This is a genomic window from Streptomyces sp. SID12501 (assembly GCF_010550245.1).
Taxonomy (GTDB): Bacteria; Actinomycetota; Actinomycetes; order Streptomycetales; family Streptomycetaceae; genus Streptomyces.
Map to the genome: position 1 here is coordinate 1 of NZ_JAAGLU010000009.1, position 112,701 is coordinate 112,701.

General features: G+C 68.8%; 109 protein-coding genes and 1 pseudogene (1 of these 110 only partly in view). 69 read left to right on the forward strand and 41 right to left on the reverse strand.

Annotated elements, in window-relative coordinates; translation table 11 throughout:
• Window positions 1-968 (forward strand): NAD(P)/FAD-dependent oxidoreductase (locus G3I71_RS12235; RefSeq protein ID WP_164314034.1); only part of this gene is annotated, 968 nt, incomplete at its 5' end.
• Window position 969: 1 nt separating this feature from the next.
• Here the strand turns inward: G3I71_RS12235 and G3I71_RS12240 are convergent.
• The gene (locus G3I71_RS12240) at window positions 970-2,409 is read right to left on the reverse strand and encodes a regulator (protein WP_164314035.1); all 1,440 of its coding nucleotides are present in this window, start codon (window positions 2,407-2,409) and stop codon (window positions 970-972) included.
• A 285-nt stretch (window positions 2,410-2,694) separates the two neighbouring features.
• Here G3I71_RS12240 and lipB point away from each other — a divergent pair, with 285 nt between their 5' ends.
• The 4 genes from lipB (at window position 2,695) to G3I71_RS12260 (ending at window position 5,959) form a co-directional block, all read left to right on the forward strand.
• Entirely contained in the window at window positions 2,695-3,480 is a 786-nt protein-coding gene (lipB, locus tag G3I71_RS12245; protein WP_164314360.1) for a lipoyl(octanoyl) transferase LipB, read from the forward strand.
• Window positions 3,481-3,697: 217 nt separating this feature from the next.
• A complete protein-coding gene (gene lipA / locus G3I71_RS12250; RefSeq protein WP_164314036.1) occupies window positions 3,698-4,687 on the forward strand; it encodes a lipoyl synthase in 990 nt (329 codons plus the stop codon).
• A 292-nt stretch (window positions 4,688-4,979) separates the two neighbouring features.
• Window positions 4,980-5,180: a hypothetical protein gene (locus G3I71_RS12255; protein ID WP_164314037.1), complete on the forward strand. Its 201-nt coding sequence runs from the start codon at window positions 4,980-4,982 to the stop codon at window positions 5,178-5,180.
• An 80-nt stretch (window positions 5,181-5,260) separates the two neighbouring features.
• Entirely contained in the window at window positions 5,261-5,959 is a 699-nt protein-coding gene (locus tag G3I71_RS12260) for a DUF4191 domain-containing protein (RefSeq protein WP_164314038.1), read from the forward strand.
• 102 nt (window positions 5,960-6,061) lie between these two features.
• Here G3I71_RS12260 and G3I71_RS12265 read toward each other — a convergent pair whose 3' ends face one another.
• Entirely contained in the window at window positions 6,062-6,529 is a 468-nt protein-coding gene (locus tag G3I71_RS12265) for an RDD family protein (RefSeq protein ID WP_164314039.1), read from the reverse strand.
• A gap of 197 nt (window positions 6,530-6,726) precedes the next feature.
• Between G3I71_RS12265 and glnA the strand changes: the two genes are divergently transcribed.
• The 5 genes from glnA to G3I71_RS12290 all read left to right on the forward strand — a co-directional run bounded on the left by glnA (window position 6,727) and on the right by G3I71_RS12290 (window position 11,829).
• On the forward strand, window positions 6,727-8,136 hold the full coding sequence (gene glnA / locus G3I71_RS12270) for a type I glutamate--ammonia ligase (RefSeq protein WP_164314040.1): 1,410 nt from the start codon (window positions 6,727-6,729) through the stop codon (window positions 8,134-8,136).
• Between the two features lie 169 nt (window positions 8,137-8,305).
• Window positions 8,306-8,560, forward strand: a complete 255-nt coding sequence (locus G3I71_RS12275) for a hypothetical protein (RefSeq protein WP_164314041.1) — start codon at window positions 8,306-8,308, stop codon at window positions 8,558-8,560.
• 138 nt (window positions 8,561-8,698) lie between these two features.
• Window positions 8,699-10,135, forward strand: coding sequence for a hypothetical protein (locus G3I71_RS12280; RefSeq protein ID WP_164314042.1), 1,437 nt, complete (start codon window positions 8,699-8,701; stop codon window positions 10,133-10,135).
• A 96-nt stretch (window positions 10,136-10,231) separates the two neighbouring features.
• The gene (htpX, locus tag G3I71_RS12285) at window positions 10,232-11,155 is read left to right on the forward strand and encodes a zinc metalloprotease HtpX (protein ID WP_164314043.1); all 924 of its coding nucleotides are present in this window, start codon (window positions 10,232-10,234) and stop codon (window positions 11,153-11,155) included.
• Window positions 11,156-11,181: 26 nt separating this feature from the next.
• Window positions 11,182-11,829 carry a hypothetical protein gene (locus G3I71_RS12290; RefSeq protein WP_164314044.1) on the forward strand — a complete coding sequence of 216 codons (648 nt, stop codon included), beginning with the start codon at window positions 11,182-11,184 and terminating at the stop codon, window positions 11,827-11,829.
• Window positions 11,830-11,893: 64 nt separating this feature from the next.
• On the opposite strand, the gene G3I71_RS12295 is transcribed toward G3I71_RS12290, so the two are convergent.
• Entirely contained in the window at window positions 11,894-12,181 is a 288-nt protein-coding gene (locus G3I71_RS12295; RefSeq protein ID WP_164314045.1) for a hypothetical protein, read from the reverse strand.
• Window positions 12,182-12,435: 254 nt separating this feature from the next.
• Between G3I71_RS12295 and G3I71_RS12300 the strand changes: the two genes are divergently transcribed.
• A complete protein-coding gene (locus G3I71_RS12300; protein ID WP_164314046.1) occupies window positions 12,436-13,176 on the forward strand; it encodes an alpha/beta hydrolase in 741 nt (246 codons plus the stop codon).
• A 178-nt stretch (window positions 13,177-13,354) separates the two neighbouring features.
• Here the strand turns inward: G3I71_RS12300 and G3I71_RS12305 are convergent, their stop codons facing one another.
• Window positions 13,355-13,663 carry a hypothetical protein gene (locus G3I71_RS12305; RefSeq protein WP_164314047.1) on the reverse strand — a complete coding sequence of 103 codons (309 nt, stop codon included), beginning with the start codon at window positions 13,661-13,663 and terminating at the stop codon, window positions 13,355-13,357.
• A 129-nt stretch (window positions 13,664-13,792) separates the two neighbouring features.
• Here G3I71_RS12305 and G3I71_RS12310 point away from each other — a divergent pair, with 129 nt between their 5' ends.
• From G3I71_RS12310 to G3I71_RS12340, 7 genes are all read left to right on the forward strand, one after another.
• On the forward strand, window positions 13,793-14,164 hold the full coding sequence (locus G3I71_RS12310; RefSeq protein ID WP_164314048.1) for an arsenate reductase family protein: 372 nt from the start codon (window positions 13,793-13,795) through the stop codon (window positions 14,162-14,164).
• Window positions 14,165-14,261: 97 nt separating this feature from the next.
• The gene (locus tag G3I71_RS12315) at window positions 14,262-14,933 is read left to right on the forward strand and encodes a hypothetical protein (RefSeq protein WP_164314049.1); all 672 of its coding nucleotides are present in this window, start codon (window positions 14,262-14,264) and stop codon (window positions 14,931-14,933) included.
• Window positions 14,934-15,253: 320 nt separating this feature from the next.
• Window positions 15,254-16,282, forward strand: coding sequence for a glutamine synthetase (gene glnII / locus G3I71_RS12320; RefSeq protein WP_164314050.1), 1,029 nt, complete (start codon window positions 15,254-15,256; stop codon window positions 16,280-16,282).
• Window positions 16,283-16,598: 316 nt separating this feature from the next.
• Entirely contained in the window at window positions 16,599-17,195 is a 597-nt protein-coding gene (locus tag G3I71_RS12325; RefSeq protein ID WP_164314051.1) for a winged helix-turn-helix domain-containing protein, read from the forward strand.
• Window positions 17,196-17,291: 96 nt separating this feature from the next.
• A complete protein-coding gene (locus G3I71_RS12330; RefSeq protein WP_164314052.1) occupies window positions 17,292-18,590 on the forward strand; it encodes a sensor domain-containing protein in 1,299 nt (432 codons plus the stop codon).
• Entirely contained in the window at window positions 18,575-19,228 is a 654-nt protein-coding gene (locus G3I71_RS12335; protein ID WP_164314053.1) for a response regulator transcription factor, read from the forward strand. Before G3I71_RS12330 ends, G3I71_RS12335 begins: the two co-directional genes overlap by 16 nt.
• Before the next feature lie 221 nt (window positions 19,229-19,449).
• Window positions 19,450-21,111, forward strand: coding sequence for a DUF1996 domain-containing protein (locus tag G3I71_RS12340; RefSeq protein ID WP_164314054.1), 1,662 nt, complete (start codon window positions 19,450-19,452; stop codon window positions 21,109-21,111).
• A 103-nt stretch (window positions 21,112-21,214) separates the two neighbouring features.
• On the opposite strand, the gene G3I71_RS12345 is transcribed toward G3I71_RS12340, so the two are convergent.
• Window positions 21,215-21,649, reverse strand: coding sequence for a hypothetical protein (locus tag G3I71_RS12345; protein WP_164314055.1), 435 nt, complete (start codon window positions 21,647-21,649; stop codon window positions 21,215-21,217).
• A gap of 256 nt (window positions 21,650-21,905) precedes the next feature.
• On the opposite strand from G3I71_RS12345, the gene G3I71_RS12350 reads away from it, so the two are divergent.
• The 5 genes from G3I71_RS12350 (at window position 21,906) to G3I71_RS12370 (ending at window position 27,246) form a co-directional block, all read left to right on the forward strand.
• On the forward strand, window positions 21,906-22,415 hold the full coding sequence (locus G3I71_RS12350; RefSeq protein WP_164314056.1) for a tetratricopeptide repeat protein: 510 nt from the start codon (window positions 21,906-21,908) through the stop codon (window positions 22,413-22,415).
• 48 nt (window positions 22,416-22,463) lie between these two features.
• Entirely contained in the window at window positions 22,464-24,392 is a 1,929-nt protein-coding gene (locus tag G3I71_RS12355; protein ID WP_164314057.1) for a hypothetical protein, read from the forward strand.
• 117 nt (window positions 24,393-24,509) lie between these two features.
• Entirely contained in the window at window positions 24,510-25,391 is an 882-nt protein-coding gene (locus G3I71_RS12360; protein ID WP_203730105.1) for a metal-dependent hydrolase, read from the forward strand.
• Entirely contained in the window at window positions 25,391-26,470 is a 1,080-nt protein-coding gene (locus G3I71_RS12365; RefSeq protein ID WP_164314059.1) for a PDR/VanB family oxidoreductase, read from the forward strand. Before G3I71_RS12360 ends, G3I71_RS12365 begins: the two co-directional genes overlap by 1 nt.
• 56 nt (window positions 26,471-26,526) lie before the next feature.
• Window positions 26,527-27,246: a TetR/AcrR family transcriptional regulator gene (locus G3I71_RS12370; RefSeq protein WP_203730055.1), complete on the forward strand. Its 720-nt coding sequence runs from the start codon at window positions 26,527-26,529 to the stop codon at window positions 27,244-27,246.
• Between the two features lie 25 nt (window positions 27,247-27,271).
• Here G3I71_RS12370 and G3I71_RS12375 read toward each other — a convergent pair whose 3' ends face one another.
• From G3I71_RS12375 to G3I71_RS12400, 6 genes and pseudogenes are all read right to left on the reverse strand, one after another.
• Window positions 27,272-27,628 carry a 5-carboxymethyl-2-hydroxymuconate Delta-isomerase gene (locus G3I71_RS12375; protein ID WP_164314060.1) on the reverse strand — a complete coding sequence of 119 codons (357 nt, stop codon included), beginning with the start codon at window positions 27,626-27,628 and terminating at the stop codon, window positions 27,272-27,274.
• A 132-nt stretch (window positions 27,629-27,760) separates the two neighbouring features.
• A complete protein-coding gene (locus tag G3I71_RS12380; protein ID WP_164314061.1) occupies window positions 27,761-29,383 on the reverse strand; it encodes a fused response regulator/phosphatase in 1,623 nt (540 codons plus the stop codon).
• 71 nt (window positions 29,384-29,454) lie between these two features.
• A complete protein-coding gene (gene pulA / locus G3I71_RS12385) occupies window positions 29,455-34,971 on the reverse strand; it encodes a pullulanase-type alpha-1,6-glucosidase (protein ID WP_164314062.1) in 5,517 nt (1,838 codons plus the stop codon).
• 103 nt (window positions 34,972-35,074) lie between these two features.
• Window positions 35,075-36,055 (reverse strand): annotated as a pseudogene (locus G3I71_RS12390) (non-reducing end alpha-L-arabinofuranosidase family hydrolase); the annotation flags it as partial.
• Between the two features lie 83 nt (window positions 36,056-36,138).
• Window positions 36,139-37,503: a glycoside hydrolase gene (locus G3I71_RS12395; protein ID WP_239149110.1), complete on the reverse strand. Its 1,365-nt coding sequence runs from the start codon at window positions 37,501-37,503 to the stop codon at window positions 36,139-36,141.
• A gap of 169 nt (window positions 37,504-37,672) precedes the next feature.
• On the reverse strand, window positions 37,673-38,995 hold the full coding sequence (locus tag G3I71_RS12400) for an alpha-amylase family protein (RefSeq protein ID WP_164314366.1): 1,323 nt from the start codon (window positions 38,993-38,995) through the stop codon (window positions 37,673-37,675).
• A gap of 361 nt (window positions 38,996-39,356) precedes the next feature.
• Here G3I71_RS12400 and G3I71_RS12405 point away from each other — a divergent pair, with 361 nt between their 5' ends.
• From G3I71_RS12405 to G3I71_RS12430, 6 genes are all read left to right on the forward strand, one after another.
• Window positions 39,357-39,749: a GntR family transcriptional regulator gene (locus G3I71_RS12405; RefSeq protein WP_164314064.1), complete on the forward strand. Its 393-nt coding sequence runs from the start codon at window positions 39,357-39,359 to the stop codon at window positions 39,747-39,749.
• Window positions 39,746-40,642: an ABC transporter ATP-binding protein gene (locus G3I71_RS12410; RefSeq protein WP_164314065.1), complete on the forward strand. Its 897-nt coding sequence runs from the start codon at window positions 39,746-39,748 to the stop codon at window positions 40,640-40,642. The genes G3I71_RS12405 and G3I71_RS12410 overlap by 4 nt, the downstream gene beginning before the upstream one ends.
• Entirely contained in the window at window positions 40,639-41,613 is a 975-nt protein-coding gene (locus G3I71_RS12415) for a transporter (protein WP_164314066.1), read from the forward strand. The genes G3I71_RS12410 and G3I71_RS12415 overlap by 4 nt, the downstream gene beginning before the upstream one ends.
• A 118-nt stretch (window positions 41,614-41,731) precedes the next feature.
• Entirely contained in the window at window positions 41,732-41,824 is a 93-nt protein-coding gene (locus G3I71_RS12420) for an acetyltransferase (RefSeq protein WP_164314067.1), read from the forward strand.
• Between the two features lie 93 nt (window positions 41,825-41,917).
• Complete coding sequence (locus G3I71_RS12425) at window positions 41,918-42,709, forward strand: amidohydrolase family protein (RefSeq protein WP_203730057.1); 792 nt, start codon at window positions 41,918-41,920, stop codon at window positions 42,707-42,709.
• Between the two features lie 94 nt (window positions 42,710-42,803).
• Window positions 42,804-43,214 (forward strand): hypothetical protein, encoded by a 411-nt coding sequence (locus tag G3I71_RS12430; protein ID WP_164314069.1) that lies wholly within the window; start codon window positions 42,804-42,806, stop codon window positions 43,212-43,214.
• Window positions 43,215-43,261: 47 nt separating this feature from the next.
• On the opposite strand, the gene G3I71_RS12435 is transcribed toward G3I71_RS12430, so the two are convergent.
• From G3I71_RS12435 to G3I71_RS12450, 4 genes are all read right to left on the reverse strand, one after another.
• Window positions 43,262-44,950 (reverse strand): glycoside hydrolase family 13 protein, encoded by a 1,689-nt coding sequence (locus tag G3I71_RS12435; RefSeq protein ID WP_239149111.1) that lies wholly within the window; start codon window positions 44,948-44,950, stop codon window positions 43,262-43,264.
• A gap of 196 nt (window positions 44,951-45,146) precedes the next feature.
• Window positions 45,147-46,052: a sugar ABC transporter permease gene (locus G3I71_RS12440; RefSeq protein ID WP_203730058.1), complete on the reverse strand. Its 906-nt coding sequence runs from the start codon at window positions 46,050-46,052 to the stop codon at window positions 45,147-45,149.
• A 19-nt stretch (window positions 46,053-46,071) separates the two neighbouring features.
• Entirely contained in the window at window positions 46,072-47,076 is a 1,005-nt protein-coding gene (locus G3I71_RS12445) for a carbohydrate ABC transporter permease (protein WP_164314072.1), read from the reverse strand.
• Between the two features lie 85 nt (window positions 47,077-47,161).
• On the reverse strand, window positions 47,162-48,436 hold the full coding sequence (locus G3I71_RS12450) for an extracellular solute-binding protein (protein ID WP_164314073.1): 1,275 nt from the start codon (window positions 48,434-48,436) through the stop codon (window positions 47,162-47,164).
• A gap of 474 nt (window positions 48,437-48,910) precedes the next feature.
• On the opposite strand from G3I71_RS12450, the gene G3I71_RS12455 reads away from it, so the two are divergent.
• The gene (locus G3I71_RS12455) at window positions 48,911-49,948 is read left to right on the forward strand and encodes a LacI family DNA-binding transcriptional regulator (protein WP_343242942.1); all 1,038 of its coding nucleotides are present in this window, start codon (window positions 48,911-48,913) and stop codon (window positions 49,946-49,948) included.
• Between the two features lie 189 nt (window positions 49,949-50,137).
• Window positions 50,138-51,019 carry a phosphatase PAP2 family protein gene (locus G3I71_RS12460; RefSeq protein WP_164314075.1) on the forward strand — a complete coding sequence of 294 codons (882 nt, stop codon included), beginning with the start codon at window positions 50,138-50,140 and terminating at the stop codon, window positions 51,017-51,019.
• A gap of 31 nt (window positions 51,020-51,050) precedes the next feature.
• On the opposite strand, the gene G3I71_RS12465 is transcribed toward G3I71_RS12460, so the two are convergent.
• Window positions 51,051-54,056 (reverse strand): bifunctional [glutamine synthetase] adenylyltransferase/[glutamine synthetase]-adenylyl-L-tyrosine phosphorylase, encoded by a 3,006-nt coding sequence (locus tag G3I71_RS12465; RefSeq protein WP_164314076.1) that lies wholly within the window; start codon window positions 54,054-54,056, stop codon window positions 51,051-51,053.
• 212 nt (window positions 54,057-54,268) lie between these two features.
• Between G3I71_RS12465 and G3I71_RS12470 the strand changes: the two genes are divergently transcribed.
• Complete coding sequence (locus G3I71_RS12470; RefSeq protein ID WP_164314077.1) at window positions 54,269-54,715, forward strand: VOC family protein; 447 nt, start codon at window positions 54,269-54,271, stop codon at window positions 54,713-54,715.
• Between the two features lie 52 nt (window positions 54,716-54,767).
• Here the strand turns inward: G3I71_RS12470 and G3I71_RS51050 are convergent, their stop codons facing one another.
• Window positions 54,768-54,944 carry a glutamine synthetase gene (locus tag G3I71_RS51050; RefSeq protein ID WP_239149112.1) on the reverse strand — a complete coding sequence of 59 codons (177 nt, stop codon included), beginning with the start codon at window positions 54,942-54,944 and terminating at the stop codon, window positions 54,768-54,770.
• Between the two features lie 1,209 nt (window positions 54,945-56,153).
• Window positions 56,154-57,461: a tetratricopeptide repeat protein gene (locus G3I71_RS12480; protein WP_164314078.1), complete on the reverse strand. Its 1,308-nt coding sequence runs from the start codon at window positions 57,459-57,461 to the stop codon at window positions 56,154-56,156.
• 119 nt (window positions 57,462-57,580) lie between these two features.
• Between G3I71_RS12480 and G3I71_RS12485 the strand changes: the two genes are divergently transcribed.
• A complete protein-coding gene (locus tag G3I71_RS12485) occupies window positions 57,581-58,063 on the forward strand; it encodes a hypothetical protein (protein ID WP_164314079.1) in 483 nt (160 codons plus the stop codon).
• A 527-nt stretch (window positions 58,064-58,590) separates the two neighbouring features.
• Here G3I71_RS12485 and G3I71_RS12490 read toward each other — a convergent pair.
• The 5 genes from G3I71_RS12490 to G3I71_RS12510 all read right to left on the reverse strand — a co-directional run bounded on the left by G3I71_RS12490 (window position 58,591) and on the right by G3I71_RS12510 (window position 62,239).
• The gene (locus tag G3I71_RS12490; protein ID WP_239149113.1) at window positions 58,591-59,121 is read right to left on the reverse strand and encodes a GNAT family N-acetyltransferase; all 531 of its coding nucleotides are present in this window, start codon (window positions 59,119-59,121) and stop codon (window positions 58,591-58,593) included.
• The gene (locus tag G3I71_RS12495) at window positions 59,103-59,786 is read right to left on the reverse strand and encodes a cell division protein (RefSeq protein WP_164314080.1); all 684 of its coding nucleotides are present in this window, start codon (window positions 59,784-59,786) and stop codon (window positions 59,103-59,105) included. The genes G3I71_RS12490 and G3I71_RS12495 overlap by 19 nt, the downstream gene beginning before the upstream one ends.
• 140 nt (window positions 59,787-59,926) lie before the next feature.
• Complete coding sequence (locus G3I71_RS12500) at window positions 59,927-60,865, reverse strand: SUMF1/EgtB/PvdO family nonheme iron enzyme (protein WP_343242943.1); 939 nt, start codon at window positions 60,863-60,865, stop codon at window positions 59,927-59,929.
• A 52-nt stretch (window positions 60,866-60,917) separates the two neighbouring features.
• On the reverse strand, window positions 60,918-61,703 hold the full coding sequence (locus tag G3I71_RS12505) for an aminotransferase class IV family protein (RefSeq protein ID WP_164314370.1): 786 nt from the start codon (window positions 61,701-61,703) through the stop codon (window positions 60,918-60,920).
• 152 nt (window positions 61,704-61,855) lie between these two features.
• Window positions 61,856-62,239: a winged helix-turn-helix domain-containing protein gene (locus tag G3I71_RS12510; protein WP_164314082.1), complete on the reverse strand. Its 384-nt coding sequence runs from the start codon at window positions 62,237-62,239 to the stop codon at window positions 61,856-61,858.
• A gap of 375 nt (window positions 62,240-62,614) precedes the next feature.
• On the opposite strand from G3I71_RS12510, the gene G3I71_RS50305 reads away from it, so the two are divergent.
• From G3I71_RS50305 to G3I71_RS12590, 17 genes are all read left to right on the forward strand, one after another.
• Window positions 62,615-62,764, forward strand: coding sequence for a hypothetical protein (locus tag G3I71_RS50305; RefSeq protein WP_203730060.1), 150 nt, complete (start codon window positions 62,615-62,617; stop codon window positions 62,762-62,764).
• Between the two features lie 91 nt (window positions 62,765-62,855).
• Entirely contained in the window at window positions 62,856-63,119 is a 264-nt protein-coding gene (locus G3I71_RS12515; RefSeq protein ID WP_164314083.1) for a DUF6284 family protein, read from the forward strand.
• A complete protein-coding gene (locus tag G3I71_RS12520) occupies window positions 63,119-63,376 on the forward strand; it encodes a hypothetical protein (protein ID WP_164314084.1) in 258 nt (85 codons plus the stop codon). The genes G3I71_RS12515 and G3I71_RS12520 overlap by 1 nt, the downstream gene beginning before the upstream one ends.
• Window positions 63,373-63,699: a hypothetical protein gene (locus tag G3I71_RS12525; RefSeq protein WP_164314085.1), complete on the forward strand. Its 327-nt coding sequence runs from the start codon at window positions 63,373-63,375 to the stop codon at window positions 63,697-63,699. The genes G3I71_RS12520 and G3I71_RS12525 overlap by 4 nt, the downstream gene beginning before the upstream one ends.
• Window positions 63,696-64,556, forward strand: a complete 861-nt coding sequence (locus G3I71_RS12530; RefSeq protein WP_164314086.1) for a protein spdB — start codon at window positions 63,696-63,698, stop codon at window positions 64,554-64,556. The genes G3I71_RS12525 and G3I71_RS12530 overlap by 4 nt, the downstream gene beginning before the upstream one ends.
• Window positions 64,556-64,936 (forward strand): RRQRL motif-containing zinc-binding protein, encoded by a 381-nt coding sequence (locus G3I71_RS12535; protein ID WP_203730062.1) that lies wholly within the window; start codon window positions 64,556-64,558, stop codon window positions 64,934-64,936. Before G3I71_RS12530 ends, G3I71_RS12535 begins: the two co-directional genes overlap by 1 nt.
• An 84-nt stretch (window positions 64,937-65,020) precedes the next feature.
• Window positions 65,021-67,258, forward strand: a complete 2,238-nt coding sequence (locus tag G3I71_RS12540; protein ID WP_343242944.1) for a cell division protein FtsK — start codon at window positions 65,021-65,023, stop codon at window positions 67,256-67,258.
• A 141-nt stretch (window positions 67,259-67,399) separates the two neighbouring features.
• Window positions 67,400-67,651 carry a hypothetical protein gene (locus G3I71_RS12545; RefSeq protein ID WP_164314088.1) on the forward strand — a complete coding sequence of 84 codons (252 nt, stop codon included), beginning with the start codon at window positions 67,400-67,402 and terminating at the stop codon, window positions 67,649-67,651.
• A gap of 17 nt (window positions 67,652-67,668) precedes the next feature.
• Complete coding sequence (locus G3I71_RS12550; protein ID WP_164314089.1) at window positions 67,669-67,863, forward strand: hypothetical protein; 195 nt, start codon at window positions 67,669-67,671, stop codon at window positions 67,861-67,863.
• A gap of 20 nt (window positions 67,864-67,883) precedes the next feature.
• Window positions 67,884-68,354 carry a hypothetical protein gene (locus tag G3I71_RS12555; RefSeq protein ID WP_164314090.1) on the forward strand — a complete coding sequence of 157 codons (471 nt, stop codon included), beginning with the start codon at window positions 67,884-67,886 and terminating at the stop codon, window positions 68,352-68,354.
• A 35-nt stretch (window positions 68,355-68,389) separates the two neighbouring features.
• Complete coding sequence (locus tag G3I71_RS12560; RefSeq protein WP_164314091.1) at window positions 68,390-68,887, forward strand: hypothetical protein; 498 nt, start codon at window positions 68,390-68,392, stop codon at window positions 68,885-68,887.
• A gap of 91 nt (window positions 68,888-68,978) precedes the next feature.
• Entirely contained in the window at window positions 68,979-69,668 is a 690-nt protein-coding gene (locus G3I71_RS12565; protein ID WP_164314092.1) for a DNA cytosine methyltransferase, read from the forward strand.
• Entirely contained in the window at window positions 69,665-70,543 is an 879-nt protein-coding gene (locus G3I71_RS12570; RefSeq protein WP_164314093.1) for a bifunctional DNA primase/polymerase, read from the forward strand. The genes G3I71_RS12565 and G3I71_RS12570 overlap by 4 nt, the downstream gene beginning before the upstream one ends.
• Window positions 70,540-70,863 carry a hypothetical protein gene (locus G3I71_RS12575; RefSeq protein ID WP_239149114.1) on the forward strand — a complete coding sequence of 108 codons (324 nt, stop codon included), beginning with the start codon at window positions 70,540-70,542 and terminating at the stop codon, window positions 70,861-70,863. The genes G3I71_RS12570 and G3I71_RS12575 overlap by 4 nt, the downstream gene beginning before the upstream one ends.
• 11 nt (window positions 70,864-70,874) lie before the next feature.
• A complete protein-coding gene (locus G3I71_RS12580) occupies window positions 70,875-72,422 on the forward strand; it encodes a YfjI family protein (protein ID WP_164314375.1) in 1,548 nt (515 codons plus the stop codon).
• Window positions 72,423-72,749: 327 nt separating this feature from the next.
• Entirely contained in the window at window positions 72,750-72,989 is a 240-nt protein-coding gene (locus tag G3I71_RS12585; RefSeq protein ID WP_164314094.1) for an AlpA family transcriptional regulator, read from the forward strand.
• Window positions 72,990-73,077: 88 nt separating this feature from the next.
• Window positions 73,078-74,346, forward strand: a complete 1,269-nt coding sequence (locus tag G3I71_RS12590; RefSeq protein ID WP_164314095.1) for a site-specific integrase — start codon at window positions 73,078-73,080, stop codon at window positions 74,344-74,346.
• A 75-nt stretch (window positions 74,347-74,421) separates the two neighbouring features.
• On the opposite strand, the gene G3I71_RS12595 is transcribed toward G3I71_RS12590, so the two are convergent.
• The gene (locus tag G3I71_RS12595) at window positions 74,422-75,783 is read right to left on the reverse strand and encodes a glutamine synthetase family protein (protein ID WP_164314096.1); all 1,362 of its coding nucleotides are present in this window, start codon (window positions 75,781-75,783) and stop codon (window positions 74,422-74,424) included.
• Window positions 75,784-76,111: 328 nt separating this feature from the next.
• Between G3I71_RS12595 and G3I71_RS12600 the strand changes: the two genes are divergently transcribed.
• The 3 genes from G3I71_RS12600 to G3I71_RS12610 all read left to right on the forward strand — a co-directional run bounded on the left by G3I71_RS12600 (window position 76,112) and on the right by G3I71_RS12610 (window position 79,596).
• Window positions 76,112-76,801: a DUF3105 domain-containing protein gene (locus tag G3I71_RS12600; RefSeq protein ID WP_164314097.1), complete on the forward strand. Its 690-nt coding sequence runs from the start codon at window positions 76,112-76,114 to the stop codon at window positions 76,799-76,801.
• Complete coding sequence (locus G3I71_RS12605; RefSeq protein ID WP_164314098.1) at window positions 76,798-77,421, forward strand: DUF305 domain-containing protein; 624 nt, start codon at window positions 76,798-76,800, stop codon at window positions 77,419-77,421. The genes G3I71_RS12600 and G3I71_RS12605 overlap by 4 nt, the downstream gene beginning before the upstream one ends.
• A gap of 231 nt (window positions 77,422-77,652) precedes the next feature.
• On the forward strand, window positions 77,653-79,596 hold the full coding sequence (locus G3I71_RS12610; RefSeq protein WP_164314099.1) for a protease pro-enzyme activation domain-containing protein: 1,944 nt from the start codon (window positions 77,653-77,655) through the stop codon (window positions 79,594-79,596).
• Window positions 79,597-79,648: 52 nt separating this feature from the next.
• Here G3I71_RS12610 and G3I71_RS12615 read toward each other — a convergent pair whose 3' ends face one another.
• Entirely contained in the window at window positions 79,649-80,074 is a 426-nt protein-coding gene (locus G3I71_RS12615) for a hypothetical protein (protein WP_164314100.1), read from the reverse strand.
• Between the two features lie 213 nt (window positions 80,075-80,287).
• Here G3I71_RS12615 and G3I71_RS12620 point away from each other — a divergent pair, with 213 nt between their 5' ends.
• The 4 genes from G3I71_RS12620 to G3I71_RS12635 all read left to right on the forward strand — a co-directional run bounded on the left by G3I71_RS12620 (window position 80,288) and on the right by G3I71_RS12635 (window position 84,838).
• Window positions 80,288-82,042, forward strand: a complete 1,755-nt coding sequence (locus tag G3I71_RS12620; protein WP_164314101.1) for an NAD+ synthase — start codon at window positions 80,288-80,290, stop codon at window positions 82,040-82,042.
• 427 nt (window positions 82,043-82,469) lie between these two features.
• Window positions 82,470-83,969, forward strand: coding sequence for an arabinofuranosidase catalytic domain-containing protein (locus G3I71_RS12625; protein WP_164314102.1), 1,500 nt, complete (start codon window positions 82,470-82,472; stop codon window positions 83,967-83,969).
• Window positions 83,970-83,998: 29 nt separating this feature from the next.
• Entirely contained in the window at window positions 83,999-84,148 is a 150-nt protein-coding gene (locus tag G3I71_RS12630) for a hypothetical protein (RefSeq protein ID WP_164314103.1), read from the forward strand.
• 141 nt (window positions 84,149-84,289) lie between these two features.
• Window positions 84,290-84,838, forward strand: coding sequence for a GNAT family N-acetyltransferase (locus tag G3I71_RS12635; RefSeq protein ID WP_164314104.1), 549 nt, complete (start codon window positions 84,290-84,292; stop codon window positions 84,836-84,838).
• A gap of 79 nt (window positions 84,839-84,917) precedes the next feature.
• Here G3I71_RS12635 and G3I71_RS12640 read toward each other — a convergent pair whose 3' ends face one another.
• Window positions 84,918-85,331, reverse strand: coding sequence for a DUF4352 domain-containing protein (locus G3I71_RS12640; protein ID WP_343242945.1), 414 nt, complete (start codon window positions 85,329-85,331; stop codon window positions 84,918-84,920).
• A 477-nt stretch (window positions 85,332-85,808) separates the two neighbouring features.
• Here G3I71_RS12640 and G3I71_RS12645 point away from each other — a divergent pair, with 477 nt between their 5' ends.
• From G3I71_RS12645 to G3I71_RS12660, 4 genes are all read left to right on the forward strand, one after another.
• Window positions 85,809-86,993: a helix-turn-helix domain-containing protein gene (locus tag G3I71_RS12645; RefSeq protein WP_164314106.1), complete on the forward strand. Its 1,185-nt coding sequence runs from the start codon at window positions 85,809-85,811 to the stop codon at window positions 86,991-86,993.
• Between the two features lie 144 nt (window positions 86,994-87,137).
• A complete protein-coding gene (locus tag G3I71_RS12650; RefSeq protein WP_164314107.1) occupies window positions 87,138-87,581 on the forward strand; it encodes a hypothetical protein in 444 nt (147 codons plus the stop codon).
• Complete coding sequence (locus G3I71_RS12655) at window positions 87,578-87,769, forward strand: hypothetical protein (protein ID WP_164314108.1); 192 nt, start codon at window positions 87,578-87,580, stop codon at window positions 87,767-87,769. The genes G3I71_RS12650 and G3I71_RS12655 overlap by 4 nt, the downstream gene beginning before the upstream one ends.
• The gene (locus tag G3I71_RS12660) at window positions 87,766-87,966 is read left to right on the forward strand and encodes a hypothetical protein (protein WP_164314109.1); all 201 of its coding nucleotides are present in this window, start codon (window positions 87,766-87,768) and stop codon (window positions 87,964-87,966) included. Before G3I71_RS12655 ends, G3I71_RS12660 begins: the two co-directional genes overlap by 4 nt.
• A 220-nt stretch (window positions 87,967-88,186) precedes the next feature.
• On the opposite strand, the gene G3I71_RS12665 is transcribed toward G3I71_RS12660, so the two are convergent.
• From G3I71_RS12665 to G3I71_RS12695, 7 genes are all read right to left on the reverse strand, one after another.
• Entirely contained in the window at window positions 88,187-88,954 is a 768-nt protein-coding gene (locus tag G3I71_RS12665; protein WP_164314110.1) for a transposase, read from the reverse strand.
• A gap of 102 nt (window positions 88,955-89,056) precedes the next feature.
• Window positions 89,057-89,563: a DUF6584 family protein gene (locus G3I71_RS12670; protein ID WP_164314111.1), complete on the reverse strand. Its 507-nt coding sequence runs from the start codon at window positions 89,561-89,563 to the stop codon at window positions 89,057-89,059.
• A gap of 235 nt (window positions 89,564-89,798) precedes the next feature.
• Window positions 89,799-90,371, reverse strand: coding sequence for a dihydrofolate reductase family protein (locus G3I71_RS12675; protein ID WP_164314112.1), 573 nt, complete (start codon window positions 90,369-90,371; stop codon window positions 89,799-89,801).
• 206 nt (window positions 90,372-90,577) lie between these two features.
• A complete protein-coding gene (locus tag G3I71_RS12680; protein WP_239149115.1) occupies window positions 90,578-91,876 on the reverse strand; it encodes an MFS transporter in 1,299 nt (432 codons plus the stop codon).
• Window positions 91,877-91,984: 108 nt separating this feature from the next.
• Window positions 91,985-93,046, reverse strand: coding sequence for an endonuclease/exonuclease/phosphatase family protein (locus G3I71_RS12685; protein WP_164314113.1), 1,062 nt, complete (start codon window positions 93,044-93,046; stop codon window positions 91,985-91,987).
• 217 nt (window positions 93,047-93,263) lie between these two features.
• Window positions 93,264-93,881 carry a TetR/AcrR family transcriptional regulator gene (locus tag G3I71_RS12690; RefSeq protein WP_164314114.1) on the reverse strand — a complete coding sequence of 206 codons (618 nt, stop codon included), beginning with the start codon at window positions 93,879-93,881 and terminating at the stop codon, window positions 93,264-93,266.
• Window positions 93,882-93,951: 70 nt separating this feature from the next.
• The gene (locus G3I71_RS12695; RefSeq protein ID WP_203730069.1) at window positions 93,952-95,550 is read right to left on the reverse strand and encodes an MFS transporter; all 1,599 of its coding nucleotides are present in this window, start codon (window positions 95,548-95,550) and stop codon (window positions 93,952-93,954) included.
• Between the two features lie 233 nt (window positions 95,551-95,783).
• Here G3I71_RS12695 and panB point away from each other — a divergent pair, with 233 nt between their 5' ends.
• A complete protein-coding gene (panB, locus tag G3I71_RS12700; protein WP_164314115.1) occupies window positions 95,784-96,659 on the forward strand; it encodes a 3-methyl-2-oxobutanoate hydroxymethyltransferase in 876 nt (291 codons plus the stop codon).
• A gap of 154 nt (window positions 96,660-96,813) precedes the next feature.
• Here the strand turns inward: panB and G3I71_RS12705 are convergent, their stop codons facing one another.
• Window positions 96,814-97,575, reverse strand: coding sequence for a hypothetical protein (locus tag G3I71_RS12705; protein ID WP_164314116.1), 762 nt, complete (start codon window positions 97,573-97,575; stop codon window positions 96,814-96,816).
• Between the two features lie 328 nt (window positions 97,576-97,903).
• Between G3I71_RS12705 and G3I71_RS12710 the strand changes: the two genes are divergently transcribed.
• Together G3I71_RS12710 and G3I71_RS12715 are read left to right on the forward strand one after the other, a co-directional pair.
• Window positions 97,904-98,941, forward strand: a complete 1,038-nt coding sequence (locus G3I71_RS12710; protein WP_164314117.1) for an ATP-binding cassette domain-containing protein — start codon at window positions 97,904-97,906, stop codon at window positions 98,939-98,941.
• Window positions 98,938-99,807 (forward strand): ABC transporter permease, encoded by an 870-nt coding sequence (locus tag G3I71_RS12715; protein WP_239149116.1) that lies wholly within the window; start codon window positions 98,938-98,940, stop codon window positions 99,805-99,807. The genes G3I71_RS12710 and G3I71_RS12715 overlap by 4 nt, the downstream gene beginning before the upstream one ends.
• A gap of 50 nt (window positions 99,808-99,857) precedes the next feature.
• Here G3I71_RS12715 and G3I71_RS12720 read toward each other — a convergent pair whose 3' ends face one another.
• A complete protein-coding gene (locus tag G3I71_RS12720) occupies window positions 99,858-103,226 on the reverse strand; it encodes a BTAD domain-containing putative transcriptional regulator (RefSeq protein ID WP_164314118.1) in 3,369 nt (1,122 codons plus the stop codon).
• A gap of 213 nt (window positions 103,227-103,439) precedes the next feature.
• On the opposite strand from G3I71_RS12720, the gene G3I71_RS12725 reads away from it, so the two are divergent.
• Entirely contained in the window at window positions 103,440-104,237 is a 798-nt protein-coding gene (locus G3I71_RS12725; protein ID WP_164314119.1) for a site-2 protease family protein, read from the forward strand.
• 6 nt (window positions 104,238-104,243) lie between these two features.
• Here the strand turns inward: G3I71_RS12725 and G3I71_RS12730 are convergent, their stop codons facing one another.
• From G3I71_RS12730 to G3I71_RS12740, 3 genes are read right to left on the reverse strand one after another with little or no spacing between them, the layout of a single operon-like run.
• The gene (locus G3I71_RS12730) at window positions 104,244-104,507 is read right to left on the reverse strand and encodes a hypothetical protein (RefSeq protein ID WP_239149117.1); all 264 of its coding nucleotides are present in this window, start codon (window positions 104,505-104,507) and stop codon (window positions 104,244-104,246) included.
• A 4-nt stretch (window positions 104,508-104,511) separates the two neighbouring features.
• Window positions 104,512-105,237, reverse strand: coding sequence for an NADPH-dependent F420 reductase (gene npdG / locus G3I71_RS12735; RefSeq protein ID WP_053745211.1), 726 nt, complete (start codon window positions 105,235-105,237; stop codon window positions 104,512-104,514).
• Between the two features lie 37 nt (window positions 105,238-105,274).
• Entirely contained in the window at window positions 105,275-106,351 is a 1,077-nt protein-coding gene (locus G3I71_RS12740; protein WP_164314121.1) for an exo-alpha-sialidase, read from the reverse strand.
• A gap of 142 nt (window positions 106,352-106,493) precedes the next feature.
• On the opposite strand from G3I71_RS12740, the gene G3I71_RS12745 reads away from it, so the two are divergent.
• Both G3I71_RS12745 and G3I71_RS12750 read left to right on the forward strand, forming a co-directional pair.
• Complete coding sequence (locus G3I71_RS12745) at window positions 106,494-107,102, forward strand: hypothetical protein (protein WP_164314122.1); 609 nt, start codon at window positions 106,494-106,496, stop codon at window positions 107,100-107,102.
• A gap of 156 nt (window positions 107,103-107,258) precedes the next feature.
• On the forward strand, window positions 107,259-108,551 hold the full coding sequence (locus tag G3I71_RS12750; RefSeq protein WP_164314123.1) for an MFS transporter: 1,293 nt from the start codon (window positions 107,259-107,261) through the stop codon (window positions 108,549-108,551).
• Between the two features lie 93 nt (window positions 108,552-108,644).
• Here G3I71_RS12750 and G3I71_RS12755 read toward each other — a convergent pair whose 3' ends face one another.
• Window positions 108,645-108,875, reverse strand: coding sequence for a hypothetical protein (locus tag G3I71_RS12755; protein WP_164314124.1), 231 nt, complete (start codon window positions 108,873-108,875; stop codon window positions 108,645-108,647).
• 60 nt (window positions 108,876-108,935) lie between these two features.
• Between G3I71_RS12755 and map the strand changes: the two genes are divergently transcribed.
• Both map and G3I71_RS12765 read left to right on the forward strand, forming a co-directional pair.
• Entirely contained in the window at window positions 108,936-109,793 is an 858-nt protein-coding gene (gene map, locus G3I71_RS12760; protein WP_164314125.1) for a type I methionyl aminopeptidase, read from the forward strand.
• Between the two features lie 177 nt (window positions 109,794-109,970).
• Complete coding sequence (locus G3I71_RS12765; RefSeq protein WP_164314126.1) at window positions 109,971-110,624, forward strand: heme oxygenase (biliverdin-producing); 654 nt, start codon at window positions 109,971-109,973, stop codon at window positions 110,622-110,624.
• Between the two features lie 97 nt (window positions 110,625-110,721).
• On the opposite strand, the gene G3I71_RS12770 is transcribed toward G3I71_RS12765, so the two are convergent.
• Both G3I71_RS12770 and G3I71_RS12775 read right to left on the reverse strand, forming a co-directional pair.
• Window positions 110,722-111,366 carry a PhzF family phenazine biosynthesis protein gene (locus G3I71_RS12770; RefSeq protein ID WP_164314127.1) on the reverse strand — a complete coding sequence of 215 codons (645 nt, stop codon included), beginning with the start codon at window positions 111,364-111,366 and terminating at the stop codon, window positions 110,722-110,724.
• A gap of 63 nt (window positions 111,367-111,429) precedes the next feature.
• A protein-coding gene (locus tag G3I71_RS12775; RefSeq protein WP_164314128.1) for an HtaA domain-containing protein crosses the window boundary here: on the reverse strand, window positions 111,430-112,701 show its 3' portion. It continues 267 nt past the right edge of the window; the window shows 1,272 of its 1,539 coding nt (coding positions 268-1,539); its start codon lies beyond the right edge, outside the window — the gene reads right to left on this strand; the stop codon is at window positions 111,430-111,432.

The following is a 112,701-nucleotide window of genomic DNA, read 5'->3' on the forward strand; positions in this document are numbered from 1 at the left end:
GGCTGAGCGCCGCGTTGAACCGGCTCGCCGGGGTCCCCGTGCAACGACTGCTGGCCCGCCCCGAGCTGCCGGCCGCCGTCGCCCTGGCCAACCGCGGCCTGCCCGCCCGTACGGTCGAGGGCTTCCTGCGCCCGTTGCTCGCCGCGCTGCTCTGCGACCCCGGGCTGACCACGTCGAGCCGGTGCGCGGATCTCGCGCTGCGGGCGTTCGCGAGCGGCCGGCTGTGTGTGCCGGAGGGCGGCGCGGAGACGCTGCCGGAGCTGCTCGCGCGGTCGCTGCCGCCCGGCACGGTGCACACCGGGGTCCGGGTCACGTCCATCGCCACGAACCTCGTGACCACCGCCGACCACGGCGAACTGCGCTGCCGGGCCGTCCTGGTGGCGACCGACGCGCGCGCCGCCGCCGGTCTGCTGCCCGGCCTGCGCGTACCCGGCTTCCACCCGGTGACCGTCGTCCACCACACGGCCGACGAGGCGCCGTCGACCGGCGCGTTCCTGCTCCTGGACGCGGACCGCGGGGGCCCGGTCGCGCACACGGCGGTGGTCAGCCGCGTGGACCCGTCCCGCTCCCCCGCCGGGCGCCCGCTGATCTCGTCGACGGTGCTGGGCGCCCCTCCGCAGGACGTGGACACGGCAGTGCGGGCCCATCTGTCCCGCCTCTACGGGATGTCCACCACGCGCTGGGAGACGCTCGCCGTGCACCACACCGCCGAGGCGGTGCCCGCGATGCGTCCGCCGCACGACCTGCGCCGCCCGGTACGGCTGCTGGCGGGCCTGTACGTGTGCGGTGACCACCGGGACACGAGCACCGTCCAGGGCGCCCTGCACTCCGGGCACCGGGCCGCGTCCGCGATCCTGACGGATCTGGGCGCGGGCCCGATGCACGCGGCGGAGCCGTTGCGGACGACCGCGACGGCGACGGCGACGGCTGCCTCGGACGAGGAGGAAGAGGAAGCGGCGGCCGCGTGAGCTATCCGAACGCGGCGACCTTGTCGCGGTACCCCCTGACCGGCGCCGCGTCCCTGTAGGGCTCCAGGCGCCGCTCGAAGTCCCGTACGTACTCGAGCGCCCGCACCGAGCGCATCTCCGTCGCCGCGCCGGCCGCCTCCGCGCCCAGCTGGCAGGCCTGGTCGAGCTCGCCGAGGCCCAGCCGGGCCGAGGCGAGCACGACACGGCAGAAGAGGCGGCTGCGGGCGAAGGCGGGGGCGCGCAGCTGGAGCGAGCGCTCCGCGTGCTGGGCGGCGGCCCGGAACTGCTGGAGGTCGCGGTGGCAGTGCCCGAACTCGTCGGCGAGCTGTGCCTCGTCGAAGAACCGCGCCCAGTGCGGGACCTCGTCGCCGGGCCGGGACGCTTCGAGAGCGCGTTCGGCCCGTACGAGGGAGGCGGTGCAGGCCCTGACCTCGCCCAGCACCCCGTGGGCGCGCGCCTCACAGGCGTGCAGCAGGGACTGGACGACGGGCGGTGCGGTCGTACCGACACCCTGCTGGGCCACCCGCGCGAGCTGCACGGCCTCCCGCCCGTGCCCGAGGTAGACGGCCTGCCGGCTCATGGTGGCCAGCACGTACGAGCCGTACGCCCGGTCCGCCGCCGCCTGCGCGAGCCGCAGCGCCTGGACGAAGTAGCGCTGGGCGAGGCCGTGCGCGGCGATGTCGTACGACGTCCAGCCCGCGAGCCGGGTGAGGTCGGAGGCCGCCGCGAACAGGCGGCGGCCCGTCTGCTCGCCGTACGTGCCGCGCAGCATGGGCTCGGTCTCGTGTTCGAGGTAGCGGACGAGGGCCTGCCTGGCGTGGCCGCCCCCGTAGGCGTCGTCGAGGGTGCGGAACAGCTCGCCGACCGAGCGGAGCGCGGCGATGTCACCTCCGGTGACCTTCTGCCCGGGCCCGCGTTCGGCCTGCCCGCGCTGCCGGGGCACGCCGGGGCGCCCCTGCACGGGCACCCGTACGACGGGCTGGTCGCCTCGCCCGACCCGGTCGTCGGGGCGCCCGATCAGCCAGTCCCGGCTGGGCACGACGAGCCCGGCCGGAGTGAAGGCGATCTTGCGCAGCTCGGCGTGGCTGCCGGAGTCCTTACGCCACAGCCCGCTGACGATGTCGACGGCCTCCTCGGGGGTGGACGCGAACTCCAGCCCCGCGTAGACGGGCGCGCAGGCGTCGAGCCCCAGGTCCTGGGCGGTGAGCCGTCTGCCGAGGCGCCGGGTGAACACCTCGGCGATGAGCGCGGGGGTGGTGCCGCGCGGCTGCTGCCCGCGCAGCCAGCGGGTCACCGATGTCTTGTCGTATCTCAGATCAAGGCCGTGTTCGAGACCGAGCTGGTCGACCCGGCGGGCCAGACCTGCGTTGGAGAATCCCGCTTCTGCGATGAGCGCGGCGAGCTGTCGGTTGGGCGTGCGCTGCGCGGGTCGTTCCGTCATCTGCGGTGCGGTCTCCTGCCTTCGGGCCCTCTGATGTGCCCGGATTGCTGGTGAGCAGCCCTATTTGGCCTCGTGAACGGCGCGAATGTAGCGGAGCGTAAGCAGCCGATCGCACATTCCGCCGCACATTCATCCGATCGTGTGAGAATCGGGCGTCGGACTGACGGGGATCGACCGGACGTACAGTGGCTTGGGCGCGTTACGTGCCTGACGCACAGCTGCTGAGGAAGCCGCTGAAACAGCCAGGGAGGCGCCCCCGTGAGTGGTGAGTTGCGGTTCGTCCGGATGGGATTCGGTGCCGACGGCGTCGAGTACGTCGACTACCAGGTGGCCTGGGACGAGCAGCGCAGGGTGCACGCGGCCCGTTTCGCGGACGAGATCCCCGACACCTGCCTGCTCCTCGAACACCACCCGGTGTACACGGCCGGGCGGCGCACCGATCCGAGCGAGCGGCCCCTCGACGGCACTCCGGTCATCGACGTGGACCGCGGCGGCAAGATCACCTGGCACGGTCCGGGCCAGCTGGTCGGCTACCCCATCCAGAAGCTGCCGCGTCCGGTGGACGTCGTGGCGCACGTACGGCGACTGGAGGACGCGCTGATCCGTACTTGTGCGGAGTTCGGGGTGGAGACGTCGCGGGTGGAGGGGCGCAGCGGGGTGTGGGTGCTGGGCGATCCGGTCGAGCAGCGGGCCGCCGCGCTCGGCGGTCTCTCACTGGACCTGGATCCGCGCCTGACGGACGACGAGTTCGATCCACGGCTGAACGGGCCCGAGTACGCGCCCTCGAACGCCGGGCAGCGGCGGGAGGACCGGAAGCTGGCTGCGATCGGGATCCGGGTGGCGAAGGGGGTCACGATGCACGGCTTCTCGCTGAACGTGAACCCGGACAACGTCTGGTTCGACCGGATCATCCCGTGCGGCATCCGGGACGCGGGGGTCACGTCGCTCGCGAACGAACTGGGGCGGGATGTGACGGTGGGGGAGGTTCTGCCGGTGGCAGAGCGGCATCTGCGGGACGTGCTGGAGGGCGCGGAGCCGCAGGCGCGGGTGGTCGAAGGGGCTTCGGCCTGACTTTTCCTCGCCCCCGCCGCCCCTACCCGTCCCATCCTCGGCCTGAGGGCTGCGCCCCCAGACCCCCGATTCGACCCTGAACGGGCCTCGTCCTCACACGCCGGACGGGCTGAACGGGAATGCACCCCCGGTCTCAAAGGTTGCCCGTCTCGTAGGGCGGGAAGCGCACGGGCGTACCCTGGTGTACGCCGAAGAATCGAAGCTACAGGGAGCCATCGTGTCCGCAGTCGCACCCGACGGACGCAAGATGCTGCGCCTGGAGGTCCGGAACGCCCAGACCCCCATCGAGCGCAAGCCCGAGTGGATCAAGACCCGGGCGAAAATGGGTCCCGAGTACACGAAGATGCAGAACCTCGTGAAGAGCGAGGGCCTGCACACCGTCTGCCAGGAAGCCGGCTGCCCCAACATCTACGAGTGCTGGGAGGACCGCGAGGCCACCTTCCTCATCGGTGGCGACCAGTGCACCCGGCGCTGCGACTTCTGCCAGATCGACACCGGCAAGCCCGAGGCACTCGACCGCGACGAGCCCCGCCGAGTCGGCGAGTCCGTGGTCACCATGGACCTCAACTACGCCACCATCACCGGCGTCGCCCGCGACGACCTCGAGGACGGCGGCGCCTGGCTGTACGCCGAGACCGTGCGCCAGATCCACCAGCAGACCGAGGGACGGGCGGAGGGGCGTACCAAGGTCGAGCTGCTCGCCCCCGACTTCAACGCCGTACCGGAGCTGCTGGCCGAGGTGTTCTCCTCCCGGCCCGAGGTCTTCGCGCACAACATCGAGACGGTCCCCCGCATCTTCAAGCGCATCCGCCCCGGCTTCCGCTACGACCGCTCGCTCAAGGTCATCACCGACGCCCGCGACCACGGTCTGGTCACGAAGTCGAACCTGATCCTCGGCATGGGCGAGACCCGCGAGGAGGTCAGCGAGGCGCTCCGGCAGCTGCACGAGGCCGGCTGCGAGCTGATCACCATCACCCAGTACCTGCGTCCGACCGTCCGGCACCACCCCGTCGAGCGCTGGGTCAAGCCGCACGAGTTCGTCGAGCTGAAGGAGGAGGCAGAGCAGATCGGCTTCTCCGGCGTCATGTCCGGCCCGCTGGTGCGTTCCTCGTACCGCGCCGGCCGCCTCTACCAGATGGCCATGGAGCTGCGTCAGTCAGCCGCTCCGCAGCGGGACGGTTCACACATCGCCTCGCAGGCCGTGTGAACAACGCTCTTGCCACCTGACACACCGTCACCCGCCCTGCCCAGCATGGGCGCGGCCAACGTGTGAATTCGCGCACAAGTAACTACCCGCCAGTAACGGCTGATTCCGTGCGGTCCTGACCGTCCTCCCAGTTGAGGGCATACGTCAGGGCCGCATCGGCGTTTTCACCTTCCGTATCAAGGCTTCACCGGCGTTTGACCGGCAGGTCACGCCCTGGTAACACCAATCAGTGAGCCTGTCTTTACACGATGTGCACCCTTATCCAGAGCCGTTCCGAGGGGGGACCTCCACCATGCAGACCGCGCCCGTCCGCGCCACACCCATCCCGTCGTTCGCCGACGCACTGCGCGCAGTCGAGTCGTTGCTGCTGAACAGCGGCCAGCGCACCGCCCGCCAGAACGCCTGGACCTCCGTCCAGGAGGACCGCCGTCGCGCCAAGGACCGGGTCGAGGCGCAGCGCGTCCTCGAGCAGGCCCTGGCCACCCACTCCTGACCACTGCTCGCACACCTCCCGGCCGCCTCCCGGCGACACCGCCGTCGTCGGCGCCTCCCAGGCCACGTAGACTTCACGGCATGGCGAGGAAGGAAACCGCGGCGGACGCCGCGAACCCCGGGCGACTCAAGCAGATCGCTCTGACGTACAAGATGACCCGCAAGGCCGACAAGAAGATCGGTCTCGTACTCGCGGCCGTCGGAATTTTCACCTTCGGTGTCTTCCTTGCGATCGGCTTCCTGATCGGTCATCCGATCTATCTCGGCATTCTCGGCCTCCTGCTCGCCTTCCTCGCGACGGCGATCGTGTTCGGGCGCCGGGCCGAGCGGGCCGCCTTCGGGCAGATGGAGGGTCAGCCGGGCGCTGCGGCAGCCGTGCTGGACAACATCGGCCGAGGCTGGACGACGACTCCGGCGGTGGCGATGAACCGCAGCCAGGACGTGGTGCACCGCGCGGTCGGCAAGGCCGGCATCGTCCTGGTCGCCGAGGGCAACCCGAACCGGGTGAAGAGCCTGCTGGCCGCCGAGAAGAGGAAGATGGCCCGCATCGTCGCGGACGTACCGGTGCACGACCTGCTGGTCGGCACGGGTGAGGGCCAGATCGAGCTGAAGAAGCTCCGCACGACCATGCTGAAGCTGCCCCGCGTTCTCGCCGGCCCCCAGGTGACCGCCACCAACGACCGGTTGCGGGCGATGGGCGACCTGATGAGCAACATGCCGGTGCCGAAGGGCCCGATGCCCAAGGGGACGCGCATGCCGCGCGGCGGCAAGATGCGCTGACACAAACGACCTCGTACGACGACAGCGACCTCGTACGACGATGGGGGCGCCCGGATCACTCCGGGCGCCCCCATCGTCGTACACCCAAGGGCCCGAGAGGAGCTAGATCCGTACTTCCACGGTGCGGGCCAGCCGGTCGTGCAGTCCGCGGCCGTCGCGGTCCCAGACCAGGGGCGGGAGGGCGAGGAAGAACAGGACCGTTCGCAGCGCGGCACGCAGGGGGCTGACGCGGCCGGTGTCCAGGGCGACGACCCGCAGGCCGAAAAGCCTCTTGCCCGGGGTGTAGCCGAGCGTGCTCAGCGTGAGGAGGAGCAGCGCGAGGAGAATGAGCGGCGCCCAGATCTGCGCCGCCTCGTTGTAGCTGTCCGTGATGAGGCCGTATGCGATCAAGAGGCACAGGCCCCAGTCGACGGCCAGCGCGGCGATCCTGCGGCCCGGGCGGGCGATCGAGCCGGGGCCCTCCTTCGGCAGACCGAGCTGTTCGCCCCGGTATCCGAAGTCGACACCGGCTTCCTCCGCGGCTGCGCGCGGTCCTGAGAGCCACGATCCGATTACTTGCCTGTTGTCCACCCGACCACGGTACTGCGCGCGATTTTCGATCCGTACAGGTGGGTCGCCCGGCCGGAGTCCGGTTAACTTGGTCGAAACAAATGGGTCATGCCTGAGAAATCACCTGTCCCTATGGTCGGATCCAACGTGTGCCACCGCACTGGCCGCACGAACGAACTACCACCCCGGCACGGACGGCCGGGAGTAGGAGGAGCTGGATGTTCCAGAACGCCGACGAGGCCAAGAAGTACATCGCGGACAAGGACGTCAAGTTCGTCGACGTCCGCTTCTGCGATCTGCCGGGTGTGATGCAGCACTTCACGCTGCCGGCGACGGCCTTCGACCCGGACGAGGAACTTGCCTTCGACGGCTCCTCGATCCGCGGCTTCCAGGCCATCCACGAGTCCGACATGGCGCTCCGCGCCGACCTGTCCACGGCGCGGGTCGACCCGTTCCGCAAGGACAAGACGGTCAACATCAACTTCTTCATCCACGACCCGATCACGGGCGAGCAGTACTCCCGTGACCCGCGGAACGTGGCCAAGAAGGCGGAGGCGTACCTGGCGTCGACCGGTATCGCGGACACCGCGTACTTCGGTCCCGAGGCCGAGTTCTACGTGTTCGACAGCGTGCGCTTCGCGACCGGCGCGAACGAGTCCTTCTACCACATCGACTCCGAGGCCGGCGCCTGGAACACCGGTGCGGTCGAGAACAACCGTGGCTACAAGGTCCGTTACAAGGGCGGCTACTTCCCGACCCCGCCGGTCGACCACTTCGCCGACCTGCGTGCCGAGATCTCCCTGGAGCTGGCCGCGTCCGGCCTCCAGGTCGAGCGTCAGCACCACGAGGTGGGCACCGCCGGTCAGGCCGAGATCAACTACAAGTTCAACACGCTGCTCGCCGCGGCCGACGACCTCCAGCTCTTCAAGTACATCGTGAAGAACGTGGCGTGGCGCAACGGCAAGACCGCGACCTTCATGCCGAAGCCGATCTTCGGTGACAACGGTTCGGGCATGCACGTCCACCAGTCGCTGTGGACGGCCGGCTCGCCGCTCTTCTACGACGAGGCCGGTTACGCGGGCCTGTCGGACATCGCCCGCTACTACATCGGCGGCATCCTCAAGCACGCCCCGTCGCTGCTCGCCTTCACCAACCCGACGGTGAACTCGTACCACCGTCTGGTCCCGGGCTTCGAGGCGCCGATCAACCTGGTGTACTCGCAGCGCAACCGCTCCGCGGCCATGCGTATCCCGATCACGGGTTCCAACCCGAAGGCCAAGCGCGTCGAGTTCCGTGCGCCCGACTCCTCCGGCAACCCGTACCTCGCCTTCTCCGCCCTGCTGATGGCGGGCCTGGACGGCATCAAGAACAAGATCGAGCCGGCCGAGCCGATCGACAAGGACCTGTACGAGCTGGCTCCCGAGGAGCACGCGAGCGTGGCGCAGGTCCCGACCTCCCTCCCGGCCGTCCTCGACTCCCTCGAGCGCGACCACGAGTTCCTCCTCCAGGGCAACGTGTTCACGCCGGACCTGATCGAGACGTGGATCGACTTCAAGCGCACGAACGAGATCGCGCCGATCCAGCTGCGTCCGCACCCGCACGAGTTCGAGCTGTACTTCGACGTGTGATCGACCCGCTCCACCAGCGTTCCAGGGCCGTCCCCGCGAGGGGGCGGCCCTGCCGTGTTTGGGCTGATCGATATCTTTTCCCGCTTCACAGACCGGCCACAGCCAAGGGATCATCCTTGTCTATTGTCCAGACGGTTGTTCGAACCAGACATGAGAGAGGGAAACGGGGATGTCCGAACAGGACGACGTGGAGCGGGAGTTCGACGTCAGATGGGCCGACGGCGCCGAGCACAAGGAGCCCTCAGCGCGGGCCCGGATGCTGGCCGCGCGGTGGAAGGAGAACCCGCCGGAGGCGGTGCCGTTCCGAGGGGGTCCCGACTACTCGGGTCCGCGTCGGTCGTCGTGGGTGTCGACGGCGCTCGTACTGGGGTGCGTGGCCGCGGTGATCCTGCTGCTGGGGTACGCGAACTTCCGGGCTCCGTAGTAGCCGTAGCGGCCGTAGCAGCTGCGCTGGGCGTAGCGGCCGTACCGGAGTGCGTTGCCGGCCGCCCGTATATCGCGCGACCGGCGGCCGGTCCGGGCATACCATCGCGCGATACGGCAGGCTGGACCGGGGGCGGGCATGCGCGGGGACATCAGGGGCGGCGAAGTGGCGGCGCGGCGGCTGGCCGAGGGGGCCGCTCTGCCGGACGTGCTCGACGCCGGGGACCCGGTGGCCTGGCTCGGGCTGGACGCGGGGGTCAGGTCATGGTTCCACTGGCTCCCGCCGGAGCTGTTGCCGACCGTGACCGAGCTCGACGGCCGACGCCCCTGGCTCGCCGCCCCCACCGAGGCCCGGCTCGCACTCGCCCTGTGCCACCGCGACGGGCGGGTGCGTGCGGCGGCACTCGGGCAGGCGGTCCGGTGTCCCGGGCTGTGGCCGCTGGTCGTCGTCCGCACCGCCGACTGGGTGCTTCCCGTGCGGGAGCGCGCCCGGGAGGTGCTGCGCACGGTCCTCGACCTGGACGCGGCCGTCCGGCTCGCGCCGCTGATCCTGCTCGGCGCCCGCCGCGGCCGGGGTGTCTTCGCCGTCGACCTGCTCGACGAGGTACTGCGCCGGGCACCCCGCGAGCGTCTCACGCCGCTGTTCACCGACCCCGACCGCGTCGTACGCCGGTACGCGTACCGCCTGGCCGTCGACGAGGGGCGCCTCTCCCCCGCCGAACTCGCCCGCGCCGCAGCCCGCGACACCGACCCCGTCGTCCAGAACCTGTGCGCCGAGGCCGCCTTGGCCCCCGTACCGGAGGGCGATGCGGCGGGCGGTGTGGACGTCGTCGTACTCGACGCGCTGCTCGGCTCGCGCGGGCCCCGGGTGCGGTCCGCCGGGGTGACCGCGCTGCGGCGGGCCGGGCAGGGGGAACGGGCGGCGGGGTTCCTCGACGACCGGTCCGCGCTGGTGCGGGCCTGTGCGCGGTATGTCGTACGGCAGTCGGGGGGCGATCCCCGGGCCTGGTACCGGCAGCGGTGTGCCGGGGTGGACGACCCGGCGCTGACGCCCGGCGCGGTCGCCGGGCTGGCGGAGTGCGGGGTGCGCGCGGACGCGGAACTGCTGTGGCCGCTGCTCGGTCATCCCACCCCCGGGGTGCGGGCGCGGGCGGTGGCGGGTCTGCGGACACTGGACGTGACGGACGTACGACGGCTGCGGGCGCTGCTCGACGACCCGGCTCCCGGCGTGGTGCGGGAGGTGACGCCGTCGCTGCTGCCCTTCGCGCGGTCGCTGGACGCCGACCGGCTGGCGGAACGGCTGGGCGACGGGTCGCCTCGGCATGCGCGGGTGGCCGCGTTCCGGCTGCTGGACGCGCGGGGCGGGCTGGTGCGGCTGCGGGCGGCGGTCACGCTGCTCGACGATCCGGACGTCCGGCTGCGGGCCCGGGCCGCGCAGTCGGTACGGAGCTGGTCTCCGACTCCGGACATGCCGCACGGGTCGGCGGAGGTGGGTGAACTGCTCGACCGGGCTCAGCGCCTGCTCGGCGAGTCCGCGCTGAGAATGCCGATGTGGGAGGCCGGCTTCCGAGGCTGAGCTTTGCCGGGCCCAGGACCGATCGCGACCGCTTCATGGGACGGGGCGGGTGCACACTGGGCAGTGGGGCGAGTGCCTGACTGCGGGGTGGTACGGATGCCGAACCGAATGCGGAGCGATCGACGCCTGACCGTGCGGATGACGGTCACGCTGTTTCTGCTCGGACTGCTGTACGTGGCCTTTGTCGCCGCGTTGATCGTGTTGCTGAAGTCCTGGGTGCTGGTCGTGGTGGTCGCGGCGGGGTTCCTCGCCGCGCAGTACTGGTTCTCCGACCGGGTCGCCCTGTTCGCGATGCGCGGGCGGGTCGTGGAGCGCGAGGAGTATCCGCAACTGCACGGGGTGATCGACCGGCTGTGTGCCGTGGCCGACCTGCCCAAGCCGGTGGTCGCCGTTTCGGACATGGATATGCCGAACGCGTTCGCGACCGGGCGGAACGCCGATCACGCCGTGGTGTGCGTGACCACCGGTTTGCTGCGGCGGCTGGAACCGGAGGAGCTCGAGGGTGTGCTCGCGCACGAGCTGGCGCATGTCGCGCACAAGGACGTCGCCGTGATCACCGTCGCGTCCTTCCTCGGCGTCATCGCCGGGCTCATCGTTCGGTTCGCGTTCTACTCGCAGATGTTCGGCGGGGGCCGGCGGGACCAGAACACCGCCGTCATCTTCATGGCGGTGATGGGCGTCTCCGCGGCCGTGTACACGATCAGCTTCCTGCTGATCCGTGCCCTCTCCCGATACCGGGAACTGGCCGCCGACCGCTCCGCCGCGCTGCTCACGGGGCGGCCGTCGGCACTGGCCTCCGCGCTCACCAAGGTCTCCGGCGACATCGCGCGGATCCCGTCGAAGGACCTGCGGACCGCGCAGGCCTTCAACGCCTTCTACTTCACGCCCGCCATCGGCAAGGAGCCGGGCCTGGCCCGGTTCTTCTCCACCCATCCCAGTCTGGAGCAGCGGCTCGACCAACTGGGTCGGATCTCCGGCGAGTTGGGTGAGGCGGCGACTCCCGGCACGGGAAACTCGTGAGCTGAGGAGCGAGGAGAACGGAACCCATGGGGCTGCTGGACATTCTGCTGGGGCGCACCAAGCCCGTCGCACCCGATCTCGACCGGCTCTTCGGGCTGCCGTCGGCCGCCGTGACCCTCCAGGCCGCGGCCGGCTTCACGCCCACGGGCGGGGGGTCGGTGTGCTTCGCCACGGTGGAGGGCGCGGCCTTCGACGACGTACGCAAGGAGGTCCAGGCCCTGCTCGACGCGGATGCGGAGCGGACCGGGGCGCCTGTCGAGCTGGTCCGGGACGAGTACGGGTACTCGTGGATGGTGTCGCGGCGCGGGCCGGAGGATCTGCCGGCGCTTGTGGGGGATCTGCACGCGGTCAACAGTGCGCTGGAGGCCAGTGGGTTCGGGCCTCAGTTGTTGTGCTCCGTGGTCGGGTTCGAGGATGTGGGGGGTTCGGAGAGCTCTGGGGCCTCGGAGGGCTCGGGGGGTTCGGGGGGTTCGGGTGGGAGTGCTCGGCGGCTTGGGCTTGTCTATCTGTACAAGCGCGGGACCTTCTATCCCTTCTCGCCGCTGCCGGGCGGTGACGGTCAACGGCGGGACAGCTCGCTGGAGTTGCAGGTGCGGGCCGCGCTCGCCGACGATCTGCGGATCGAGCAGGACCTGAACCGCTGGTTCCCGGTGTGGGGTGCCCCCGGTCTGTGAGACGGACCGACCGACCGGAGGCACACCCCCTTTCTCGACTCTCGACTTCGCTTACTGACTTCGCTTACTGGCCCCGACGGTCCTGGCGGCGGGTCTCGACGGGGTGCTCGCGGCGGTAGCGGCGCTCCCACCTGGCCTGCTGGTCCCGGCGCTGGCGGTAGGCCCGGTAGCTGGCGGGTGCGGAACCCGCGGCCGGGCCGCCGCCGCCGGACGAGGAGGTCGCCGTACCGCTCCCCGTGCGGCCGTAGCGGAAGTAGACGAAGAGCAGGCCGGCGGCGACGAGCCACAGGACGCTGTTCTTGAAGCCCATGATGATCAGAACGACGATCGCGGAAATGATCAAGGTTCCCATGACGGGACTCCTTGTGAGTGACGTGGGTGGCTGAGCGGTGATGTACGTGACGGTGGATGTCGGGTGGGGCGTTTGGGGCGGGTGTCCGCCCGTCGGTGCGTAGAGAGTAGCCCCGAGTCCCGCAAGTCATGCCGGTCCGGCGGAAAGCGGTATGGACGGCTTCGCTCTGCCTGTCCAGCCTAGGGACGACAGGGGAGCCCGCGCATCCGTATTTCGCGGGGTGTGTGACGGGAGGGGCGTGAGTGAATGAGCCTATGAGTGAGCTGCTTCCCTTCGTGTACGACGTTGACGGTGAACGACTCAGCGGGGTGTACGGGGGTGCCCGGGACGGGGATTCGGGCCGGGATTCGGGCGGGGCCGCCGTCGTTCTGCTGCACGGTGCCGGCAACGGGAGCAAGGAGCGGCTGGTGCCGTTGCTCGCCGAGTTCGTCGCGCGTGGCTGCCAGGGGCTCGCCTTCGACTTCTCGGGGCACGGTGAAAGTACGGGTGAGCTGCGGGAGTTGAGTCTGCGGCGGCGGTTCGAGCAGGCCGTCGGTGTCATCGGGGCACGGATTCCGGTGGGCAGCCCGCTCGTGCTGGTCGGGTTCAGCATGAGCGGGCAGACGGTGGCCGATCTTGTCGGCCACTACGGAGAGCGGGTCGCCGGTGTGGGGTTGTGCGCGCCCGCCGCGTACGGGGCCGAGGCGTGGGATGTGCCGTTCGGTGAGGGAAGTGGCCGCTTCAGCGAGTTGATCCGGACGCCGGGCAGTTGGCGCGGGGCGCCCGCGCTGGGTGCGTTGCGGGCGTTCGCGGGGCGGGCGGTGCTGGTGGTGCCGGGCACCGATCACGTCATTCCGGGCGAGGTGACGGAGGCGGTGACTGAGGCCCTGGCGGCGCGGGCGCGGTTCACGCGGCTTGAACTGGCGGATGCGGACCACTTCTTGGGGCTTCGGTTTCGTGAGCATCCGGAGGAGCGGCGGGAGTTTGTGGATGCTGTGCTGAAGGGGGTGGGGTGAGCAGAGTTTTCGCCCCCGCCGCCCTTACCCGTCCCATCCCGTTCCTGGGGGCTGCGCCCCCAGACCCCCGCATCGGCCCTGAAGGGGCCTCGTCCTCAAACGCCGGACGGGCTAGGGGTGCGGGCCGATGGCCGAAGTGCCGGGTGCCCCTGGGACAGACAAGGCACCCGGCGGCCGTTCAGCGGGAGTAGCGCATCAGGGCTCGTACCATGTGGCACGTCGTTTCCGACGGTGGGTGGACGCCGATCAGGTCCGCCGCGCTGCGGATCGTCTCGTTGCGGGCCTGGTTCGGCATGTAGACGCCGGAGTCGAGCAGGGCGATCGCGAGCCGCATCGCCTTGAGTCGGCGGTTGTGCGTGACGTACCACTCGCGGGGTCGCCCCGGCGGCAGCGGGCGCTTCTCCACGGGGGCGCACGGCAGTTCGAGCAGGACCCCCCTCTTGGCGGTGGACTGGGTGGGCATCAGCTTGAGAGCGGCAGCGGGCACAGGCATCCTCCTGTCGCGGTCAGGGTGGCACCGGACCCCCCGGCGACACCCTCGAACACTGCTTCTATTCTACCGCCCAGCACTGACAAAAGCCCCTGGCCACAAGGCCTCTGGCGTACCGTGAGCCCCATGGAAATCTGGATCAACCCGGCCTGTTCCAAGTGCCGTGGAGCCCTGTCGCTGCTCGACGCGGAGGGCGCCGAATACACCGTCCGCCGCTACCTGGAGGACCTGCCCACCGAGGACGAGATTCGCGACGTACTCGACCGGCTCGGGCTCGAACCCTGGGACATCACCCGGACCCAGGAAGCCGTCGCCAAGGAGTTGGGGCTGAGGGAGTGGGGCCGGGAGGCGGCGGACCGGGAGCAGTGGGTCGCCGCTCTCGCCGCGCATCCCAAGCTCATCCAGCGGCCCATCATCACCGCCGACGACGGGAGTGCCGTCGTGGCCCGTACCGACGAGGCCGTGCGGGATGCTCTGGGGCGGCGTTCAGCTGAGTGATGTACGTCACTTTGGCGGCGCCTGTGATCGCTGAGTGACCTTGTTCGGTATCTCGTACATAGCGGCGTACGCTCCCCTATCTCTTCAGGAGGCGCGCATGTCGCGTAGGAGAACTGTCAGTACGAAGAAGAAGCTGGCGCTGTTGATCGGTGCCGGTGTGATGGCGGGCGGTGGGGCTTTCGCCATGGCGGCCACCTCGAACGCGGCGCAGACCGCCGCGGACTCGACCGTCTGTCAGGGGCTCGCCACCGCCCTCGGCAACAACCAGAAGTTCATCGCGGACCAGCGGGCCGATCCCGACGCCCTGTCGACGGCCCGGATCGCGAACCGTGACGCGGTCGTCGCGCAGATCAAGGTCCAGCAGGAGGCGTCCGGTTGCGTGGTTGGGGAGTCGGCTCAGGACTCCCAGATCACGCAGCCCGGCACCCAGCCTGCGGCGCCCTCATCGCCTGCTCGGACCACCTCGCCTGCCACGGCCGCCCCACCTGCCACGCCGGCTTCTCCGGCCACGCCAGGCGACAGGCAGCAGGTCTGTGACGGGTCCACCGTCACTCTCTCCGGGGAGGGCGGAGACCCCGCCGCGTCCAGCAACCAGTTCCCCGCCGGGACCACGTTGCGCGTCACCAACCTGGACAACGGCAAGTCCACGACGGTGGAGGTCACTTCGTTCTCCGGCAGTTGCGCCCTGCTCAACAACGCGGCCTTCGAGCAGGTCCGCGAACCGGGCAAGTTCCTGATCCGCCGGGCACTGATCGAGAAGGTGGGGTGAACTTCCAGCGCTGATCTGCTCGGACAAGGGTCCTGTCGCTCCCGGCCAGGGGCGGCAGGACCCGCCCGTTTCCCGGATTTCCCCAACCTCTTCGCATACGAGTCCCGGAGCGCTCCCCCTCGCTTCCCCTCCGCGGTCCGTGCCGTCCTCCCCACGTGAAACGCGCCACAAGAACACCAGGTAACACGGGGTTCACATTCGAGCAATGATCGGGAAATCGCCTGTTGACAGGCTTCCGGGTAATGGCGCGGTGCCTCAGTGCCGCAGCACCGCAGCACCCGCAAGTGCGCATAGAGACCCACCCCGAAGGATGTGTCCCCGTGACCTTCAAGGCTGAGTACATCTGGATCGACGGCACCGAGCCGACGGCCAAGCTCCGCTCCAAGACCAAGATTCTGGCCGACGACGCCAAGGGCGCCGAGCTGCCGATCTGGGGCTTCGACGGGTCTTCCACGAACCAGGCCGAGGGTCACGCCTCGGACCGCGTGCTCAAGCCGGTCTCCTCCTACCCGGACCCGATCCGTGGCGGTGACGACATCCTCGTCATGTGCGAGGTCCTCGAAATCGACATGACGCCGCACTCGTCCAACACGCGTGCCGCGCTGACCGAGGTCGCCACGAAGTTCGCCGCTCAGGAGCCGATCTTCGGCATCGAGCAGGAGTACACCTTCTTCGACGGCTCCCGCCCGCTGGGCTTCCCCGAGGGCGGCTTCCCGGCCCCCCAGGGCGGCTACTACTGCGGTGTCGGCGCCGACGAGATCTTCGGTCGCGAGATCGTCGAGGCCCACCTGGAGAACTGTCTCAAGGCCGGTCTCGCCATCTCCGGCATCAACGCCGAGGTCATGCCCGGTCAGTGGGAGTTCCAGGTCGGTCCGGTCTCCCCGCTGGAGGTCTCCGACCAGCTGTGGATCGCCCGCTGGCTGCTCTACCGCACCGCCGAGGACTTCGGCATCACCGCGACGCTGGACCCGAAGCCGGTGAAGGGCGACTGGAACGGCGCCGGCGCGCACACCAACTTCTCCACGAAGGCGATGCGCGAGGGCTACGACGCGATCATCACCGCGTGCGAGTCCCTCGGTGAGGGCTCGAAGCCGCTCGACCACGTCAAGCACTACGGCGCCGGCATCGACGACCGTCTCACCGGTCTGCACGAGACCGCCCCGTGGAACGAGTACTCGTACGGCGTCTCCAACCGTGGCGCCTCGGTCCGTATCCCGTGGCAGGTCGAGCAGGACGGCAAGGGTTACATCGAGGACCGCCGCCCGAACGCCAACGTCGACCCGTACCTCGTGACGCGGCTGATCGTCGACACCTGCTGTTCCGCCCTGGAGAAGGCCGGACAGGTCTGATTCCCATCTGATCCCAGATAGTGAGAAGGGGTGTTCACCGGACGGTGGACACCCCTTCTCTGCTTCGCCCCTTCTCTGCTTCAATGGACCCATGGCCAGCTTCCAGAAGTGCATCGCGACAGGTCGCCACGACCTCGAGCCCTTCTGGCCTTCCCGCCAGCACCACGACTTCGACCGGGTGTGTTGTCGCGCGATGAACGCGCCGGCCCTCTAACACCAGCCGTACGGCCCCTCTGACGCCGTACTTCTCGGTCTTCCGCCGACGCGCACGACGTACGTCCCCGACGAACTCCTCGCGCGAAAGAGCTGACCTCTCATGGCGACCACTCGTACTCTCCCTCCTCTGGCTCCCCTCTCCCCCGGCGGCTCCGCCCGGCACCGGCTGCGCGCCGTCGACCGGGACGAGGTGGTCGACGTCAGGGACTTCCTGCCGCCGGGTGCCACCTGGCTGCCCGCGCCCCCGCACACACTGCCCACACTGCCGGGCCAGCCGCCGATGATCGGCTACCTGGTGCTCGTACCGGCCGACCAGCAGCCGCCCGTACTGCCGTTCGCGCTCCCGGACCCGGAGCTGCTGACCCCGGCCGTGGCCCCGGAGCAGCCCCGGACCGACGGCGGCCGTCACCTCGTGCTCGTCGACAACGTGCAGCGCACCGCCGAGGTCGAAGGGCGTCCGCTGGATCTCACGTACCTCGAGTTCGAGCTGCTGGCCCATCTCGTCGCCCACCCGGGCCGGGTGCACACCCGTGATCAGCTGGTCACCACGGTGTGGGGCTACGGGCACGTGGGCGACGGCCGGACCGTCGACGTCCACATCGCCCGGCTGCGCCGCAAGCTCGGCGCGGAGCACCGGCAGGCCATCCAGACGGTGCGCCGGGTGGGATACAAGTACACGCCCCCGACCGCTCGCTGACCTGCGCTCCTGCCCAGGGGGTGTCTCTGGCACCACCTCCAGGTACGGGTGTTCGGGCCCGTGACCCGGCGGGGTGTGCTCGGCGAGACTGACCGCATGGACGACGCCATCAACGCACGATTCCGGGTTCCGGCTCGGGTTCGAGTTCGGATTCGTACGGTCGTGCTCGCCGGGGTGCGGGCACTGCTGCTGGCCGTCGGCTCGATCGCCGGGTCGGTGCCGCTCTTCGTGCTCCTCCTCGTCTCCCTCGCTCTCGTGCCCGTCCTGGGCATCGGTCTCCTCACCACGCCCCGGGTCGTCACCTGGATACGGGCGTGGGCCGACTGGCGGCGGCTGACGGCCGTGCGGTGGGGCGGGGTGCGGATTCCGCCCCGGTACCGGGTGCCGACGGCGGACGCGGGGCGGTGGGCGCGGGCCCTCGGGGTGCTGCGTGATCCGGCGACCTGGCGGGAGTTCGCGTGGCTGCCCCTCGACGTCGTGCTCGGTTCCCTCACCGCGCTGGTGCCGGCCGCACTGGTCTTCTACCCCTTCGAGGGGTTCGCGCTGGCCCTCGGGCTGTGGCGGATGTTCACGGACGGGACCTACGTCGGCTGGTGGTACGGCTTCGTACCCATCGGCGGGCAGGGCAGCGCGCTCGCCGCCGGCGCACTGGGGGCCGTACTCCTCGTGGCCTCGTACCACCTCACCCCCGCCCTTCTGCGTACCCATTTCCTGCTCACCCGAGCGCTGTTGGGCGCCGGGCTCGGTGAACTCCGCGAGCGGGTGAGGGTGTTGACCGAGTCGCGGCGGGATGTGGTGGACACCTCCGCCGCCGAACTGCGGCGGATCGAAAGGGACCTGCACGACGGGGCGCAGGCGCGGCTGATCTCCATGGGGATGGATCTGGGGACCGCCGAGGCGCTCATCGAGAAGAACCCCGAGAAGGCGCGGGAGTTGCTCGCACGGGCCCGGCGGTCCTCCGCCGAGGCGCTCGCCGAGCTGCGCGACCTGGTGCACGGCATCCATCCGCCGGTGCTGGCGGAGCGTGGACTGGGCGACGCCGTACGGGCGTTGGCGCTGCGGCTGCCGGTGGACACCGAGGTCACGGTGGAGTTCGGGGGCGGCCGGGTGGAGGCACCGGTCGAGTCGGCGGCGTACTTCGCGGTGAGCGAGGTGCTGACCAACGCCGTGAAGCACTCCGGCGCCGAGCGGGTACGGGTCGATCTGCGGTACGCGGACGGCTCGCTGCGGATCACCGTCACCGACGACGGTCGGGGCGGGGCACGGGTCGGAGGCGGGTCGGGGCTGGCCGGGGTGGAGCGGCGAATCGGTACATTCGACGGCGTCCTGGCCGTCAGCAGTCCCGCGGGCGGTCCCACCATGGTGACCATGGAGATTCCTTGCGAGTTGTCCTAGCCGAAGACCTGTTCCTGTTGCGCGACGGGCTGGTCCGGCTGCTGGAGGCGTACGACTTCGAGATCGCCGCGGCGGTGGAGAGCGGCCCCGAACTGGACCGGGCGCTCGCCGAGCTGGCACCGGACGTCGCCGTGATCGACGTACGCCTGCCGCCGACGCACACCGACGAGGGGCTGCAGTGCGCGCTGCGGGCCCGCCGAGCGCGGCCGGGGCTGCCGGTGCTGGTGCTGTCGCAGCACGTGGAGCGGCTGTACGCACGGGAGTTGCTGGCCGACGGGGACGGCGGGGTCGGCTATCTGCTCAAGGACCGGGTGTTCGACGCGGAGCAGTTCGTGGACGCCGTACGACGGGTCGCGGCGGGCGGTACCGCCATGGACCCGCAGGTGATCCAGCAGCTGCTGGCGGGGCGCGCCGGGGACGGCCGGCCGCTGGGGCGGCTGACGCCCCGGGAGCTGGAGGTGCTGGATCTCATGGCTCAGGGACGTTCGAACGCGGCGATCGCTGGGCATCTGGTTGTCACGGAGCGGGCGATCGCCAAACACACGTCCAACATCTTCGCCAAACTGGGACTCGAGGTGTCGGACGATGACAACCGACGCGTCCTGGCGGTACTGACATATCTCGACCAGGGACGCTGAAAGCACGCCAAAGTCGACAGCATCCGCTCCCTCGCCGAACACTTGCCGTAAGAGATCCGCAACTCCCGGTATAACCGGTGGAGTTCAGGCTGAATTGTCCTACGAATCTCTCATCAATTTCTGAGGCGGCTGAACACTCCTGAGGTCCCCCTCGTATGGAACGACGCCGCTTCATCCTGTCGGGCGCCTCGATAGCCCCGCAAGGAAGTCAGAGGAGTTCCATGGGACGCAACGCACGTAAACGACGCTCACCACTGGCCGTTCGCGCCGTGGCCGCATCCGCGGCTCTCGCGATCGGTGGTGGTGGACTTGTCTGGGCGAATTTCTACGCCTCCGCACACGAGGAGAACGGCGCCCAGAACCAGACCAAGGCCGCTGCCGTACAGATCGCCACGATCGACTGCCCGGACATCGGTCAGAAGCTCTCGAACGTCCCCAGCGGCGCCCGCGCCGGTGTGGACAAGGAGCTCGCGAATCTGGACAACCAGATCACCGAGGCCTACGCACGTCTCGCCTCCACTCGCCAGGCGCAGGCCGGCGACGCCAGCTTCGTTCAGAACGCGATCACCGGTCCGCTGAAGGACAAGCGGATCGCCGCGATCGACCGGATCCGCATCAACATCAAGCGGGCCGGTGGTTCCGGGGCTGACAACCTGGCGCAGTTCGCCCAGTGCACCGGCGTCGCGGCCGCGCCGCAGACCAACGCCGGCCAGGGCAACAACAACCAGGGCAACGGCCAGAACAACAACGGCAACCAGAACAACGGTGGCCAGAACAACAACGGCCAGGGTCAGAACAACAACGGCCAGGCCGACGCCGGTGCGGCCAACGCCGGTGCGGCCGACGCCGGTGCGGCCAATGCCGGAGCCGGCAACGCCGGTGCGGGTGATGCCGATGCCGGTGCGGGCGACGCTGGTGCGGGCAACGCCGCCGGCGGCGGCCAGGGCGGCAACGGTCCGGTGGCTGCCGACTTCGTCGACATCACCAAGGTGCAGGCCAACGCCCAGCTGGGTGTCGGCGCCAACGGGCTCGCCGCGAACGGCAACAGCGGCTCGCGTGGCTCCTTCACCACGAAGTGCGGCACCAACGGGAACGACAACCACAACACGGACAACGTGATCGTCGCCCCCGGTGTCACCAATGGTGCCCACCACCTGCACGACTACGTCGGCAACCAGAGCAACGACGCGTTCGCGAGCGACCAGGAACTGGCGGCGGCCCAGACCAGCTGCCAGAACCAGGGCGACAAGTCGTCGTACTTCTGGCCGGTGCTGCGTCTGCAGGACGGTTCGCAGGACTTCGACCAGAACGCCGCCGGTGGCGGAACCGAGGGCAACGTCGGCAAGATCCTTCAGCCGACCCAGGCGCAGATCAAGTTCGTCGGCAACAAGAAGGGCAACGTCGTCGCGATGCCGACCGCCCTGCGCATCATCACCGGTGACGCCAAGGCCTTCGTCAACGGCAACGCGAACGCCAACGTGAACTGGAGCTGCACCGGCTTCGAGAACAAGGTGCAGCTGGAGGACAAGTACCCGATCTGCCCGCAGGGCAGCTCCGTGGTCCGTACGACCAACTTCCAGAGCTGCTTGGACGGCCAGAACATCGACAGTGCGAACCACCGCACTCACGTGTCCTTCGTCCAGGCCGACGGCACCTGCGCCAACGGCTTCCAGGCGATCCCCCAGCTCCAGGTCCGTCTGGTCTACAACGTGCCGGCCCCGACCATCGAGAACGGCACGGTGGTGAACCCGTACGCGGTGGACTCCTTCCCGGAGAACCTGCACAAGCCGATCACCGACCACAACGACTTCATCAACTTCTTCTCCGTGAAGACGATGAACAAGATGGTCAACTGCATCAACACCGGCAAGAAGTGCCAGTAGATCCACCAGTGGCCCACCGACGGTGGGCCACGTGAGAAAGCCGGTGGCGGGAGAACCCGCCACCGGCTTTCTCATGTCCTTCTCGTTGCGTTGCTGCTTCCGCTCAGCCTTCGTGGCCGGCCGCGTGGTGGTCGGCGCCCACCTCGGTGGTCCCGCCGAGCTTGCTCTGCAGCTTCGCGATCATCTTCTGGTCGCCGACCGCGGTCCACTTGCGGCCGAGGAGGTAGAAGCCGCCGTAGTCCTTGGCCCCGTTGATCCACTCGCGCTGGCCGCGGTCGGTGGCGTAGGTCAGGAGAAGGAACTTGCCGTAGGTGGTGGTCTTGCAGGCGGCCTGGCGGAGCTCGTCCGCGTCGATCTGCATGATCGGCTTGCAGCCCGCCTTGCTCGCGAGCTGCTCCAGGCTGCCCGTCGCGGCGACCGGCGTGGCGTCGATCGCCGTAGCCGCCTGATCGCTGTTGCCGCCTGAGCAGCCTGTCAGTGCCAGCGCCGCCACGGCTGTGACCGCGGCAGCCGCGAGCTTCGGTCGCGTCACCATCATCTGTTCGTCCTCCGGTCCGTTCGCCGCCGACATTACTCTCGGCCCATGCCGCGGGTGGCCCCGTCGAGGAGCCCTCGCCCTCGATACGGCTGCCGGGCACAGACCACTCAATCAGGGAACGTGTGTGCGAGAGTGGGCAAGTACTGCATCTTCCCGGGGGCTCCGACATTTGCGGCTGCCGCCGCGGGCCCCCGGACCCCCAGCAGAAAAGCAGGTCAGCAAGCATGACCGGCACGGACATCGCGAGGCGACCCGAGTGAACGCGGACTGGAATGAGCGTGTGGACGCCGCCTGGGCCACCTTCGACGACTACGACGAGGACCACGGGGCCGACTTCCGCGCCGTGATCGACGCCCTCGTCGCCGAACTGCCCGCCGGCAGCCCCCTGGCCCATTTCGAACAAGCGCGCGCCTGGGACTCGACGGGCCACTCGGACCGGGCGGTGCCGCTCTACCGGGAGGCTCTCGCGCTCGGGCTCGGCGAAGACAGCGGCTACAAGGGCCGGCGCGCCAAGATCCAGCTGTCGAGTTCACTGCGGAACATCGGGCAGGCCGAGGAGGGCGTCAAGCTGCTCACTCCCGAACTGGACGCCCCCTCCGACGAGTTGGACGACGCCGTACGAGCGTGTCTGGCGCTGTGTCTGTCCAGTCTCGGCCGCGACCGTGAGGGCCTCTCACTCGTCCTGGGCGCCCTCGCTCCCCATCTGCCGCGCTACCAGCGGTCGATGGCGAACTACGCCCGGCTGCTGACCGACCCCGACCGGTAACTCCGGAAGGCCAGGTGACCATCCGACCATTCGCTCGTTCTGCTGAACGTGCAGTCACAGGATGTCGCCTTCAGCCCCACCACCGGTAACAGCGCCAAGGGCCGCCCCGTCGTCGACGTGGAGCAGGCCGAGGCCGCACTGGTCGAGCACTACCCCCGGCTCGTCCGGCTCGCCTATCTGGTGCTGCCGCCGAGCCTGGGCCGCAACCGGCGCGTCCTGACCGCGCACGCCCTCACCCAGCGCGCGCTGCCCAGGGGACGCACGGCCGCGGCCGCGATCCCGGCCCAGCCGAAGGGCCGCGCGGGCGACCCCGGTTACGCGCTCGTCCGCCTCCAGGTGCTGCGTACGGCACTCGCGGCGGGGCAGCCGTGGCGGGGCCGCACGCTGCCGAAGCGGTCGCAACTGCCGCCGCTGCTCCCCCAGGTGTGGGGCCTGCGACTCTTCCCGCGTTCGGGTGGCGCCGAGGAACTCGCTCTGGATCAGCGGCTGTCGGCCCTTTCCGGCCCCGCGCGGGCCGCGTACGTCCTGCGCGGTCTGGAGAAGCTCCCGGACTCCGACGTCACCACCGCCCTGGAGGCCGCCGGGGTCGGCCGGCCGATCGAGGCGCTCCGCGAGGCGGACGAGGTCCCGGCGCAGTACGCGCTGCTCGACTCCGCCGAGTTCGACCCCTGTTCGCTCCAGGCCCGCCCGACCGACCTGATGCGGCGCAGGCAGCACCTGAAGGCCGCGCTCGTCGCCGCCACGGCCGTCGCGGTGTGCGGCGCGCTGCTCGGCCTGCCCGGCGACGGCTGGGCCCCGGACGGCGCCGCCGCCCCCGCGTACGCGAAGAACCCGGCCGCCGAAGCCGCCCTGGACCCGGCCCGGCTGACCCTGGTGGCCCCCGCCACCTGGAGGTCCTCCGCCCGTACCGACTTCTCCGTCTGGCCCGCGCGCGGTGACCTCGTCGGCGACAGCGCCCTGCTGCGCCGCGCCCTCGCCGTCTGGGCCCGCCCCGGCGAGACCGTCCAGGTCTCGGCCACCCCGGGCACCCCGTCCGGCGGCCCGGCCGGCCCGCCCCAACTCCTGTACGCGGGCACTGTCGACGCCGCCCACATCGTGATCCTGTACGACGGTCTGCGCATCGCCCGGTACGCCGAACCGAAGGACGGCACGAGCGGGGCCGCCCTCGACTTCGCCCGGGTCGACGGCGCGACCGGCGCCGAGGCCGACGCGGTGGTCCTCGACCGGGCCGACGGCAACGTCCGCTATCTGACGGCACCCTGGGTGCTCAAGGCCGAGATGCGGGATCTGCGCCAGCCGGGCGCGACGCCGATCGACCTGGGGCTGACCGACGGGGTGAGCGGGCCAATGGCCAGCCCGATCGCGCAGAAGGGCACCTGCCAGTCCTGGAACACGCTCCAGGTGACCGACGCCGGTGGCGCCCGCCTGCTGAGCGACCTCGGTGAACTCGTCCCGGCCCACCTCACCACGGGCCGCCCGACCGCACCCCGCGAGGCCTCGGCTCCGGCGGCGCTGGCCACCTGGTCGCCGTTCGCCTGCTCCCTCGCGGCGATGCACTCCCAGGGCGTGCGCGCCGTGAACGCCTGGCAGTACGCCCGGCAGCCGCTGCCCGACGCGAGCGGCGCCGCCGACTGGGTGTGCACCCGCGCCGAGACCTGGCGGGGCGACGGCGCCCAGGTTCTGGCCCAGTTCCACACTCCGGGCGGGAAGTACGGGGCGGTCGCCGCGAAGTCCGGGACCAGCCCGGCGTGCGGACCCCGCGACCCGAACGTGCTCGCCGGTGTGCTGTGGAAGTCGGGGGCGGGTGAGTGGTACATGCTGGCCGCCGGCGCCGAGAACACGGCGTCGATCACGGCGACGGGTGGGGTGAGCTCGTCGGCGCGGGGTGCCATGCTGGCGGCGAAGACCCAGCAGGGGGCTCAGGCCGGGTTGAAGGGGACGCTGAAGGATGGGCGGGCCATCGGCGGGCTGCGCTAGCTGACACTGGCGTCAACAAGTCGGCGCAGAGGGGTTTCCCCACCGGCTACCCGTCAGTACATTGACGCCATGTCCAACAGTCCCGATCCCGGCCCCTCCGAACACGTACCGCCGCACATGCAGTCGCACATACCGGCTCACCCGCTCAAGGCGCGCAAGGTGTCCTTCTCCTGGGAGGGCACCCCGTTGCACTGGGTGCCGGGGGATCCCTTCACGTCGCACACCATCAACGTGCTGCATCTGCTGCTGCCCGCCGGTGAGCGGTGGTTCGTGCACGTGTACAAGCAGGTGCTGCCGTACATCCGTGACGAACGGCTGCGGGCGGACGTCGTCGGGTTCATCGGCCAGGAGGCGATGCACTCCCAGGCCCATGACGAAGTCCTCCCGCACCTACGGGAGTCGGGGCTCGATCCGACCCCGTACACCGCTCAGGTCGACTGGCTCTTCGAGAAGCTGCTCGGCGACCGGTTCCTCCTGCCGGGCCGCCGGGCCCGCAAGTGGTGGCTCATGGAACGGGTCGCCGTCATCGCGGCCATCGAGCACTACACGGCGTTCCTCGGCGACTGGATACTCAACGCGCCGGAGCTGGACCGGCGTGGCGCCGATCCGACCATGCTGGACCTGCTGCGCTGGCACGGCGCCGAGGAGGTCGAGCACCGGTCGGTCGCCTTCGACCTGTTCACGCACGTCGACGGGAGCTACCGGCGGCGCGTGCGGACGTGGCTGACCGGGCTGCTGGCGCTGTTCTTCCTGTGGCAGCGCGGAGTGCGGTTCTTCATGGCGAACGATCCGGCCCCGAACCTCCGCAAGCCGACCTTCCGGGGCTTCTACGTGCGCGGGAAGCGGGGCCTGCTGCCGTCCACCCGGGCCATGGCGAGATCGGTGCCGCGCTATCTCTCCCGGAACTACCACCCGTCCCAGGAGGGGTCCACCGAGCAGGCCGTCGCCTATCTGGCCTCCTCCCCCGCCGCCGTCGCCGCCGACAGGGGCGCCGCCTGATGCCCCGGCCGCTGGCTCTCGCGCTCACCGCCGGGGCCGCGCTGCTCGCCCGGCGGGCCATGCGCCGCCGGATCGGGGCCTCGCCGCTGTGGCCGCTGCCCGCGCTGGCGGAGCCGGTCTCCGGCCGGCCGCGCTCACGGGCCCTGCGGCTGACGGTCGCCGCGCACGAGTCGGTCGCCGACGGGGTCGTGCAACTCCGGCTGGAGGGGCGGGAGTTGCCTGGCTGGGCGCCGGGGGCGCATCTCGATCTGGTGCTGCCGTCGGGGCTCGTGCGGCAGTACTCGCTGTGCGGGGACCCGGCGGACACCTCGTCGTACACCGTCGCCACCCGGCTGGTGCCGGACGGGCGCGGCGGCTCGCGCGAGGTGCACGAGGGGCTGCGGGCGGGCATGACCGTCGAGGTGCGCGGCCCGCGCAACCGTTTCCCGCTCGCCCCGGCTCCGGCGTACGTCTTCGTGGCCGGCGGTATCGGCATCACCCCGATCCTGCCGATGCTCCGGGCGGTGCACGCTCAACCCGGTCTGGAATGGCGGCTGTTGTACGGGGGCCGCAGCCGGGCCTCGATGCCGTACCTGGCCGAGATCGAGAAACTGGGCGCGGGTGACGGTACCGGACGCGTCACCGTCGTCGCGGAGGACGAGGACGGGCTGCCCGACCTCGACGCGCTGTTCGCGGGAGTGGCGGCGGAGCTGCCCGAGGGCACCGCCGTTCACTGCTGCGGGCCCGAGGCGCTGATGGCCGCGGTGGAGGCCCGGGTTCCCGAGGGTGCCGTTCTGCGTCTGGAGCGCTTCACTCCGCGTACGTCGATCGGCGGCAACCAGCCTTTCGAGGTCGAACTCCGGCGCAGCGGGCGGACGTTGACAGTGGCCGCCGACTCGACCGTGCTGGCCGCCGTACGGGCGGAGCTGCCGGACACCGCGTACTCGTGCGAGCAGGGGTTCTGCGGAACCTGCCAACAGCGCGTGCTCGCGGGGGAAGTCGACCATCGTGACGAGCTGCTGACCGACGCCAAGCGGGCGGACTCGATGCTGATCTGTGTGTCGCGGGCACGACGGAGTCCACTTGTGCTGGATTTGTGAACACCCTGGGTCGGACCCGTCCGTTGCGGGCCGTATCCGATCGGTAAGGTGTTCGCATGACAACCGGGGTTCGCCGCAGAATGGGAGTCGAGGAACGCCGGCAGCAGTTGATCGGCGTCGCCCTCGAACTGTTCAGCCGCCGCTCGCCCGACGAGGTCTCCATCGATGAGATCGCGTCGGCCGCGGGCATCTCGCGCCCACTGGTCTACCACTACTTTCCCGGCAAACTCAGCCTGTACGAGGCCGCGTTGAAGCGGGCGTCGGACGATCTGGCGGGCCGGTTCACGGAGCCGCAGGAGGGTCCGCTGGGGGCGCGGCTGCTGCGTGTGATGGGCCGGTTCTTCGACTTCGTCGACGAACACGGGCCCGGTTTCGCGGCGTTGATGCGCGGCGGTCCGGCGGTGTCGGCGGACGAGGTGCGTTCGAGCAGCGCCTCGGCGACGAACGCGCTCATCGACGCCGTACGACAGGTCGCGTACGTCCAGATCCTGTCGCATCTGGAACTGACCGCCGAAGAGGCGCCCGCCCGGCTGGAGTTGGTCATCCGGACGTGGATATCGCTCGTCGAGTCGACCGCGCTGATCTGGCTGGACGGGCGGCGGGTGCCGCGCGGCGAGCTGGAGGCGCAGCTCGTGCACGACTTCGCGGCGCTGGCCGCCGTGAGCGCCGCCTATGACGAGGAGATGGCCGCGCTGCTGCGCCGGATGCTCAAACAGGAGCCCGCCGACGGCCCGTTCAGCGACCTGGTCGCACGGCTCATCTCGCTCGCGTCGTAGCCCACCGGCAAGTCGGCCGGACAGGTCAGTTGTCGAACTTCCGGTAGGAGTCGTCGAGTTCGCGGACCTCGACCGAGGCGTGCAGGGCGAGTCCTTCGACGGGCTTCACATGGGCGCGGACCAACTCCAGTACGGCTTCCGTCAGTTGGGCCTTCGTCTCCACCGTGCGCCCGGTGAGCATGCCGATCCAGACGTGCACGATCGCATGGCCGTCGCTGTCCGCGCCGACCGTGGCGTCCTCGGTGCGGCGGAACTGCGTCTTGCACGCCTCGGGCTTCGCCTTCGCCGTGGCGACGACTTCCTCGTGCAGCGCGAGCGCGAACGCGCGCCGGTCGAAGGCCTCGGCCAGCGGACCCGAGTAGTCGACGGTGATCTGCGGCATGGGTCAAACCCCTGTTCTACGACTGCTACGACTGGGACTGCTACGACTGCACGACTTGTATGACGGCACGGCCATCACACCCTAGCCGCTGGCCCAACCGCTGGCCTTGGCCGTTGGTCCTGGCCGTTGGCCCTAGTCAGCGAGCCGCAGCGCCAGCATCGCGATGTCGTCCTCCCGGTCGTGTCCGAAGGAGACGAGCAGCGTGTCGCAGAGGGCGTCCAGGCCGGGCAGCGCGCCGGAGGCCGCCGCGCGCAGGTGTTCCATGGAGTCCGCGAGGTCGGTGCCCCGGGTCTCGATCAGACCGTCGGTGATCATGAGGAGCCGGTCGGTGGGCTCGAGGAACAGTTCGGTGGGCGGCGGATGGGCGAGGCCCACGCCGAGCAGCGGGCCCGCGGCCTTGGCGTAGTCGGCGCTGCCGGTGTCGCGGATGATCAGCGGCGGGATGTGGCCCGCGTTGGCGATACGGGTGCGCCCTGTGCCCGGGTCGACGTGGACGAGGCACACGGTGGCCGTGACCTCGGGGTGGTAGCGCTGGAGCATCCGGTCGAGGCGCTCGGCGAGCACGGCCGGGTCACTCTCGTCGACGCAGTAGGCGCGCAGCGCGTGCCGGATCTCGACCATGACGGTGGCCGCGTCCAGCGAGTGCCCGACGACGTCACCGACCGCGGTGAGCATGCCGTCGCCGGTGCGCAGGGCTGCGTAGAAGTCGCCGCCGATCTCGGCGTCCCGGGACGCGGGCACGTACCGGACCGCGACGTCGATGCCCGGCAGGTCGGGCAGCCGGTCGGGGCGGGGCAGGAAGCTGTGCTGGAGGGTGAGGGCGACATACCGTTCGACCTGGTACATGAGCAGCGGCTCGGCGGCGAGCACGGTGGCCTGGGCGAGCCTGGCCACCAGGGACTCGTTCTCCGGGCTCACCCTGCGCGTCCCGCGGGTGGGCGTGGCCAGGCACACCGAGGCCCTGCCGTCCTCGGTGGGGATCAGCACCAGGCGGGCGTCGTGCTCCATGCCCGGCCGGAAGAACCCGGCGGGCCACAGCGGCGAGGGCACCGTGGTGATCCGCACCCCGCTGTGCCCACGGGTGAGTCGCCGCAGCAGCCCCGCCACGACGCGGTGGGCACCCTCGTCCGGCATGGCGAGCGTGGTGCGGTCACGGGAGGTGGCGCGGTACAGCTCGTCGTCCGGGCCGAGGAAGAACACGGCGGCGGGCGAGCCGGTGAGCCGCGCGGTGCCCTCGGCGGCGGCGTCGGCGAGTTCCTGCAGGGAGCGCGCCGACTGGATGGTGAAGACCGTCTCCGACAGCCGGGTCAGCCGCCGCGCCAGTGCCTGGTCGTCGGCCCGCAGCCGCGAGGCGCGCACCGCGGCCCGCAGCACCGCGTCGATCTCCCCGGGCTCGGCGGGCACCGTCAGATACGCGTCCCCGCCCGCCTCCAGCCCGTCGCGACGGTCGCCCGGGGACACGACGGAGGCCGAGAAGTGGACGACGGGCAGGCCGGCCATGTGCGGCCGGGTCTTGATCCGGCGGCACAGTTCGACCCCGCTCACGCCGGGCAGGTTCATGTCGATGAGGGCCACGTCGGGCAGGATGCCCTTTCGCAGCCGTACGTCGAGTTCGGCGAGCGCCTCGTGACCGCCGGCGACCGGGACGACCTGGTAACCGGCACGCCGGAGCAGGGCACTCATCGCGTAGCGGCCGGCCGCGGTGCCGTCCACGACGAGCACGGTGGTGTCGGTCCGCTTGCCGTTGTCGTCCATCTGACCGCCCTTGGACACACCGGTGGGGCAGACCGAGGTCCATGGTCTGCCCCACCAGGGTAATGCCCTCGTCAGGAGGTGCGCGAGAACACCGCGACGGTTTTCCCCGGAACGGCGAACGTGCCCGAACCCCGGTCGTACGTGGCTGACTTGGTGACGGGGTCCGATCCCGCCCGCAGTACGGGGTGAAGCGCGTACGAGGTCCCGGCGAGCGGGCCGACCCGCTGCTCGCTGCGCTGCGGTGTCGCGTTGAACACGATGACGAGATCGCCGAGTTCCATGGTGATCACGCCGGGCGTCTCGTCCCTGCCGGACAGCGGGAAGGAGAGCGCCGACTGCACCTGTCCGGCCGTGTCGAGGGAGAAAGCACTCTCCGTCGTACGGATTCTCAGCAGATCTCGATACGCGGCCGAGGCGCCCTCGATCTGGCCGCAGCCGACCCCGATGGTGGTCAACAAGGGCTTGGCGTAAGGCCACTTGGAGGCGTTGTCAGCCGCCATGGGCAGTCCGCGACCGAAGCCGTTGCCACTGCCGCTACCAGTGCCGGTGCCGGTGCTGTCCGCGCAGTTCCAGTGGATGGCGTTGAACCAGTCGCCGCTGTCGTAGGAGTTGCGGTCGAGGGACTTGGAGCGCAGCAGGTCGCTGCCGGCCTGGGAGAGGGCCGGGCCCTGCGAGAGGGTGGCCGTGGCCATGGCGAGGACCTGCATACGGGCCCGGTCGGCGGCACTTGTCGTGGCCGGCAGTTTGAAGGCGAGCGCGTCGAACAGCGACTCGTTGTCGTGCGCGTCGGCGTAGGCGAGGGCGTCGCCGGGGGCGTCGGCGTAACCGGCTGGTTGGCCGTTGTAGTCGACCTGGGCGCCGGTGACCTCCTTGCCGTCGGTGCCGGTGAAGCGGTAGGCGGCGAGGTTGCCGGAGAGGCCCACCTTGATCAGGTCCTGGTAGTGCAGGAGACGAGCCTTCTGCTCGGCCGAAGTGCCGTTACCGGTGGACGAGTTGGGGTCGGTGTACAGCCCGGACGCGAAGCCCTGGACTCCCGGGTCCTCGTCGAAGGGGCCGCCGCCGCGTACGGCGTCACGGGCCCGGTCGGAGAAGGTCGCGATGCCCGTCCCCGCCATGTTCTTCTGCGTGGCCTGCACGAACCGGGCGTCGTCGGCGACCTCGCCGAAGTTCCAGCCCTCCCCGTAGAGGATGATCTTCCTGCCGTCGACGCCGTCCTTCTTGAGGGTGAGCGCGTCGAGGGCCTTCCTGACCGCCAGGATGTTGGCCTTCGGGTGGTGGCCCATCAGGTCGAAGCGGAAGCCGTCGACCTTGTACTCCCTGGCCCAGGTGACGATCGAGTCGACGACGAGCTTGCCCATCATGGTGTTCTCGGGCGCGGTGTTGGCGCAGCAGGTGGAGTTGGCGACCGACCCGTCGGCGAGGAGACGCTGGTAGTAGCCGGGGACCACCTGGTCGAGGACGCTCGTCTTCGCCTGGCCACTGGCGGGGGTGTGGTTGTAGACCACGTCCATCACGACCCGCAGCCCGTCGCTGTTGAGCGACTTCACCATCTGCCGGAACTCGACCGTGCGCCGCGTCCCGTCCGGGTCACTCGCGTACGAGCCCTCCGGCACGGTGTAGTGGTACGGGTCGTAGCCCCAGTTGTACGCGTCCTTCGCGGCGATCTTCGCGACGCACGCCTGCTGCTGGTCGGAGTCGGCGGCGTAGGAGGACAGGTCGCAGTCGACGGTCGCCTGGTCCGCCTTCTTCTCCGGGATGGTCGCGATGTCGAAGACGGGCAGGAGGTGTACGTAGGAGGTACCGGCGTTCGCCAGTGCGCGGAGGTGCTTCGAGCCGTCGCTGTCCTTGTCGGTGAAGGCGAGGTAGGTGCCCTTGTCCTTCGCGGGCACGGTGTCGTCGGCGACCGAGAAGTCCCGGACGTGCAGCTCCTGGATCTCGGCGTCGTGCAGCGGCACAGCCTTCGGCTTGCTGTACGACGTCCAGCCGCTCGGCGCCAGGGAGTTGTCGTCCAGGTCGACGACGAGGCTGCGCTCGGAGTCGGCGGTCAGGGCGACGGAGTAGGGGTCGGTGACGTGGTTGGTGACGACCTTCGCGACGCTCGGGGCCCAGACCTTCACCACGTACCGATAGGCCTTGTTCTTCCAGGACTTGCCGCCGGTGACGGACCAGACGCCGGTGGTGTCGTTCCGCTTCATCGCCACGCCGGTGCCGTCGAGGTCGAGCTTGACCGACTGGGCTGTCGGCGCCCAGACGGAGAGCGTTGGACGGCCCTTGCTGAACGTCGGTCCGAGGTCGGCGATCGACGCGGCGGTGCCGTACACGTCGTCGAGTACGCCGGCGATCTGGACGCCTGTCGCCGCCAACACCGCGCCGTTCGCGGCCCGTTGGGAGGCCACGAGTTGGCCGCGCAGGGCCTCGCGGACCCGGTCTCGGTCGCGCGGGTCGACCGTCCAGGCGGTGTACGAGGCGAGGTGCGGGAATCTGGCCTTCTGGGCGTCGGTGAGGGACGACTCGGTGAGGCGGAGCCAGCGCTCGTCGGTGCTGGTCAGCGCGCCGTTCTTCGCCGTGATCGAGCCGGTGCGGGAGTACAGCAACTGGGTCGAGGCGGCGGTGTCGTTGCCGTTCCAGGCGACGGTGTTCCGGTCGATCCAGACCGCCTTGGAGGTGGTCAGGTCGAGGGCGGCCGAGCTGCCCGCGGGCTGTGGGAGCAGGTACTTCTCCTGGCCGTTCAGGAGCCAGACCTCGTGGCCGTTCGCCTTGAGGTCGAGGGCCTGATCGGTGGAGAGGTCCTTCTCGTCGCCCTTGTGGATGATGTAACTGAGGCTGGTGGCACCGGCGTTGAGCGGCACCTCGTAGACCGCGCCGTACGCGTCGGTCCGTACCGGCTCCAGGGGCTTCGACCAGTCGGTGGGGTTCGTGGCTCCGGACCAGACGTGCAGGCCCCAGCCGTCGTAGTCGCCGTCGGTGCGGTGGTAGTGGAGGACCGCCTTGGACGTGTCCTGGTCGGGGTAGTCGGCGGCGGGCCTCTGGGTCAGTACGGCTTCCTTGCCCTGCTCGGCCCAGATCTCACCGGTCTTGGTGACGTCGATCGAGCGGTCGGAGGAGACGTCCTTGTTGCCGTCCTTGTCGATGACGAGGTAACTGACGCTGGAGGCACCGGGCTTGAGCTTGACGTAGGCGAAGGCACCGTACGCGTCCCGCCCGACGAAGTCGTGGCCCGCCGGCCAGGTCGTGCCCTCGCCGTCGGCGATGTCGCCCCAGGCGTACAGGCGCCAGTCGGTGTAGTCGCCGTCCGCGCGCTTGTAGTGGACGACCGCGTAGTCGCGCGAGGAGGCCGTGGGGACCTCGGGGGCGGGCGGGGTGCCCGTGGTGGAGGTCGCCATGGCGCTCGCCGTACGTCCGGCGCGGTCGATCACAACTGCCTTGTACCGCAAGGGTGTTCCGGGGGCAACGTCCTTGGCGATGGTCTGGGTGACCCGGTAGGGCGCGTGGTCGGCGGAGCCGAGGGTCTGCCATGCGCCGTTGCCGGTCTGGGCGGCGAAGACGACGCGGTTGAGCTGCCCGCCTCCCCCATCGTCGGCGGTGATGTTCACGGTGCCGGTGGCGCCGGTGGGCGGGGCAGTGAGGGTGAGGGAGGGCTCGGTGGCGGAGGTGTCGAGCTTGCCGGCGGCCTTGAGGACGATCGCGGTGCCGGGCCGGACGGTGACGGTGATTTTCTTGTCGGGGCCGCTTGTCGTCGTGGCGCCGGTGCCGTATATGCCCTTGAAGGCCACGTCCGCCGAGCCGGTGGGGAAGGTCGCCGTCTTCGCCTCGGGTGCGTTGTTGAAGGCCACGACGTACTCGGTGCCGGACCTGGCATCGGTGCGGGAGAAGGCGTAGACGCCGGGGCCGTCGGCCGCGTAGCGCTCGGTCTGGACGCCGTCCGTGAGGGCCGGGTTGGCCTTGCGGAGCCTGGCGAGAGCACTGATCTGCTGGTAGAGCGGCGCTCTCGTGTCGTAGGCGTCGCTCGCGTGCGTGCGGTCCGTGCCGAGTTCGTCGTCGTCGAGGTAGTCGGAGACCTTCGAGGCGAACATGGTCTGGCGGGCGTCCTTGTCACCACCCGCACCGGTGAAGCCCTGCTCGTCGCCGTAGTAGACGACCGGGTTGCCGCGGCTGAGGAACATCAGCTCGTTGGCGAGCCTGTCCTTGGCGAGCAGTTCGGCGTCGGTGGCGTTCGCGTTGTCCTGCTTGAGGAAGTAGCCGATCCGGCCCATGTCGTGGTTGCCGAGGAAGGTGACCTGCTCGTACGCGTTGGCCTTGTCGGTCGTGTACTTGTAGTCGTCGCCGAAGACCGAGGCGAGCTTCTGGGCACTGCCACCCTGAGAAGCGTACGAGCGGGCCGCGTCCTGGAAGGGGAAGTCGAGCGTGGAGTCCAGGCGGCCCTGGGTGACGTACGGGGAGGTCACGGACGTGTCGGCGGAGTAGACCTCGCCGAACATGAAGAAGTCGTCGCGGCCCTTCTTGGCCGCGTACGCGTCCAGCGCGGTGGCCCACTGGGTCCAGAACTCCATGTTGACATGCTTCACGGTGTCGATCCGGAAGCCGTCGATGTCGAAGTCCTTGACCCAGCGCTCGTAGATCTTCTCCATCCCGCTGACGACCTCGGGACGCTCGGTCCACAGGTCGTCGAGCCCGACGAAGTCGCCGTATGTGGCGGACTCTCCGGCCCAGGTGGAGTCGCCCCGGTTGTGGTACATCGTCGGGTCGTTGAGCCAGGACGGGACCTTGGCGTTCTTCTTCGCGGCGGGGACGACGGGCGTGCGCGGGAAGGAGTCGGCGTCGACGGACGGGAACTCGGCCTTCCCGTCCGCGTAGTTCGCGTCGTCGAAGGGCTCGCCGGCCTTGGTCAAGTACGGGAAGGCACCCTTGGAGAGGTAGTCGTAGGACTTCTCCTCGTAGTCGACGACATCGGCGGTGTGGTTGGTGATGACGTCGAAGAAGACCTTGAGGCCCTTGGCGTGTGCCTTGGAGATGAGGGTTTCGAGGTCCTCGTTGGTGCCGAAATGCGGGTCGACCTGGGTGAAGTCGGTGATCCAGTACCCGTGATATCCGGCGGAGGCGTCCACCCCGGTGCCCTGCACAGGCTCGTTCTTGAAGATCGGGGCCATCCAGATGGCGGTGGTGCCGAGGCCCTTGATGTAGTCGAGCTTGCTGGTGAGGCCCTTGAGGTCGCCGCCCTGGTAGAAGCCCTTGTCGGTGGGGTCGTAGCCGGTGGCGAGGCGTGAACCGGTGAGTCCGCCACGGTCGTTGGCGGTGCTGCCGTTGGCGAAACGGTCCGGGAGGACGAAGTAGAACTGCTCACGGGTCAGGTCGTTGCGGGCGGCGGTCTTCGCCAGCTTCCCGTCGGAAGGGGGCGCGGGCGGAGTGGCTGCCCCGGCGGACCCCGCAGCCAGAGGCTGGACGAGGGCCGCGGCCAGCGCGATCACGGTGACCGCGGCGACCCGTCCGGCGAGGGCAGTACGGGTGGAACGCGTGGAACAAGTAGCACGGGCAACGCGGGCTGAACGGGCTGTACGGCGCCTTGTCGGCGACGGCCATCTCGGTATCACGGATGGACTCCTTGCGATCACGGCTCTTCGGGTCCGACCCCGCGCGACCGTACCGCCGCCGAAAGGCTTACAGCAAGACTCCTGAAACTTCTGGAAAGAACTTTCAGCAGTTGGAGTTGGTCTGGGTCAGCAGGCTCAGTCGCCAGGGCAGCGTGCTGTAGGACCCCGTGGCCGCCGGGTCCATGCCCTGGTACAGGTACTGCAGGCGGCACGGGTTGACGGTGAGGGTCTGGTCGACGCCGGCCCGGATCATCTCCCCGTGGCTGATGTCGTTGGTCCAGGGGGTGCCGCTGAAGGTGACGTTGCTGGACCGGGCGAAGGGGTTGGCCTCGGTGTCCGCGAGTGCCGTCCAGGTACCGGTGATGCTGGTCGACGTCCAGGACCGGAAGTACCGTTTGCCGTTGCTGCCGATCGCCTCGACGATCAGCAGGTAGGTGTTGGAGCCGGCGAGCTTGTAGACGTTGCTCGCCTCCCACAGGCGGTATCTGCTGGTCTCCGACATCACGATGACCGTGTCGGTGAAGCCGTTCGGGAAGTTGGCCAGGCTGGTCCGCGAACGGTAGAGGTGGCCGTTGTCGTCGGAGGAGAACAGGTAGCAGTTCACCGTGCCGCAGATGGTCCAGAAGTCGACCCAGTAGCCGCTGCCGATGTTGTCCTTGACGATCTGCGGCATACCGTCGGCGTAGAACGTCTTCGGCGCGCTCCACGACGAGGGGTTGGCGATGTCCGTGGTGGTCGAGTACGCCGCGTTGCTGCCGGTCTGGTAGACGAGGTACCACAGGTTCTGCGGCGCGAAGAAGAACACCTGCGGCGCCGTCTTGTACCCGGTGCCGATCGCCGTCTGGTCCAGGTAGTGATGCTGTGCGGCACCGGCCTGCGACCAGTCGGTGAAGTTGAGGTACACCATGCTGTACGCGCCGGTGCTGCTCGTGGTCGAGGCGAACACGTGCCACTTGCCGCCCGAGTAGACCACCGACGGGTCCTTGACCGCGCTGAGGCTGTGGGTGGCATCCGACTTCGGGGCGATCAGTGGCCCGCTCGACGACCATGTGAAGCTGCTCGGCAGGGCGGTCGCCGCCGCGGACGACGGGGCCGCCGCCGCTCCGATCAGCAGGGCGAGCCCGCCGAGCAGGGCCCCCAGACGTCTTGTCACGCGCATCGCGACTCCTATCGCTTGACGGTGTAGGTGACGAGCGATCGGGCCGGGACCGTGGCGGTCAACGCGCTCCCGCTGACTGCGACGGCCGCCTGCTGGGCCATGTTGTTCGAGCCGTTGGTCAGGTACGGAGTCGCCGTCCCGGTGGTGATCCCGGTGTTCTGGAGGCTGTACGAGACCTGCTGGGCGCTGGTGGATGCGTTCAGCGCCACGACGGTCAGCGTGCCGTCGGTGTTGCGGAACGCCGACAGCTTGAGGTTGGTGTCGGGGGTGGTGGCGGCGACGCGGGTGGCGCCGGGGCGGATGAAGCGGCTGTAGTTGGCGATCGCCCACAGCCGTTTGGAGACGTGGTAGTTGTCGCCGTCCATCTGGATCAGGCCGCGGGTGGCGCCGGTCGAGGCGCCGTACCAGTACACGTAGCCGCTGGTGTTGCCCAGTGTGAGGGCGTCGTGGACCGCGGTGGCGACGGTGAACCCGTCGTAGCCACTGCCGTCGTCCCAGTTCTCGTTCCAGGTGGTGCCGTTGGGCGACCACTCCGACATCCAGGTGCGCTTCTGCGTCGGCAGGGGGCCGGTGATCGCACCGGTGTACGTGTGCCCGGTGTGCGTGGTGACGAGGTCGCGTGCGGTCGCGTCCGCCTCGATCGCGTTGCTGTAGCTCTTCGCCTGGCTCCAGCCGAGGGAGTCGCAGCAAGTGACCTTGTATCCGGCCGCGTTCGCGATCGGGCCGAAGACCTTCGTGAACTCGACGGCCTGGGCGGGGGTGAGCCGCATCGAGTCGTAGGTGGCGGTCCAGTCGGGCTCGTTGGTGAACCCGATGTCGGTGACGCCGATGCCCTCCTGGGCGTAGAACTTCGCGTACTGGACAAGGAAGTTGGCGTACGCCTTGCGCCAGTCGCCGCTCGAACAGGTGGCGCCGCTCAGGCCGCAGAGGGTGCCGCCGTTCGCGTCCGCGCCGTTGGTCTTCATGTACCCGGGGGCGGTCCAGGCGTCGGCGTAGAAACGGTTCACTCCGTAGGCCTTGGCCTGCTTGGCCAGCCACACCTGGCCCTTGTCGACACCGTTCCACACGTACCTGGGGGTCGCGTTCGGGCCGCCGGGGTCGGTCGGCTGGATACCGGAGTCGATGCCGAGTCGCAGGATGCTCAGCCCGGCGCCCGTGGTGCGGTTCAGCAGCAGGTCGAGGATCTCCTGCTGGTGCTGAGCGGACAGGCCCTGCGAACCGTTCATGATGGCGGCCCGGCCGAAGTGCTCGGAGAATCCGAAGCCGTCGATCGGCTGATATGTGGTGGAACCGTTGATCGTCGCCGAGGTGGCGGCCCAGGCGTTCGACGTACCCGTCGCGATGAGACCGACGGCTGTCATCAGTACGGCCAAGGACGTCAGAGTGCACTTTCTCAGTCTGCTTACCATGAACCACCCAATCGTGGGAGCGCTCCCATGCCGAAGCCGAAGGTAGGGCAGGGCTCCGACACCGTCAACCCCTCACGCACCGCGCACAGTTCGTCGCACTGTGCGCGGTGAGGGGTGAGGGGTGAAGGCGACTTCAGCAGCTGGACTTGCCGGCGTAGATCGCCAGGGCGGCGTTGGAGCCGAGGGTGGCGGTGAACTGACCCGAACTGTTCACAGTGACCGTGGTGTTGCTCTGCACGTTGCAGTACGACCCGGCGGGCAGGGAGGTCTGATAGGTGCGACTCAGGCTGCTCGACTCGTGGTTGATGGCGACGAAGCCCTTGGCGCCCCGCCCGAAGGCGATGGCGTCGCCCCCGTTGTCCCACCAGTTGGAGACGGACTCGCCGCGCACGGTGTTGCGGAAGGCGACCATGCGCAGGATCTCCGGCCAGGCATGCTGGCACTTCCAGCCGTCCTGCCAACAGGCGCTGACGGTACCGCCGTTGGGCGGGCCGGCGTCCGTGTCGGAGAACTCGTACCCGGAGTTGATGTCCGGGGCGCCGTACGGGTACGCCAGCATGAAGACGTTGGCGAGCGTGTAGTTGGCGTTGTCCTTGTAGCTGAGCGTGCTGCCATTGCGCTCGGTGTCGTGGTTGTCGACGAAGACACCGGCGACCGAGCTGCTCATATAGCCCCAGCCCTCGCCGTAGTTCTTCAGGTAGGCGAGGTTCTCGTTGTTGAAGACGCGCTTGAGATCGTACGCGTAACGGAACTCCTGGACGTCGCCGTTGCCCGTGTACTCGGTGGGCTGGACGGCCTCGCCGCTGCCGTAGATGACCTCCTGCTTCCAGTACGCCGACGTGTTGCTCAGCCGGGACTTGATGTTGGCCAGGTCGGCCGCCGGGATGTGCTTGGCCGCGTCGATACGGAAGCCGTCGACGCCGTAGCCGAGCAGGGAGTTCAGGTACCCGGCGATGGCCGAACGGACGTACTCCTCACCGGTGTCGAGGTCGGCGAGCTGCACGAGCTCGCAGTTCTGGACGTTGGCGCGGTTGGTGTAGTCGCTGATGGTGGCCGTGCAGTCGTCGAAGTCGTAGGAGGAGTACAGGCCGGGGTAGTTGTACTTCGTGTACGACGAACCGCCGGTGCCGGTACCGCTGCCCGCGGACATGTGGTTGACGACGGTGTCGACGACGACCTTCACACCGGCCGCGTGACACGTGTCGATCATGCTCTTGAAGGCGGTGGCGTCACCGAGGCGACCCGCGATCTTGTAGCTCACCGGCTGGTACGACGTCCACCACTGCGAGCCCTGTATGTGCTCGGCGGGCGGGGAGACCTGGACGTATCCGTAGCCGGCGGGGCCGAGGGTACTGGTGCACTCCTTGGCGACCGAGGCGAACTTCCACTCGAAGAGGACGGCGGTGACGTCCTTGGTGCCGGGTGGGGAGGCGGAGGCGGTGGCACCGGGGGTCATGACGGCTGCCGCCGCGACGAGTGCGGTCAGGGCAGCGGACGCGGTACGGCGCTTCGAGGGCGCCGGCCATCTCGATATCACAGGCTGAACTCCTTGCGATTGCGGCTCAGTTGACCCCCCTGCACCGCGGCCGTGGCCTCATTGCCGGGCGCCGACGGGAACGTACCGCTAACGAAAGGTTTACAGCAAGAGGATTGAAAGAAATAGCAAACACTTTCACTGCGCAGGGTGCGTGGCGAGGCCTTGCGCGGCGGAGACCCTCCCCCTGGACGCCGGGGCGACTGATGCCGTAGCGCACGCCTTGCCGATCGATAGATACAGAGAGCTATAGTGCTAGCTAACTAGATAAACGGAGGAACGAGTGATCGAGTTCCACCTGAACGGCCGGTCCGGTCTGTCCCCGTACCAGCAACTGGTCCAGCAGGTACGGCACGCACTGCGCCTGGGTCTGCTGAAGGAGGGGGACAGGCTGCCGACGGTCAAGGACGTGGCGAAGCAGATGGCGGTCAACCCGAACACGGTGCTCAAGGCGTACCGCGAGCTGGAGCACGACGGCTTGGTGTCCGCCCGCCCCGGCGTGGGCACGTTCGTGACCCGGACGCTGGCCGACGCCACGCTCGCCGCGCACGGCCCGCTCCGCAAGGACCTGCGGCGCTGGCTGACGAAGGCCCGCCTGGCCGGGCTCGACGAGGAGAGCATCGAGGCGCTGTTCATGAACGCCTTTCACAACGCAGCCGGAGAGGACGTGGCGTGAGCGCCGTCTTACGAGCCCAGGCACTGGGCAAGAAGTACAAGCAGCGCTGGGCCCTGCAGAACTGCGACCTGGACGTCCCGGCCGGCCGGGTGGTGGGCCTGGTCGGCCCCAACGGGGCCGGCAAGTCCACCCTGTTGAACCTGGCCTCCGGCATGCTGACCCCGACGGCCGGCACCATCGAGGTGTGCGGCGGCCGTCCCGCCGAGGGCGTGGATCAGCTGGCCAAGGTCGGCTTCGTCGCCCAGGACACCCCGACCTACGCCTCCCTGAGCGTCGCCGACCACCTTGACCTCGGCAAGCGCCTCAACCCGAGCTGGGACGACACCGTGGCGCGTGACCGGATCAGTCGGCTCGGCCTGGACCCCAAGCAGCGGGCGGGAAGACTGTCCGGCGGCCAGCGCGCGCAGCTCGCCCTCACCCTGGGCATCGCCAAGCGCCCGGAGCTGCTCATCCTGGACGAGCCGGTCGCCGCCCTCGACCCGCTCGCCCGACGGGAGTTCATGCAGGACCTGATGGAGGCCGTCGCCGAGCACGAGATGAGCGTCGTACTCTCCTCGCACCTGGTCTCCGACGTGGAGCGGGCCTGCGACTACGTCATCGTCCTGGTCGACTCCCGGGTGCGGGTGGCCGGTGACATCGACGACCTCGTCGCCTCGCACCACCGGCTCACCGGCCCGCGCCGTGACTCGGCGACCCTTCCGGCGGGCCTGCACGTCATCTCCGCCAGCCACACCGACCGGCAGACGACCCTCCTGGTGCGCACCGACACCGCGGTCCACGATCCGTCCTGGAGCGTGAGCCCGCTCGGCTTCGAGGACATCGTCCTGGCCTACATGACCAGCCCCGCGAACGCGTTCCGGGACTCCCGACCCACCCTTGAGGTGCTGCGATGATCTGGCTGACCTGGCGACAGTTCCGCACCCAGGCCACGGTCGTGTATCTCGCCCTGGCCGCCCTCGCCGCGCTCCTGGCGGTCACCGGCCCGCAGTTGGCCGACCTCCACGCCCGTGCCGGTGACAACCTGTTCGGCCGGATCACCAGCGCCGACCGGAGCGTGTACTACCTCGGCCTCGCGGTCGTCCTGCTCGTGCCGGCCGTCATCGGCATGTTCTGGGGCGCACCGCTGATCACACGAGAGCTGGAGACCGGCACGTACCGCCTGGCGTGGAACCAGAGCGTCACCCGAACCTGTTGGCTCGCCACCAAGCTCGTCCTCACCGGCGTGGCCACCATGGCCGCCGCCGCACTGGCCACCCTCGCGGTGACCTGGTGGAGCGGCCCGATCGACCAGGCCGTCAACAGCGGCGGAACCGGCGCGGACCCCTTCTACCCGCGCATCGATCCCCTGGTCTTCGGCGGGCGCGGCATCGTCCCGATCGGCTACGCCGCCTTCGCCTTCATCCTCGGCGTCACCCTTGGTGTGCTCATCCGCCGCACCGTGCCCGCGATGGCCGCCACCCTCGCCGCGTATGCCGTGGTTCAGATCGCCGTGCCGCACTGGATCCGCCCCCACCTGGCCACGTCCGTCGATGCCACCTTGTCCTTCGCCGAGGCCAAGCCGGTGAACATCGGCATCGACGCCGTGCGCGAGGTGGACTTCGGCAAGCCGGGCGCCTGGATCCTGTCCCAACAGACCGTCGACGTCTCCGGCCAACCGGCCGCCCTGCCCCCGTCGTTCACCGAGTGCGCATCCATGTCGGACTGTGCCTCCGCACTCACCAGGGCCGGTTACCGGCAACGGGTCACCTACCAGCCCGCCGGTAACTTCTGGACACTCCAATGGGCCGAGACCGGGCTCTACCTCGGCCTCGCACTGGCCTTGACGGGGTTCTGCGCGTGGTGGATCCGCCGCCGACTGAGCTGACAGACGCCGGCGCCACTACGAGTACGGGAGCAACTGTGAGGGGCAGCCGAGACCCGGCTGCCCCTCACCGCACCCGCAGGCGGAGCGGGGTGCCCGTCAGCGTCCGCGGCTACGGGCCATGTACGAGAACTGGGGCTACCGGCACGCGGGAGAGGAACTCCCGTTCCCCGGCTCTCCGCTGTACGACGTCCTGGCCATCACCCTGCGCTGAACCCACGCCGTTGAGTCATCGTCCGGCGGTTACGGTCGTCGACACGACGGTCGGAAGAGAGGCAGTGCAACTGTGTCGGTCATCGATGTGTGGATGCAGCATCCCACCCTTCGCCACTCCAACCACGAGATGTTCGAGTCGCTGCGCCGTTGGACGGGACAGGGGCTGCTGGAGGAGCCGTTGCCGGTCAAGGTGACGGTGGCCGCCATGGCGGCTGCCGACGTCGAGATCGCGCTGTCGGCCGCCTGGTACGGACCTCAGGGCGCGTTGATCAGCAACGATGAAGCGGCCGAGTTCATCGCCCAGTCCGACGGACTCCTGCGAGGGGTGGCCGGCGCGGACCTCACCCGCCCGGTCCAGGCCGTTCGGGAACTGCGCCGCGCCGTGCAGGAGCTCGGCTTCGTGGCCCTGCGAATCGTGCCCTGGCTGTGGCAGCTCCCGCCCACCGACCGGCTGTACTACCCGCTGTACGCCGCCTGCGTCGACCTCGGCATCCCCTTCTGCACCCAGGTCGGCCACACCGGCCCGCTGCGACCGTCCGAGACCGGCCGTCCGATCCCCTACATCGACCAGGTCGCCCTCGGCTTCCCCGAACTGACCATCGTGTGCGGACACATCGGCTACCCATGGACCACCGAGATGATCGCCGTGGCGGACAAACACGCCAACGTCTACATCGACACCAGCGCCTATACCGCCCGCAGATATCCCCGAGAGCTGGTGGACTATCTGCGCGGCCGCGGACGCGGGAAGGTGCTGTTCGGCACGAACTACCCCATGATCACCCCCGCCCAGGCGCTGAAACACCTCGGCGATCTCGACCTGGACGACGAGGCAACCGAGCTGTTCCTGTCCGGCAACGCCCGTCGGGTCTTCAGGCTCTGAACCGGGCGCCGGGCACGGTCGTGACCGGCATACTCGGGTGGAACTGAGTACTTGCGCTCTGGTCGGCCATCTGGTGAACCGGAACGCTTGGGGCATGAGACGACAACTACCCGAACCCGTTCGCCAACTGCTGCCCACCCTGGCGCTCGCCGGGGTGACCCTGGCCGCGTGGGCTGCCTGGCTGGGCTGGGACCAGCAGTACGACGTGCAGCCCGACGGCTCGACGACCGGCCCGTACGAGGTATGGCAGGTGATCGGGCTGGTGCTGACTCTGCTGGCACCGGTGTACTGGGCGGCGTCCCGGCGCTACTTCGTGGGCGCTGTGCTCGGCACCACGGCCGGCCTGACAGTTGCCGCCTACTACGACTGGTCGGACGACTCCAGCGGCCTGTTCGTGATCGGCGTGGGAATGGTCATGCTCGGGAGCCTCGGCGTGACCGCCGCCCTATCCACTGTGATCGTCCACGCGAAACGGGAATGCCCCTCGACCGCCGCAACCCAGTAGGGCCCGCCGCCCCGAACTGGGCGGCGGGCTCTACAAGTTGGAAGACCTCAGGCAGTCGTCCACCACACAGTCGTGTCCGCCGGCAGCTTCGCCTCCTCCTCCACCACCGTCACCTCACCGCTGGCGACCAGGATCTCGCCGTACGCCGGGATCGTCACCGACTCTCCGCTCGTGTTCGCCACGCACACGAACTCGCCGCGCCGGAAGGCGAGTACGCCCTGCGGTGCCCTCAGCCACTCGACGGAGTCGCCCGCGCCCAGGCCGGGGTGTTCGCGCCGGGCGGCAAGCGCCGCGCGGTACAGCTCAAGGGTGGAACCGGGCGTGCCCGTCTGCGCCTCGATGCTCAGTTCGGCCCACTCGGCGGGCTGCGGAAGCCAGGAGCCGCCCTCGCCGAAGCCGTACGACGAGCCCTCGCGGGTCCACGGGATCGGTACCCGGCAACCGTCGCGGAAGCCGTCCTGGCCCTCGCCCCGGAAGTACGCGGGGTCCTGGCGGACCTCGTCCGTGAGGTCGACGACGTCCGGCAGGCCCAACTCCTCGCCCTGATAGACGTATGCCGAGCCGGGCAGCGCCAGCATCAACAGGGTTGCCGCGCGGGCCCGGCGCAGGCCCAGCGCGCGGTCTCCGGCGAGGCGGAGCTGTGTGCCGAGGCCGGGCTCGTTGGCGAAGCGGGTGGCGTGGCGGGTGACGTCGTGGTTGGAGAGGACCCAGGTGGCGGGGGCGCCGACCGGGCGCATGGCGTCCAGGGTGCGGTCGATGACGACCTTCAGCTCCGCCGCGTCCCAATAGGTGGCCAGGTACTGGAAGTTGAAGGCCTGGTGGAGTTCGTCGGGGCGGACGTAGTTCGCCGTGCGCTCGATGGTCGGGGTCCAGGCTTCGGCAACGAAGATGCGCTCGCCCGCGTACTCGTCGAGGAGCAGGCGCCATTCGCGGTAGATGGCGTGTACTCCGTCCTGGTCGAAGAACGGCATGACATCGTTGCCCAGGAGCTTGAGTTGGTCGTGGGATCCGAGGTCGGGGAGGCCTTCCGCCTTCACCAGGCCATGCGCCACGTCGATACGGAAGCCGTCGACGCCCATGTCGAGCCAGAACCGCAGGACCGAGCGGAACTCGTCCCCGACAGCCGGGTGTTCCCAGTTGAAGTCGGGCTGCTCGGGAGCGAAGAGGTGCAGGTACCACTCGCCGGGGGTGCCGTCGGGCTCGGTGATCCTCGTCCAGGCCGGGCCGCCGAAGATGGACTCCCAGTCGTTGGGCGGGAGTTCGCCGCTCTCGCCCTTGCCGGGGCGGAAGTGGTAGCGGTCCCGGTGCGGTGAGCCGGGGCCCTCGCGCAGCGCCTGCTTGAACCACTCGTGCTGGTCGGAGGAGTGGTTGGGGACCAGGTCGACGATGATCCTGAGGTTCAGTTCGTGGGCGTCGCGGATCAGGGCGTCGGCATCCAGGAGGTTGCCGAACATGGGGTCCACGGCCCGGTAGTCGGCGACGTCGTAGCCGGCGTCTGCCTGCGGGGAGGCGTAGAAGGGGCTGAGCCACACTGCGTCGACGCCCAGGTCGCGCAGATACGGCAGCCGGGTTCGTACGCCCTCCAGGTCACCCATGCCGTCGCCGTTGCTGTCGGCGAAGCTGCGGGGGTAGACCTGGTAGATCACGGCGTCCCGCCACCAGTCTCTGCTGGCGGCGAAGGTGCTCTTCGTCGTGACGGCGGAGGTTTCGGCCGGGGCTGCGGAGTGCTGGCTCATAACGTCCTTGATACGTAACGGAGTTCGGGTCATGGGCTGTCGAGGAGTGTGGATGGCTGCGGGTGCGTCGTGGCTGGTCGCGCAGTTCCCCGCGCCCCTAAAGGGGCGGCCCGCGGTGACAGCGGGGTCGGATGGTCACTGGGGGCCGCCGACCCGTACGACGGAGCCGTACGGGAGTTTTACGCACGACCGGGCGTCAGCCCTTCGTGCCGCCCGCCGTCAGGCCTGCCACCAGGTTCTTCTGGACCAGGTAGAAGAAGGCCGAGACAGGTATCGCGACCAGTACCGCGGTGGCGGCCATCAGGTTGCGCTGGGCGTCGTGCTCGCTGACGAAGCTCTGCAGGCCGACCGCGAAGGTGTACTTCGTGTCCGACAGCATGAACGTCGAGGCGAAGGCGACCTCGCCGAACGCGGTGATGAAGCTGTAGAACGCGGCAACCGCCAGGCCCGGTTTGGCCAGTGGCAGGATCAGCCGCGCGAAGGTGCCGAAGGGGGTCAGCCCGTCGACGCGTCCCGCCTCGTCGATCTCGAAGGGGATCGTGTCGAAGTATCCCTTGAGCAGCCAGGCACAGTAGGGCACGGCCGTCGAGCAGTAGACGAGGACCAGGCCGAGGTAGTTGTCGATGAGTCGGAGGTCCGAGAGGATCTGGTACATCGGCACGATGAGTACGGCGATCGGGAACATCTGGGTGACCAGCAGTACCCACATGAACTTGCGGTAGCCGGGGAAGCGCATCCGCGAGACCGCGTATCCGGTGGTCGCCGCGACCATCACCCCGATGACCGTCGTACCGAGCGAGACGATCAGCGAACTCTTCATCCAGTCGAAGAAGTTGGTGTGCTGGAGGACGAACGAGTAGTTGTCGAACGTCATCTTGTCCCAGATGCCCCCGGGGTGGAGGTAGTCGTCCTTGTCAGGGCCGAGGGACAGGTAGAGCAGCCAGGCGATCGGGAAGAGCGCGATCAGGCTCGCGACGGTCAGGATGCCGTGGGAGGCGAGGTCGGTGGTCAGTCTGCGTCGGCCGGGTCGCCCGGGCTGCGGGGGCACAGGTGTGTCGGCCGGGTCCGTCGGCTCGGACTTCTGAACGGTCATGGCACTCATGGGGGTTGGGACTCCTGCCTCAGATCGCGAGCTGCTGGTCATTGCGGTTCAGCCAGCGGCGGTAGAAGGAGGTGAAGACGACGAGGATGGCCAGCAGCAGCATCCCGTAGGCCGCCGACTGCGCGAAGTCTCGCGGCTGTTGGCCGAAGCCGAGGTAGTAGGCCCAGGTGACGAGGATCTGCGCGTCCGGGGCGGTGCTGCCGAACAGCAGGAAGATCACGGCGAACTGGTTGAACGTCCAGATGACGCCGAGGAGTACGACGGTCGAGCTGACGGAGCGCAGGCCCGGCAGGGTGACGTACCGGAACCGCTGCCAGGCGTTCGCGCCGTCCATGTCCGCGGCCTCGTACAGCGTCGAGTCGATGGACTGGAGGCCGCCGAGCAGCGAGACCATCATGAACGGCACACCGCACCACGTGTTGACCATGATCGCGGCGAACCGCTGCCAGAAGGTGTCCTCCAGCCACAGCGGTGACGGCAGGTGCACCGCGTCGAGCATCGAGTTGATGATGCCGCCGTCGGCGAGCATGAACCGCCAGCCGAACACGGTGACGAAGGTGGGAACGGCCCACGGCAGGACCAGGATCAGCCGGTAGAAGGTGCGCCCGCGCAGCTTCTGGTTCAGCAGGAGGGCCAGGCCGAGGCCGATGCAGTAGTGCAGGGCCACGCACAGGGCGGTCCAGACGATCGTCCAGATGAAGTGCGACCAGAAGCGGTCGTACGCGGTGTCGCCCCACAGGATGTCGGCGTAGTTGTCGAGGCCGATGAACTTGTAGGTGGCGTCGATGTGGTTGACGCCGATCGTGCGGGCCGAGTTGAGGCTGTTGGCGTCCGTGAGCGTCAGGTAGAGGCCGCGCACGAGCGGGTAGAGCACGAGTCCGCCGAGCACGACGACCACGGGGGCGATCATCGCGTACGCGTACCAGTACTTCTGGTAGGCGTGCTTGAGACGATCGAGCCGTCCGGGGCGCTGCCCGGGTTCGCCCCGGCGCTTGCCGGTCGCGCGGTCGATGGCGACTGTCATGGGTTCGACACCTTCTGGAGGATCAGGGGGCTACGGCACACACCGATGACCGCCGGAACCGGTCAGTTCCGGCGGTCATGCGGGATCACTTGCTGAAGTCCGGGACCAGCTTGGCGATCGCGGTCTCCGCGTTGCCGAGGCCCTTGTCGAGGGACTCCTTGCCGCCCGCGATCTGCGCCAGCTCGGTGTCGAGCGGACCCCACAGGGAGCTGTACTCGGGCAGCGCCGGGCGGGGCTGGGCGGCGGCGAGGACGCCCTGGTAGCCGGCGAGGCCCGGGTCGGCCTTGACCTCGGCGGTGTAGGCGTCGTCGCGGGTGGGCAGCGTGGAGTTCTTCAGGGCGATCTGCGACTGGGACTTCGCGGAGGTCATGAAGTTGACGAACTTCAGCGCGGCCTTCTGGTGCGCGGCGTCCGAGCCCGCGTACACGGAGAGGTTGTGGCCGCCGGTCGGGGCGCCCGCCTTGCCGGTGGAACCGGCCGGGACGGTGGCGATGCCGAGGTTGGCCTTGTCCTTGAACGCGGCGCCGTTGTAGAAGTTGGTGATCTCCCACGGGCCCTGGACGATCGCCGCGACCTCGCCGGTGACGAAGGCGTCCTGGATGTGGGCGTAGGCGTCGGCGGTGGTGTCCGCCTTGTGCAGGCCCTTGCCGTCGAAGAGGCCGAGCCAGGTGCCGTAGGCCTTCTTGGCGGCGGCCGAGTTGACGGTGATCTTCTTGGCGGCGGCGTCGACGGTGTCGGTGCCCTCGCCGTAGAGGAACGACTGGGCGTAGTAGGCCTGGGTGGATCCCCAGTAGCCGTCGACGCCGGTCTTGGCCTTGATGGTGGCGGCGGCCGTCTTCAGGTCGGCCCAGGTCTTCGGGGCCTCGGTGATGCCGGCCTTCGTGAAGAGTTCCTTGTTGTAGACCAGCGCGAGGGTGTCGGTGACCAGCGGCGCGCCGTACGTCTTGCCGTCGTACTTGGCCTGTTCGATCAGGCTGGGCTGGAACTTGGCCTCGTCGGTGAGGGCCTCGGTGCCGTCGAGCGGCAGCAGGAAGCCCTTCTTGGCGAAGGCGGGGGTCCAGCCGACCTCGGATCGCAGCACGTCCGGGGCGCCGGAGGCACCGGCGGCGGTGTCGAACTTGTTCTGCGCCTGGTCGAAGGGGACGTTGACGTACTTGACCTTGACGTCCTTGTTGGCGGCCTCGAACTCCTTGACCAGGGCCTGGTACGTCGGCGCCTCGTTGGTGGCGTTGGAGGTGTCCCACCAGGTGATGGTGACCGGACCGTCGGCCTTGTCACTGCCGCTGTCGTCTCCGCCGCAGGCCGTCGCCGCGAGGGCGATGGACGCCACCAGCGCGGTGGCCGCTATGCCACGCCGCATGAGTTCTCCTTGAGGGTGAAAGCCCGTGTACTGACGGAAACGGGCCCGTCCGCCGTTTCCGCCGACTTGCCGGCCGCGCCGTTGCCGCCGCCGGGCGACGTGAACGTAACAGCCATGTAAGCGCGACGAAAGACCTTGCAGCAAAAAAGTGCAAGAACCGGCGACAGTTACCGCCCCGTGACCCTTCCGGCTCCCACCGCAGGGTCGCCCGAACCCCGGTCCTGCCGGGGCCCAGCGGGATCTGGGACACTTGTGCAAGACTCTGCAAGCTCTTGCCATGTACGCCCCATCAGACACACGCCAGACAGACGCCAGACCCACGCCAGACACACGTGCCAGACACGAGGGAGCGCGATGACGCAGCAACCCGCGGCGGCGAGCGGCCGTCCCGGCCGTCCGGTGGGCCGTTCGACGGCCCGTGCCCGGCGGCCGTTCGGTGGGCAAGGCGAGAACCGGCCGGTACAGTCCAGCCCTGTGACCACACGGCTTGCCGACATCGCCGCCCAGGCGGGGGTGAGCGAAGCGACGGTCAGCCGGGTCCTGAACGGGAAGCCGGGCGTCGCCGCCACCACCCGCCAGACCGTGCTCGCCGCCCTCGACGTACTGGGCTACGAGCGCCCGGTCAGGCTGCGGCAGCGCAGCGAGGGCCTGGTCGGCCTCATCACCCCGGAGTTGGAGAACCCGATCTTCCCCGCGCTGGCGCAGGTCATCGGGCAGGCCCTGACCCGGCAGGGTTACACGCCAGTCCTGGCCACCCAGACGCCCGGCGGCTCGACGGAGGACGAGCTGACGGAGATGCTCGTCGACCGGGGCGTGGCCGGCATCATCTTCGTCTCCGGTCTGCACGCGGACACCTCCGCCGACATGCAGCGTTACGATCAACTGCGCGCCCAGGGCGTTCCGTTCGTCCTCGTGGACGGCTTCTCCCCCAAGGTGCAGGCGCCGTTCATCTCGCCCGACGACCGCGCGGCGATGACCCTCGCGGTCACCCACCTCGTCTCCCTCGGCCACACTCATATCGGACTGGCCCTGGGGCCGAAGCGCTTCGTACCGGTGCAGCGCAAGATCGAGGGCTTCGTGCGGACGATGCAGGATCTGCTGGGCCTGACGGCACAGGACGTCGAGACGCGGTTCGTCCAGCACTCCCTGTACACCCTGGAGGGCGGCCAGGCGGCGGCCACGGCACTCATCGAACGGGGCTGTACGGCGGTGGTGTGCGCGAGCGACATGATGGCGCTGGGCGCGATACGGGCGGCCCGGCAGCGCGGTCTGGAGGTCCCCCGGGACGTCTCGGTCGTGGGCTTCGACGACTCCCCCCTGATCGCCTTCACCGACCCGCCCCTCACCACGGTCCGCAAGCCGGTCCCGGCGATGGGCCAGGCCGCCGTCCGCACACTCCTGGAGGAGATCGGCGGTACACCCGCTCCGCACAGCGAGTTCGTGTTCATGCCGGAGCTGGTGGTCCGGGGTTCGACCGCCTCGGCCCCCGGGGAACGCACTCGTTCCAAGTAGCGCTGCCAGGCCCGGTGGCGCCCTCAGGCCCCGTAGCACTCTCAGGCTCGTCCTCAGGGTGGAGAATGCCCCCTTTCGGCCAGTGCCCTGGTAGTACTCGGGGCCGCCTCTCCCCACCGTAGGACGTGCGGGTCGGACAGGACCAGGGGATGATCTGGGAGGGGACCGTATCTGGCAGACTCTGTGTCCATGGGTGAGACGACCGTGACGACAAGGGAAGGCCACGACCGGGCCGCTCCACACTCCGTCACGGACGAGACGGCGGAGGGGAACGACCGCGTGGTCAAGGGACTCCTGCGCCGAGTGCGCGCTCCACGCCGGCCACGGCTGTGGTTCGAGATCCTTCTGATCGCGATCAGTTACTGGACGTACTCACTGATCCGCAACGCCGTTCCGGAGCAGAAGGCCGAGGCGCTGCGCAACGCGGACTGGCTCTGGAAGACCGAGCACAGCCTTGGCATCGCCGTCGAGGAGTCGGTCAACCACACGGTCAACTCGGTGACATGGCTGATCGTGGGCATGAACTACTACTACGCCACGCTGCACTTCATCGTCACTCTCGGTGTCCTGGTGTGGCTGTACCGCAGTCACCCGGGGCGTTACGCGGCGACGCGCCTGACCCTCTTCGCGACCACGGCGGTGGCCCTGGTCGGTTACTACCTGTATCCGCTCGCCCCGCCCCGGCTGATGAACGGCGGCGGTTTCGTCGACACGGTGATGATCCACCACACCTGGGGTTCGATGGCCTCCGGCGACCTCAAACACGTGTCGAACCAGTACGCGGCGATGCCGTCGATGCACATCGGCTGGTCCACGTGGTGCGGTCTGACGATCTTCGCGCTGGCCAGCGTCCCGTGGGTGCGCGTGCTCGGGCTCCTCTACCCTGTGGCCACCCTGGTGGTGATCGTCGCCACCGCCAACCACTTCTGGCTGGACGCGGTGGGCGGCCTCATGTGCCTGGCCTTCGGCTTCACGGTGGCCCGCCTCTGGTACGGCAAGCTCCCGTACGCCCTCCCGAAACTGGTCCCGGTGCAGGGGCGGGGCGGCCCACTGCTCCCGGTCAAACCATGAGGCGACGGCGACCTGCCGGGAACTGCCGGCCCTACCCCGCCGCCCCGTAGAACAGCGTCTCCACGACACCGCGGGCCCGCCGGGTGGTCCGCCGGTACGCGTCGATCATGTCGCCGACATGCCCCGGCCCGTACCCCAGGTACCGCCCGACCGCGCCCAGTTCACGTCCGTCCGAGGGGAAGGTGTCCCCGGCCCGCCCGCGCACCAGCATCACGGCGTTGCGCACCCGGGTGGCCAGGACCCATGCCTCGTCCAGTATCGCCGCGTCCTCCCCGGAGATCAGTTCGGCGGCACAGGCGGCGGCGAGGGCTTCGCGGGTACGGGTCGTCCGCAGCCCCGGTTCGGCCCATCCGTGCTGGAGTTGCATCAGCTGGACGGTCCACTCCACGTCCGACAGGCCGCCTCGCCCGAGCTTGGTGTGCAGGGTCGGATCGGCGCCGCGAGGCATCCGCTCCGACTCCATACGCGCCTTCAGTCGCCGGATCTCGCGCACCGCGTCGTCGCCGAGCCCCTCCGCCGGGTAGCGCAGCGGGTCGATCAGCTCGATGAAGCGGCGCCCCAACTCCAGGTCCCCGGCGACGACTTCGGCTCGCAGCAGCGCCTGGGACTCCCAGCCGAGGGACCAGCGTCGGTAGTACGCCTCGTACGACGGCAGGGTGCGGACCAGTGGCCCCGACTTGCCCTCGGGGCGCAGATCCGCGTCGATGAGCAACGGCGGGTCGGCGCTGGGCACTTGGAGGAGGCGCCGCATCTCGGAGACGACGGTGTTCGCGGCCTTGGCGGCCTCGTGCTCGTCGACGCCCTCGCGGGGTTCGTGCACGAACAGGACGTCGGCGTCGGAGCCGTAGCCCATCTCGTGCCCGCCGAAGCGGCCCATGCCGATGATCGCGAACCGGGTGGGCAGGGTGTCTCCCCATCCGTCCCGCACGACCGCCCGCAGGGTCCCGGCCAGGGTCGCCGCCGTGAGGTCGGAGATCGCGCCACCGACCTGGTCCACCAGCGCGCCCTGGTCGGCCTCGGCGGGCGACTGCTCGGTGCCGTAGGAGCCGACGATGTCGGCGGCGGCCGTACGGAACAGCTCGCGACGCCGGACACCGCGCGCGGCGTACACACCCTGTTCCCCGGACTCGGAGCGGCCGACGGCGGCCAGTATCTCCTGCTCCAGCTGGTCCCGCTCGCGCGGTTCAAGACCGCCTGTCCCGTCACCGTCGCCGAGCAGCGCGACGGCCTCCGGGGCACGCATCAGCAGGTCGGGGGCGAGGCGCCCGGCCGACAGGACGCGGGCCAGGTTCTCGGCGGCGGCCCCCTCGTCCCTCAACAGCCGTAGGTACCAGGGGGTTCGCCCCAGCTCGTCCGACACCTTGCGGAAGTTGAGCAGCCCCGCGTCCGGGTTGGCGGAGTCGGCGAACCAGCCCAGCAGGACGGGCAGCAGGGTCCGTTGGATGGCCGCCTTCCGGCTCACCCCGCTGGCCAGGGCCTCCAGATGCCGGAGCGCGGCGGCCGGATCGGCGTACCCGAGCGCGACCAGCCGCTCCCGCGCGGCGACGGTGCTCAACCTGGTCTCGCCGGGCGCGAGTTGGGCGACGGCGTCGAGCAGCGGCCGGTAGAAGAGCTTCTCGTGCAGCCGCCGTACGACGGACGCGTGCCGCTTCCACTCCCGGTTCAGCTCGGCCACCGGGTCGGTGCGCAGGCCGAGGGAACGCCCGATGCGCCGCAGATCGGCCTGGTCCTCGGGCACGAGGTGGGTGCGTCGCAGCCGGAAGAGCTGGATCCGGTGCTCCATGGACCGCAGGAACCGATAGGCGTCGTCGAGCAGCACGGCGTCCGCGCGCCCGACGTACCCGCCCGCGGCGAGCGCACCCAGCGCGTCCAGGGTGGTGCCGCTGCGCAGGGAGGTGTCGGCGCGCCCGTGCACCAACTGCAGCAGCTGAACGGCGAATTCCACGTCCCGCAAGCCGCCCGGCCCGAGCTTCAGTTCCCGCTCCACCTCGGCGATGGGAATGTTCTCGACGACGCGGCGGCGCATCTTCTGCACGTCGACGACGAAGTTCTCGCGCTCGGCGGCATGCCAGACGAGCGGGGCGAGCGCAGCGACGTACGCCTCCCCCAGTTCGATGTCACCGGCGACCGGGCGGGCCTTCAACAGGGCCTGGAACTCCCAGGTCTTGGCCCAGCGCTGGTAGTAGGCGAGGTGGCTGCTGAGGGGGCGCACCAGCGGCCCGTTACGGCCCTCGGGGCGCAGATTGGCGTCGACGGGCCAGATGCTCCCCTCGATGGTGGTCTCGGAGCAGATCCGCATCAGGTGCGAGGCAAGCCGGGTGGCGGCCTGCAGCGCCTTCCCTTCGTCGGCCCCGTCGACAGCCTCACCGACAAAGATGACATCGACGTCGGACACGTAATTGAGCTCGTGGCCACCGCACTTGCCCATCGCGACGACGGCGAGCCGGCACAGTGCGGCGTCGTCGGGCGCGGCGGCCTCGGCGATGGCGAGGGCGGCGCGCAGGGTCGCGGTGGCGAGGTCGGCCAGCTCGGCGGCGGTCTCGGCGAGGTCGGTGGTGCCGCACACGTCGCGGGCGGCGATGGACAGCAGGCAGCGCCGGTAGGCGACGCGCAGCGACACGGGGTCGGCGGCCTGGGCGAGTCCCCGCTCGAACTCCTCCACCCCGGGATGGAGGTCCCGGGGCTCGTACATGGCGAGGGCCTGCCAGTCGCGGGGATGGCGGATCAGATGGTCGCCGAGGGCGGCGGAGGCGCCGAGCACCCCGAGCAGCCGGTCGCGCAGCGGCTTGGCCGCTATCACCGTGTCCAGCAGCTCGTGCCGGGCGGTCCGCCCGTCCTGCGCCTCGGCGAGCCGCACGAGCCCGAGCAGCGCGAGATCCGGGTCGGCGGTCGCGCCCAGCGCGTCGAGCAGCACCGGGTCGTCCCGCATCGGGGCGAGCTCGACGCTGTCGAGGAGCCGCTCGGCGGCGGAGGGATCGGTGAAGCCGTGCCGCAGCAGCCGCGTGAAGGTACTGCTCCTGCGCCCCGGCGCCATCATCCTGGGCCTTCCCGTCGGACCATCGGATCAAGGTCGTACGTCCACGAGCGTAACCGGAGAGGCTTCGGGAAGCGCCGGACGGAGCGGGCCGATGTCCGTGCTGGTCGGAACGACGGCTTCCGCCGCCGACGTGGCCGTTTCGGTGGCGCCCCGCACGGTTTTCGGCTTCGGTGAGGGGAGCCGTTCCGTAAAGGTGATCTGGAGGACCAGCGATGCAGTACACGCTCGAAGTGATCCCGCTGCCCGTGAGCGACATCGACCGGGCCCGGGACTTCTACCGCGACAAGGCCGGTTTCCACGTCGACATCGACCAGGAGGTCATGCCGGGGATGCGCATCGTCCAGCTCACGCCGCCGGGCTCGGGCTGTTCGATCGCCCTCGGCGACACCATCTGGGAGACGATGTCCGGCCCGACGCCCGCACCGGGCTCGTACCAGGGCCTCCAGCTGTGCGTCGCCGACATCAAGGCGGCCCACGCGGAGCTGGTCGAACGCGGCCTTGAGGTGTCGGAGCCGATGCAGTACTCACCGGACGACGGCGCCACGTTCATGTACTTCAAGGACCCGGACGGCAACGGCTGGGCGGTCCAGGAGTACCGCCAGCGTGCGGCGAAGCCGCTGCACGCGCTGCTGAGCGAGTCGGCTGCCGACTCGGGCTGACGGCCGTGTCCCGGGGCCGCCGCTGCGGCCCCGGGAATGTCCGGCTACCCGCCTACAGAACCGGCAGGTTCTTCCGCAGCTCGAAGGCCGTGACCTCGCTGCGGTACTCCTCCCACTCCTGGCGCTTGTTGCGCAGGAACTTATTCGGGGCGGGAACGGCCTCGCGTGATCGGTGTCGACGTGTCGCTGACCAGCGCTGGGACGGTCGTTGTTGGTCGTTGTTGGTCACTGTGGGCCGCCCTTCGACGGCCCACAGGCGGCCCCGCCCGAGGGGCCAGCAGATTTACAGTCTGCGCGAGGAACCTACCGCTACCTGCACGATGCTCCGTTTAGTCCGAACTCGCCCCCACGCGTACCTCACGGATCACCGGCTTTCTCCGTCGACCAATGTCAGACTGACGCCGATGGTCCAGCCGCCCCCGGGTACCCGGTCGAGGCACCCCGATAAGCCTCGGAACGCTCAGAGGGAACTGGAGCGCCAGAGCCAACACCGAGATCCTTCCGCATTGCTGCCTGCATCTCGGTGACAACATCCCAGAGACCCAGCAGAAGACTGTGCAGTTCAACCCACTCGGTCCCGCTCGCAGCGTCGTTCCTTGCTTGAGCATCGATCCTCGTACGCGCGTCTGCCAGCACAATCCGAACCCGGTTAGCCGCATCCAGGACAGGATCCGGAGCAAGCATCTGCACTTGGGCAAAACGGTCGTGGAACGCCTGCCGCGCTTCCTCCGAACGCTCGTCTACCGTGCCGCCTGCGCGCAGAGCATGTGTGTCCTCCATGAGGAAGATGCGCCACTGCCTGGCGCTCTGGTTTAGGGCTATGTATGCCTCGCGCCGACGCTCCAAGTCGGCTGCGGCTGACTCTTCTCTACGCACCACGGCACTTGCGCGCTGTTGCAACTCGAAATCCTGCAACCGCACTCGTGTACTCACCCACGCTGTTGTCAGTGGCGAGAGCAGCGTGCCCACTACTCCCACGAGTGCGACCAGAAGTGTTGCAGTGCCTGTGCCCATATTCCCCCCAGCTCACCCTTGATAGCCAAAGCCTCAGCCCAGAAACGGACTGACGTGTACGCGGGTCGCGTCCCATCCTTGAGTCGTTCAGTCGCTCACGACAGGCCTCACCCTTCACGCAACAGCTTTACAGTCCACCCAAGATCGACACCGGTGAACCGCGTTGACCTGCTGAAACTAAGGAGTTCGGACGGGGTGTCGGCGACACCCGTCCGCGTGCCGTCCGTAGAGGTGAAACAAAGCAACGGGTCAGCGCCCTGCATTTCAGAGCAGCGACCCCCATACGCGTTCAGTAAGCTCAGCTCAGGCTTGCGGAGCGCCATCCCCAGGCTACGCAGCCGATCAGCAAAGCAACTTGGCCAGTCCCAACTGGCCTGCACATAAGTAGCTTTGAGCCTTTCCCTTGACCGTACGGGTCCCTCTATCAGTCCATTTTATGAACTACCTCGGCAACAACCCGAAGCCTGTTCTTCCAGACATCAAATGCCTCTCCTCCCAATATCTGGGCGGCACTAAGCGCAAGCTTTGCGACTTCCGATCTCGCATCAGGGACGTGACATATAACCCATTCGCCTTCCTGTTGCCCCCAGAGGATGGCTGGAACCATTTGCTCCACCATGCTGGAATTCCAGACATTCTCGGCGATCTGGAGCGCTTCTTTAGGTACCCCTATGAGCAAGTTGCACATCATGCGATTATGTGCGTTAATAAACGGCTGATCGTAACCAGACCTTGCAGCAGCGGTTAGATGACGCAGAGCTTTACGCGGATCATCGGGAATGAGCGAGAATCCCAAATTGTTTCGGACCCCTACGTCTCCCGGTGCGATCTTCAGGATCATGCGATAGATCGATGCCGCTTGATCCCTATGCCCTGCCTTGACAAGCTGACCCGCTTGTATTTCAAGCTGCTCCACAGTTTCTCGCTGGACACGATCACTCGCCCCCATAGCCGCTCGTTCGGCAATCTCGGCATTTAGTGCATCGCACTGAACTGGGCGCAAGTTAAATATTACATCGGGAAACACATTGGGCATTCCACCCTTTTGCCAGCGAAATTCCAAGTGAAGTGATTTCTCGCTCCAATCGGATAGATAGGTCTCCGTCAGCCTGTCGACAATCCAACCATAGTGTTCCCCAATCTCCACATCTGGAATTTCATGCCCGACTAGGGAGTCGAAAACCTCCTCCACCGGGCAAGCCCAGCCAATTAGTTCCGAAAGACTCGCTTGCTGAATCCACACATTGACGCGCCCGTGCCAATCATGGGTGATTTCCATGAGGCTATTCAGGAGAACGCCTTCCGGGTTCCCACTCCCGACACTCTTTTTCTTCGGGGAGGCATCTGCGGCACAGAGATGCGACCAACTTTCCAACTCTTCGGGAAGGGTTTCGAGGATTTGCGAAATCCCCTCAGGCGTTCCACCCTCAGGGACCAGCGCGAGTAGCTGGGGAAGTGAGGCAAAAGCGGCAATGATGTCGCCGAGCCGGGGTCCGAGTCCATAGCGAACGAAGGCGGAGGCATCGAGTCCACGATCAGTGAGGGCACTGATCGCTTGCAAGATCTTCACCCCCGCGCCGACTGGGTCACTACGGCGAGAGGGGGGCGTGAGGACAGAGTCACGGATGTACTTGGCGAGGCTGATGGTGCTCCAGTCGGCCGGCACGCTTCCAAGTGCCTCAGCCAGCAGGATGACCGACGCATCGAACGGCCTAGCAGCGGGTTCGTCCATCTGTACGCCTCATCCTGGTCAAAGCTTCACACTTTCGTGGACAACATCATGCATAGCATCTTGCCGCTTGACAACTAGGATCCTGGGCAGGATGCTGATTCACCTAGAGAGGAGGCGGCGTGAGCAGCGGTGATGTGATCTTCCAGTCATCTGACCTGGCTACCCAACGTCGCACAGAGTTCTTGGACGCGGCGCGCAGCGGTCTGGCGAGACTGCGAGACAAGGACGGCACTAGTTTGGTGATGCTTCCCGAGAAGCATCTTCAGCTTCTTGAGGAAATTCGGAAATGGTCTTCCGCACACCTCAGGCTGGCACGGCTTCTCGCGCGACCAGACTCCAAGCCAACTGTGCATGAACTCGGCGATCTAGCATGGCTTCGGGTATTCGACTGCGAGGACTTGCGTGAATTCGCTGACGAGTTGAACGAAGCGATCGTGGCCGCAGACAGCGACAACGACGCGATGGTTCTTCACGAGTGCTTGGACGCCTGGAAAACAACAGCGCGTCAGTTGGAAGACCCGCTCAGGCGAAGCATCCTGCTGAAAAAGGGGTCGATTCCGGATCTCGTTGAGGTGGCGCGCCCAGAAGGCGAAACGGAGTAACGTGTGGCTCCATCAAGCGCCTATCAACCCTATGAGCCCGCGAGAAGGCCTGGAGGAAGTCCTTCCGAAGCTCCCGCTTACCGAGTTTTGATCCATCGACAGTTCAGACATCACTTCGATGAGCTGGTCGAACGAGTGGGAATTCAGCAGGCTCAGCAGTTCTGGGATCACCTCGCACAGAGTCCGGACAAACCGTGCGCCGTGGCGAGCACTTCGATCCTCCGAGGAAAAGCCGGTCGCCCAATGGACGACGGATGGTCGAAGACTAGACATTTCGAAATCACGAGTAAGGCGCGCGCGGACTATCAGTTCCACAACGCGTACAAGACAAGCATAGAGGGCGATCCCCATCCTGTGGTCGCCATCCTCACACTAAACTTCTCAAGTCATTAGGCTTATTTTCCTGGGGGGAACATGAAGCCTTAATTTGCATTACGAACGCTCAGATTTGGCCCTTGATTATGATCATTAATCAAGGGCCCTTTGCGTTACTCTGATGTTTCTTATAGATCCGTCACGGAGGCGGGCTAGGCTGCGAATCGGAGCCGCTCGGGGGGCGTACGGTCTGTGAATCCGTAATCCGTTGTCAGCCGCGCCTTCCGCTGCGCGAGCCATCCGGAAACCCGTGGTCCGCCGTTAATCGCCGTGCCCTCATTGACGGTGCGAACGTGCGTAAAGCCCTGTGCTAGGTAGTACCACTGGAGACCCTCATTCGTCGTCCAGGCGTGCAGCCGGAGCCATCGAGCACCCGCACGGTCGCCAGCCCAATCGACCAAGCGTTCACCGAGGTTCTGACCGCCGTACTCACGTGCAACGGTGAGCTTGTTGGCGAAGATCGACGGTTCGACCAGTTCCTCGTCAGTCCACATCCCCTCTTCGGCGTCCGGGGTGAGCGTGATCGCGCCGGCCGTCGTATGTCCGTCACGGAGCATGAACACAGTGCCGGCTTCGATCGTGGCCAACAGCTTGTCAGCCGGGTACGGACGGCTCCGGCCCCCACAAGGCGCGATCAGCACCCACAGGCGGCGCGCGACAGCCGTCAGAAGGCGAATGCCCATCCTGGGCACCCCTCCACATAGCTCCCCGAAAGTCGAATATCCTTCTTTTCGTCCATCAGGTAATCAGGCTCAACTCGGATCACGTGATCACCACGGGCAAATAGGCCACGACGGATGGTCACACCCCGCGAGGGATCGAACTTGATTTCCGCCAGTATCTTGCGCGCCCCACCCCTGATAGTCAGAGCGGTTCCCACCAGTTCAATGTCCCACGAATCAACCGAGTATACGAGCTCATTTTCATAAATTTCCAGCAGACGCCTACCATTGCGCCCATAGATTCGCAGAGAGAGCAGCAGATGACCATCTGACTGCTCAAATTTGATTACTGGAAATCCATCAATCATGAGCGCGTTCGCCACAGGCGAATGGCTAAAGTAGTGCAGCGCCTGATTGCCCCCCATGTCGACTAGACATGTATCCCCGGAAAAGCGGAGACTATAGGGCGCCGAACCCACCGACTGTAGATTTTTGGGGTTCAAATTCGCCTGCATTACATCTGCCACCGAAAGGAATCCGCGCGTCTTCTCGGCGTGATGCAAGTTACAGAGGAGAGTTATCTCATCGGCAACGTGGCGCTTCGTTTTCGACCACTCAATCATGTGTTCATACTCATACAACGGCAAGCCGCAGACAACACAACCGAAACCGCAGCGCTGACGCACCTCGCGCTTTATAGGATCAGGAATTTTAGGCCGAGACTCTTTCACTGGTCCTCGCTTTACCGTAGGTGAAAATGTTTCTCTATTCCCGATTCTAACTAAAGACCAGGACAACGAGTGGCGCCCCGGGAAAGTTCTATCCGTCACCGCTTGCGGGGCTCCATCTGCTCCGTCGTCGCCACACATCGGAATCCGGTGTCATCGTCGTGCATCGTGCCGTTGGCATCGTTTGGGATGGCCGGCGCTCCCCGGAACAGAGGGCTCGTGAAGGCGCTACCACGGAGTTCATAACGATGAGGCGTAGTCGCCGTTGCGAGCCACTCCCACACGTTGCCCACCATGTCGTAGACCCCGTAGGGCGAGACGCCGCTGTGGTACCGAGAAACGGACGTTGTGCGTTCCACGCCGGTCTCCCGGACGTTGCACTTGGCTGCGGTCTTCTGATCCCCCCAGGGGAAAGTACGCCCGGTGGTGCCTCGCGCCGCCTTCTCCCACTGCTCGGCTGTCGGCAATGACTTGCCCGCCCATGTCGCGTACGCGTTCGCGTCTTGCCATGTCACGTGCACAACGGGGTGGTCGTATAGGTCGCGGGGACATCGGCCGTTCTGCCAATGCTCGGGTACCACGTGCCGTGTGGCCGCGCAGAACCGCGCGTAGTCAGCGTTGGTTGTCGGGAACGTGTCTATGTGGAACTCATCCACCCATACGGGGTCGTCGTCCTCCCCTGCCAGGAAGATTCCTTCTGGGATGTGCGCCATGAGCTTTCCGTCGCCAGGATGCTTCACGTAGTCGCCACTGCTTGTCTGGTCGTCGTCGGGCTCGATGATGGCGAGGGCGGGGACGTCGTCCACTGCCAAAATTCCGACGAAGCGACCTTGGGCGTCCTTGTCTGCTTTGGCAAGCAGGGTGTCTAAGGCAGCTTGGTTCACCATTCGGAGGGAGGCATGTTCACCGTCTGCCTCCCACCGGGAAACGATGCGGTCGGATACCCCCAGCTTCTCGGCAAACTCCATGAGGCTCATGCGTACCGCCTCACGAAGCGCTTTGACTTCACGTCCGGTCCATTTCGTAACGAGTGGCATGGGCTACCTCTGTCGTGAGTCGCCGCCCCCGGTGAGGGGCGGCGGCACGCGTCTACAGCCGCTCACCGGGGATGCCGGCGTAGGCGTCACGCAGCGCTGCGAGCACGGGGTGGTCCTGCGGGAATTGCACGTCATCGAGCGCGCTGACAGAGCGCACGCCGATGGTGACGTTCGTGGCGAATGCCGCCGCCATGTTCGGGATGTCGGCAAGCCGGACCGGGGTGGTGATCTGCTTCGGAGCATCGAGGCTTTGGAGCAGCAGCATCGTCGTGCCAGGTAGTACGGGAGCGTCCGGCCAGATGACTGCGCCGTCCCGATCGACGAAGCCGAGGTTCCACGTACCTCCCTCGGAAATCCGACCGTCCGGTTCGATGAACACGGCGTCATCGAATCCGGCGAGTTGTGCGTCACGGCGAATTCGAAGCTGGGGGTAGAGACCGATGTGCTTCACCTGCGGGTTGTCGCGGGTGAAGGTGAAGGTCTTGGCCCTGAGGGGCGGCGGCGGCATGGCGCCCCCAGGACGCAGGTTGACCAGGATGTGGGGTTCCTTGGCGTCGCTAGGGCGCCCCATGTCGGTCGCGGGATCGAAGACGGTGACCCGAAGGCCAACGACTCCGGTGACGCCGTCGGCTACCTTCCGGATGTAGTTCAGCGTCCGCTCTCGGTCCAACTCGACACCGAAGACGAGGCGGCAGTCTCGCTCCAAGCGGTCGAGATGGAGCGACAAGCCCCGGACGGTGCCGTCCTCCATCCGCATTGACGTGAAGTGCCCGTAGTTCGTGAGGGCGAGGCTCTGAAGGTCGTCAAGGGTGACGGGGTTTCCGTTGAGTTCTGCCATGCGGCCAGTCTTACAGCCGCTCAGACCCGCCAACACCCCGTTAGACAGCCAAAGTTCGGATTAGTTCGGTGCGAGGGCAGCAGGAGTACGTACTCACTGGGCACCCGCCGGGACACGCTAGATGCATGACGACGAGCACACCGCGAGCGACGCTAGGCGCCGGACTGCCCCTCAGCGGGACCCATGGCTGCCTCAAGCTGCTGGACGCGCTCAACGACGCCGGCCAGTCCGGTCGAGAGGCGCGCGACCTCGGCTTGCAGGTCGGCCAAGCCCAAGGCCGCTTCCTGGGGTCCCTGCTCACCGGGGGCGGTGTCGCGGACGTAGGTGCCGCTCCCCGAGACACCTTCCACCAGTCCTTCCTCCCGAAGTTGCGCGTAAGCGTTCTGCACGGTCATCAGGGACACGCCGAGTTTCTTGGCGTAGGCCCGACCGCCAGGGAGACGGTCTCCGGGGCCGAACGTCCCGGCGGCGATCTCGCCTCTGACCCTGGCAGCGATTTCGCGGGCGTTGGGCTTCCTCTTCTGCTGTGAGTCCACCCCGAAAGCGTACTTGACCTAGGTCGCTCGAATTCAGAGCCGTGCGAGCACTTGACGCTCGGAAGCGACCTAGGTAGCTTTCACATCAACGACAAGCGACCTAGGTCGCTTTGCGGGACGGTACGACCGCACTTCTAGCGCCGATGGGTCCCGTGAAGACGGGAATCCCTCTGACCAGGGGTTACCGCGCTTATCGGCAGCGACTGCGCCTTGAGAACTCAACAGTGTGCCGACCCAGCCACCTGAACACGGGTGGTCGATGGGTTGCCTCCCCTGCCCGGCCACGACGGGCGTACGCAGCAAAGCAGGCAGGGGAACGGGGCCCGCCGATCCGTTCGGCGCCGGCCCACACCTACGACACCTCAGGAGTCACACATGTTCGGCATGAAGTCGCAGGAGTCCACCACTGACCTGACCTCCCCGGAAGCCGTGCAGCGCGGTCAGGAGGTCTACGACCGCATCACGTCCGGCGAGTGCACGGACGTCGTCACCGAGCTGAACGAGGCCTACGGCCGCAACGGCTGACCAACCCACCACATCAACGGCAAGCGCCCCCGGTGCTCTAACACCGGGGGCGCGGTTCGGGCCGTAACACCTACTAGGGAGACCACGACCCATGAAGCACATCGTCACTGTTCAGGATGCTGTTACCGCGTTCGCCGAATGGATGGAGCCGACGGCCGCTGAGCTGGACGGCATCGAGCGGGAGATGCCGCTGATCCTGGCGGAAGTCGACCTGTTGGACGCGCAGATCGTCACCATGGACCGCACCCCCACCGAGCTGGACGTGCGGCGTATCCGTCGGGCTCGCCGCCGGGTGCTCGCCGCCGGCCGCGAGCTGGCGAACACGGCCGCGACGCTGCCGAAGGTGGGTGCGTGATGGGCCGCCGGTTCAAGGACATGCAGACACCCGAGCAGCAGTACGCGGCTCAGCAGGCCGCCCGCTCCGTCGACGCTCCCGCGCCGTCCGGCTCGGTGGTTGCGGCCACGCACCGCGAGTGGGTGGCCATGTCACCGCGTCAGCAGGCCGCGCACCTCGCCCGGCTGGACGGCCGCGAGGACGAGGCCCGCCGCTGGGAGCAGCAGGAAGCACCGGCGACCGCCCCGGCACAGAAGAAGCGGGGGTGGTTCCGGTGAGCGGGACCCTGACACTCGACAGCCTCACCCTGCCCTTGCGGGCGTTGCGGGTGCTGGCAGTGGACTTCGGGCACCTGCCCGCGCCGACCGTGGACGTCACCACGGTCTACCCGGACCGGCTGCGACTCGCCTTCCATGACGACCTGTCCGCGTTCGAGGCGTGGCGGAGCGCCCTGGGGATCGACCCCGACTCGGTGGTCTGCCGCGAGCAGAACGCCGGCCAGACGCGCGTGTTGAAAGCGTCCGTCGACCTGGCGGGTGCCGAGTTGGAGCTGATCGGCTACGGCGACGTGCACGCTGTGGCGGAAGCGAGTGCGGCATGAACGCCAAGACCGTTCTGCCCGCCGTCGCCATGACGGCGGTGTCCATGGTCCTCACTCTGGCCGTGGTGATGATGTGGCTCGGCACGGCGATGCCGTGGCCGGTCGCGCTGGTCGTCGGTCTCGGCATCGACGGCGGCTGGCTGGCCACCCTCGCCTACGAACGCCGCCTCGCCGCGCAAGGCGACCACAACCGCGCGGTCACCGCTGTCGGTTGGTCGTTCGGAGTGATCGCGGCCGGTGTCCTGGTCGCTCACGCGCTCACCGCAGAGCAGGGCACCGGCGCGTGGTTGGCCGTGGCCTGGCTGCCGATCGCGGCGAAGGCGCTGTGGTTGGTGCACGGTCTGTGGGAGCGCACCGCGCTGACTCAGTCCGCGCTCAGGGCGATCCGGGGAATTCAGCAAGAGGCGCGTGACGAAGCGGCTGTTGCCCGTGCCCGGTTGCGGGCTGAGGCGGCGACCGAGGAGACCCGGCTGACGGCCGTGACGCAGGCCGGTGCGCGCGTCGCACGCGTCCAGGCCAAGACGGCCAAGTCTCTTGCCGGGGCGTGGTCGACGCTGGAAGCCGCCCGGCAGGGGGACGACACCGGCAGGGCGCTGACCAGCGTGACGAGCCGCGTCACACCCGACGTCACACCCCGCTGGGAACTCCCCGTCTGGGGACCCACACAACCTGTAGGAACCCGCTCGCTGGAAGCGGTACCCGCGCTCAGTGACCAGGAGCTTGACGACCTGGTCGACGAGATCCGCCACAGCGAAACCCCTGCCCTGTCCTACCGCGAGATGGCGATTCGCTTCCGCGCGGCCGGCCACTCCGCGTCCGAGGTCCGCCTGAGGGCGGCATGGAAGCGGGTTGCGTGATGGGTGGGTCGTTCGCCAAGTGCTTCGACCCGACCGGCGCCCGTCACGGCATCCCCACCTTTCCGTGGCGGTGCGCCCCGGACGGCTATGCGACTCGCCGACAGCTCCGGGCGCGCGGTCTGCGTCCCGGCGGTCAGGACGTGGCCGGACAGGTGCTGCGTCCGCGCTTTCGGCGCGGCCCGCTGGTCGCCTACCTCTACCGCGTCGACCAGGCCAAGCCGGTCCGGCCCATGACGGCGGCCAAGTGGCGCGCGCTGGCCAAGGCCAACACCGCGCGCCGCACCTGCCCGCAGTGCCGCCAGGACGCCGGATACGTCATCCCCACCTCGCTCGGCACCTGCGTGACCTGCGCCTACCCCGAAGAACAGTGCGCCGCCTGAACCACCCCGAAAGCAGGGTCCGGCCGTCCACCTCCTACAGCGCCGGCCGGACCCCGCAACTCCCGTGAAGGAGCTAGATCCATCGTGACCGAGAATCCCATGTTCCCGCCCCCGAACGAGCCGGAAAACACCGATCCCGAGCGCACGGCCGACGTCCTCCCGTTCCCGCTCAAGAAAGACACCACCCCGCCCGCCGGTCCCGAGATGCTCGCCGGGGGCGTGGTGAAGCCGGGCGAGTGGCAGGCCGAACTCCCCGACACCGACGACCCCGAGGCCGACGGACTTGCCGAGGGGGCCCCGGTCGACCCGCCCCGCGAGATCTACCCGCCCTCGGTGTCCGAGTGGATGGAGGCGCGGGACAAGACGCGCCTGCCCGTGCTGCCGGACTGGGTGAAGCTGCCCGACCAGCGCACGGCCGTCCGCAAGTGGGCCGTCCGCCACTACTCGGCTGTGATCGGCTACCACGCCGTTCGCCTGCCCTGCATCTACACCCCCAAGGTGCTGTGGTACTCCCCGCGCGGGGCGTGGCGCTGGTCGGCCGCTGTCGGCCGGTGGGTGTTCGACGCGGAAGGCAAGACACTCCGGATCGCGTCCGTGGCCAACGAGGACGCTGCCGAGTACCTGAAACTGTCGCGGCAGCGCAACGACCGCGTACGGCTGCGCGGCATCGTGGCATTCCTCGCCGGCATCGTCGGCCTCGCCGCCACGTTGACGCTGTTCGTCATGGCGCCCTCGTGGATGCTCCTGCTCGCCGTGGCCGCGTTCACCACCACGCTCGGTGTAGTCGGTGCGCCGGCGGACCGGCCGCTGATCGACATGGCCAAGGTGACGTTCCGCAAGCGCAAGCTGTCTTCGGACGTCGTCATCCGCGCCCACGAAGCGGCTGGCCTGACCAGCAAGGATCAGACGATCGCGTTCCCCCGGCCGATCGGCCGCGACGGCGACGGCTGGCGCGTGGTCGTGGACCTGCCGTTCGGCAGGACGTTCAAGGACGCGCTCAAGGCACACGGCCGCCTCGCGTCCGGCATGGACATCGCGCCCACTCAGCTCTTCCTCGACACGGACGAGACGAGCAACCGGCGGGTGTCGTACTGGATCGCGGACCGTGACCCGCTCGCCGTTCCGTCGGGCAAGTCCCCGCTGCTGGGGGCGACCCGGGTCGACTTCTGGAAGCCGTTCCCGTGGGGTGTCGACGAGCGCGGCAACGCGGTCATGGCCACGATGTTGTGGCTGTCGTTGCTGGTCGGTGCCGTGCCGCGTCAGGGCAAGACGTTCTCTGCCCGGACGATCGCGCTCGCCGCCGCGTTGGACCCGTACGTCAGGTTGTACGTGTTCGATGGGAAGGCGTCTCCGGACTGGCGGAAGTTCGCGCTGGTCGCGCACCGGATCGGGTTCGGGATCGTGCCGAAGAACAACATCGATCCGGTGTTGCATCTGCTGACGTCGCTGCGGGAGTTGAAGGCGGACGTCGAGGACCGCTACCACCGGCTGTCCGAACTGCCGCTGCACATCTGCCCGGAGGGCAAGCTGACTCCGGAGATCAGCCGGGACAAGAAGCTGAACATGCCGCTGACGCTGTTCGTGGTGGACGAGGTGCAGGAGTACTTGCAGCACCCCGAGCACGGCAAGGAGATCCTGTCCCTGCTGGTCTACCTCGCCCGCGTCGCCCCGGCGGTGGGTGTGAGCGTCATGACGTCCACGCAGAAGCCGGACGACAAGGCGTGCCCCTCGGAGCTGCGTGACCAGCACCAAGCCCGGTTCGCGCTGCGGGTCGGTGCCTACCAGGTGTCCGACACCATCCTCGGTGCGGGCTCGTACTCGGAAGGGCTGGACGCGTCCAAGCTGCTCAAGTCCCACAAGGGTGTGGGACTGCTCAAGGGCATGTCGGACGACTCCGGGATCGTGCGCACCTACCTTGCAGACGGCCGCGACGCCGAACGCGTCCTGACCCGCGCGGCAGCGCTGCGCGAGGCAGAGGGCACCCTGTCCGGCGACGCGGCCGGCGAAGCACCCGCCCCCGAGACGTCCGCCACGATCCTGGACGACGTCGCCGCCGTGCTCGGCAAGGGCGAGACAAAGATCTGGTCGGAAACGGTCGTCGACCGGCTGGCCGACCTGCGCCCCGACGTCTACGGCCCGTGGGCCGAGATGGACGCCAAGCCGAAGGCGGAAGCGCTCACCGCAGCGCTCAAGCCGTTCGGTGTGGGCACCGAGCAGATCGGGCGCCGCGTCGAGGGCAAGACGGTCAACAAGCGCGGTATCAAGCGCGAGGACATCGCCGCCGCGATTACGCAGCGCAACGAACAGCGGGACGCCGGATAGGCCCGAAGGGTCGCTAACGCTAGCGGTAGCCGTCGCTAGCGTTAGCGACCCTGCTAGCGACCAAAACCCTGCCTGATCAGGTTGCTAGCGGCTAGCGGCTCACCTGCGGAAACCCCCAGAACCCTGCCTGAGAGGCCCCTGATGAGCCTTCCCCTCCTCGCTATCGCCTGCCTACTCGCCATCACACTCTGTTACAGCGCCAAGTGCTGGGTGAGCCCGTTCGGCGACTGCCGCAAGTGCGACGGCATGGGCCACGCCTTCAAGACCGACCGCAAGGGCAAGACCAAGCGCGGCAAGGACTGCCGCCGCTGCCACGCGACCGGCAAGCGCATACGCATCGGCCGCTGGATCTACAACCGCGCCACGCGCACCTACCGCGCCGGCACCCGCTGACCCCACCCGGAGGACCCGTGGTCATCACCATCCCGCTCGTGCTGCTGCTCGCCGTCTTCGTCGTGCTGCTGCTGCGCTTCAAGGCCGTCGGCGCCGGTGCGGCCGTCGCCGTCGCGCTCTTCGGCTTCTACCTCGCCCACACCGGCGCGGCCGACACCGTCAACGAACTCGTCACCGCCGTCACCGACGCCGTTCCCGGCGTCGGCCGCTGATCCGAACGGAGACCAGCACCATGAACGAACCCACCGCGTACGGCCGTCCGGCCGGACACGAGAGGGCGGCCGTGGAAGTCCACATCCCCACCCCGCTCGCCCCCGCCCACACCACGCCGCTCGGGCCCATGCAGCCGGGCGCCATCCCCGCCGTGACGAGCGTCGTCCTGCCCGACGGCCGCGTTGTCACCGGCTACACCCTCAACCCCGTCCACCCCGAACCGGTCGTCACCACCCCGCCGGCCGTCTCCCGCGCGGCCGTGAACGTCGCCCTCGGGGGCGTCGGATTCCTCGCGGTGTGCGGCGGACTGCTGCTGCTCACCACGTTCATCGCCGCCCTGACGGCCCTGGTGACCCAGCTCGTCATCCTCGCCGCCGTCATCTTCGGCGGCTGGATCGCCGTCCAGGTGTTCGGCGCGAGCGGCCCCCGGGGCGGGACCACGGTCAACATCCGCAAGGCAGTCATCAAGCGCAACCGGTTCTACGGCTGAGAAGGAGAGCAACACCCGTGCTCCGAAAGGAAGTTATGACCACGCCCGCCACCGCATCCGCCGCCCTCTGGGACGACAAGGACCCGCTCATGGAAGCGATCGCCCTCGCCGTCTGGGAACAGTGCGAGCGGCAGGACTACCGCGCCACCAACGACGACCCCCGCAACATCGCCGCCGTCGCCGCCACCGTGGCCCGCGCGTTCCTGCTGCCCGACACCGCCGCCAACGCCGACCCCGGGCCGGAGCCGTGGCCGACGGCGGAGGACGCGTACGCCGGCGCCCCGCACCCCCGTGCCGAGTTCGAGTGGCTCGTCAACGAGGCGCACGCCGGAAGGCGCAACCGGGAGTGGTGGCTGCGCCGTGCGGCCGTCGTCGACCGCAGGAGCGCCGATCTCCCGTCCGACCACTGCCTGAGGGACGAACACGCCCTCGAACTGGCCCGCTTCCTGATCGAACTGGACGGCGCCACCGTCACCGGCGACCCCCGCCGCTACGTCCGCCGGCAGTACCTCTACTGGGCCAGGAACAACTAGCTACGCCAAGGGCGGCCCCCTCGTCTCGCCAAAGTCGCGGGGCCGCCCTTGTTGTCCACCTGCCCTCAACAGACCTGCGGAGGTCTCCAGCATGACCCAACCCACCGACATCCGGCGAGTCCCCGGCCCACGGCCGCGTCTGCTGGACGCGTTCTGCCGACAGGGCGGAGCAGGCAAGGGCTACGCCGATGCCGGATTCGACGTGACCGGCATCGACATCGACCCGCAGCCCCTCTACCCCTACCCGTTCATCCAGGGCGACGCGGTCGCCTACATCCGCGAGCACGGCGGCGAGTTCGACTTCATCCACACCTCGCCCCCCTGCCAGCTGGACAGCGACTGCCAGAGGCTGCACGGCAACATCCACCCCGACCTGATCGACCCCACCCGCACCGCCCTGGAAACCACCGGGCGCCCCTGGGTCATCGAGAACGTCCGGGGAGCACTCCCCAAGCTCCGTACACCCGTGCTGCTGTGCGGCGCCATGTTCGGTGTGGAGACCTACCGGCACCGGTACTTCGAACCCGGCGGCGGCTTCACCCTCCCCCAGCCCGGACACCCCGCGCACACCGCCCCCCAGGCCAAGATGGGCCGCCCCGTCCCGCCCGGCCACTACGGACAGTTCGTCGGCAACTTCTCCGGCGTCCCCCTCGCCCGCCACGTCATGGACGTGCCCTGGATGACCCGCGAAGGCATCCGCGAGTGCATCCCGCCCGCCTACAGCGAGTTCATCGGCCGCGCCTACCTCGCGGCCACCGGGGCGTTGGAGGCGGCGGCATGAGCGCGATGCCCGAACCCCTGCGGGTCGCCCTCGCCCTCGCGGCGGCCGGCGTCCCGGTCCTGCCCCTGCGCGAGGGCAAGTTGCCGTTCGGCAACTGCCGTTCCTGCAAGGGCAGTGCTTGTGGGGACCGGCCGAACATGAAGGCGGCGGGTCCGTGCCGATGCCCCGCTCCTTGCCATGGATGGGCCGCCGCGACCACTGACCCGCACGTTCTCACCTCGCCCCTGTGGGCGCCGGTGTGGCGTGAGGCGGTGACGCTCGCCTACCACCCCGGCGGGGCCGGGCTGACGGTCGTCGATCTGGACAACGAGGCGGCCGTCGCATGGGCCCGCGCGACTCTGCCCGCGACCCGCAGGGTGCGGACGACGCGCGGTGAGCACTGGCTCTACCTGGGTGCCATGGCGTCGTCGAACGCGGTCCGCCCGGGTGTCGACATCAAGTCCCTGACGCAGTACGCCCGTTGGCTCGGACCCGGGACCGGCCGTATGGCCGTTCTCCCAGCGGCCGTGCGCGCGCTGCTGGTGAAGGAAGAGACCACCCCCGCCCCGGGGGAGGTGGACTCTTCTGTCCCCGACCGCGCCACGTGGGGCCGGTCGGTGGCCACCGGGTGCCGTCACACGGAGCGCTACGTCCGCATCGGTCTGGAACGCGGCCTCGCCCTCGTACGGGCCCGTACTGAATCTGGCGCCGGATCCCAGGCGTTCGGCGTCGCCCGATTCCTTGCCGCACAGCACACGGCCTGTCCCGGACCGTGCGGACTTACGGCGATCGGCGAAGAGATCGTGACGGCCGCCGTGTTGGTGGGTGTCCCGGAGACCTACGCGCGCCGCGCGGTCGCCAACGGCCTGGAGACGGCTGTGGAGCGTGCGGCATGACCAAAGCATCCCGAACCCCCATGAAAAGCCCTCAGGGCGCCGTACAGCGCCCGCGACGGCCGACGGCATGCGAACTGAGGGTCGCCGCCCGTATGGGCGTCCTTTCTGCCGTTGGCTCTGACCCGCAGACGGTCACCGTCACCGGCATCACCCCGGGGCTACAGATCCAGTGCGAGGGCGTGCCGGTCGCGGACTGGCTGTGTGCCTGTGGGCATCACGAACGCGCCCGGGGCCGTGCCGCCGTCATCCGGCTGACCGCCCGCGTACGCGTCGGCGTCTGCCCCCACACCACCACCGATGAAGGGAGGGCGGTCTCATGACTCCACATCCTGTGGACAGTCCCGACCTGTGGGCCGGACTGCCCACCCTGGAAGACCCGCCGGGCGAGGACGACGCGGCACCGGACGTGTGGGAGGACCCCATTCCCCTCACCGGCCGCCGAGAACGTCCGGCGTTCCCCGCGCACGTCTTCCCCGCCTGGTTGGGGGAGTTCGTGGCGGCCGTCGCGGAAGAGACACAGACCCCGGTCGACCTCGCCGGTTCGGTCGCCCTCGCTGTGCTCGCCACGGCGGCCGGCGGCCGGTCGGTGGTCCACGTACGCGGCCACTGGCGTGAGCCGACCAACCTCTTCACCGTGGTCGCGCTCCCGCCCGGCAACCGTAAATCGGCCGTCTTCGGGCTGCTGACCGACCCGCTGTACGAGGCGGAGAAACAGCTTCAGGCGGCGATGAAGCCGAGGATCGTGGAAGCGGAGTTGACGGCGCGGTTGGCGAAGGAAGCGGCGGACAAGGCCACCGTCAAGGCCGCGTCCGCCGACGCGGACAAGCGAGACGAGATGGTGAAGACCGCCGTCGGTCTCGCGCAGACCGCCGACACGCTCACCGTGCCGGCCGAACCTCTGCTGCTGGCGGACGACTGCACACCCGAGACGGTCACCTCGCTCATCGCGGAGCAGGGCGGCCGGCTGTCGGTGATGAGCGACGAAGGAGGAATCTTCGACATCATCGCCGGCCGCTACTCGGGCAGTCCCAACATGGAAGTCTTCCTCAAAGGCCATGCCGGAGGGCGCCTGAGGGTCAACAGGCAGACCCGCCGCGAGTACGTCGACGCCCCCGCCCTGACCATGGGACTGGCAGTTCAGCCCGATGTGCTGCTGGACATGGGGAAGATCAAGGGTGGGAAGGGTCGCGGCCTGCTGGGCCGTTTCCTGTACTCGCTGCCGGTGTCGACGGTCGGTGACCGGAAGGTCATCACCGATCCGGTCCCCGAAGAGACGGCCGCCACCTACTCCGCGAGGGTCATCGACCTCACCCTGTCCCTCGCAGACTGGACCGACCCGGCCGTCATCCAGCTCACCCCCGAGGCGGACGCGTCCCTGATCGCCTATCAGGAACGGGTCGAACCCTGGCTCAAGGCGCGCGGCGGCAGGCTGGGCCACATCACCGACTGGGCCGGGAAACTCGTCGGAGCGACCGCCCGCATGGCCGCGCTGCTGCACCTCGCCGAACACGGCGGCAACGGCTACGCCCACCCCGTCACCGAAGCCACCGTGAACGCGGCCATCGAGCTGGGGGAGTACTACACCGCCCACGCCCTCGCCGTGTTCGACGCCATGGGCGCCGACCCGGTCATGGGCCGCGCCCGCAGCGTGCTGGACGCGCTGAGGGACAACGGATGGGACGACGTCAGCCGGCGGGACGTCTTCACCGCCCTGTCCCGCAGCGAGGTCCCCACCGTCGCCGACCTCGAACCCGCCCTCGCGCTACTGGAAGACCACGGATACCTGCGCTCCTACCAACCCGAGCGCACCGGCAAGCGCGGACGCCCCCCGGCACCCCGCCTACTCGCCCACCCCGCCCTACGACAGCGAGGCCGATAACCCCGGCCGCGCGCACAAACCCTGCCGCACAAACCGCAAAATCCGCAATAACCCCCGGACACCCCCGCTGACCTGCGACGCAGCCCCCGCCCCAATCCGGTCGGGGGCGCGTCGCACAATCCCGCGATATTCCGCAAAAAACCGAGCACCACCCCACCGCCCGGGGCCGGTCGACGACCGCCCCTGATTTTTGCGGAATATCGCGGAATTTTGCGGAGCGCTGTCCACCATCACCCGCACACCACAACACCGCAGGTCAACGGCCATCCTCGGCTTTTCTGCGGATTTTGCGGTTTGTGCGGCGGCACCCGCCCCGTTTGGAGCCTGATGACAACTCCCCCAGAGTCCGACCCCCGCGCCATCCTCCGAGGTGGTCTCCCGGACCAATACCTCACCCCCGACGACATCGCCACGCTGCTCAAGGTGCCCAAAGAGACCGTCTACCAGTGGCGCAAGAAGCACACCGGCCCGCCCAGCTTCCGCATCGGCAAACACGTGCGCTACGACCCCGCCGTCGTCCACGCCTACATCGCCCAAAGCATGGCAAACGACCGGACTGCCGCCTGACAACACCGCCACAACCACACAGTTCAACACCCCAGGGAGGGCCACACCGTGGCCCTCCCTTCCCATACCCAGAAGGGACCGCCACCGCATGGCTGGCCACATCCAAGACCGCTGGTTCAAGACCGAGACCAATGCCGCCGGCAGGACCGTCCGCGTCAAGACCGACCGCCACGGAACCGGACTCCGCTACCGCGCCCGATACATTGGCCCCGACGGCACCGAGAAGAGCAAGTCGTTCCGGGACAAGGAAAAGCGTCTCGCTGACCAATGGCTCGCCCACATCGAAGCCGACATGTCGCGCGGGCAGTACGTCGACCCGTCCGCCGGACGCATCACGTTCGGGCAGTACACCGAGAAGTGGCTGACGACGCAGTCCACGGACGCGACCACGCGTGAGTCAGTCGTATCGCAGCTCCGTGGGCATGCGATCCCCTACCTCGGATCGCGTCCGCTCGGGTCGTTCAAGCCGGAACACATCCGGGACTGGCTGAGCGAGTTGGAACGGGTCATCTCCGCATCGTCGTATCGGCGCGTGATCTACAACAGCGTCTCGACGGTTTTCAACGCGGCTGTCGACGACACGCACCTGCCGAAGAACCCCTGCCGCGCGCGTTCCGTACGGCCACCTGCGGCAGGGATTGGCCGCGTCGTGCCCTGGACCGCTGAGCGCACGTTCGCCGTGCGCGCCGCGCTCCCCGAGCACTACCGCGCCGTGGTCGACTTGGGAGGCGGCTGCGGGCTCCGGCAGGGTGAAATCTTCGGCCTGCCGGACGATGCGGTCAGGTTCGACACGGGATGGCTGCACATCGCGTGCCAAGTCAAGGTCGTCGGCGGGCACCTCGTCTTCGGTCCTCCCAAGCGCAACAAAGTGCGCGACGTGCCTTTGCCTGATCACGTCGCGCGCGTTCTCAAGCGGCATCGCGAGAAGTTTCCGCCGGCGGAGGTCACACTCCCCTGGCTTCGGCCGGACGGTCCGCTCGTGACGAAGCGGTTGTTGCTCACCAGGGCCAACGGCGTAGGCGCGGTTCGCCGTACCGACTTCAATATGCGGGTGTGGAAGCCCGCTCTCGTCACGGCCGGCGTCATCCCCAAGCCGAAGCCCGGCGAGCGGCACCAGGCTGCGCGCGAGCATGGCATGCACGCTCTGCGGCACTTCTATGCCTCAGTGCTGCTGGACTCGGGCGAGAACATCAAGGCTCTGAGTACGTACCTCGGTCACACCGACCCAGGGTTCACGCTCCGGGTCTATACGCACCTCATGCCGAGCAGCGACGGACGGACCCGGAAAGCCGTGGACAGCATGTACGCGGGCACCGATTCGGCGCCTGACGGCCCAGAGACGGCCCAGGGCCACTGACACGCCGTAGGGCCGACGGTTCGCAACCGTCGGCCCTACGTGTCGTTCTGGCGGGAAAACCCCTCTGACCTGCGCCTACAGAACCGGCAGGTTCTTCCGCAGCTCGAAGGCAGTGACCTCGCTGCGGTACTCCTCCCACTCCTGGCGCTTGTTGCGCAGGAAGAAGTCGAACACGTGCTCGCCGAGCGTCTCGGCTACCAGTTCGCTGCGCTCCATGAGGGAGAGCGCCTCGCCCAGGTTCTGCGGAAGCGGCTCGATGCCCATCGCGCGGCGCTCCGCGTCCGAGAGGGCCCAGACGTCGTCGTCGGCACCCGGCGGGAGCTCGTAGCCCTCCTCGATGCCCTTGAGGCCGGCGGCCAGCAGGACGGCGTACGCCAGGTACGGGTTCGCGCCCGTGTCCAGGGAGCGGACCTCCACGCGCGCGGAGCCCGTCTTGCCGGGCTTGTACATCGGGACGCGGACCAGGGCCGAGCGGTTGTTGTGGCCCCAGCAGATGTACGAGGGGGCCTCGCCGCCGGCGCCCGCGGTGCGCTCCGAGCCGCCCCAGATGCGCTTGTACGAGTTCACCCACTGGTTGGTGACCGCCGCGATCTCCGCCGCGTGCTTCAGCAGGCCGGCGATGAACGAGCGGCCCACCTTGGAGAGCTGGTACTCCGAGCCCGACTCGTAGAACGCGTTGCGGTCGCCCTCGAAGAGCGAGAGGTGGGTGTGCATGCCGCTGCCGGGGTGCTCGGAGAACGGCTTCGGCATGAACGTCGCGTTGACGCCCTGCTCCAGCGCCACCTGCTTCATGACCAGGCGGAACGTCATGATGTTGTCCGCCGTGGAGAGCGCGTCGGCGTACCGCAGGTCGATCTCCTGCTGGCCGGGGGCGCCCTCGTGGTGGGAGAACTCGACCGAGATGCCCATGGACTCCAGCATGGTGATCGCCTGGCGGCGGAAGTCCTGGCCGACGTGGGTCGGGGTGTGGTCGAAGTAGCCGGAGTTGTCGGCCGGGGTCGGGCGGCTGCCGTCCAGCGGCTTGTCCTTCAGGAGGAAGAACTCGATCTCCGGGTGCGTGTAGAACGTGAAGCCCAGGTCGGAGCCGCGCGTGAGGGCCCGCTTGAGGACGTAGCGCGGATCCGCGAAGGACGGCGAGCCGTCCGGCATGAGGATGTCGCAGAACATCCGGGCGGTGCCGGGGGCCTCCGCGCGCCACGGGAGGATCTGGAACGTCGACGGGTCGGGCTTGGCGATCATGTCGGACTCGTATACGCGAGCGAATCCCTCGATCGCGGAGCCGTCGAACCCGATGCCCTCGTCGAAGGCCTGCTCGAGCTCGGCCGGGGCCACGGCCACGGACTTGAGGAAGCCCAGGACGTCCGTGAACCACAGCCGGACGAACCGGATGTCACGCTCCTCCAACGTCCGGAGCACGAACTCCTGCTGCTTGTCCATCTTCCGCTTCCCCATCCTTGCTGGTCAGGCCGCCTGTCTCCCGCACCACGGAAGGCGGTCGGGCACCTGAGCATCCCACCACAACAGCATTTCATGCGCATTGCGCACCTTGATCGTCCAGCCGACCTCGGAGTGAACGCCTCGCATACGGCAGGTGCACCGCTCTGCTCCTCATCTTGCCTGTTCGCGGCGACATCCGTAATGGGTGACCCCCGACGGGAACCGTTGCGGACGGTCGCGGATTACGATCAGTGGCCACCGATTACGATCAGACACCGAGCAACCGACCGGCCAACCGCCCGCCCCTTTCCCCAGAAGGACCGATCCCATGGGTTCCGCAGCCAAGAAGAGCGCCAAAGACGCCAAAGACAGTGGCAGCGCGGCGCGCAAGGCGCGCATAGAGGAGATGCGGCGCGCCGAGCGCTCGCGTGAGCGCCGGAACCGGATCCTCACGATCGGCGTGAGCGTTGTCATAGTGGCCGGCCTGGTCGTCGGTGCGACGGTCCTGGTGAAGAAGCAGTCCGACGACAGTGACACCGCGGCGACCGACTCCAAGGGTGCGGGCAAGTTCGTCACCGCCGCGGACGGGGTGAAGACCTGGGACAAGAAGCTCACCCAGAACCACGTCACCAAGACCGTGGACTACCCGATGGAGCCCCCGGTCGGCGGTGACCACAACCAGGTCTGGATGAACTGCAACGGCGACGTCTACGCCAAGGCACTCAACAACATGAACGCCGTGCACTCGCTGGAGCACGGCGCCGTGTGGGTGACGTACAACAGCAAGGCGTCGAAGACCGACGTCGACGCCCTCGCGGCCAAGGTGAAGAAGACGCCGTACACGCTGATGAGCCCGGACGACAAGCAGGCGGACCCGATCATGCTGTCCGCCTGGGGCAAGCAGCGCACGGTGACCAGCGCCAAGGACCCGAACGTGGACAAGTTCCTCGAGGAGTTCGTCCAGGGCAAGCAGACTCCCGAGCCGGGCGCCGCCTGCACGAACGGGCTGTCCCAGTGAGCCGGTCGGCCTGGATAGCCGGCGCCGCCGCGACGGCGCTCGTCGCGGCCGGCGCGATCACCTACGCGGTCGCCGACGGCGACGAATCCGGGATGAAGGCACCCACCGCCGACTCGGCGGACGCGGGCTTCGCGCGTGACATGGCCGTCCACCATCAGCAGGCCGTCGAGATGTCCTACGTCGTGCGCGACCGCACGAGCAACGAGGAGATCCGGCGGCTCGCGTACGACATCTCACAGACGCAGGCCAACCAGCGCGGCATGCTGCTGGGCTGGCTCGACCTGTGGGAGCTGCCGAAGGTGTCCTCGGACGCGCCCATGTCCTGGATGGACATGGCGGGCATGGCCGACGGCAAGGACGGCGCGCTGATGCCCGGCATGGCGACCAACACCGAGATGACGAAGCTGGGCAAGCTCAGCGGCAAGCAGGCCGAGGTCTTCTATCTCCAGCTGATGACCAAGCACCACCAGGGCGGTGTCCACATGGCCGACGGGTGTGTGGAGCGGTGCGAGGTGGGGGTGGAGAAGCGGCTCGCGCAGGGCATGGTCAACGCGCAGCAGTCGGAGATCTCCCTGATGGCGGGGATGTTGAAGGAGCGCGGCGCCAAGGCTCTTTCCTAGGCCTTTCCCCCAGTGCCTTTCCCAGGCCTTTCCCAGGCCCTTCCCACGGTGGGCGGTTCGGCGGGACGATTGGGGCCTTAAACCTCAAATCACTTGCGTATACGTTCCCTTGGGGGCTTCTTGGCACAGCTATTCCCCGTCCATTCCCCTGGCATGAACAGTTCATCGCGAGAGTGGCCAGCGGCGAGTGATCACTCGCCTTGCTCGCGTTGAACCGCATCAGGGGGTTCCATGAGATCCACTCGCGCCGTCAAGCGCGCCGGTGTGAGCCTGGCAGCGACACTGCCTCTGCTCGCCGGCGCGCTGGCGCTCGGCATACCCGCGGCCCATGCCGCGGACGCCCCGGGCCGGGACACGCTCGCCGGCACCAGGCCCGCGTGGGCCACCGCCAAGGCGGACAAGGGAGCCACGTCCGACAGCTCCAAGGTCACCGCCCGGGTCTACTTCGCCGGCCAGGACGCCAATGGTCTGACCGCGTACGCGAAGGCCGTCTCCGACCCGACGTCCGCCTCGTACGGCAAGTACCTCACCGCCGCGCAGGTCCAGAAGCGCTTCGGGGCCTCCCCGGCCCAGGTCGCCGCTGTCAAGGCGTGGCTGAAGGCGTCGGGCCTCACGGTCACCGGCGTCACGGCGCACTACGTCACGGTGACCGGTGACGTGGCAGCCGCCGAGAAGGCGTTCAGTACACAGCTACACAACTACGCCAAGGGCAAGAAGACGTACCGGGCGCCCGCGAAGGCCGCCTCCGCGCCGGAGAGCCTGAACGGTGCCGTCCTGACCGTCACGGGTCTGGACAACGCCCCGCACCACGCGACCCACGACGACACCCTGCCGGCGCCGGAGACGGTGTTCCGCAACTCGGGTCCGTTCTCCACGTACTACGGCTCGAACACCGCCTCCACGCTGCCGACCGCGTACGGCGCGCAGATCCCGTACGCCATCCAGGGCTACACGGGCAAGCAGCTGCGAGCCGCGTACGGCGCGGGCAGCTGGACCGGCAAGAAGGTGCGCGTCGCCATCACCGACGCCTACGCCTCGCCGTACATCGCCGCCGACGCCGCCACCTACGCGGACGCCCACGGTGACGCCACCTACCGGAAGGGCCAGCTCAAGCAGGTCCTGCCGGCGGACTACCGGTACACCGAGGACTGCTCCGCGGCCGGCTGGTACGGCGAGGAGACCCTCGACGTCGAGGCCGTGCACGCGGTCGCGCCGGACGCCGACATCACGTACGTCGGCTCCGCGTCCTGCACCGACGACGATCTGCTCGACTCGCTCGGCAAGATCGTCGACAAGCACCTCGCCGACATCGTCTCCAACTCGTGGGGCGACATCGAGGCCAACCAGACGCCGGACCTGGCCGCCGCCTACGACCAGGTGTTCAAGCTCGGCGCGGTCCAGGGCATCGGCTTCTACTTCTCCTCCGGCGACAACGGCGACGAGGTCGTCAACACCGGCCAGAAGCAGGTCGACACCCCGGCCAACTCGGCGTGGGTGACGGCGGTCGGCGGAACCTCGCTGGCGGTCGGCCGGGGCGACAAGTACCAGTGGGAGACCGGCTGGGGCACCCAGAAGGCCGCGCTGTCGGCCGACGGCAAGAGCTGGACGAACTTCCCGGGCGCCTACACCTCGGGCGCGGGCGGCGGCACCAGCGCGACCGTCGCGGAGCCCTTCTACCAGAAGGGCCTCGTACCGGACTACCTGGCCAAGGCCAACAGCTCCAAGGGCAACCGCGTCGTCCCGGACATCGCGGCGATCGCCGACCCGAACACCGGCTTCAAGGTCGGCCAGACCCAAACCCTGCCGGAGGGCGGCACCGCGTACAGCGAGTACCGCATCGGCGGTACGTCCCTGGCGGCACCGGTGATCGCGGCCGTACAGGCCCTCGCGCAGGAGGCCCGCGGCGGCAAGGCGATCGGCTTCGCCAACCCGGCGATCTACGCGACGTACGCCTCGCACGCGAAGGTCTACCACGACGTCACCGACAACCCCACGGGGTACGGACTCGCCGTGGCACGCCTGGACTTCGCCAACGGCTACGACGCCACTGACGGGATCCTCACCTCTGTCCGCAGCCTCGGCAAGGACAGCTCGCTGCAGGCCGTACGCGGCTACGACGACGTGACCGGCGTGGGTTCGCCCTCGAAGGGTTACGTGGAGTCGTACCGCCGCTGACCCGGCGACGCCGCCGACGCGGCAACATGCCCGAAGCCCGTCCCCGGAGCGTTCACCGTCCGGGGACGGGTGCTTTTCGGGTGGCCCGCTCGATCATGAGGAAGATCACGAAGCCCGCGACGAACACGAGCACGCCACCGACCAGGAACGGTACGGGGGTGTACTCCTCGGTGCACGTCTGCCCGCCCGCCGACGAACGGCAGACATCCCCCGGGCCTCCCCGGTTCAGGTAGGCGATGTAGAAGAGCGGCAGCGCCAGACCCGTGAGACCTCCGGCAACGGCGTTCCGCGGCCCCTTCCGCAGCAGCAGCCCCGCGGCCACGGCGGCCAGGACAAGAAGAACCAGCCCCACCGTCAGGATGGCGGCGAGCCCGGCAGCCGCGCACGCTCCCACCGCGAACCAGGCCAGGAACCAACCCCAGCCCGTCCCGCGGCCCTGACTGTCCACATGTGCCGTATGTGCCTCGCTGTACGCCATATCCCCTACTGAAGACGCGGCCATGACATCCGGGCAATGCACTTCAAGATCCCATTGCCCCACCATCAGGGAGAGATGACCTCAAGCTCCTTACCATGGGACCGACTTGCGGCATATGACCGGAAACCCTAGACCGAGCTCCCAGGCCCGGCGTGGGGCGACCCACACTCCCCCACCCCCCATCGCGTCGCATTGACGATTACACTTGGCGGCGTGCCTCAACTACGCCTCGCCCTGAACCAGATCGACTCGCGCGTCGGCGACATCGCCGGAAACGCGGACTCGGTCCTCCGCTGGACCCGGCACTCCGCCGAGCAGGGAGCGCACCTCGTGGCGTTCCCGGAGATGGTGCTGACCGGGTACCCCGTCGAGGACCTCGCCCTGCGCTCCTCCTTCGTGGAGGCGTCCCGCGCGGCCCTGCGCTCACTCGCCGCGCGCCTCGCCGACGAGGGTTTCGGTGAGCTGCCGGTGGTCCTCGGCTACCTCGACCGGTCCGAGAGCGACCTGCCGAAGTTCGGCCGCCCGGCCGGCTCCCCGCGCAACGCGGGCGCGGTGCTGCACGGCGGCGAAGTGATCCTCACCTACGCCAAGCACCACCTCCCCAACTACGGCGTCTTCGACGAGTTCCGCTACTTCGTGCCGGGCGACACCATGCCCGTACTGCGCGTGCACGGCGTCGACGTGGCGCTCGCGATCTGCGAGGACCTCTGGCAGGACGGCGGCCGGGTCCCGGCGGCGCGCTCCGCGAAGGCAGGCCTCCTGCTCTCGATCAACGCCTCCCCGTACGAGCGCGACAAGGACGACACCCGCCTGGAGCTGGTCCGCAAGCGCGCCCAGGAGGCGGGCTGCACGACCGCCTACCTCGCGATGGTCGGCGGCCAGGACGAACTGGTCTTCGACGGCGACTCGATCGTCGTGGACAGGGACGGCGAGGTCATCGCACGGGCCCCGCAGTTCACGGAGGGCTGTGTGGTCCTGGACCTGGACCTGCCCGCGGCCCTCGCCGACGCTCCCACCGGTGTGGTGGACGACGGTCTGCGCATCGACCGCGTGGTGCTGTCCGAGGAGCCGCTGCCGGCGTACGAGGCCGAGCGGACCGGCGAGTACGCGGAGCGCCTGGACGACGACGAGGAGGTGTACTCGGCGCTGGTGGCGGGCCTGCGGGCGTACGTGACGAAGAACGGCTTCAGGTCGGTGCTGATCGGCCTGTCCGGCGGTATCGACTCGGCGCTGGTCGCGGCGCTCGCGTGCGACGCGGTGGGCGCGGAGAACGTGTACTGCGTGGCGATGCCGTCGAAATACTCGTCCGACCACTCGATCGGTGACGCGGCGGAACTGGCGAAGCGGACGGGCCTCAACTTCCGCACGGTGCCGATCGCACCGATGTTCGACGCGTACATGGACTCGCTGGGCCTGACGGACCTGGCGGAGGAGAACCTCCAGTCCCGCCTGCGGGGCACGATGCTGATGGCGATCTCCAACCAGGAGGGGCACATCGTGCTGGCGCCGGGCAACAAGTCGGAACTGGCGGTGGGTTACTCGACGTTGTACGGCGACTCGGTGGGCGCGTACGGCCCGATCAAGGACGTGTACAAGACGTCGATCTTCCGGCTCGCCGAGTGGCGCAACAGGGCTGCGGTCGAGCGGGGCCAGACCCCGCCGATCCCGGAGAACTCGATCACCAAGCCGCCGAGCGCGGAGTTGCGTCCGGGGCAGATCGACACGGATTCCCTGCCCGACTATCCGGTGCTCGACGCGATTCTCGAGCTGTACGTGGACCGGGACTCGGGGGCCGACGCGATCGTGGCGGCCGGGTACGACGCGGCGCTGGTCACCCGGGTGCTGCGGATGGTGGACACGGCGGAGTACAAGCGGCGCCAGTATCCGCCGGGGACGAAGATCTCGGCGAAGGGGTTCGGGAAGGACCGGCGGCTGCCCATCACCAACGGGTGGCGGGAGTCGGTCTGAGGGGCCGGTAACCCGCGAGGTCACTGGTTCGGCATTTCGAGCAATTCATTTTGGTTCGGCATTTCGATCACACGCCGTTCGGCATTTCGACCGAATTCCATTACAGCCCTTCCCTGCGCGAAAACTTGACGATCTATTGGCTGACGTTTGACGACTTGTTAGCGCTCGCATACGACTCACGCCGGAAAAATTGACGCCACCTCACACCAGGAACATACTGGCGGCCACCTGACCTCCAGGTACTCCCACTGGTCGTTCGAAGTCCCGCACAACCACCCTCCCCAACCTTCCTTGACCTTCCCTTGAGCGCAAAAAATGTTAGCGCTCACATCGTGCACTCGCGACGAAGTCTCCGCTACACCAAAACCCCATCCGGTCAGCGGCATCTTCGGGTATTCGTCATGCCCAAAAGGAACGGAGATCAACGATGATTTCTCTTTCACGTCGTCAACGCATCAGAGGGATACTTCTCTCGGTCGGCGCGACCATCGCGGTGGTCGCCGGCCTCCTGGTCGGCGCCGCCGGACCGTCACAGGCCGCCACCTCGCTCCCTTGCGACATCTACGCCGCGGCCGGCACGCCCTGCGTCGCCGCGCACAGCACCACACGCGCGCTCTACGCCGCGTACAGCGGCTCCCTCTACCAGGTGAAGCGCGCCTCGGACGCCACGACGACCAACATCGGCACCCTCGCCGCAGGCGGCTACGCCAACGCCGCGGCGCAGGACTCCTTCTGTTCCGGCACGACGTGCATCATCACCGAGATCTACGACCAGAGCTCCAAGCACAACGACCTCACAGTCGAAGGCCCCGGTGGCAACGGCGGCCAGGACGTCGGCGCCATCGCCAACGCGCTGCCGGTGACGGTCGGCGGACACGCGGCCTACGGGATCTTCGTGTCGGCCGGTGTCGGCTACCGCGACAACAGCACGTCGGGCGTCGCCACCGGGAGCAGCCCCGAGGGTATGTACATGGTGACCAGCGGCCACCACGTGAACAACCGGTGCTGCTTCGACTACGGCAACGCAGAGACGTCCGGCAACGACACCGGCAACGGCCACATGGACGCGCTCAACTTCGGTACGGAGTGCTGGTTCTCGTGTTCGGGCGCCGGATCGGGCCCCTGGGTCGAGGCAGACCTGGAGAACGGGCTGTTCTTCGGAGGGAACGGCTCCTACCCGAGCAACACCGGCAACAGCAGTGAGTTCGTCACGGCCCTGCTCAAGAACAACGGCACGACGACCTATGCCCTCAAGGGCGGCAACTCGCAATCGGGGTCGTTGACCACCTGGTACAACGGAGCCCTGCCCAACCTGGGCGGATACACCCCGATGCAGAAAGAGGGCGCCATCGTCCTCGGCACCGGCGGTGACAACAGCAACGGCTCCGACGGCTCCTTCTTCGAGGGCGTCATGACCGCCGGCTACCCGACCGACGCCGCCGACAACGCCGTACAGGCCAACATCACCTCCGTCGGCTACACCACCCCGGCCGTCACCTTCCCCGTCGCCGGCACCGCCTACCGGCTGACCAACACCAACTCGGGCAAGGTCCTGGACGCGGTGAACTGCGGCACCGCAAACGGGACGACGATCGACCTCTGGTCCTCGCTCGGCAACACCTGCCAGCAGTGGAAGTTCGCCGGCGCGGGCAACGGCCACTACACGATCACCAACGTCAACAGCGGCACGGTCCTGGACGACAAGAACTGCGCTCAGAGCAACGGCACGGCCGTCCAGCTGTGGGCCTCGCTCGGCAACCTCTGCCAGCAGTGGGACGTCACCCACGTCGGCAGCCACTACACGATCAGCAACGTCTACACCGGCATGACGCTGGACGTCACGAACTGCGCAACGGCCAACGGCACCATGGTCCGCCAGTGGCAGCAGCTCGACAACACCTGCCAGCAGTGGGACATCGCGCCCTAGCAGGCGCCCCCACCCCGAAGGCCTGCCGGATGCCCACACCTCCGGCAGGCCTTCGGCGGCCGCCCCGGCGGGGCGGTCCCGCCTGCGCCACCGGCCTCTGCCAGAAATGCTCGCCCCGCAACTGCGTCACCGCCCTGGCCAAGATCGCCCTTGCCCTGGAGCTGACCACGTCGGCCTGAGGCAGGTAAGCACTCATGGCTGTGTGCGGCGTGGGGCCTGAGATGGGCGTCGGGATCCAGCTGGTGCCGGCGAGTCAGAAGCTGTTGCCGCTGGGGGTCGTCAGAGGCTCCTGCCCAGCGGCGGGCGATAGGTTGCCCGCCATGACTGAACTCGGACCCGTCGCCTGGCCACCTGCCCCGATACGAACCGAGCGGCTCGTGCTCCGCGAGTCCGCGGCCCGGGACCGAGGGGCATTCATCGAGTTGTTCGCATCGCCAGAGGTGCGCACCTATCTCGGTGGCCCTCGACCGCGGGATGAACTCGAACGCGCGGTGCCTGAGGAGCCTGGACGGCGCCCCGGCCTTTTCGTGATCGATCTCGACGGAGCCACGATCGGCACCATCACACTGGATCGGCGCGACTCGGAGCGTCCAGGTCGCGTCCGTCCGGATGGCGGGGAGGTCGAACTCGGCTACATGTTCCTGCCGGAGACGTGGGGCTGCGGGTACGCCGCCGAGGCGTGCAAAGCGGCACTCGACTGGTTCGCCGACACGCTTCCCGGCGAGGCGGTGGTGCTCTGTACCCAGACCGCCAACGCCCGCTCGATGCGCCTCGCGGAGAAGCTGGGGTTCACCGAGGTGCAACGGTTCGAGGAGTGGGGCGCCGAGCAGTGGTTCGGCGTGTGGTCTCCGGGCACGCAATCTGGTTGAGCTGATTTCCTCGGGCCTGTTGAGCGTAGGCGTGCTTCCCAAGCGCACTGGCCCAATCCCAGTCCTCACTTGCGGAAAGCTAACGCGCGGGGACGTTCCACTGGCCGGTGTTGTCGGCGAAACCACTGCTCATTGTGAATTGCACCCTGGCGATCGTAGAGGTGGAGGGGACCTCGAAGGAGATGAACCCCAGTGCGGTGTCGCCCGGTGCGGCGGTGACACTGCCGGGGAAGCCGGGGCCGGCGGCGGTGTCACCGTATGTCTCGTCGAATCGCTGACCTGCGGTATCCACGAGTCGCGCCCCGTTTCCCGGAGAATCCGAGTACACAGCCGTACCGGTGTTCTTCAGCCGGAACTGGACCGCCACGAACCTCTTGCCTGCTTTCGGAGTGGCGTACGGGTTCTCGGCACGTGCCGGGTCGACGACTTTGACCACCGTCACGGCCAGCGCCTGGCCGTCCTCAAGACCGGTCAGGTTCACGGTGTCGCCCACCACCGCAGAATCAGACGGGGACGGCTCCGCGCTGGGAGTGTCGGAGGAAGAGGATGCCCGTACGGCCAGCGCACTCGCCGACGCTGAGCTGGCAGCCGGAGCGGTGATGACCTTCTCACCGGCAGAACATCCGACTGCGGCGGTGGCCAAGAAAGCAGTGACGACGAACCCGACAGCACCACGCATCGCAACCTCCCCGGGAAACCCGGCAGGACACTCCCTATGATCCCGCGATCGGACACACCCCGCACGCGGAGCCCGTACTCGCCACAAAGGAAGGTGCGGGAACAGACCGGGCGTCGGACGGCGACAGAGAATGGAGACGTCCTCGAACCGCTCAAGAGATTGAGGTGCTCCCTTCCTTCCCTGAAGCGCCAGGGGAGACGGCCCACGCGCCAAGTGGAGCGGCGCCAATCGCATCGTGCCCCGGCATTGCCACGGGTACCGTTCTGGTGTCGAGTCAGAACGGAGCCCAATATGCCCCCGCATATGGACGAGCACACGGGCGCACGCATCGCACGCACGCGCAAAGCCCGCCGGTTGACACAACGCGAGTTGGCCGACCTCTCGCATGTCTCGTACAGCACGCTGACCAAGGTGGAACAAGGCAACCTGCCCGCGAGCCCCTCGGTCACCGGGGCATTGGCCCGCGCCCTGTCCGTGGCGGTCACCGATCTGACCGGTCAGCCCTACCTCGACGAACTGCGACAGGACCAACTGGACGGTCTGATCAACCCGATCCGCGAGGCACTGAACATCTACGACCTGGGCCCCGACCTGGACGTGACCCCACGCCCGGTGGCCGAACTGGAGGCCGACGCGGACAGGCTCTGCGCCATGGTCCGCGCGACAAACATCAAGCAGGTTGCCGCTGATCTGCCGACACTCATCCATGAAGCCACAACGACCGCTCACACAAATCCCGTTGACCGCAACTGGCAATTGCTGGCGAGCACGTACCGGACCGCGTACGACGTGACCACGAAGCTCGGGTTCTCCGACCTGTGCACGGTGGCTCTGGACCGACTGGACTGGGCAGCACAGCGGGCATCAGACCCTGTACTCGGCGGCATGCGTCAGTATCTGCGGGCCCTGGCCTACTTCCGGGCGAGTGACTACCGCACGGGTGGACGGCTGGTCCGGCTGGGGATGACCACTCTGGAGCAGGCCGAGACGGGCCGCGTACGTGATGTCCTCACCGGCCAACTCCACCTCGGCGCTGCCGTATTGGCGGGACGCTCCAAGGACAAGGAGACAGCAGAAGGCCACCTCGGTGAGGCACAGCGCATCGCGGAGCGGACCGGCCCGGCGGAGAAGGTGCACTGGCTGTCGTTCGGCCCGACCAACGTCGGCGTGCACCGCGTGAGCGTGCTCGCGGAACTCGACCAGTACCCCGAGGCCGTGCACGCAGCGCAGGAGATCGCGATTCCGGACAAGTGGCCGCCGTCCCGGCTGGCACATCACCACGCCGAGGTCGCGCGGGCGGAGATGTGGACGGGCCGCACTGACGCGGCATTCAAGAGCCTGATGAGAGCACGCAAACTCGCGCCCCAGCAAACCCGGTACCACCCCACGGTCCGCGAGACCTATGCCGGACTGGAAGCGGCCAAGCGCACAATGCCGGACACCTTCAACAACTTCGGTTCCTGGATCGGCATGTGACACTCCGTCAAGCAAAGGCCGGGGCTATCAGCGATGTCTGATAGTTCCGGCCTTCCGTTGTCCCCACGATGTGGAAGTGCAAAGACCCCCGCGACCGTGCAACCGGTCCGGAGGCGTGGCCCACCACTTCGAGGAGTGATGAACATGGCCGAGCGTAGCGCTGCCGCACTGCGCTGGCTTCTGGCGCCCCTGGTTCTCTGGGGCATCACCCGCCTGCTCCCACCGACCGGCACCCACCGGATGGCGCCGACGGCAATTCGAACCTTCATGACCAGCAAGAACTCAAGAGATCATGTGAGTCTGCCAGCACGGGTACCGGCTCAGCGCAGGTCGCCGTACAGCACCGACCAGGCCCTTCTGGACGGTTCCGCGTCACCTCTGTCACGGCCGTACCTGCCTGAACTCGTCGAGTACGCCCCGGAGGCGGTCACGACGCTCCGGACGGCCCCTGTGCGGCCCTACTGGACAGCGCGCGAACCCATGGCCCGGTGGCGGCGACGCCGCGTACTGGTGCTGGCGGCTCACTTCCCCCTCGACCTCGACACCCGCAACATCCGCACGGCCCCGGCGGTCGGTGACGTCCGATGACCGGCGCGAAAGTCAGTACGGCCGTACGGCAAGCCGAGTTGCCCATACTGCGCGCCTACCGTCTGTGGTTCGAGCACGCCCGCAGGTGCGTCGACTGCAAGGGCGTCCGCAAGGCGCAGGACGGCTGCGGAAGCGGGCGGGAACTGTGGGACGCCTACCGCCTCGCGTACACCGGAGGCGAACGATGACCTCCCCGACGACAGACGAAATCCGATGCGGGGAGATCCGCGCCTCGCTGTTCTACCGCGCCCCGATCTTCAGCGAGGCGGGGGCCTGCGTCCTCCTCCAGGGGCACGACGGGGATCACCGGGACCCGAGGGGTGGTACTTGGAACGTAATCCCGCTCTACCCGATGATCAACGCCGACAGGAGGACGCACGAGTGACCCGCGCCCCCGAGCCGGCATGGACGCCGGAACACCCGTACGTCTCCGGCCGCTGCTCCATCGGCACCCATGACCAATGCCAGGACTCGGAGCCCCGGGAAAGCGGCGTTCCGGGACTGCGCTACCTGGTGTGCACGTGCTGTTGCCACCGCCTGAGGGCTGTCCCGTAAATGATCTTCGAGGTGCCTCGAGAGTCCTTGGCCTTGTACGGGCCGCTCGTCTATCCGGCGAGGGTGAGGTTGTGCATCCGGGCGATGCCGAGCATGGCGTGGTGGACTCCGTCGCCTTTGAGGCGGCAGTCGCGGAGGATCTTCCAGGTCTTCATGCGCGCGAAGACGTGTTCGACGCGGGCGCGGACCTGCTTGTGGGACTTGTTGTGTGCTTCCTTCCAGTCCGGAAGGTCTTCGCCCTTTCGTCGGCGGTGGGGCATGACGAGCCCGGTGCCGGGATAGCCGCCGTCGGCGATCGTGAGTGTTCTGCCGACGGCTGCTTTGGCGCCGGATTCCTCCCATGCCTTGCAGTCGTTGCGGTTGCCGGGCAGGGGCCGGCCGACCACGACGACCAGGCGGGTGTCGGCGTCGATGACGACCTGGTGGTTGGTCGAGTACCGGTAGTTCTTGGACTGCGCGGCGATGGTGTGGTCCCGGGTGGGGATCAGGGTGCCGTCCACGATGAGCACGGTGTCCTTGGCGAACCGCTTGCGGGGCTGGAGCGCGAGCATGGGCCCGAGGTGGTCGATGATGCGGTCCGCCGCCGACTTGGACACCCCGAAGAGCGGGGCGATCTGGCGCATCGTCAAGTTCGTGCGCCAGTACGCCGCGACCAGCAGAGCCCGGTCCTCCAGCGGGAGGCTCCACGGCCGGCCCCTGCGGACCGCATCCGCGCCCTCGCGCAGGAGTACGGTCACCAGCTTGCCGAACAGGCGGGGGCTCAGCCCGGTGAACGGGGCTATCCAGAACGGCTCCGAAGCCGTGATCACACCAGACACAGCGAGATCATTTCACCCGTCACCGGGTGTCCCGTTCAGGGCAGTTCTGGACTGTCGCACCGAACTTTGAGCGGCGCTCCTCACAGGCCCCGTTGACCTGAGTCAGTCGAAGAGTGCGACGAGACCATTCACCCAGATCGCGACGAACACCAGGGCCGCCACCAGGCATCCGGCCCCTGCCAGGAAGTCGGCGAAGGAGCTTCGCCTGCTGTCTTCATTCTCGCCGGATGGCACCGTGTCCCAGTCGACGGGGCGTCCCATGGCATCGGAGCAAGCTGCTCGTACTGCTGCCAATTGCTCTCTGGAAAAGTCTGTTCGGGCAAGCGACTCACGGCCCTGCCAGGCAAGTGCCCGCATGCGCTGCTGAGCTGTGTGGTATCTCGCCTCGAAGGCGGAGGTCTCAGCTGCGTCCCTGTCCTGTTCGAGGTACATCCAGCGACCCGCTTCGGCAGGCTCTCCGTACAGGCGGTACGCCTCGGCCAGGCGCCGGCGAAGCATCAGGTCGTTCGGAAAGGACGACACCAGCCCACGCAGGCGCTGGCGCGCGACGGGAACCCGGCCGGCGGCCAGGTCTGCATCAACTCGGGCAAGGGTGTCTCTCATGGCCATGAACGCATGATCGGGTACCGCACTGACTCACGTCGACCTGGTTTTGTCGCTCAGCACTCGCTCGCTCTCAACGGCATCGGCTGAACCTCCCTGAGACGGGACACCGCCAGTTACGGGACAGCCCCTGGGGATGGTCCCGGTAACGGAGTTGGTTCAGCGCGGCCTGGTCACTCCATAACTGAGGACGGGGACCGGGAGTACGGCACTCCCGCCGGGCTGCGAGTCGGAGACCAGGTCAGCGGACCACGTCGAAGACGTTCTTCTGGAGGCCGTTGGCGTACACCTCGGACTCGACGAGCTTCAGCTTCTGGGTGTCCTTGTCCGTGCCGCTGAACAGCCGCTTGCCCGCACCGAGGAGCAACGGGAAGACCAGCAGGTGGTAGCGGTCGATGAGGCCGGCGTCGGAGAGGTCGCGGGTGAGGGTGGCGCTGCCGTGGATGATGATCGGGCCGCCCTCGGTCTCCTTCAGGGCGGCGACGTCGTCGAGCGAGCGCAGGATCGTGGTCTCGCCCCAGTTCGACACCAGGTCGTCCTCAGTGAGGGTGGTAGAGACGACGTACTTCGGCATCACCTTGTAGTCGGCGAAGTCCTCCATGTCGGGCCAGACCGGGCTGAACGCCTCGTAGCTGGTCCGGCCCAGCAGCATCGCGGCGGCCTCCTTCTGCTCCCGGCCCTTGATCTCGAACGCCTCCGGGAGGAACTCGATGTCCTTGAAGGTCCAACCGGCGTTCCGGTAGCCGGGCTCGCCGCCCGGGGCCTCCACGACTCCGTCGAGCGAGACGAAGGCGGTGCTGATCAGGGTGCGCATCTTGGGTCTCCTGGGGTGCGTCTCGTGGCTGGCTCTCAGCCGTTTCTACCCTGACTGACTCCGGGTCGCGGTGAAACTCATCGGACGCCGTCCAAGAACGCGGCGGCAAGGAGCGGTGCGTCACCCATCTACGCCGGTCGGACCGAGGAGTTCGGCGGCACCCGGCAAACGGACTGGAAACGGGCGGGTGGGTGGGACAACACCCCTCAGTGGTGCACCTTCTCCGCCCGTACAGGCACATGCGACGCCACCACACGCTCCCGCCCAGCCGACGGAGTCACCCTCACACCGCGCCGATCCACCACGTACGCGATCCCCGCGACGCCCAACCCCAGTACCGCCAGCCCTGCCCCGACCAGCGCCGGAGACGTCACGCCGAAGCCCGCCGCCAGGGCGAGACCGCCGATCCACGCTCCCCCGGCGTTCGCCAGGTTGAAGGCCGCCTGGTTCGCGGAGGACGCCAGGGACGGGGCCGTGGACGCCCTCTCCATCACCATCAGGTTCAGCGGCGAGCCCGTGACGAACGCGGCCACGCCGAGCAGTACGACCGCCAGGGCCGCGCTCCACTCCGTACTCATCAGCAGCGGGAACGCGCCCAGGACCGCGATCAGCGACACCAGGCCGCCGAACAGCGTGCCCCGCATCGAGTGGTCCGCGAGTCGTCCGCCCACCAGGTTGCCGATCGTCGCGCCGACGCCGAACAGCGCCAGCAGCAGCGTCACGCTGGAGTCGGCGTACCCGGCGGAGTCCGTGAGCATCGGGGTGATGTAGCTGTACGCCGAGAAGAGGGCGCCGAAGCCCGCCACCGTCGTCCCGAGGGCCAGCCAGACCGGCAGCGACCTCAGCGCGGCCAGTTCGCCGCGCAGGCCCGTCACCGGTGCTCCCACCCGATCGTGCGGGATCAGCAGCGCCAGCGCCGCTATCGCCGCCACGCCGATGACGCTCACGCCGAGGAAGGTCGCCCGCCAGCCCAGCTGCTGGCCCATGGCCGTGGCCACCGGGACGCCGATCACGTTCGCGACCGTCAGGCCCAGGAACATCAGGGAGACCGAGCGGGCCTTGCGCTCGGGGGCCACCATGCTCGTGGCCACCACCGCGCCCACGCCGAAGAAGGCGCCGTGCGGCAGCCCGCTCAGGAATCGGGCGGCCAGGAGGTAGTCGTAGGTCGGCGCGAACGCGGAGAGCGCGTTGCCCGCTATGAACAGACCCATCAGACCCATCAGGACCTTGCGGCGCGACATCCGGGCCGTGACCGCCGCGAGCAGCGGGGCGCCGATGACGACGCCGAGCGCGTACGCCGAGACCAGGTGCCCGGCGGACGGGATCGAGACGCCCAGGTCGTCGGCGACTTCGGGCAGCAGGCCCATCATCACGAACTCGGTCGTGCCGATACCGAAAGCACCCACAGCGAGGGCGAGCAGAGCCAGGGGCGTGGTTCTGCGGGCGGACACGGTGGGTGCCTTCGACAGCTTGGTGGGCGGCGTGGTCGGCGTGGGCCGGGACATCAGAACGGGGGCCTTTCGGAGGGTGCGGCGGGCGTACGTCCGAACAGTTTATGTTCAAGTACGGAACAAAGCCTGCCAGCCGCAGTATTCCCCCGGCGTTCCCCCGGGTTACGAGCCGGTTGCCGATGCCGGAATCTTGACCCTCGCCGCGATCGGCAGATGGTCGCTCGCCGTGCGCGGCAGCGACCAGGAGCTGACCGGTTCCACGCCCTGCACCATGATCTGGTCGATCCGCGCCAGCGGGAACGACGCCGGCCAGCTGAACCCGAACCCGCTGCCCGACGCGCCCTGCGTGGAGCGCATCTGGGCGGTGACGGCGTTGAGCGCACGGTCGTTCATCGTGCCGTTGAGGTCGCCGAGCAGGATCTTGCGCGTCAGCTTCTCGTCGAAGAGCGCCTCGCCCAGCGCGTCCGCGCTCTTGTCGCGCTGGCGGGCCGTGAACCCGGCCTCCAGCTTCACGCGCACCGACGGGAGGTGGGCGACGTACACCGCGACCGGTCCCTCCGGCGTCGCGACGGTGGCGCGCATCGCGCGGGTCCAGCCCAGCTTGATGTCCACCGGCCGGGAGGCGCTGAGCGGGTACTTGCTCCACAGGCCGACCGTGCCCTGCACCGAGTGGTACTTGTACGTCGACGCGAGGGCCTTCTCGTACGTCGGGACCGCCGCGGTCGTCAGTTCCTCGAGGGCGAGGACGTCGGCGCCGGAGCCCGCCACCTCGCGGGCGGTGCCGGACGGGTCCGGGTTCTCCGCGTTGACGTTGTGGGTGGCCACCGTCAGGTCGCCACCGGTGCCGGCGTTGCTGCCGAGCAGCCCGCCGAAGAGGTTGAACCAGACCGCCGTGGGCAGCACGACCGCGATCAGCGCCGTCGCGGAGCGCCGGATGAGCGCGACAACGAGCAGCAGCGGTACGGAGATGACGCCGAACCAGGGCAGGAACGTCTCGCTGAGGCTGCCGAGGTTGCCGATCCGGTTGGGGATCTGCGCGTGCAGCACCATCACCAGGGCGAGCAGGATCGCCAGCGCCGCAGTGATCAGGCCCCGGCGCCAGATTCTTGGATCGTCTCGCCAGCCGGCCGTCAGACGGCTCATCAGGCGCCGAAGCCGGGGTCCCCGGCGCTCGGGTCCCGAGCCTCCGTTGTCCGTCTCCGTCATGTACGCCTGCTGGGCCATACCGTCGCCTCACAACCTGCTGTGCATACCGTCCATCCCCCGCGCCTAAGACCCTAGGGGATGAACGGTTCCGATCTCGCCGTCTCATGACGGCCGTACGGGGACGATGACGAACAAGTCGGCACGACCAGTTCCGGTTGCCGCCCGCAGATGGCCCTCTGTGACGAAACACGCACAGTCGAGCGTCGGTCGGCCCGACAGGCGTACGAATTCCCGATTACGGGGCCACCGGCCGCAGACCTTCCAGCAGCGTGTCGACGATCAGCTCGGCGAGACCCTCCGGCAGGTCCCCTTCGGGGCGCAGCACGACGCGCAGGAGCATGGGGCCGAGGAACAGGTCGTACAACATCGTGGCGTCGATGTCCGGGCGCACCTCGCCGTTCCGCTGACCGCGGCGCAGGAGTTCGGCGCCGAGCAGGCGGCGCGGTTCGATGACGGTGGCGTGGTAGGCGGCCCAGAGTTTGGGGCTGCTCTTCACCTGCGCCTGGACGTTGTGCAGGAACGCCGAGGACCGGTTGGCCAGTCCGCGCCGGCGCAGCGCCTCCAGCAGGACGACCAGGTCGTCGCGCATCGACGTGCCGGACAGCTCCGGATCCGCGGGCTCCATGACGAGCATGACGTCGACGAAGAGCTCCTCCTTGCCCGGCCAGCGGCGGTAGATGGTGGCCTTGCCGACACCGGCGGTACGGGCCACCCGCTCGATGGAGATGTCCGCGAGCGGCACGCCTTCCTCCAGGAGCTGCATCACGCCCTCGATGATGGAGCGCTCCACGGCTTCGCTCCGTGGGCGGCCACGGGTGCTGCTCCGACCGGCCAGGCCGTCCGCGAGGTTCACGCGACCTGCTCCTTTCCTCGTCCTTCTGCTGTCGTGCGTCGCGCGTCGATTCTCTCCGCTGCTCGGCTGCTCAGTGGTCCGCCGACGCCAACTGCGGCTTCTCCTCGCCCTCTTGGGGGGCGGCGGCGCGGCCCGGCAGGCACAGGACGACGACCAGGGCGCCCAGGAGGGCTACGCCCGCGCCGCACAGCGCGGTGAGGTGCATCGCGTGCAGGAACGCGTCGTTGGCGGGGGCGATCAGGGCGTCGCCCTTGGGGCCGAGCTTGGCGGCGACGCCGAGGGTGGCCTCGATGGACTCGCCCGCGGTGTGCCGTACGTCGGCGGGCAGCGCGCCGAGCTTGTCCTCGATGTCGCTGCGGTAGGCCGCCGAGAGGACCGAGCCGAGTACGGCGATGCCGAGCGCGCCGCCGACCTGGCGGAAGGTGTTGCTGAGCGCGGAGGCGGAGCCGGCCTTCTCGCGGGGCAGGGCCTGCATGATGACGACGCTGGTCGGCGTCATGATGTGCGCCATACCGGTGCCCATCAGGAAGAAGACGACTTCCAGCACCCAGATGGGCGTGTCGGTCTCGAACGTGGCGAACGCGGCCAGCGTCGCGGCGATCAGGAGCATGGCGGCGGTGGTCGTGGCCCGGTTGCCGAAGCGGTCGACGGCCAGCCGGGCGCGCGGCGCGAAGATCAGCTGGGCGGCGGCCAGCGGCAGCATCAGCAGACCGGTCTGGAGGGGCGAGTAGCCGCGCACGCTCTGGGTGTAGAAGACCGAGAAGAAGGTCACGCCCATCAGCGCGAAGAAGACGAGCGCGATGACGGACATCGCCGCCGAGAAGGTCTTGTTGCGGAAGTACGTCACGTCGATGGACGGGTGGTCGCTGCGCTTCTCGAACAGCACGAAGCCGACGAGTACGGCGAGACCGGCGCCGATGGTCGCCAGCACCTGCGGGTCGGTGAAGTCGGCGAGCTGGCCGCCCTTGATGATGCCGTAGACCAGCAGCACGAGCCCGACGACGGACAGCACGACCCCGACGGGGTCGACACGGCCGGGCTTCGGGTCGCGGGAGTCGGGCACCAGGACCGTCATCAGGACCAGGGCGATGATCACGATCGGCACGTTGATGAGGAAGACGGAACCCCACCAGAAGTGGTCGAGCAGGACGCCTCCGGTGATCGGTCCGATGGCGATGGCGAGCCCGACACCGCCGGCCCAGATACCGATGGCCTTGGGCTGCTCCTCGCGCTCGAAGACGTTCATCAGGACGGCGAGGGTGGCGGGCATCACGAAGGCGGCGCCGAGGCCCATCACGGCCCGGAAGACGATGAGCTCGGTGGGCGAGCCGGCGAAGGCGGCGAAGGCGGAGCCGAGGCCGAACACGGCGAGACCGCCGAGCAGCACCTTCTTGCGGCCGAGCCGGTCGCCGAGGATCCCGGCGGTGAACAGCAGCCCGGCGAAGACGAGGGTGTAGGCGTTGATCGCCCACTCCAGCTCGCTCTGGGTGGCGCCCAGGCCGGTCGGGGCGGGGGTGGAGATGGTCTTGATGGCGACGTTGAGGATGGAGTTGTCGAGCACCACGATCAGCAGGCTGAGCATGAGCACGCCGAGGATCACCCAGCGTCGCCGGTGCACGGCCTCGGGGATCCGGGGGCCGAGGGTGGACGGACCGGCGGGAGTAGTCATGGCGGCAAGCCTAGAGCTATTTCGATACGGTACCGTCTCGTATCGAAATTCTTTACCGAACTCTTTACCGAGACCTCATGCATGGCCACCCCTCGCCTCGCGCGAGAGACGTTCAGCACACAGGCCCCACTCCACGGGCGACCACTAGCCGTTCCCGGAGGGGAGGTGCCACCATGGGTGGTGATCCGGGGACGCCGTCAGGGCGCCTCGAGATGATTGAAGGAGCCGTTGCCATGACGCAGCTTCAGCCTGCCCACCAGGCCTCCGCCGGCAGCACCAACGCGACGAACGCGCTGTACGGAGGCAAGGGCACCCGCCGCATCACGGTCCGGGACATCACCGCCGCCAAGGAACGCGGTGAGAAGTGGCCCATGCTCACCGCGTACGACGCGATGACCGCGTCCGTCTTCGACGAGGCCGGTATCCCGGTCATGCTGGTCGGCGACTCGGCGGGCAACTGTCACCTGGGCTACGAGTCGACGGTACCCGTGACCCTCGACGAGATGACCATGCTCTCGGCGGCGGTCGTCCGCGGTACGAGCCGGGCGCTGATCGTCGGCGACCTGCCCTTCGGTTCCTACCAGGAGGGCCCGGTGCAGGCGCTGCGCTCGGCGACGCGGCTGGTGAAGGAGGCGGGGGTCGGCGCCGTCAAGCTGGAGGGCGGCGAGCGCTCGCACCGCCAGATCGAGCTGCTGGTCGAGTCGGGCATCCCGGTGATGGCCCACATCGGTCTGACCCCCCAGTCCGTGAACTCCATGGGATACCGGGTCCAGGGGCGCGGCGAGGAGGCCGCGCAGCAGCTGCTGCGGGACGCGAAGGCCGTGCAGGACGCGGGGGCGTTCGCGGTGGTCCTGGAGCTGGTGCCGGCGGAGCTGGCCGCGGAGGTCACGCGGACGTCGCACATCCCCACGGTGGGGATCGGGGCGGGGGCGGAGACGGACGCGCAGGTGCTGGTGTGGACGGACATGCTCGGGCTGACCGGGGGGCGGATGCCGAAGTTCGTCAAGCAGTACGCGAATCTGCGTGAGGTCATGGGGAGCGCGGCGAAGGCGTTCGCGGAGGATGTGACCGGCGGGACGTTCCCGTCGGAGGAGCACTCCGTGCACTGAGCGTCTGTTGCCCGGCCGTCGCCCGCCTACTGACCGACAACTGACCGTCCACCGGGTTCACGGGTCCCACAGAGCCACTGCGGCACGAAAGCAGCCCGCCGACTTCCCCCATCGGCGGGCTGCGGCTTTTGTTTCCTGGCCCCCGCCGGCCGGCTCAGTCGTCGGTCGCGTCGGAACTGGCCACGACATCGCCGCTGGACGGTACGGACGACACCGAACCGCTGGTGCCGGAACTCGGGTCGGCGGTGGGACTGGAGCTGGGGACGGGATCAGAACTGGTCTCCGGCGCCTCGCTCGTGTCCGGCGCGGACGAGCTGTCCGTCTGCGGTGCCGTACCGCTGGACGCGTCCGGGGTGGGCGTCCGGCTGACGGCGGGAGCGGGGGTACCGGCCGTGCCACCGCCCATCGAGGTTCCCCTGCCCGGCTCGCCCTTGACCACGGCCGCCACCGGCTTGCCCGCGATCAGCTCCACCGAGGTCACCGTGATCATCGCCAGGGCGAACACCAGGCCTGTGGCCAGGGCATATCTCTTCCAACCGATGGAGCCGCGGAGGGAGCCCCCGCGGTAGGTGGTGACCGACTCGCCTTCAGAGGGCGCGGAGGACGGGGAGGACGGGGAGGACGGCATCGCGTCAGCAGCCGTGGCACTTCCCGGTGGCCCGAAAGCCGCCCGAGCGTCCGCGCGCTGTTCCGCCCGCTCCTCCAGCGGCGTACGCGGCATCCCTACCTGCGGCATCCCTACCTGCGGCACCCGGCTACGGATTCCCTCGCCCGTCCGTCGGAAGGCGTGCGAGAAGACCGCCGCGCCGGTGGTCGCGCTGGTACTGACCACAGCGGCGCCGATGATCGTCCCGGTCACCCCCAGCAGGGACGCGAGCACCGCGCCCACCACGGTCGCGAGAGCACTTGCCGCCACCTGCACAACAGTCAGGTCGAGCACCTTGCGCTTGGGCGCCCGCCCCTCTTCTTCTCCTACTTCTCCTGCTCCTACTTCTTCTCCTGCTTTTCCTTCTGGCCGCTCTTCTCTGCGACTCTCCATCGATCTCCCTTGGCAGTTCTGGAGCCGGACATCGGCGCACGAGCGGGACATCACCGGAACGTGAGGCTCCTCAAGCCATGCGGACGGTACTTCGGGACGACTGCCCAGTCGGCGGCGTTTCATCTGCGCACAGCACTCCTCGTCCCGGCCACGGCTGTCGGTGGTCTGTAGGTGGTTTGTCGGTGGGGGGTGACAGGTTCGGTTCATGACGCGAATCGACAACCACCCCGCCGACGGGGTCACACATGCCGTTTCCGTGCGGGGGCTGGTCAAGCACTACGGCGAGACCAAGGCGCTGGACGGCGTCGACCTGGACGTCCGGGAAGGCACCGTACTCGGTGTGCTCGGACCCAACGGCGCCGGCAAGACCACCCTCGTACGCATCCTCTCCACCCTGCTGCAGCCCGACTCGGGGCACGCGACCGTCGCCGGGTACGACGTCCTGCGCCAGCCCCGGCAGCTGCGGCGGGTGATCGGACTCACCGGGCAGTACGCCTCCGTGGACGAGAAGCTCCCGGGCTGGGAGAACCTGTACATGATCGGGCGGCTCCTCGACCTGTCCCGCAAGGACGCCCGCACCCGGGCCGACGAACTGCTGGAGCGGTTCTCGCTCACCGACGCCGCCAAGCGGCCGGCGAGCACGTACTCCGGCGGTATGCGGCGGCGGCTGGACCTGGCCGCCTCGATGATCGGCCAGCCCCAGGTCCTCTTCCTCGACGAGCCCACCACCGGCCTCGACCCCCGTACCCGCAAGGAGGTCTGGACCGAGGTCAAGCGGATGGTCGGCGACGGGGTGACCGTCCTGTTGACCACCCAGTACATGGAGGAGGCCGAACACCTCGCCTCCGAGCTGGCCGTCATCGACCGGGGGAAGGTTGTCGCCGGCGGTGCCATCGACGCGCTGAAGGCGAAGGTCGGCGGCCGTACCCTGCGGATCCGGCCGGCCGACCCCCTGCAACTGCGCCCGCTCGCCCGCGACCTCGACGACCTCGGTATCACCGGGCTCGCCACCACGGCCGTGGACACCAGGACAGGCAGTGTCCTGGTACCGATCCTGAGCGACGAGCAGCTCACCGCCGTGACCGGCGCGGTCGTCGCGCGCGGCATCACCATCGCCTCGATCTCCACCGAACTGCCCAGCCTGGACGAGGTGTTCCTGTCCCTCACCGGCCATCGCGCCGGTGCCCCGCAGGACGACGACGCCAGCGCCCCCGCCGACACCCGAGAGGAGGTCGCCGTATGAGCGCCGCGACCACAACCGTCAAAGAGATCCACAACGACATCCGCAACGACAACGACAAGACCGGCAGGGACGACGTCCAGGCGGACGGCCGGATTCCACTGCGCGCCCATCTGCGCCACACCGGCGCTCTCGTCCGCCGCAACCTGCTGTGGATCAGGCAGGACCCCGAGTCAATGGCCGACGCGCTGCTGATGCCGATCATCTTCACCCTGCTGTTCGTGTTCGTCTTCGGCGGCTCGATCGGGCAGGCCCTGGGCGGCGGCCAGGACGGGTACGTGCAGTACGTGATCCCGGGCATGATCGCGATGATGAGCATGACGCTGTCCCAGGGCGTCGGCACCGGGTTCAGCCAGGACTTCAACTCCGGTGTCATGGACCGCTTCCGGTCCCTGCCGATCGGGCGCGGCTCGGTGCTGTTCGCGAAGATCTCGGTCGAGCTGATCCGGATGCTGTTCGCCACCACCGTGCTGATGATCGTCGCCGTCCTGGTCGGTTTCGACATCAACAACTGGGTCGGGCTGTTCGGGGCGGTGGGCCTGGCCACGCTCTTCGCCTCGTCGATCATGTGGGTGTTCCTCACCCTGGGCGTGATCATGAAGAGCGCGCAGTCCGTACAGGCGATGGGCTTCCTGGTGCTGTTCCCGCTCCAGTTCGGTTCGTCGATCTTCGCCCCGACGCAGTCGATGCCGGGCTGGCTGCAGGCGTTCACCGACTACAACCCGCTGTCCACGCTCGCGGACGCGGCCCGCGGACTGATGGTGGGCGGCCCGGTCGCGCACGACCTGTGGGTGACCATCGGATGGTCGGTGGCCATCACGGCGGTGATGGCGCCGGTCGCCATCCACAAGTTCCGTACGAAGAGCTGACAACAGCGGTAAGTCGGTATGTCTGTACGTCTGTGCCGTACGCGTCGATGTCAGATGAGGGCGGTCGCCTCCCCCACGGAGAGTCGGCCGCCCTCCGCGTACGCGGCCTCGTACGCCCCGTCGCCGAGCACGTCACGGACCGCGCGGACGGAGCGGGCGCGGACCTCGCGCTCCATGTGTCCGGAGACATGGCCGGGCGGCAGCAGGGCGGCGGCGGCGCCCAGGCAGCGGGCGGCATCGTGGGCGCGGCCGGGGTCGAGGCCGACGAGGGCGGCGGCGCCGGTGGTCAGCAACGTGGAGCGCATGTGCGGGGCGATGGCGACGGACAGCTCGTCGTCGGCGCGGGTCACCGCCTGTCGCGCCTTGCCGAGGGCCTCCTCGTGGTGCCCTTCCACGACATCCAGCCAGGACTCCGTGCCGAGGATGAACGCGTCGAAGACGACGAACGAGGCGGCTCCGAACTCCACGCGCAGCAGCCGGAGTTGCTCGCGCGCCTCGGAAACCCGGTCGGTGATGCCGAGCCAGGCCGCGAGGAAGAGCCGGGCGGCGGGCATGGCCTCGTTGACCATCCCGTCCGCCTGCTCGATCACCTCGCGCAGCAGCTGTTCGCCCTCTTCGTTCCGGCCCGCCTCCAGGAACACGTTGCCGAGGCGGGCGGCGAGCACGGCCTTCTGGGAGCGGGCGCCGAGTTGTTCGGCCAGTTCCATCGCGTCCTGGAAGTCGGTCGCGGCGGCGGCGTACTCGGCCTTGCGTTCATGGGCCTCGCCGCGTGCGGAGAGCGCCTCGGCGGCGCCCCAGGAGTCACCGAGGCGCAGGAAGATCTCCAGCGACTCGTCGGCGTCGCGGGTCGCGTCACCGGCCCAGTCGCTGCGGTTGGCGAGGATGTTGGCGCGCAGCTGCAGACAGGCGGCGAGTTCCCACTCGTAGCCGGGTGCCGCGTCACGGCAGGTACGCACGGACTCGCCGGCGATGACGCTGAGCCGCTCCATGTCGCGGGTGAGCATGACGGCGTAGAACCAGAGGAGACCGGGGAAGCGGCAGGTCTGCGGGGCGCCGGGTTCGTAGACCTGGGTGATGGCGCGCAGTTTCTGTCGGGACTCCGGTGTCTGCCAGACGTCCAACTCCATGTCCATGGAGGCGAGATGGATGAGGTGGACGCCACGCCGGGCCTCTTCGAGGTGCTCGCCGCGCCAGGGGGGCGGGGAGTTCGTGCAGCGCTCCCACACGGGCTGGGCCGGGCGGATCGGGAGGGCGAAGGGGTCGGGGCCGAGGTTCATGACCTCCCGGGACCAGTTGCGGCCGGCGAGGCGCAGATCGCGCATCTGCCAGTACCAGGAGATCGACAGGACGAGGCAGAGCGCCTCCTGTTCGTCCCGTGCGGTGACGGCGTGGCGAAGGGCGGCGCGGATGTTCTCGCTCTCCCGCCGGAAGACGTCGAGCGCGGCGATCTGGCCGGGCCCGCGCAGCAACGGGTCGGTGGTGCGGGCGAGTTCGCGGAAGTACGTGAGGTGCGCGCGCTCCGCTTCGGGGCGGACACCTGCCTCGTCGAGGCGCTCACCGGCGTACTCGGCGACGGTCTCCAGGAGCCGGTAGCGCATCGCACCCGCGCCGTTCTCGTCCGAAGGGGCCGCCACGACAAGGGACTTGTCGACGAGCGAGCCGAGTGCCTCCAGTGCGACGGGCCCGCACACCGCTTCGGCGGCGGGGAGATCGCAGCCGCCGGCGAAGACGGACAGCCGCCGCAGGACGTCCCGTTCGTCCGCGTCGAGCAGGTCCCAGGACCAGTCGACGACGGCCCGCAGGGTCTGCTGGCGGGGCAGGACGGTACGGCTGCCGGAGGTGAGCAGCCGGAAACGGTTGTCGAGCCGGTCGGCGATCTGCCGCAGCGACAGCATCCGCAGCCGGGCGGCGGCCAGTTCGATGGCGAGCGGCAGCCCGTCGAGCCGCCGGCAGATCTCGGCGGCGGCCTCCGGATCGTCCTCGACCCGGAACCCGGGCCGGGCGGCCGCCCCACGGTCGGCGAGCAGCCGTAGCGCGACGGGCTCGGGCAGCGGTTCGACGGGGCGCACCAACTCCCCCGGTACGCCCAGGGGTTCACGGCTGGTGGCGAGCACGGTGACTCCCGGGCAGCGGGCCAGCAGCTCCGCGACGAGCTGCGCGGCGGCATCGATGACGTGCTCGCAGTTGTCGAGGAGGATCAGCATCCGCCGGTTCGCGCAGTACTCGGTGAGGCGTACGAGGGGGTCGTCGTGGCGTTCGGCGGAGGCGGCGCGCAGTTCCTCGGCGCCGGCTCCGCGCAGCACGGTCTCACGGGCGCCGACGGCGGTGAGTACGGCTTCCGGTACGGCGTCCGGGTCGACGACGGGCGCGAGTTCGGCCAGCCACACCCCGTCCGGCGCGGCATCCCTCGTCCGCTCCCTCGCCCGGTCCCTCGTCCCGCCCCACGTCCGGTCTCCCGCCCCGTCCCATGTCCCGTCCCGCACGGCTTCGGCGGCCTCCTGCGACAACCGTGTCTTTCCGGCACCGCCGGGCCCGAGCAACGTCACGAGCCGGGCTGTCGCGATGTCCCCCCGGATGGCCTCGATGTCCGCCTCCCGGCCGACGAAGGAGGTGAGGCGGGCCCGCAGATTGCCCCGGGGCGAGGGTGATGGTGCGGGCGAAGGCCGGGGCGGGGTGCGGGGCGGGTCTTCGGGTGCGCCGTCCGGACTCAGCAACTCCACGTGCAGCGCCCGCAGTTCGGGACCCGGGTCCGCGCCGAGCCGGTCCGCCAGCAGTCGGCGTACGTCCTCGTACGCGGCCAGTGCCTGGGCCTGGCGGCCCGCGTCGCGCAGGGCGCGCAGGCGGAGGGCCTGGAGGGGCTCGTCCAGGGGGTGGCTGTCGCACAGGGCGGTGAGTTCGGGCAGTGACTGTTCCGCGGCGCCCAGGGCCACGGCGGCGGTGAGGCGGGCGCGGCGCGTGTCCAGGCGGCGGGTCTCCCAGCGGGCCGCCTCGGCGGTGCGGTCGGGGAGGTCGGCGAGGGCCGGGCCGTGCCACAGGGCGAGCGCGTCGTCGAGTACGACGGCGGCCTTGGCGGGGTCGCCGTCGGCCAGCGCGCGCGTGCCCTCGTCGGCGAGCCGCCCGAAGCGGTGCAGGTCGACGTCGTCCGGCGCGGCGCACAACCGGTAGCCGCCCTCGGCCGAGGCGATGCTGTCCGGGCCGAGCGCCCGGCGCAGCCGGCCGACCAGCGCCTGGAGCGCGGCCGGCGCGTCGGCGGGCGCGTCCCCGTTCCACACCTCCTCCACCAGGACGCCCGCGGGCACGGTCCGGCCGGGCCGCAGGGCGAACACGGTCAGCAGGGCGCGCAGCCGCGCGCCGCCGACCGGGACGAAGGTGCCGTCGGGACGGAGTGCCTGGGTGGTGCCGAGGATGCGATAGCGCACGGGCCCATTCTCTCCGGTGAGGGCACCGTGGCGCGCATGGGTTTACCCGCGTGTGAACAGGAACGTGAACAGGGAGAAGTCCAGGATCTCCGGGAACCTCCAGGAACCTCCGACCCTGGGTGGCGCGTTCTTCACATGGCACGGGTACCGTCGACCCGCCCGCACCAGCCGCGTACGGCGTTTCCCGCCGAGTCCCCTCAGGAGTCCCGCCCCATGACCACCGCCACCTCCCGCAACAGCGACCGGCGGATCAGCCCCGTCTTCCTAGGGATTGTGGCCGTCATGGCGGTCACGGGCTGGGCCACCTGGACCGGGTTCGCTGAAAAGCCCGGTGTCGCCGTGTTCCTGTTCGTGACGGCCGCGTGGATCGTGTCCCTGTGTCTGCACGAGTACGCGCACGCGCGCACCGCGTTGCACGGGGGCGACATCACCGTGGGGGCCAAGGGGTATCTGAGCCTCAACCCTCTCGCCTACACGCACGCGCTGCTCAGCATCGTGCTGCCGGTGATCTTCGTGATCATGGGCGGGATCGGGCTGCCGGGCGGTGCCGTCTTCATCGAGCGGAACCGTATCCACGGCCGTTGGAAGCACAGTCTGATCTCGGCCGCCGGTCCGCTGACGAACATCCTGTTCGCGGCGGTGTGCGCGGCGCCGTTCTGGCTGGGCGCGCTGGACGGCGTACCCACGGAGTTCCGGTTCGCGCTCGCCTTCCTGGCCCTGCTCCAGGTCACGGCGGCCATCCTGAACTCCCTGCCGGTGCCCGGTCTCGACGGCTACGGGGTCATCGAGCCCTGGCTGTCGTACAAGATCAAGCGCCAGGTGGAGCCGTTCGCGCCGTTCGGGCTGCTGTTCGTGTTCGCGGTGCTGTTCATCCGGCCCGTGAACGCCGCGTTCTTCGACATGATCGACACGGTGCTGCGCGGGCTGGGGATCGGCGAGTTCGAGACGTACTGCGGTCAGGAGCTGTACCGCTTCTGGCAGGGGACGAACGAGTTCTGCTCGGTCAACTGACGAGCGTCAGCTGACGGAGCGGGGGTCTGCGGCCACGGGGGCGGCGGACCGGGCGCGCCGGGCGTAGTACCAGCACATGTTGGACGACAGCCCGGCCAGCAGTACCCACACGATCCCCAGCAGGTTGCCCTGGACGAAGGACACGACGGCGGCTGCCACGGCCAGCAGGCAGACGATCAGGGCGTAGACGGCGAGGCGGGGCATGGGGTGAGCTCCTGTCGGGGACGCCGGTCGGGGGGACACCGGTTCGCGGCGTCCAGTGTCCCCCATCCGCTCAGATGTCGGTGACGCGCAGGCCCGCGTGGGCCTTGTAGCGGCGGTTCACGGAGATCAGGTTGGCGACCAGCGACTCGACCTGGTGGGCGTTGCGCAGCCGGCCCGAGAAGACCCCGCGCATACCGGGGATACGGCCGGCCAGGGCCTGCACGATCTCCACGTCCGCCCGCTCCTCGCCGAGGACCATCACGTCCGTGTCGATCTCCTCGATCGCCGGGTCCTGGAGCAGTACGGCCGACAGGTGGTGGAAGGCGGCCGTGACCCGGGAGTCCGGCAGCAGGGCGGCGGCCTGTTCGGCGGCGCTGCCCTCCTCCGGCTTCAGCGCGTACGCGCCCTTCTTGTCGAAGCCGAGCGGGTTGACGCAGTCGACGACGAGCTTGCCGGCCAGTTCCTCGCGCAGGGATTCGAGGGTCTTGCCGTGTCCGTCCCAGGGCACGGCGACGATCACGATGTCGCTGCGGCGCGCGGTCTCGGCGTTGTCGGCGCCCTCGACACCATGGCCGAGTTCGTCGGCGGCGGCCTGGGCGCGGTCGGCGGCGCGCGACCCGATGATCACCTTCTGTCCGGCCCTGGCGAGCCGGTAGGCGAGGCCCTTGCCCTGCGGCCCGGTCCCGCCGAGCACGCCGACGACGAGCCCTGAGACGTCGGGAAGGTCCCAGGGGTCCTTGGCGGGAGCCTTCGCGGGGGTCTCGGCCGGGGTCTGTGCACTGTCGGTAGAGGTCATGGGCCGACTTTACGTCCGTGGCCGCGTAGCCATGAGATCAGGTGAGCTGGGTCACGGGGACCCGGCGGAAGGGGATCCTTTCGTAGGGGCCGAAGTCGCCGGTCTCGAAGAGGAGCCCGACGGTCTGGGCGTCGATACGGACGAGGTCGGAGTATGCGGCGGGCAGTCCGTCCACCGTGTCCACCGGGTGCCAGGTGGTGCCGGCGTCGGTGGAGGCGCGGATGGTCATCAGGGCGCGGGCGGCGGGATCGGCGGGGCCGGAGAAGAGGAGCAGGTCGGGGTCGCGGATCTGCAGCACGCTGCCCTGGCAGATGGGGGCGGACAGGCCGGCCTGCGGACGGAAGGGTTTGACGAGGGTCTGGCCGCCGTCCGTGGAGTGGGCGTCGGCGCGGTTGCCGGGGGACGGCGAGTCGTTGCGGGTGTTGAAGTAGACGCGGCCGTCGGGGAGTTCGGCGGCGGTGGTCTCGTTGACGTTGATGTAGCCGTCGGTGTTCTCGTCGAGGTACCCGATGCGCCAGGTCCCGCCGCGGTCGTCGCTGAGCAGGCAGTGGCCGCTGTTGTAGCGGGCCTCGTTGCCCAGGTCCGTGCCGGTGGGCGGGATCGTGTGGTTGGCGGCGACGACGACCCGGCCGGTGCTCAGCTGGATGGCGTGGCCGGGGGTGGTGGCGTACCAGCGCCACTCCGGGTGCTTCACCTGGGCGGTGATCTCCACCGAGGAGGACCAGGTGACGCCGTCGTCGTCGCTGTAGCGCGTCCAGACGCGGCGCCCTTCGGCGGCCGACACGTTGCCGAGGAGGATGTCCTTCTCGGTCACCGTGCCCGAGGCACGGACGTACACGAGCAGGATGCGGCCGGTGTCGAGGACGACGGGGGCGGGGTTGCCTGCGAGGTTGCCGCCGTTGGTGGCGGCGGTGGCGAGCGGGCCCCAGGTCCGGCCGCCGTCCGTGGAGCGCTTCAGGACGATGTCGATGTTCCCGTGGTCCGAGGCGGAGTCGACCCGGCCCTCGCAGAAGGCGAGCACGGTGCCGGCGTGGGTGACGACGACGGCCGGGATGCGGTAGCTGGCGTAGCCCTCCTGGCCGGACCAGAAGGGGACGCTTGTCTCCACTGTCATGTGCGGCTCCTTGCTCTGAGTGGTGATGGCGCTGATGACGGTGACTGTCCGTACGGGCAGTGGTTCGGGTTCTTACCCAGGTTGGGCGAAATCATGGTGAAGGATGCGCCCTGAGTTGCCTGTTGCGGCAGGATGCGCGGTCATGGACGCCGTACGGGTCGCGTTGTTGCGTGAAGTGCTCGCCGGAACCGAGTGGTTGGGGGCCACCCGGAGGTTCGCGGGGGCGTTACGGGGGTCCGTGGTGTCGTACGGGGGCGGCTTGCTGTTGGTCGGGACGCCGGCGTACGAGCCGTGGCACCTGGCGGCACATCTGGTGGACGAGGCGACCTGGTCGGGGACGCCCGAGCTGGCCCCGACACTCGTACGGCACGACCCGCGGGCGTCCGGTCCCGGGCGGCTGTCGGTCGGGCTCGGGCGGATCGAGGCGGCACGCCGGGGTGAGACGTTGCTGGTGGTGGCGCCGGACGGGGTGGGCGGCGCCCTGCTGGAGCGGGTTCATGATGCTCGGCGGGGTGGGGCGAAGGTGCTGGTGCTGGGGGCGGGCGAGGGGGAGTTGGTGTCGATGGCGCATGAGTCGCTGGCGGTGCCTGACGGGTTGGAACTGGAGCTGGACCTGGACACCGTGCAGCACCTGGTGAGCGCGGCGGCCGGGGAGAACGCGGTGCCTGTCGGCCGGGGGCGGCGGGGTTTCCGTGACCGTCTGGCCCGGCTGGCGGACGTCCTGACGGCACCGCCACCGTCCCGCTGGTAAACCCGTCTCCCACCCACCGCCCGCCTCGGCACCTCACCCGCCTTCGGCGGAACGACGGAAGCCCCCTCCCCTCACCCGGCGAGAAGCGGATGCCCCGGCCTCCCCCACCCGAAAACCTGTTGCCCCCTTCTCCCCCACCGCTCAGCATGACCCCACGTGACCTCCCCCCTCCGTGCCCTCCTCCCCGATCTCGCTCCCTGGCGGGCCTCCGTCGATTTCCGGAAGCTCTGGCTGTCGGGGCTGATCACCAACTTCGGGAGTTTTCTGACCTTCGTCGCGCTGCCGGTGCAGATGAAGGAGCTGACCGGGTCTGCCGCCGCGGTCGGGGCGATCGGGGCCGTGGAGCTGGTCCCGTTGATCGTGTTCGGGCTGTACGGCGGGGCGCTGGCCGACGCTGCGGACAAGCGGAAGCTGATCCTGTGGACGGAGGCGGGGCAGGGGGTGCTGTGCGCCGTGCTGCTCGTGAACGCGGTGCTGCCCGAGCCGCTGGTCTGGCCGCTGTACGTGGTCGCCGCGCTCACCTCCGCCCTCGGGTCGGTGCAACGCCCGGCGCTCGATTCGCTGATGCCGCGGGTCGTCGCCCATGAGCATCTGCCGGCCGCCGCCTCGTTGAACTCCCTGCGCTGGACGGTCGGCGGGGTCGCGGGACCGGCTCTGGCCGGAGTGGTCGTGGCGTATGCCGGGCTCGGCTGGGCGTACGCCGTCGACCTCGTGACCTTCGCCGTGTCCCTGCTGTTCGTGGTGGGGCTCGCCTCCTCCCCCGCCTCCCACGAGGCCGCGAAACCGTCCCTGCGGTCCATCGCGGAGGGCGCCCGGTACGCGTGGAGCCGTAAGGAGCTCCTCGGGACGTACGCCATCGACCTCGCCGCGATGTTCCTCGCGATGCCGCTGGCCGTGCTGCCGTTCCTCGCCGACGAGCTGGACGCCGAGTGGTCGCTCGGGCTGATGTACGCGGCGATCCCGGCCGGTTCGCTGCTCGTGAGTCTCACCAGCGGCTGGACCTCCCGGGTGCACCGGCACGGGCGGATGGTCGTGCTCGGGGCGGCGGGGTGGGGGCTGGCGATAGCCGCTTCCGGGATCGTCGGCAACGTATGGCTGGTGCTGCTGTTCCTTCTCCTCGGCGGCTGCTTCGACATGGTCAGCGGGATCTTCCGGGGCGCGATGTGGAACCAGACGATCCCGGACGAGCTGCGCGGACGCCTCGCCGGCATCGAGCTGCTCTCCTACTCCGTCGGCCCTCAGCTCGGCCAGGTCAGGGCCGGTGGCGTGGCCGCGTGGCGCGGGGTCCGGGCGTCCGTGTGGTCGGGCGGGATCGCGTGCGTGGCCGGGGTGGGGCTGCTGGCCCTGTGCCTGCCGGGCCTGATGCGGTACGACGTACGGACGAACGAGCACGCGCTGCGCATGCGGAAGCAGCGGGAGTCGGCGACAGGCCTAGCGGCAACCCCCTAGGGGCGCGGGGCTGTGACATTTGCGGCTCCGCCGCGTGGGCGCGACCAGCCACAGCGCACCCGCACCCAAAAACCGCCCCAACCACACCGACCGTCAGTCCTCGCCCTCGCCGCGCGCGTGCGCATCGTGCCACTTGGGGTCGTTCTCCCACTGGAGGTTGCGTTCGCGGGCCGTCTCCATCGCGTGTTCGGCCTCCGCTCGGGTGGTGTACGGCCCGAAGCGGTCCTTGCCCGGGCATTCCGGGCCCTCCTCGACCTTCTTGTGCTCCAGGCAGTAGTACCACTCGCCCGGTTTGCCGACCGTGCGCTTCTTGAACAGGGCCATGGTTCGGACTCCTTTCACCAGGGTCATCGTCCCCCACCAGGGCTCGTTAAACTCCCTGGCATGTCTGGCCAGTCACTGCTCGTACCAGGGGAGCTCTCTCCCATCCGTTCCGTGCCCGGAAACATCCGCCGCCCCGAGTACGTCGGCAAGCCCGCGCCGACCCCGTACACCGGGGCGGAGGTGCAGACGCCCGCGACGATCGAGGCGATGCGGATCGCCGGGCGGATCGCCGCGCGGGCGATGGCGGAGGCCGCGAAGCTCATCGCTCCCGGTGTGACCACCGACGAGCTGGACCGGGTGGCACACGACTACATGTGCGACCACGGCGCCTATCCGTCCACCCTCGGCTACCGGGGCTTCCCCAAGTCGCTGTGCACGTCCGTCAACGAGGTCATCTGCCACGGCATCCCGGACTCCACCGTGCTGCGGGACGGCGACATCGTCAACCTCGACGTGACCGCGTACATCGGCGGGGTGCACGGCGACAACAACGCCACGTACCTGGTCGGGGACGTCGACGAGGAGTCCCGGCTGCTGGTGGAGCGCACCCGTGAGTCCCTGGACCGGGCGATCAAGGCGGTCAGGCCCGGACGCCAGATCAACATCATCGGCCGGGTCATCGAGTCGTACGCCAAGCGCTTCGGATACGGCGTCGTCCGGGACTTCACCGGGCACGGCATCAACTCGTCGTTCCACTCCGGGCTGATCGTCCCGCACTACGACAGTCCGCACGCCACGACGCTCATCCAGCCCGGTATGACCTTCACCATCGAGCCGATGCTGACGCTGGGTTCGTACGACTACGACATGTGGGACGACGGGTGGACCGTCGTCACGAAGGACCGCAAGCGCACTGCCCAGTTCGAGCACACCCTCGTGGTAACGGATTCGGGCGCGGAGATCCTCACACTGCCGTAGCCCACCCACCCACACCCACCCACACCCAGCAATACCTAGCCACACCCACCCAGCCTGCCAAGCGCGCAGCCCGCCCTCTTCCGGGGGCGGGCTCGCTGCGTATCCGGGTACGCTTTTACCGACAGTCCGTCGGTAAAGTATTGACTAAGGTTAGCCTTACCTTAGAGGATATCCCTCATGGACTCCTTCTCGACAGTCATCCGCACCGCGTCCCACGAGCAGCACGTGGAGGCGGAGACCTCGACGTTCATGAGCGACCTGCTCGGCGGCAGGCTCGGCGTGGAGGCGTACGCGCGCTACACCGAGCAGCTGTGGTTCGTGTACGAGGCTCTGGAGGCCGGCGCGCACCGGCTGGCGTCCGACCCGGTGGCAGGCCCCTTCGTCCAGCCCGAGCTGATGCGGCTGACGGCGCTGGAGACGGACCTCGCGCATCTGCGCGGCCCCGACTGGCGTACGACGCTCACCGCGCTGCCCGCGACGCGGGTGTACGCGGAGCGGGTCGCCGAGTGCGCCCGGGAGTGGCCGGCGGGTTACATCGCCCACCACTACACGCGCTACCTCGGCGACCTCTCGGGGGGCCAGATCATCCGCGACAGGGCCGAGAGGACATGGGGCTTCGCACGCAAGGGTGACGGCGTCCGCTTCTACGTCTTCGAGGAGATCACCAACCCGGCCGCCTTCAAGCGCGGTTACCGCGAGCTGCTGGACCGGGCGGGCGTGGCGGTGGACGAGCTGGAGAGACAGCGGGTGGTCGCGGAGTGCAAGCGGGCGTTCGCGCTGAACACGGGGGTCTTCCGGGCCCTGGGCGAAGAGTTCCCCCTGTCCGCGTGACCGTCACCTCTGGGTGTTTCAGCCCCTCCGGCGATTGAGGAGCGGGGGTTCGGGGGCGGAGCCCCCGAGGGCGGCTGGGGCGACGGGGGCAAGAAACTCAGCGTTCCAGGAACACGCGTCCGCCGACCTCCACCCACCCCATCGGCTGCGGCGCCGTGAGTATCTGTGACCCCTTGCCCTGCGTGATGTTGAGCGCCCGGCCCAACTGGTCGGTGAGCAACAGCGCCGCCGCCCCCGTCGCCTCGTCCTCCTCGATCCCGTCGCCACGCCCGGGGAAGGCGCGGGCCCGCACCCGGCCCGCGGCCTCTTCCTCCCAGGCCCACGCGTAGATCCACTCTCCCGGCGGCGGCACCTCCAGCGCGTCGACCTCGGCAGCGGAGGCGTACCGGCGCAGCGTCCGCGCCGGCACCCACTCCGCCCGGGCCTCGATCCAGCTGAACTCCCCGTCCAGCCGCGCCCCCACCAGCCCGGCAGGTGTGACGAGTTCGGGCACGTCGAGCAGCCAGGCCGTACCGACGCAGGGGTGGCCGGCGAAGGGCAGACGGAGCGTGGGCGTGTAGATGTCGATGATCCCGCGCTCGGGGTCGTCGACGAACACGGTCTCGCTGAAGCCGAGTTTCGCGGCGAACGCCTGCCGCTCGCTCCGCTCGGGCATGACGGAGCCCTCACGGACCACGCCCAGTTCGTTGCCGTAGCCCCCGTTGGGCGCGCAGAAGACGCGGAGTACGTCGTAATCAGTCACGCGCGCATTCAAACACCCAGGTGGCAGCCCTCACCAACTACGCGTACCAACTACACGTACCGACTACGCGTCCGTACGCCGACGTCGTACCGCCACGACCACACCCGCGCCCGCCGCCATCGTCACCGCCGCGGCCGTACCCAGCGCACCCACCGGAACGCCCGCACCGGTGGACGCGAGGCCACCGGTCACCCCGCCGGTCGTCGAGCCCGAACCGCCGATCGTGGAGCCCGTCGTACCGGAACCGCCCGCAGTACCGCCCGTCGTGCCGGAGGAACCGCCCGTGGACTCCGATCCGCCGTCGCCGCTTGGGAGTTCGGCGCCCTCGGCGACGGCGACGGACAGGTCGACGGGGTCGAGTTCCGCGCCCGTCTCGTAGAAGTCACCGAAGGCCTTCGCGCCGGCCGCGGTGAGCTCGGCGGTGACGTCGGAGAGGGTGATGACGTCGTTCACGGCGGCGAGGTCGGCCGTGTCCGTCGTCAGGTCGGCCAGGACCACGTCGTCGGACTTCTCGCCGAGGCTCTCGACGTCGGCGGTGAGTTCGCCGGCGCCGTTGCCGATCGTCGCCCTGAGATCGCTGAGGGTGAGGTCGAGACCGTAAGTGCCGTTGTCCTCATGCCCCTTGAAGTTCACGGCGCCCGCGAAGGCGGCGGAGAGGGTCTCGGCGTCGGTGTCGTAGGTGCCCGAGCCGTCGACGAAGGTGAACACCCCGTTGCCGACGGCCTGGGTGGCACCCTCGGACACCGTGATCGCACCCTTGGCGACGCCGTCCACGACGTACGTACGGAAGGACTGCTTCACGCCCCAGCCGAGCGTGCCGTCGGTGATGTCCCCGCTCACCGGGGCGTCCGCGGCGGTGTCCGAGGGGGATGCCGAAGCGGAGGAGGACTCGGAGGCACCCTGCGTCGGCGTGGGGGACGCCGAGGTCGATGCGGACACCGACGCCGAGGCGGTGGGTGATGCCGACGCACTCGCGCTGGCACTGCCGCTGGCACTCGTGCTCGCACTCGGTGTCGCCGACGGGCTCGGGGACTCCGTCTTCTTCTCCACCACCGTCAGCGGGTCCCCGGCCGCCCCGCTGTAGCCGGCACTGCCGAGGACGGTCGCCGCCTCCGCCGTCAGCCTGGTCGCCATGTCCGTCATCTCGCGGGTGACGGTGACGTCGGCGAACGGTACGTCGTCCTGGGTGGTGCCGCTCTTCGTCACGTCGGCGGTGATCTTCGCCGTCCTGCTGTCGAACTTGACGTCGGACAGGGTGAGTTCGAAGCCGTGGAGCGTGGAGGCGATCTTCAGGCCGCCCTTGAAGCCGAGGGCAAGGGTGTGGGCCGTGGAGTC

What these genes read in the sequence shown, in the direction of transcription:
- G3I71_RS12290 (WP_164314044.1), top strand. Translation starts at nt 11,182, where the DNA reads ATGGGGCTGCTGGACATTCTGCTGGGGCGCACCAAGCCCGTCGCACCC.
- G3I71_RS12430 (WP_164314069.1), top strand. Translation starts at nt 42,804, where the DNA reads ATGAGACGACAACTACCCGAACCCGTTCGCCAACTGCTGCCCACCCTG.
- G3I71_RS12645 (WP_164314106.1), top strand. Translation starts at nt 85,809, where the DNA reads ATGCCCCCGCATATGGACGAGCACACGGGCGCACGCATCGCACGCACG.
- map (WP_164314125.1), top strand. Translation starts at nt 108,936, where the DNA reads ATGTCTGGCCAGTCACTGCTCGTACCAGGGGAGCTCTCTCCCATCCGT.
- G3I71_RS12655 (WP_164314108.1), top strand. Translation starts at nt 87,578, where the DNA reads ATGACCGGCGCGAAAGTCAGTACGGCCGTACGGCAAGCCGAGTTGCCC.
- G3I71_RS12615 (WP_164314100.1), bottom strand. Translation starts at nt 80,074, where the DNA reads ATGGCGTACAGCGAGGCACATACGGCACATGTGGACAGTCAGGGCCGC.
- G3I71_RS12260 (WP_164314038.1), top strand. Translation starts at nt 5,261, where the DNA reads ATGGCGAGGAAGGAAACCGCGGCGGACGCCGCGAACCCCGGGCGACTC.
- G3I71_RS12685 (WP_164314113.1), bottom strand. Translation starts at nt 93,046, where the DNA reads ATGGCCCAGCAGGCGTACATGACGGAGACGGACAACGGAGGCTCGGGA.
- G3I71_RS12295 (WP_164314045.1), bottom strand. Translation starts at nt 12,181, where the DNA reads ATGGGAACCTTGATCATTTCCGCGATCGTCGTTCTGATCATCATGGGC.
- G3I71_RS12635 (WP_164314104.1), top strand. Translation starts at nt 84,290, where the DNA reads ATGACTGAACTCGGACCCGTCGCCTGGCCACCTGCCCCGATACGAACC.
- G3I71_RS12660 (WP_164314109.1), top strand. Translation starts at nt 87,766, where the DNA reads ATGACCTCCCCGACGACAGACGAAATCCGATGCGGGGAGATCCGCGCC.
- G3I71_RS12710 (WP_164314117.1), top strand. Translation starts at nt 97,904, where the DNA reads ATGACGCGAATCGACAACCACCCCGCCGACGGGGTCACACATGCCGTT.
- G3I71_RS12440 (WP_203730058.1), bottom strand. Translation starts at nt 46,052, where the DNA reads ATGAGTGCCATGACCGTTCAGAAGTCCGAGCCGACGGACCCGGCCGAC.
- G3I71_RS12585 (WP_164314094.1), top strand. Translation starts at nt 72,750, where the DNA reads ATGACAACTCCCCCAGAGTCCGACCCCCGCGCCATCCTCCGAGGTGGT.
- G3I71_RS12460 (WP_164314075.1), top strand. Translation starts at nt 50,138, where the DNA reads ATGGGTGAGACGACCGTGACGACAAGGGAAGGCCACGACCGGGCCGCT.
- G3I71_RS12345 (WP_164314055.1), bottom strand. Translation starts at nt 21,649, where the DNA reads ATGATGGTGACGCGACCGAAGCTCGCGGCTGCCGCGGTCACAGCCGTG.
- G3I71_RS12650 (WP_164314107.1), top strand. Translation starts at nt 87,138, where the DNA reads ATGGCCGAGCGTAGCGCTGCCGCACTGCGCTGGCTTCTGGCGCCCCTG.
- G3I71_RS12450 (WP_164314073.1), bottom strand. Translation starts at nt 48,436, where the DNA reads ATGCGGCGTGGCATAGCGGCCACCGCGCTGGTGGCGTCCATCGCCCTC.
- G3I71_RS12300 (WP_164314046.1), top strand. Translation starts at nt 12,436, where the DNA reads ATGAGTGAGCTGCTTCCCTTCGTGTACGACGTTGACGGTGAACGACTC.
- G3I71_RS12325 (WP_164314051.1), top strand. Translation starts at nt 16,599, where the DNA reads ATGGCGACCACTCGTACTCTCCCTCCTCTGGCTCCCCTCTCCCCCGGC.
- G3I71_RS12240 (WP_164314035.1), bottom strand. Translation starts at nt 2,409, where the DNA reads ATGACGGAACGACCCGCGCAGCGCACGCCCAACCGACAGCTCGCCGCG.
- G3I71_RS12515 (WP_164314083.1), top strand. Translation starts at nt 62,856, where the DNA reads ATGAAGCACATCGTCACTGTTCAGGATGCTGTTACCGCGTTCGCCGAA.
- panB (WP_164314115.1), top strand. Translation starts at nt 95,784, where the DNA reads ATGACGCAGCTTCAGCCTGCCCACCAGGCCTCCGCCGGCAGCACCAAC.
- G3I71_RS12330 (WP_164314052.1), top strand. Translation starts at nt 17,292, where the DNA reads ATGGACGACGCCATCAACGCACGATTCCGGGTTCCGGCTCGGGTTCGA.
- G3I71_RS12740 (WP_164314121.1), bottom strand. Translation starts at nt 106,351, where the DNA reads ATGACAGTGGAGACAAGCGTCCCCTTCTGGTCCGGCCAGGAGGGCTAC.
- G3I71_RS12470 (WP_164314077.1), top strand. Translation starts at nt 54,269, where the DNA reads ATGCAGTACACGCTCGAAGTGATCCCGCTGCCCGTGAGCGACATCGAC.
- G3I71_RS12530 (WP_164314086.1), top strand. Translation starts at nt 63,696, where the DNA reads ATGAACGCCAAGACCGTTCTGCCCGCCGTCGCCATGACGGCGGTGTCC.
- G3I71_RS12725 (WP_164314119.1), top strand. Translation starts at nt 103,440, where the DNA reads ATGACCACCGCCACCTCCCGCAACAGCGACCGGCGGATCAGCCCCGTC.
- G3I71_RS12575 (WP_239149114.1), top strand. Translation starts at nt 70,540, where the DNA reads ATGACCAAAGCATCCCGAACCCCCATGAAAAGCCCTCAGGGCGCCGTA.
- htpX (WP_164314043.1), top strand. Translation starts at nt 10,232, where the DNA reads ATGCCGAACCGAATGCGGAGCGATCGACGCCTGACCGTGCGGATGACG.
- G3I71_RS12380 (WP_164314061.1), bottom strand. Translation starts at nt 29,383, where the DNA reads ATGGACGACAACGGCAAGCGGACCGACACCACCGTGCTCGTCGTGGAC.
- G3I71_RS12625 (WP_164314102.1), top strand. Translation starts at nt 82,470, where the DNA reads ATGATTTCTCTTTCACGTCGTCAACGCATCAGAGGGATACTTCTCTCG.
- G3I71_RS12765 (WP_164314126.1), top strand. Translation starts at nt 109,971, where the DNA reads ATGGACTCCTTCTCGACAGTCATCCGCACCGCGTCCCACGAGCAGCAC.
- G3I71_RS12745 (WP_164314122.1), top strand. Translation starts at nt 106,494, where the DNA reads ATGGACGCCGTACGGGTCGCGTTGTTGCGTGAAGTGCTCGCCGGAACC.
- G3I71_RS12565 (WP_164314092.1), top strand. Translation starts at nt 68,979, where the DNA reads ATGACCCAACCCACCGACATCCGGCGAGTCCCCGGCCCACGGCCGCGT.
- G3I71_RS12315 (WP_164314049.1), top strand. Translation starts at nt 14,262, where the DNA reads ATGTCGCGTAGGAGAACTGTCAGTACGAAGAAGAAGCTGGCGCTGTTG.
- G3I71_RS12590 (WP_164314095.1), top strand. Translation starts at nt 73,078, where the DNA reads ATGGCTGGCCACATCCAAGACCGCTGGTTCAAGACCGAGACCAATGCC.
- G3I71_RS12570 (WP_164314093.1), top strand. Translation starts at nt 69,665, where the DNA reads ATGAGCGCGATGCCCGAACCCCTGCGGGTCGCCCTCGCCCTCGCGGCG.
- G3I71_RS12560 (WP_164314091.1), top strand. Translation starts at nt 68,390, where the DNA reads ATGACCACGCCCGCCACCGCATCCGCCGCCCTCTGGGACGACAAGGAC.
- npdG (WP_053745211.1), bottom strand. Translation starts at nt 105,237, where the DNA reads ATGACCTCTACCGACAGTGCACAGACCCCGGCCGAGACCCCCGCGAAG.
- G3I71_RS50305 (WP_203730060.1), top strand. Translation starts at nt 62,615, where the DNA reads ATGTTCGGCATGAAGTCGCAGGAGTCCACCACTGACCTGACCTCCCCG.
- G3I71_RS12490 (WP_239149113.1), bottom strand. Translation starts at nt 59,121, where the DNA reads ATGGGCATTCGCCTTCTGACGGCTGTCGCGCGCCGCCTGTGGGTGCTG.
- G3I71_RS12680 (WP_239149115.1), bottom strand. Translation starts at nt 91,876, where the DNA reads ATGTCCCGGCCCACGCCGACCACGCCGCCCACCAAGCTGTCGAAGGCA.
- G3I71_RS12275 (WP_164314041.1), top strand. Translation starts at nt 8,306, where the DNA reads ATGTCCGAACAGGACGACGTGGAGCGGGAGTTCGACGTCAGATGGGCC.
- G3I71_RS12255 (WP_164314037.1), top strand. Translation starts at nt 4,980, where the DNA reads ATGCAGACCGCGCCCGTCCGCGCCACACCCATCCCGTCGTTCGCCGAC.
- G3I71_RS12755 (WP_164314124.1), bottom strand. Translation starts at nt 108,875, where the DNA reads ATGGCCCTGTTCAAGAAGCGCACGGTCGGCAAACCGGGCGAGTGGTAC.
- G3I71_RS12610 (WP_164314099.1), top strand. Translation starts at nt 77,653, where the DNA reads ATGAGATCCACTCGCGCCGTCAAGCGCGCCGGTGTGAGCCTGGCAGCG.
- G3I71_RS12365 (WP_164314059.1), top strand. Translation starts at nt 25,391, where the DNA reads ATGCCCCGGCCGCTGGCTCTCGCGCTCACCGCCGGGGCCGCGCTGCTC.
- G3I71_RS12730 (WP_239149117.1), bottom strand. Translation starts at nt 104,507, where the DNA reads ATGGGGGACACTGGACGCCGCGAACCGGTGTCCCCCCGACCGGCGTCC.
- G3I71_RS12520 (WP_164314084.1), top strand. Translation starts at nt 63,119, where the DNA reads ATGGGCCGCCGGTTCAAGGACATGCAGACACCCGAGCAGCAGTACGCG.
- G3I71_RS12420 (WP_164314067.1), top strand. Translation starts at nt 41,732, where the DNA reads ATGTACGAGAACTGGGGCTACCGGCACGCGGGAGAGGAACTCCCGTTC.
- G3I71_RS12445 (WP_164314072.1), bottom strand. Translation starts at nt 47,076, where the DNA reads ATGACAGTCGCCATCGACCGCGCGACCGGCAAGCGCCGGGGCGAACCC.
- G3I71_RS12360 (WP_203730105.1), top strand. Translation starts at nt 24,510, where the DNA reads ATGCAGTCGCACATACCGGCTCACCCGCTCAAGGCGCGCAAGGTGTCC.
- G3I71_RS12500 (WP_343242943.1), bottom strand. Translation starts at nt 60,865, where the DNA reads ATGCCACTCGTTACGAAATGGACCGGACGTGAAGTCAAAGCGCTTCGT.
- G3I71_RS12370 (WP_203730055.1), top strand. Translation starts at nt 26,527, where the DNA reads ATGACAACCGGGGTTCGCCGCAGAATGGGAGTCGAGGAACGCCGGCAG.
- G3I71_RS12465 (WP_164314076.1), bottom strand. Translation starts at nt 54,056, where the DNA reads ATGATGGCGCCGGGGCGCAGGAGCAGTACCTTCACGCGGCTGCTGCGG.
- G3I71_RS12340 (WP_164314054.1), top strand. Translation starts at nt 19,450, where the DNA reads ATGGGACGCAACGCACGTAAACGACGCTCACCACTGGCCGTTCGCGCC.
- G3I71_RS12505 (WP_164314370.1), bottom strand. Translation starts at nt 61,703, where the DNA reads ATGGCAGAACTCAACGGAAACCCCGTCACCCTTGACGACCTTCAGAGC.
- G3I71_RS12435 (WP_239149111.1), bottom strand. Translation starts at nt 44,950, where the DNA reads ATGAGCCAGCACTCCGCAGCCCCGGCCGAAACCTCCGCCGTCACGACG.
- G3I71_RS12545 (WP_164314088.1), top strand. Translation starts at nt 67,400, where the DNA reads ATGAGCCTTCCCCTCCTCGCTATCGCCTGCCTACTCGCCATCACACTC.
- G3I71_RS12480 (WP_164314078.1), bottom strand. Translation starts at nt 57,461, where the DNA reads ATGGACGAACCCGCTGCTAGGCCGTTCGATGCGTCGGTCATCCTGCTG.
- G3I71_RS12555 (WP_164314090.1), top strand. Translation starts at nt 67,884, where the DNA reads ATGAACGAACCCACCGCGTACGGCCGTCCGGCCGGACACGAGAGGGCG.
- G3I71_RS12400 (WP_164314366.1), bottom strand. Translation starts at nt 38,995, where the DNA reads ATGACCCCCGGTGCCACCGCCTCCGCCTCCCCACCCGGCACCAAGGAC.
- G3I71_RS12630 (WP_164314103.1), top strand. Translation starts at nt 83,999, where the DNA reads ATGCCCACACCTCCGGCAGGCCTTCGGCGGCCGCCCCGGCGGGGCGGT.
- lipB (WP_164314360.1), top strand. Translation starts at nt 2,695, where the DNA reads ATGGGATTCGGTGCCGACGGCGTCGAGTACGTCGACTACCAGGTGGCC.
- G3I71_RS12415 (WP_164314066.1), top strand. Translation starts at nt 40,639, where the DNA reads ATGATCTGGCTGACCTGGCGACAGTTCCGCACCCAGGCCACGGTCGTG.
- G3I71_RS12280 (WP_164314042.1), top strand. Translation starts at nt 8,699, where the DNA reads ATGCGCGGGGACATCAGGGGCGGCGAAGTGGCGGCGCGGCGGCTGGCC.
- G3I71_RS12695 (WP_203730069.1), bottom strand. Translation starts at nt 95,550, where the DNA reads ATGACTACTCCCGCCGGTCCGTCCACCCTCGGCCCCCGGATCCCCGAG.
- G3I71_RS12375 (WP_164314060.1), bottom strand. Translation starts at nt 27,628, where the DNA reads ATGCCGCAGATCACCGTCGACTACTCGGGTCCGCTGGCCGAGGCCTTC.
- G3I71_RS12535 (WP_203730062.1), top strand. Translation starts at nt 64,556, where the DNA reads ATGGGTGGGTCGTTCGCCAAGTGCTTCGACCCGACCGGCGCCCGTCAC.
- glnA (WP_164314040.1), top strand. Translation starts at nt 6,727, where the DNA reads ATGTTCCAGAACGCCGACGAGGCCAAGAAGTACATCGCGGACAAGGAC.
- G3I71_RS12670 (WP_164314111.1), bottom strand. Translation starts at nt 89,563, where the DNA reads ATGGCCATGAGAGACACCCTTGCCCGAGTTGATGCAGACCTGGCCGCC.
- G3I71_RS12675 (WP_164314112.1), bottom strand. Translation starts at nt 90,371, where the DNA reads ATGCGCACCCTGATCAGCACCGCCTTCGTCTCGCTCGACGGAGTCGTG.
- G3I71_RS12595 (WP_164314096.1), bottom strand. Translation starts at nt 75,783, where the DNA reads ATGGACAAGCAGCAGGAGTTCGTGCTCCGGACGTTGGAGGAGCGTGAC.
- G3I71_RS12715 (WP_239149116.1), top strand. Translation starts at nt 98,938, where the DNA reads ATGAGCGCCGCGACCACAACCGTCAAAGAGATCCACAACGACATCCGC.
- G3I71_RS12425 (WP_203730057.1), top strand. Translation starts at nt 41,918, where the DNA reads ATGCAGCATCCCACCCTTCGCCACTCCAACCACGAGATGTTCGAGTCG.
- G3I71_RS12600 (WP_164314097.1), top strand. Translation starts at nt 76,112, where the DNA reads ATGGGTTCCGCAGCCAAGAAGAGCGCCAAAGACGCCAAAGACAGTGGC.
- G3I71_RS12310 (WP_164314048.1), top strand. Translation starts at nt 13,793, where the DNA reads ATGGAAATCTGGATCAACCCGGCCTGTTCCAAGTGCCGTGGAGCCCTG.